The organism is Methylobacter sp. BBA5.1 (assembly GCF_000746145.1).
GTDB classification, from domain to species: Bacteria; Pseudomonadota; Gammaproteobacteria; order Methylococcales; family Methylomonadaceae; genus Methylobacter; species Methylobacter marinus.
The window spans coordinates 1-107,869 of record NZ_JQKS01000022.1; the positions used below are offsets into that span (position 1 = coordinate 1).

The window sequence follows — 107,869 nt, forward strand, 5'->3', positions numbered from 1 at the left end:
CATCTGTTCCGCAATCCGTTGGGTTAACTGGAGCTGTTGGTCAATGGTTCTTAACAACAGCACACCACCATCACTGGTGATGGCTCCGCCGCTGAATTGGGCTTGTATTTTGCGGCGTTTAAAGGCAGGAAAATCTATTTGAGCTGCGGTACAATTTGGCACGGGCAAATCCTTGTTCAAATTCAATCTAAGCAACTGAATTTTATCGAACTCTACGGGATTTGCCCGCTTTTTTTATGAAATATCCGGGATAATAGCGATTTAAGTAATCTGACTACTATCTAAATTAAGCTTGGATAATCACCTCATACCTTATCAAATTAGCTTTTTAGCCAGGACGTTCGCGTCGCACGCCTCGACTTTCCGTTTATTGACGGTTGTCAGTCAGGGCATCGTGTTGTCGGGCCATAAAGCCCATACCGTCCCATTCTTGCGGATCGCCTCCAGCATCGCCATTGAGCCGGGATATGTCTGGGATGCGCTGGCGATTCATCTGGAAGACGGCCGGGTGATTCGCTTCGGCGGCGTGTCTAAGAAAACGGCGGGTAGTCTTCAGGCCGAACTAAACCGGCAAGCCCGAAGCCACATTAAAGGTTTTTATCAGGCTCTTATTCCCGATCTGAGGCAGGCCTATCAGCAAGCGCAGGCATTATTCAGTCAGCAGCGCTACATCCGCCATGCCGCTGCCAGGCAGTGGCTGAATAACCACGGGCATTTGCGCCACGGCGTCTCGCGCCGGGATATCGCACATTATTTGTCTAGAGAGGAATATCAGTTGCTAGAGCTGATTCGGCCCTTCCTGGAAAAAGGCATCGAACATTTCGCGGCAGTCAATGACGCCTACGTTCAATTTCAGCTCAAGAAATACCGGGACTATTTCGACTGGGTTGAAAGCAACCCCTTGACCGACAGGCAACGCAAAGCCTGCGTGATAGATGAGCAGTACAACCTGGTGCTGGCGGGCGCCGGCACCGGCAAGACCAGCACCATGATAGGCCGGGCCGGCTATCTTCTGAAGTCAGGGCTCGCGACACCCGGGCAAATCCTGATGCTGGCCTATGCCAACAAGGCCGCCGGGGAAATGCAGGAACGCATTCAGTCCAGGCTGGGCATCAGCACGCTGACGGTCAAGACGTTCCATAGTCTCGGCAAACAGATTATCACCGAAGTCGAAGGCGCGGTGCCGAGCATCGATAAAATGGCCGACGACGAGACATTGAGAGCCCGGTTCGTCGACGACCGGATCAAACGCTTGTTACTCGACGACCGCTATAAATCCCGCCTGGTCACCTACTTCACGCGCTTCCTGTATCCGTATAAAAGCCGCTTCGCCTTTAAAACCGAAGGCGCCTATCATGCCTATATTCTGGAAAATGAAATCCGCACGCTGCAGGGCGAACTGGTCAAGAGCTATGAAGAATGCGAAATCGCCAATTACCTGTATCGGCAGGGCATTGTTTACGAATATGAGGCGCATTATCAGGTCAATACGGCCGGGCCCGATTTCAAGGCCTATCAGCCCGATTTTTACCTGCCCGAGCACGGGCTTTATATCGAGCATTTCGCCGTCAATGAAAACGGTGAAACGCCGCCGTTCATCGATAGTCGGAAATACCTTGAGGGCATGGCCTGGAAGCGCGCACTGCATGAAACGCATAAAACGCGGCTGATCGAGACTTTCAGCTACCAAAAGCACCAGGGCGTGCTGATCGATGCGCTCAGGGAGCAATTGCTGGCGGCCGGCGTTCAATTTCGCCCGGTGCCGGATGATCAACTGCTAAGCCGGTTGCGCGAATTCGGTGAGGTTTCCAGATTCAGCGAACTGATCGCGAAAGTCCTGGCCTTGTTCAAGGCCGCTTTCCTGTCGGTAAAAGACCTGAGCAGCCTGGCGCACCAGCATGAGGACAAGGAGCGCATGCTGGCGGCGGTTCAGCTGTTCGAGCCAGTCTATCAGGCGTACCAGCAGCACCTGCATGATGCCGGGACGATCGATTTTGACGACATGATCGGCAAGGCCATCAGTTATGTCGAATCCGGCCGGTACCGTTCGCCTTACCGGTATGTGCTGGTGGATGAGTTTCAGGACATCTCGGCGAGCCGCGCCCGGCTGGTGAAAGCGCTGCTGGCACAGCACCCCGACAACAGCCTGTTTTGCGTCGGCGACGACTGGCAGGCCATTTACCGCTTCACCGGCAGCGATGTCTCGATCACCAAAGACTTTGAACGGCACTTCGGTTTTACGGCCACGAGCGTGCTCGACAAGACTTTTCGCTTCAATAACAAAATAGGCGAGGTCGCGTCCCGGTTTGTCAGCCGCAATCCGGCCCAGATCAAAAAGCGTATCCAAAGCCACCGGCAGGTCGACCAAGCGGCTGTATCGCTGATCAGGACCGCAACTGAGTCAATCGGCCTCAACGCGGCGCTGGCCAGAATTGCGCAAAAGCAGCCTGCCGGCGCCAGCGTGCTGATTCTGGCGCGATTCCATTTCAGGCAACCCGAGCTTTCCGGCCTGAAACGCCAGTATCCGCAATTGAAGCTGCAGTTCATGACCGTTCATGCCTCCAAAGGTAGAGAAGCCGACTATGTGATTGTCCTGGGTCTGGAACACGGCAAGCAGGGTTTTCCTTCGGAAAAAGCCGTGCATGCGCTGCTGGATATGTTGTTGCCGCAAGTGGAAGACTATCGATACGCCGAGGAAAGGCGGCTGTTTTATGTCGCGCTGACGCGGGCCAGACATCATGTCTATCTGATCGCCGACGGCAACAAGGCATCAAGCTTTGTCCGCGAATTGGTCAATGACAAGTACGCGATCCTGACCGATGAGTTTCAAGGCAGCGGCTTCCAGAAACAGCTGGCCGATACGCCCTGCGAGCGCTGCAAAACCGGCTATATGGTCGCCAGGAAGAGCCGACACGGCCTGTTCTACGGCTGCAATCAATATCCGCTCTGCAGCCATACGCAAAAAGGCTGCCCGAAGTGCGGCAGCGCCTTGATCACGGAGGGAAAACTCAGGATCTGTAAAAACAGGGACTGTGAGGTTGCCGAACCGGTCTGTCCGAAATGCGGCGGCAGCATGATCCTGCGCAAGGGTAAATACGGCCAGTTTTGGGGCTGCGCCAATTACCGGTCGAATACCGGATTTTCCTGCGCTCATACCGAGCAGGTTACAAAGTCCGGGGATGGGCGTGGATTGCCGGACCGGGACTACATCACCTGATGCCGTTCCGGCCGGAAGCAGGGTGCGAGAGTGTGAAAGAATTCATTTTTTAGCCCCAATCCATAACTAACCACAGAGGACACAGAGCGCGCAGAGTTTTTAATGTATTGAATTAATTAGAGCGTTTATTTATTAGCCGTAAATATTGCCTTTAGGCATGCGTCGCCATGAAAACAAGCCATTCACTGACCGACAGGGCGCCAAAGATTTTCATAAACCCGGTAGGGTACGCAGTGCGTACCTTTTGGGATGACATTCACCGGAACCGATTGAAAAGGTACGCACTGCGTACCCTACTGTATTTTGCAGGCAGGCCTGTCAATAACAATACTCAATTTTCACAACAGCCGTTGCTTTCAAGTAACGGCTGATTGCTATAACTTGTCAGGGATAATACATTCACACTCTCGTATGCTGGGTTTCCGCAAGGCTCCAAACCGGCCTACGTGCTAACAACAAGAAGGATAAACATGGCTTTGGAACTGAATCCGTTGCGCGCGGGCGGCAAGCGCCCGGCCGGCGTCCTGAATATTGCCCATCGCGGCGCGCGCGCATTTGCGCCCGAGAATACATTGGCCGCATTCGAGAAGGCCAGGCACTTCGGTTGCCGGATGTTTGAGCTCGATGTCCATCTGTCGAAAGACGGCGAGCTGATCGTGCATCATGACGATCAGCTCACGCGCTGCACCGATGTCCGAGTGAAATTTCCGGGCCGCGGCCGCTATGCGGTTGCCGATTTTACCGGTGACGAATTGCGCCGGCTGGATGCCGGCAGCTGGTACGTTGATCAGTTGGCCTTGCCAGCCGGCCGACGGCAGGGGTTTTTACAGGGCTTGACCGATGAAGAAAGGGAACAGTTTGTCAGTGCGCGGGATATGGCACGCTATGCGTCCGGCGAGATCGGCCTGCCCACCTTGCAGCAGGCGCTGGAACTCGCCCGGCGCGAAGAGCTGATGGTCAATATCGAGCTTAAATCGTTGCCATGCATGTATCCGGGCATGGCCGAGGCGGTGGTGGAACTCGTCGAATGGCTGGGCATGGAAAGCTACGTGTTAATCTCGTCATTCGACCACGAACAGCTGGTCAGCGTGCGCCGCCGCTCGGACAGCATAGCGACAGGCGTGCTGACCGGCGACCGGCTGGCGAAACCGGCCGCCTACCTGGAATTGCTCGATGCCGATGCCTATCATCCGAATACCGATGCGGTGGGACTTAACTCGCTGGCCCGAAAGCTCGATCCGTGCGGAATTGCCGATGTGCTGGCGGCAAATCGCGCGGTCAATGTCTGGACCTGCAACGACAAGGATCAGATGCGGCAGCTGATCGCGGCCGGCGTGAGCGGCGTGATATCGGATTTTCCCAACCGGGTCCGCGCTGTGTTGTTGGAATCATAATTCGGCAATCAGGCAAAGCGGTCAGGCAGCCAGCCCCGATTCACGCACTCGCGAAAACTCCAGGGCGGCCTGGTTTCAGTCTTGTAGCTCCAGAAGAACCAGCCCAGGTATTTTTCGAACGTCGCCAGTTGCGCCGCGGCATAGCCGCGATAGGCGACCGATAACTGGAAGTCGTCCATCGCCTGCCGGTCATGGTCAAAAGGTCCTTCGGCCCAGAGCGAAAGCAGTTTCAAATCCAGCCCCAGGCTCCATTCGCCGACGTAAGTCGGCAGGCCGAAATTGCCGATAATGTCGTCGGCTTCGTTTTTCCAGTCGACGACCGCTTTCCGGATATGGCCGTAAACGTCCGTATTGATGTCGTCCTGGACAAAGCACTGATAGCGGTGAATGTCGAACACGACATTGCAAAATCCGGGCGGTTGCAGGAATCCCGTATATTCCGTGTACGGCCGGAAGCCGTCATGGAAGACCACGGCGACATCGCGAGCCTGGCAGTGCCGCCGTATCCGCTGATAACCCGCCGCCGTGTAGCGTTTTAACAGCGCCGTGTCGATGTCCCAGCGCGGCTCGTTCAGGACCTCGATGGCATGTAGGGCGGGCCGGCCTTGGTAGCGTTCGGCCAGGCGCTCCAGCACCCGCAGTGAGTAATCGATATAGTTCTGATCCGTGTGCCACTCGCAGACGTTCTGAATGCCGCCGTTGTCGAAGCCGTTCTGGCAGCCGGGCGCGGCATGCAGATCCAGCACGATCAGCAGGCCGAGCGCTTCGGCCCAGTCGAAGGCGCGGTCGAGAACGTCCAGGCCGCCCTGGACATATGGATACAGCGCCTTGCCGTAGGCGCGGTGGTAGGGATAGTCCGGCCCGGTTATCCAGTGGCCGACCGGGATCCGGACCGCATTGATGCCGATTTCGGCCAGCCAGGCAAAATCGGCATAGGTGATGAACGTATCCCAATGCCTTTTTAGCAAACGCTCGGCGCGCGGCCCCAGTTCCACGCAATAAGATGTCTCGTCAAGGGCTTTCAGGCCCTCGAAGAGGCTGGGCGTCATCCATTTTTCCAGCAGCAGCCAGCCGCCGAGGTTGACGCCGCGCAGTTTCTTGCCAGACACAGGCTACGCTCCGTTCACAATACGATCCGGCGCTGATGAAACATCTCGGCCTTGGGTTCATGGCTGATGGTCAGCAGGGCGGCGTCGGGCAGCTCCTGGCTGATCAGTTTCATCATCTCGACTTCGCCCTCGGAACCTAGCGAGTCGAACGCCATTTCCATAAAGATCCACTTGGGCCGCTGCAGCAGCAGCCGGACCACGCCCAAACGCTGCTGCTGCTCGCGCGGCAGCGCTTTCTCCCAATTATCGACCTGATCAAGCTGCTCCACCAATTCCTTCAAGCCTGCGAGTTCAAGCGTATCCTCGAGCTGGGAAGGGCTGAACTCCTCACAGGCGGACGGATAACAGATGGCCTCGCGCAAGGTGCCGGTCGGCAAATACGGGCGCGGCGGCATGAAGAACAGGTACTCGTCGTCGGGCAATTGGATTCGGCCCGTGCCCCAGGGCCACAGACCTGCTATGGCCTTGAACAGCTTGGAACCGGTGAAGGCGTTACCGGCGATAAGCACCCGTTCTCCGGCCTTGATCTCGTCATTGACGTTCGCCGCGCAGACAATGCCGTCAAGCCGGCTGATGCACAGATTTTCGAAACGCAGGACCGGCTGGTCCGTTTTTTCCAACACGATGCGATGCGGATCGGGACGCACGATCTCGTCCTCCAGATCATCCAGTGCCTGGACCAGGCTCAATACGCGGTCGGCCGAGGCGCGCCATTGCGCGACGCCGGCCATGTTGTCGACCGGCCAGGACAAGGCTGAAGCCATATGCCGGAATGCCTGCACCGACTGCATCAAGGCGCCCAGGGTAATGGTGCCCCAGATATAGCGCGGCGCCGAGACCAGAACAGGGAAGGCCATGGACAGGACCGAATAGCCGGAGGTAAAAATCAAAATATAGGTCCAGGCATGGGTTTGCCGGTTATAGGCGCCGACTATGTCCTGGAAAAGCGTCGAGAAATGCTTTTTTTCGCTGGCCTCGCCGTGAATCAAGGCAATCGCCTGGGAATTCTCGCGCGCTTTTACCAGGCCATAGCGAAAATTGGCCTCGGTGGTTTGCTTGATGTCCGTCGCCTTGATCAGCGGCTGACCTATCCACCAGCCTAAAACCGAAGCCCCGGCCGCATAAATCAGCGCTATCCAGACCAGATGGCCATAGATGGGAATTTCGATAAAGCCCAAATCAAGCTTAACGACACCCGATAGCGTCCACAGGATTTTGGTGAAACTGATCAGCAGCAGCAAATTGTAAAATAACGAATGCAACAAGCCGATGGCGTTTTCGGTGGCGATACGGACATCCTCGGCGATGCGGCCATCCGGGTTATCGTGCTCGGCGGTCTGTATGTGGGTCACCTGATAATGGCGGCCTTTGATCATCCACCGGCCGGTCACGCGCTTTGTCAGCCAGTCCCGCCAGCCGATCTGCAGGTATCGCTTGACGTTCAGATGCAAGGCGGTGGCCGTCATGCTGGCTGCAAAGATCAGCAGCAGAAGCCCGACCTGCTTGAGCAGTCCGGACATTGAACGCTGTTCCAGGGCATCGAATAGCGCGGCGCTCCATTCCGTGATGATAACGGCAATGGCGATCTGCACGATAGTCAGCACGATCAGGGCTAAAGTCGCCTTGCGGATGGCGGCCTTGTCTTCGGAATGCCAGTATGGACCGGCCAAGCGCATGAATTGGATAAAAAATCCGCTGGATCCCTGCATGGGTGATTCTCCGCGTTAGGTGAGGGTATTACATGAACATCAGGACTGCTTGACCAGACATTACACCGAGGAAAGGTGCGGAGTGCTAGTCGATCTGCTTTTCCGCGGTCGCGGCGGATGTTTCGGAGGCGGATTCAAGTTCGGCTTTTTCCTGTTGGGAAAGATAAGTCCCGCCGACAATAAAGCTCATGATCAACACATAAACCACCGAAGCGATATAGCGGGCCTTTTTGGACTGTTGGTAACTATTCATCAGTATCTTCGTTTAAGTTAAATTTCAAGGAATTCCGCATTAAATCAAGCCTCATAGAGATGGTCAAGATAATAAAACGAGGCCGGGATTTCGGCCGTTTCGTGCCCGATCGCTGTTGTTGACATTCGGCTGAACAGCGGCTTTGACAGGGCGCTGGTCCTGCTGAGGTCACCATGAACGAAAACAAGATTACGGTTTATTACGACGGTGCCTGCCCGATATGCAGACGCGACAGGCGGCATTATGAAAAGCTTGCGGGCAAGGGCGGCGAACAGGTCTGCTGGTTCGATATCACGGGGCAAGAGGAGCGGTTGCGCGAGTTGGGCATCGATCCCAGGAAAGCCTTGACGGAACTGCATGTCAGCGATGAGCAGGGGCGGGTGGTGTCGGAACTGGATGCCTATATTCTGCTGATGAGCAAAGTGCCGTTGCTGAAACCTGTCGCCTGGTTGATCGGTTTGCCTTTGATCCGGCCGCTGCTGGCCAGGATTTATCACCGGCAGGTTAACCGGCGGTTGAGGAAAAGAGGATTGCTTTGAGGGCTTGTTGAGTGCGTGCGAGCTGGGTTGGCGCTTTAGCGCAAACCCGGCATGGGCGGCCCCGAACGCCGGGTTTATCAGTCCGCCCTCCCGCTGTGAAAAGCTCCGGTTCCCGGCGCGGCAAACGGGATAAAAAGCGCCTGCGGGCGGAATCGATCAATAAATCCTGCCGAACAAATCCACATGCGTCAGATACAGCCTCAAATCAAACTCAAATTGATGATAGGCCGGTTCCATGTATTCACACAGTTTGTAAAATGCCTTGTTATGCTCTTTTTCCTTTAAATGCGCCAGTTCGTGCACGACGATCATGCGCAGGAATTCGATCGGCACCTGTTTAAAGACGGAGCCTATGCGGATTTCGTTTTTCGCTTTCAGCTTGCCGCCCTGTACCCTGGATATGAACGTATGGAGGCCCAGGGCATGATGCAGGACATTGATTTTATCGTCATAAATGACTTTGCTGAGCGGCTGGGACTTGCGCAGCCAGGTGTTTTTCATATCCACGACATAGGCGTAAAGCGCCTTGTCCGTCCGGATGTCATGGGCCGTGGGGTATTTTTTCAGCAGCAGCTCCCCCAGTTTTTTGGTATGGATCAGATGCTGTATCTGATCGGTTATTTTTTCGGGATAGCCGGCCAAATAGTGTAATTCTTGCATGGGTTTACCTTTGCTACGAGACATTGCCGATCCGCATGACGGCCCGCTTACGTTATGATATCGGCGACGGCAATGTCAACAAGTCCCATCAGGGAGTAATCTTGGATATTCAGACGACAACGAGGGTGCGATGACGGAAAAATCGGTAAAAACGAAACGATGGGAGGCGGCCTTGACGCTGCTGCTGTGGTTGTCGGTTCTGGGCTTTATGGGCGCTGTCAATGCCCAGCAGGCCGCGGCGCCTCCGCCATCTTCGCAGGACGCGGCACCCCGGCGGGCCGCCGATATTGAGGTTTTCGTGCGCGAGGGCTGCCCGCACTGCGAGAAGGCCGAGGAATTCTTGAAACTGTTGGCCTTCGAGCAACCCCGGTTGCTTATTGTCGTGCGCGACATCCACCGCGACCCGGGCGCGCTCGAACGCCTGATGGACATCGCCGAAGCGGCAGGCACAAGCTTGAGCGTGCCGACATTTCAGGTGCGCGGACAAACCATCGTCGGCTTTGCCGGCCAGGAGAGCACAGGGAGGCTGATCCGCAACATCCTGGCGTCGCCCCCGCCGAAGCGTCAATCCCCGCCGGGAACGGCCGAAACCTGCGAACCGGAAGCGCCGCAGCCCTGCGAGGCGGAGACTGGCGCAGCCGGACCGGACACTTTTGATTTGACGTTTCTGGGCCGGCGCATAACCCTGGAACAGGTGGGGCTGCCGCTGTTTACGATCGCGATGGGACTGCTGGACGGTTTCAATCCCTGCTCCATGTGGGTTCTGATCCTGATGATCTCGCTGCTGGCGCCCATGCAGGACCGGATGCGCATGTTTGCGGTCGCCGGTGCGTTCATCGCCGTCGAAGGTATCGCCTATTTTATTTTTATGGCGGCTTGGCTTAATCTGTTTCTGATCATAGGTCTCTCGCGCGTCTCGGAAATCGTCATCGCCGGAATCGCCATGCTGGCCGGCGCGATCAACCTGAAGGATTTCTGGGTTTACGGCTGGGGCGTATCGCTGTCGATCCCTGAATCCGCCAGGCCCGGCATCTACGCCAGAATCCGCGCGATCCTGCAAGCCGAGAATCTGCGCGGCGCCATGATCGGCGCCGTGGTGCTGGCCATTCTGGTGCAGATCGTCGAATTTCTCTGCACCTCGGGGTTTCCGGCGCTTTACACGCGCATTCTGACCATGCGGCAACTGGAAGGTCTGAGTTATTACGGCTATCTGTTGCTTTACAATCTCGCTTATATGCTCGATGACGCGATCGTGCTGGGCATCGGTATTATCACGCTCAGCCAGCGACGGCTGCAGGAAAAGGAAGGGCGCTGGCTGAAGCTGATCAGCGGACTGGTCATGGTGGGGCTGGGCTTGTATTTGCTGGTTTCGCCGTTTTGATGGCCTTGAGTTCCAAATGTTCAGATCAAACGGGGCGTCTGTATCGTATGGATGCATTGTAGGGGCGGACCTGCTTGTCCGCCCTGTTTCGGGTGCACAGCAGGCTATCGGAGAACCGCTGACCGAAGAGGAACCGCTGGGCAAGGGCGAACACACAGGTTCGTCCCCACGTGTCTGTTCATTTTATGGTATCAGGGCACCAAACCGTAGGAATTGCCAGCACGGTAGGCCGGGTTGTTAAACCCGGCATCTCGGAGTTGCCCATGCCGGGTTTCCGCAAAGCGCCAATCCAGCTCACGCTCTGCCTTCCGGGTAATTTCGCGCAATGAGAGGAAAACATGAAAAAAACAGAAAGCAAATTAAATTATCTGAAATTAATCCGTCATTATTTTATTCTTATTGCCATGAGCAAAAATCTTTTGTAGGTCGTCATATCATGAAAAATGAGTAATGGATTTTTCCTCGGTAAATCAGATAGTGGCGGCGTTAAAAAATGGAGTTATTAGATGCAGGCGTTGATTCAATTTTTGTTTGGTGTGGAAGAGTTTATGCCGCATGGTTTCTGCTTTCTCTGGAAACCGCAGTTGCTCTGGCTTTTTGTTATTTCCGATGTGGCCATTGCGCTGGCGTATTTTTCCATTCCACTGGCCTTGGGGTATTTTTTATACAAGCGGCAAGACATCGAATATCGATGGGTTTTTGTATTATTCAGCCTTTTTATTTTTGCCTGCGGCGCGACGCATTTATTATCGGCCTTCACTATCTGGAAACCGATCTATGGCTTGCACGCGACGATGAAGGCCATCACCGCCATGCTGTCCCTGGCGACCGCGATCATCTTGTGGCCGCTCATTCCAAAGGCTATTCTCATTCCGAGCCGAAGCCAGTTAATGAAAGCGAATCGGGAGCTGGAACAAGAAATTTTTGTTCATAAGGAAACCCGAAAAACATTGAAGCAGTTAAACGAGGATCTGGATCATCAGGTTGAACTCAGGACAAAAGAACTGCTGGAGGTCAATCAGGCTCTCAAACACAGCGAGCAGCGCTTCAAACGGGTGGTGAACATTATTCCGGCGGCGCTATTCACGATCAAACAGACCGATAATCCCAAATCGCCTTGTCAGGTTTCTTTCATCGGCGATTCAATTACCTCTATTTCAGGCTACGAACCCTCCCGATGGTATACGGATAAAACGTTATGGATGGATCACGCTTGCCCTGATAGTGACGGCACTTTATTCGCCTTCATCGACACGCTCGTCGGCAAGCGCGATATGACCGCTGAGTCGGTACACACCCTGCCGGCCTGGCATCATCAATGGCGCTTGCGGCATCCGTCCAAGGGCGAGATCTGGCTGGAGGGTTGCTCGGTTCCGGAGGTCGAGGCCGATGGCAGTATTTTGTGGTATGGCTTTATTCATGATGTTACCGAACGCAAGCGTCCCGAGGAAGCGTTGCGCGAGGCCGACCGCCGCAAGGATGAATTTCTTGCCATGCTTGCTCATGAGTTGCGCAACCCGCTCGCGCCCATCCGTAATGCTGTGCAGTTGATGAAGGAACAGGATTTTAGCGCCAATCCCATGCTGGAATGGATTTGTAATGTGATTGGCCGTCAGGCCAGTCATATGGCGCGCCTGCTGGATGACCTGCTCGATGTCGCGCGCACGATGCAGGGCAAGATTTCGCTGAAGATCGAACCTTTCAATCTGACTGAGATTGTGGATAGTGCCGTCGAAACCTGTGGCCCTTTGATCAAAGACCGTCAACAAAAGCTGGAGATTTTACGTCCGATACCCCCTCTATGGGTTAAAGGCGATCACCTGCGCCTGGCGCAGGTGCTTTCCAATCTGCTCAATAATGCTTCCAGATATACCGATGAAGGCGGCCTGATCACGCTGAGCGTGAGCCAGGAGGAAGCCATGGCCGTGATCAAGGTGCGGGATACGGGCATCGGCATCGCGCCCGAAATGCTGCCGCATATTTTCGATCTTTTTACCCAGGCCGACGGTTCGTTATCGCACTCCCGGGGCGGTTTGGGAGTCGGGCTTACCCTGGTGCGCAGACTGGTAGAGATGCACGGGGGCACGGCGAGCGCCGCGAGCGCGGGCATTGGCCAGGGCAGTGAATTCACGGTGCACCTGCCGCTGGTTTCGGATGTGCAATATAAGGCCGTCGAGCCTGCCCGGGCAGAATCCCAGCCGTTATGTGCCAAACTGCGTATTCTGGTCGTGGACGACTATCCGGACGCCCTGGAAAGTCTGTCCATGCTGCTCCAGGCGGAAGGGCATGACGTCGATACGGCCAACTGCGGCGTCAAAGCCGTCGAACGGGCGCAAGCCTTCCGTCCGCAAGTAGTCTTGCTGGATATCGGTCTTCCCGACCTGGACGGTTATGAAGTGGCGCAACGGCTGCGTGAACTGCCGGAAACACAGCAGGCTGTCCTGGTCGCCTTAACCGGTTATGGCCAGCCTGAAGACCGCGCACGCTCAAAGCGCGCGGGCTTCGATCATCATCTGCTGAAACCGGTGGACCCCGATGTTCTGGCTGATCTATTGGCATCAGCGGGCGAAACCCGGCGATAGGCGGCAGCGTTGGGGTATGCGCTTTTTTATGTCAGCAGGTTAACGAGCATGTTTTCATAGATCCGGGTCAGGACTTCCAGGTCTGCCAGGCCGACATTTTCATTGATTTTATGAATGCTCTCATTGAGCGGTCCGAGTTCGATCACCTGCGCGCCGGTCGGCGCGATAAAACGGCCGTCCGACGTGCCGCCGCCCGTGTCGTCAAGCGTTTCAAGACCGGTAACGGTTTTGATGGCGGCATGGGCGGCATCGATCAAGGCGCCTTTTTCGGTCAGGAACGGGTTGCCCGACAAGCGCCATTGCAGGTCGTATTTAAAACCGTGTCTGTCCAGTATGGCGCGGGTGCGTTGCTTGATGGTTTCCTCGTCCAGTTCCGTGCAGAAGCGCAGGTTGAACTGGATTTCCACGCTGCCGGGAATGATATTCTCAGCGCCGGTGCCGGCATTGATGTTGGAGACTTGCAGGCTGGTCGGCGGGAAGAATTTGTTGCCGCGATCCCAGACTTCCTCGGTCAGCTCTTTTAACGCCGGCGCAAAGGTATGAATGGGGTTTTCAGCCAGTTCAGGGTAGGCGACATGGCCTTGTACGCCGATCACGGTCAGTCTGGCGCATAAAGAGCCGCGTCGGCCGACCCGGATGACATCGCCGATTTGTTTGTCGCTGGACGGTTCGCCGACCAGGCACCAGTCGATTTTCTCGCGGCGTTTTTCCAGCACCTCGACCACTTTGACGACGCCGTTCGTGGCGATGCCTTCCTCGTCGCTGGTCAGCAGGATGGCAATGGCGCCCCGATGATCGGGATGCCGGGCGATAAAGCGTTCCACGGCCGTAACGAAGCAGGCGATGCCGCCTTTCATGTCGGCGGCGCCGCGGCCGTAAAGCCTGCCGTCGCGGATGGTCGGTTCAAACGGGGGCGAAAGCCAGGCTGCCAATGGTCCGGGCGGCACGACATCGGTGTGACCGAGGAACACGAACAACGGTTTGGTCTCGCCGCGCTTGAGCCAGATGTTTTGCGTGTCTTCAAAGTCCAGGCGCTCCTCCGTGAAATCGAGTTTTTGCAAGCGGGCGGCCAGGAAATCCTGGCAGCCGGCGTCCCTGGGCGTTACCGAGTCGCGTTTGATAAGGTCTTTAAGCAGTTCTAGTGTGTCGCTCATGTTGATTGTGGATTGTTAGGATTTAGCGTCGGGGATGGCTGCATAAGCATTATTAGCCACGAAGATTACGAAGAAAATCATTGCATCGATCAGTACATTAGAACTTCGTGCGCTCCGTATCCTTCGTGGTTAAATCGCTTAGCGAAGTGCGAATGAATTCGCACCTACAATTTACCGTCATAATCAAGTTGACTGACTACTGGTTTCTTTCGCCGCTTTTGTCCCCGACAGGTTTGCGGCATACCCGCCATCCCTGGCGGTATAGCCGATAATAATTTGATCACCGGTATCGAGGACCGGGCGCTTGATCAGCGTCGGTGTCTCAAGCATCAATTGCAGGGCTTTGTCCTGCGTCAGATCGGCTTGTTGCTCGGCGCTGAGCTGGCGCCAGCTGGTGCTGCCGCGGTTCAGCAGTTTGTTCCAGTCGGCATGGGCGGCAAAATGCGCGAGCTGCTCGGGTGTGAGTCCGTCGGACCTGAAATCATGGAACCGGTAGGCGATGCCGTTTTCATCCAGCCATTTGCGGGCTTTTTTGACGGTATCGCAGTTTTTGATGCCGTAGAGTGTGTACATGAGGGGCTTACAATTGGCTATTCAGTAATTCATCGATGGTGGGCAGTTCTTTGTCGGCCTTGCAGCGGGATTTGTACAGGTCAACGAATTCCATGAACGCCTGCTCAAGATCCGACAGAATGTCTTCCTCGTTGGCGCGCTCATCGGCGGGCACATCGGAAGAATCCAAATACTCTTTCTGCAGTGCTATTTCACTGTTAAGCGCAAGCGTGGCATAAATGATGGCGTTGCTGGATAGATTCTGGCTCATGGCGATGTCCTGCTTTAGGGAGTGAAATGTAGAGTCGGTAAAAAAACAGGGGCGATACAGTATCGCCCCCAGGTCTATTATTATTGTTTGGTTGGTTGTTATTATTGCTTAATCGCGTAACAACTCGTTGATGCCGGTCTTGCTGCGGGTTTTTTCGTCAACCTGCTTGATAATGACCGCGCAGTACAGGCTGTAGCTGCCGTCCGCGGAGGGCAGGTTGCCGGAAACGACAACAGAACCGGCTGGAATGCGGCCATACGTGATTTCACCGGTCATGCGGTTGAAAATTTTCGTGCTTTGGCCGATATAAACGCCCATCGAGATCACGCAGCCGTCTTCGACGATAACGCCTTCGACAATTTCCGAGCGCGCGCCGATAAAGCAGTTGTCGCCGATAATGGTCGGGTTGGCCTGTAACGGTTCCAGAACGCCGCCGATGCCGACACCGCCGGACAGATGCACGTTTTTACCGATTTGCGCGCAGGAACCGACTGTCACCCAGGTATCAACCATGGTGCCGCTGTCGACATACGCGCCGATGTTGACGTAAGACGGCATCAACACGGCGCCGGGGGCGATATAGGAACCATGGCGGGCGACGGCATTCGGTACGACGCGCACGCCTGCCTTGGCGAAATCATCGGGCGTGTAAGCGGCGAATTTGGTTTCCACTTTATCATAGTAACGCGTGTTGCCGCCTTCCATAACGCGGTTTTCGTTGATGCGGAAGGACAGCAATACCGCTTTTTTCAACCATTGGTTGACCACCCAGTCGCCATTAACTTTTTCCGCGACTCTGGCGGTGCCGGCATCGAGCATGTTGATGGTTTGTTCAACCGCATCGCGAATCTCGGCAGAGACATTGGTCGGTGTGATTTCCGCGCGTTGTTCAAAGGCGTCGTTAATGATCTTTTCTAGTTGCAACATGTTTTTACTTTACTTTCTATGGTGTTAATGAAACTTTTAATACGCTGGGCCGCTTCCACGCATTCGTTCAACGGCGCGACCAGAGCGATGCGAACATGGTTTTGCCCCGGATTGATGCCATTAAATTCACGCGACAGGAAACTGCCAGGCAGTACGGTAACATTTTCCTGGGCAAAAAGCCGTTGCGTGAACTCGGTATCGGCAATCGGCACTTTCAGCCAGATATAAAAACCGGCCGGCGGCTGGCTGACTTCGCAAACGTCGGCAAGGATGTCGATAACGGCAGCGAATTTTTCGCGATACAGGCGCCGGTTTTCCTGCACGTGGCTTTCATCCTGCCAGGCTTTAATGCTGGCTTGCTGCGACGGCAACGGCATGGCGCTGCCGTGATAGGTGCGGTACTGAAAATACTGCTGCAGGATGCCGGCATCGCCCGCGACAAAGCCCGATCTCAAGCCGGGCGCATTGGAGCGCTTGGACAGGCTGTGGAAAACCACGCAGCGCTTGAAAGCGGCATTGCCCATCGCATAAGCGCTTTCCAGCAGCCCTGGCGGCGGGTTGGCCTCGTCGTCGTAGAGTTCGCTGTAGCACTCGTCGGAAGCAATGACGAAATCGTATTTTTCCGCCAGCCGGAGCAGTTTTTCATGGCTGGCCCGATCCATGACCGAGCCGGTCGGGTTGCCGGGCGAGCAGATATAGATCAGCTGGCAGCGTTGCCATATCGCCTCCGGGACCGCATCAAAGTCGGGTAAATAGCCGGAATCTTCCAGGGTATTCAGGTAATACGGTTCGGCACCGGCCAGCAGGGCCGCGCCTTCATAAATCTGATAGAACGGATTCGGCATGATCACGACCGGACAAGCTGTTGTGTCGGAAATGCTCGCATCAATCAGACATTGGGCAAATGAGAATAACGCCTCGCGCGTGCCACTGACGGGCAGAACCTGTGTTTCAGGGTCAAGCCATTCGGAGGGAATGTTAAAACGCCGGCCCAGCCAGTCAGCGATGGCCGCCCGTAATTCAGGCAGGCCTTTAGTGGTCGGGTATTTTGACAGACCATGCAGATGCGTCAGCAGGGCTTCCTGAATCAGATGCGGCGTGGCATGCGCGGGTTCGCCGATAGACAGGGCGATATGCTCCTTGTTAGCGGGCGGAGTTATGCCTCGTTTGAGTTGCGCAAGCTTCTCAAACGGATAGGGATGCAAGTGTTTTAAATGCGGAGTCATCGATTAGTTGCAACGGGGTTGTTTGCCCATCGACCGGGCTTGCTGGAACAGGCCCATCGCGTTAGGCATGTGCTGGTTCAAGTCCTGAATACGGGTGCTGTGCGAGGGGTGGGTCGACAGAAATTCAATGGATTGGCCTTGCGAGGCCTGATCCATTTTCTGCCAGAGGCTGATGCTCTGTCGCGGGTCAAAGCCGGCTTTGGCCATCAGGTCGACACCGATAATATCGGCCTCGCTTTCATGCGTGCGACTATAGGGCATCAATACACCGTATTGCGCGCCAACGCCTAACAGGCCGATCGCGGTCTGGCCTAAAGCGGTTTGCGGCGCGGTGACGGCCTGGATGAGCGCCATGCCCTGGCTGACCGCCATCTCCTGCGATACGCGTTCGTTGCTGTGCTTGGCCAGTACATGGCCGATTTCATGACCGATCACGGCGGCCAGTTGATCCTGGTTATCGACCAATTGGATCATGCCGGTATGCACGCCGATTTTATTGCCCGGCAGGGCAAAAGCGTTGGGAGACGGATCATCAAAAACCACGACTTCCCAAGCGCCGCCTGTTTCACGCGTAAGGGCTTGAGTGATGCAATTGGCGATCTGTACATGGCGGGCATTGTTGCTGACGGGTTTTTCCTGTTTTATCGAATCAAACGCTTGCAGACCCATTTGGTTGATTTGCGCATCGGGCATGAAAACAAGCTGTTTTCTGCCGGTGGGGCTGACAGCGCAGGCCGCTAACAAGGAAGCAATGACCAGAACAGATAATTTTTTCTTCATAAACTAATGATCGGTAGTTTGAAAAGTCGACCATTCTAACTTAATTTTTATCCGAGGTTTAAAAATGTCAGTCAGGATGGGGCTGGAGTCTATTTCAGGATTTTTGCAAACATGGTTTCATAATCCGCCCTGGACATGACGCCGCTGATGCCCGTGCGTTGATGGGAGGCGTCGAAGAAATAGGTTCTGGGCAATTCGCCGTACCATTTGGGATCAATTTCAAAACGCAGCTTTTGGGCGTTCTCGTCCGCGAATACCCAGTTGTCAATTTCGGTCAATTGATTTTTCCCCAGTATCTGCTGAATTTGATCGGTGTCGTCCTCCGTATCAGCCGCTAGCATGATCATCTTCAGGTCCGGGTTCTCTTTATGCAGGCTGTTTAACAATTCCATGTCTTTCAGGCAGGAAGAGCAGGTAATCGACCAGATGACCAGCATGAAAGGATGATCGGCATTGTTGGCCAGTATCTGTTGATAGCTGCCGGACGCAAAGGGCTGCAGTTGCGGCTGTTCGGCGCGCGCGGACGGGGTGAATGCGATTGCCAGGATAAGCGGTAAGGAGGGCAAAAGTTTTTTTAGGAGCATGATCAAATCTCTATAAAGTGGTGGCCGACATCATTTGATGTCCATGACAGGAATATTTTTTTCCCATTACTGACCAATTTGGGGTGGCCCGACTTGGCGCTGGAACTAAGGATCTTTCTGTCCTTGCTCCACGTGAGTCCGCGGTCGGTTGATTCTTTAATGACAATATCCGTGGCATTGCCGTCAAATTCTACCCAGGTAAGCACGACGCGCGAGCCCAGCGCGACTACATCCGGGTGGCCGGGCAGATGTCCGGTATTGCCCAGGGACATGGGTTCCGACAGGGTTTTGCCAAGATCGTCGGTATGCGCGTAATAAATGCCCTGGCGCTTATCGCCCAAGGTGAACCAGGCTAAATGAGCCCGGCTCTGGGTGTCGATGGACAGGGCCGGGCCGTGCTCGGGGCAGGCGTCGATTTTCCAGTCGTCATGCGTGGTGCGTTGCGGTTTTGACCACTGTCCGTTCTGTGTCATGGTTATTAAGGCATGGTCGCGAGTACCGTCCGGAAACACCATGCGTACAAGGATAACCGGTTTTCCGCCGGGCGAAAATGTAATGGCCGTCCGGCAACAGGAGCATACGCCGCCGCTGATAAACCGGTTGCTGAATTCGGCGGTAGCCGGTTCGTCAGTCACCGCATAGTAAAGCGATAGGGCGCCTGCGGCTGAGTGGTGGCTATGCCGGTCATCGCGTGCATCATGCCAGAACGTATAAATGTTATTGTTGTTATCTACCAGCATTTGGTCCATGTAATGCATGGCGGAATCGGCATGATCGCTGATGAGGACCGGTTTGCTGAAGGTTTGGCCGTTATCGTCGGAGTAGCTGAAAAACGATGTCGATTGTTGCTGCTCATCCGCATAGTAGAGGACATGAATTCGGCCGGATGCGCTAACGGTGATGGCGGGAGGGTTTTCCGGCCAGGTGCTGATTTTTTGGATGTTGGAATTGATTTTGACGGGATTGCCGTAAGTTTTACCGTTGTCGGTCGAGGAATCGACGAATACGGCGTTATCGGTCGGTATCAATCGCCACAAACGGCCGTCGGGTCCGAAGCTCACTGAGACTGTCGCGTTCAAGGCCCGTTTGGCGGGATCGTCAGCGTTAACATCCTTTGCGCTTGAATGGCAACCACTAGCAAGCAACAGGCCGAAAAGAAATGTCAGGGCTATTTTGTAACAGGGTCTCAACATGCGTTTTGCGTGGCTTTTAACAGTATGGCTGAAATTGAGCGTTTTTCGCGCCAAAACAAATCAATCGGAATGAATTATAGTGGGGAATGGCGGTTGAAAGCCAGCGATTAACGTTACAGCGGCTTTAATCGGGAACCATGGCGGTGTGATGTCGGAGGCTCTCCCACGGTATAATGCGTGAAAGCCGGCGTATGTGGAATTTAAACCGGCTGGCAATATATATACAAGGAATGCCATGTATATTAACCCAGTAATAAGGTAGAATAATTGCCATTTTCCCGGCGGCATGCGCGGTCGAGCATAAAAGCCATAGTGAAGAACATGGCTGCAAGCAATGCCGGGTAATAACGATTTACATGTATGAATAAAGAGGATAGCGCGTGATTGAAGTAACTGAAGTACCAAGTCCTTTTTGCGGTATTGGAACGGATGACCTGACAATCAGGGTTGACGGCGTATCGTTGAAAGTGGTTGAAAATGGCTGCTCGGTCAATACGCCTGCTTTTGAACAGGCTATTACCGATACCAGTCCCCGGGTTGACGGCAAGGATGTCAGTCTCGATGCCGCCGTGGCTAAGGCCGCGGCATTGTTAAAAGGCACGAATCAACCGGTTATCGGCGGCTGCGCGACCGATGTCAACGGCATGCGGGCCTTGCTGGCATTGGCAGACCGGTGCGGCGCCGTGGTCGATAACATGAATTTCAATGCAACCCGGCGCAATTTGCTGGCCCTTCAGGATTCAGGCTGGATGACGACCACGCTGGCGGAAGTGAAAAACCGTTGCGATTTGTTTTTGGTTGTCGGCGCCGATCCTGAAAGCTTCGCTCCACGCTTTTTCGAGCGCTACCTCTGGAATCAGGAATCCATGTTTCTGGAGGATACCGGCAACCGCGAGGTTATTTATTTAGGCAAAGCCCCTTCCGGTAATGCCTCCACCTCGCCCAAAGGGCAGAAAGCCCAGGTCTTCGAATGCGGGATGGAAGACTTGCCGGAAGTCGTGGCGGTATTGAGAGCCCTGGTTAAAGGTCAGCCTATCCGGGCTGAATCGGTAGGCGGCATCGCTGTCGCTGATTTACAGGGCATCGCCGACAAGCTGAAAGCGGCAGGCTACAGTGTCGTGACCTGGGCGGCCAGTGCGCTGTCTTACGATCAGGCTGAGCTGACCGTGCAGACATTGTCGGAAATGATCAAGGACATCAATGACCTGAACACCCGCTGTTCCGGCTTGCCGCTGGGAGGCAAGGAGGGCGATCAAACCGCCAATCAGGTGTGCGGCTGGACCACGGGTTATCCGGCGCGTACGCGTTTTTCCAAAGGCTTTCCTGAATATGATCCTTATTTGAACGATATCGAAGTGATGACGGCCAATGGCGAAGCCGATGCGCTGGTGTGGGTGCAGGCGTTTAATGTTAATGCCGTGCCGCCGGCAACGGACTTGCCGACCATAGTCATCGGCCGTTCCGGCATGACCTTCGCCAAAGAGCCGGATGTGTTTATTCCGGTCGGCACTCCCGGTATCGATCATGCCGGCCATGCGTATCGTATGGATAACGTGGTCGCGATTCGATTGAAAAAATGTCGCGATTCCGGGCTGCCCAGTACGTCTGACGTGCTGAACGCCATTGAACAAGCTTTGTAGGTAAGAATATGTTGATAAAATTAACAGGTGGAACTGTCTATGATCCTGCCAGCGGCATCGATGGCAAGAAACAGGACATCTACATCAAGGACGGGCGTATCGTCAATCAGCCGGGCCCGGATGTCCAGATTGATAAGGAATATGACCTGAGCGGCAAGGTGGTCATGTCCGGCGCGATCGATATGCATACACATATCGGCGGCGGCAAGGGCAATATCGCCAGAACCCTGCTGCCTGAAGACCATCGCATGGATCCCGTGCATCGCACCGATGCGACGCGTTCCGGCACGGGCCATGCCATGCCCAGCACCTTTGTAACCGGCTACCGTTATGCCGAGATGGGCTATACCGCCGGCTTCGAACCTGCCGTGCTGGCGGTCAATGCGCGTCAGGCGCACATGGAAATGGCAGACATTCCTATCCTGGATAAAGGCGGCTACGTCATGCTGGGCAGTGATGACTATCTGCTGCGCATGCTGACCGCCAAGAAGGACCAGAAAGCGATCAATGACTATGTGGCCTGGACACTGCAGGCGGCCAAGGGCATCGGCATCAAGGTCGTCAATCCAGGCGGCATCAGCGCCTTCAAGTTCAATCAGCGCAAACTGGACCTGGACGAGAAAAACAGCCACTACGGCGTCAGCCCGCGGGAAATCCTGCAGGTGCTGGCCACGGCGGTCAAACAGCTGGGCATCACGCATCCGCTGCATGTGCACGGCTGCAACTTGGGCGTGCCCGGCAACATGAATACCACGCTGGACACGATCCAGGGTATCGGCGGCCTGCCCATGCACTTGACGCACATTCAGTTCCACAGCTATGGCACGGAAGGGGATTTCAAATTCTCCTCGGGCGCGGCGCAGATTGCCGAGGCGGTCAACAGAAACAAGAACATCACCATCGATGTCGGGCAGGTTCTGTTCGGGCAGACCGTTACCGCATCGGGCGACAATATGCGTCAGCATGCCAACCATAAACATGCCAGCCCGAACAAATGGGTGTGCATGGATATCGAATGCGATGCGGGCTGCGGCGTTGTGCCGTTCAAATACAAGGATCAGAACTTCGTCAATGCCCTGCAGTGGGCGATCGGTCTGGAAACCTTCCTGCTGGTCGATGACCCGTGGCGTATTTTCCTGACCACCGACCATCCTAATGGTGCGCCGTTTACCAGCTATCCGCATCTGATCCGTTTGCTGATGGATAAGAGTTTCCGTAACGACATGCTGGCGACGATCCATCCGGAAGCGCAGAAAATGACCACCTTGGCGTCGATAGACCGCGAATACAGCCTGCAGGAAATCGCGATCATGACGCGCGCCGGCGCGGCCAGACTGATCGGTCTGCAGGATCGCGGCGGTCTGAGCGCCGGCAACTGGGCCGATATTACCGTCTATACCGATAATGCCGACCGCGAAAAAATGTTCGCCAAGCCGGATTATGTCTTCAAGGACGGCGAATTGGTCGTCCGGGACGGCACGGTAGTTCATTCCAAGTGGGGCACAACCCATATCGTTAAACCGGATTGGGACCCATCGATAGAGAAAGATTTACAGAAATATTTTGACCGGTTCCTTACTATGAAAGTCGGTAACTTTAAAATCAGCGATGATGAATTCACGGACATTGGCCGCGGCAGCTTGACTGCGCATCCGCTTAAAGGGGAGGTGGCATGATTATTAATGGTGTAGCAATTGATGCGACCTTTGCCGAAGCGTTCCCGATGAAAGCGACACGCGCTATCATCACCGCGCAAAATGAAAAATGGGCCATGATTTCCGCCCAGGCCATGACCGGCTTCGCCACCTCGGTGATTGCCTGTGGCTGTGAGGCCGGTATCGAGCGGGTGCTGGACCCTTCCGAAACGCCGGACGGCCGTCCGGGCGTTTCGGTCATGATCTTCGCCATGGGCGGCAAGGGCCTGGCCAAACAGCTGGAAACGCGTGCCGGGCAGTGCGTATTGACGTCGCCTACCTCGGCGCTGTTTGCCGGCATCGAGAGCGATAAAAAGATTCCGTTGGGCAAAAACCTGCGTTATTTCGGCGACGGCTTCCAGGTATCGAAACTGATTGACGGCAAGCGCTACTGGCGCATACCGGTCATGGATGGCGAGTTTCTGGCTGAAGCCACAACCGGGCAGGTTGATGCGGTAGGCGGCGGCAACTTTCTGGTGCTGGCCAAATCGCAGCCGCAGGCGCTGGCCGCCTGTGAGGCCGCGATTGAAGCCATGCGCAAAATTCCCAATGTCATCATGCCGTTTCCGGGCGGCGTCGTGCGTTCCGGATCCAAAGTCGGATCGAAATACAAGGCGTTGGGCGCATCCACCAATGACGCCTTCTGCCCGACCTTGAAAGGCATGACCCGGACTGATCTGTCGCCCGAGGTTGAGTCGGTTATGGAAATCGTAATCGACGGTCTGACCAAGGAAGATATTGATAAAGCCATGCGCGTCGGCATACAGGCGGTCTGCGATTTAGGTGCCGAAAACGGCATCACGCGCATCAGTGCGGGTAACTACGGCGGCAAGCTCGGACCGTTCCACTTTCACTTACAGGAGATTATGGCGTGAGTGCTTTAACATTTTCACTGATACACCGGCCGGATCAGCGTGTGGATATGTCGCCGCTGGTCTGTCATTTGCTCAAGGACATGGAGCCTGCGCAAATTGCCGCCATTGAGCTGCAAAGCGGCAAACGCAAAATCCGGGTGGATGAATTGTTCAAGGTTTCCGGTTCCGACACTCAGCAGATCGTCATCGAAAACAGTTTCGGCAAGCTCGATTTTATCGGCAAGGAACTCGACGGCGGCAGCATTAAAGTCGAAGGCGATGCCGGTGCTTATCTGGGATTGGGCATGAAGTCCGGCGAGATTAGTGTAATGGGTAATGCCGGCATCTATGCGGCTTGTGAAATGAAAAAAGGTTTCGTGACTATCGCTGGCGATGCCGGCGATTTTCTCGGAGCAGCCTTGCCGGGCAACAAAATGGGCATGAAAGGCGGTACGGTCCTGGTTAAGGGTAATGTCGGCGAGCGGGCGGGAGACCATATGCGCCGCGGCAATATTCTTATCGAAGGCAATGCCGGTGATTATTGCGGGTCCAGAATGACGGCCGGGACGATTGCCGTCATGGGCAAAACCGGCAGGAATCTGGGCTACGCCATGCGCCGCGGCACCTTGCTGTTATGGAATCAACCCGTGTTACCGGCAAGTTTTAATGACTGCGGCGCGCACACGCTGGCTTTTTTGCCTATACTGTTTACATCATTTAGGAAACTCAATTCCAAATTTGCCGATGCTTCCGTGGCATTTAATCGCGTACAGCGTTATGCCGGCGATATGTCGGAAATCGGCAGAGGCGAGGTATTAATTAAAATAGGATAAAGCCGTCGGTATCCTGTTTCAGTAATAAATGCAAAAAGCCCCGATTTTCGGGGCTTTTTGTTGGTCTGAACCCTAGCTCTTAGACGGTAAGATTATATTCAAAATACCCAGGGCGCTATGCTGAAAAATCCTCTTGATGGCTGTATTGGCAATATTATTGAAGCAATGGCAAGCTTGATGATCTTTGTCGTCAGAACGAGGTTTGTTTTGTGTGTTTTACTGGCGGGGGCTTTTTCCGACGCATTCGCCGAACCTGTTCATATACAATTGCGTTGGCACCATCAATTCCAGTTTGCCGGTTATTACGTGGCGCTGGAAAAGGGTTTTTATCGTAAAGCCGGACTTGAAGTAATACTGGATGCCGGTTCGCCGGATAAAAAGCCGGTTCAGCGAGTGCTTCAAGGGCGTGCCCAATATGGCGTAGCCAATAGCGAACTGTTGCTGGAGCGGCTGCGCGGTGCGCGGCTGGTGGCATTGGCCGCTATTTATCAGCATTCTCCGTCCGTATTGCTGGCGCGAAAGGACGCCGGCATTCTTTCCCCGCATGATTTAATCGGCAAGAAGGTGATGTTGATGGACAAAGTCGTTGATGCCGATTTTTTTGCCATGATGCATAATGAAGGCATCAGCATGGCGGATCTCCATGTCATTCCGAGCAGTTTTAATATTCAGGATCTGGTTGACGGAAAAGTTGTCGCTTTTAACTCGTATCTGAGCAATGAGCCTTATTATTTGAAGCAGCATGGTGTCGATTATACGGTCCTTAATCCGCGTAACTACGGGGTGGATTTTTACAGTGATATTCTCTTTACAACCGAAAGTGAAATAAAAAAACATCCAGGCAGAGTTAAGGTATTGCGCGATGCCAGCCTGGAGGGGTGGCGTTATGCTATGGATCATCCTCAGGAAGTGATTGATTTATTAGTGAACAAATATAAGGTGAACAAATCCAGGGCGCATCTGGAATTTGAAGCCCAGGTCATACGGCCCTTGATCGTGCCGGATTTGATTGAGATGGGCCATATGAATCCCTGGCGCTGGCAGCATATGGCCAATACTTTTATGCAAGCCGGTATGGTCGAAAATGACCAGGCCTTGAATGGTTTTATGTATGATCCTGATTTTAAAGTTGACCGGGAGCAACTATGGTTATATTCGGAAATTTTTTTAGCCATAGCAGCGGTGGTGGTTTTCGTTATTATAGCCTTGTCCATTTCTTATAGAACCGCAAGGAGAGAAATTCGCTTGCGACTGGCCGCTGAAGAGGAGATCAGGAAAATCGCCTATCGTGATATGTTGACGGGTCTCGATAACCGCCACCATCTGTTTGTGCTGGCGGATCAATTTTTAAAAATGGCTCAAAGAGACTGTTACAAGGTTGCCGTTTGCTTTATTGATCTGAATCAATTCAAAGATATAAACGATACGTTAGGTCACAAGGCGGGCGATAAAGTGTTGGTGCATGTGGGGCAGACGTTACGAAATTTTATTCGTCAATCGGATGTGGCGGTCCGCTTCGGCGGTGATGAATTTATCTTATTGCTTAACCACGTCAAAAATAGGGAAGATGTCACGATGACATTGGTGAAGATACAGCAGGCTATCGGTCGTCCGGTCGACTATCAGGATAAACAGTTACATGTATCGGCAAGCATGGGCGTGGCTTTTTATCCCGATGATGGTACTGATATTGATGCGTTGATCGATCTTGCGGATTCGAAAATGTATCGCGTGAAGCTGGATTGCAAAAGACCGATGGAACTTTAGAATTAATAAACCAACTATACGACAAAAGCCCCGGTGTTGCCGCGAGGCTTTTGCCAAAACAGTGTGGCTTTAGATTTTGCCGTCCAGACCCATCTGAAAATATTTATGGGTGATTTTATCCTGATTTTCCAGTAACCAGTCTATATCGGGCGTATTGGTCATTGCCTTATGGATGGCTTGTGCCGTGGCTTTGCGATGGATGTCGAACAAAATTTGATGGTCCAGATTGTCATCGGTGGACACGCTTGGGTTTAACCAGACTGAACAGATGATGCCCAGATCATTGGCTTTTTCTTTTGGGATGTCGCCGGCGCGAACCGCGTCAAGAACACCGTTAGCAATCGCCGCCTGCACCGTGCCCATCAGAATATTGGTGTAACGGTTGTTGTTGACTGTAACTTTGCTGACCATCAAGGTAACGGGGCGAACCTGAATGTCGGTATTCAAAATGGCGAACACCTTTGAGTGGCCTTTAGCCTGGTTGCCGGTCAGTGTGGCTAAGGCAGTGCCGACAGGGCCGTCTAATTCACCGATGATGATCTCAGGTTCCGCGGCTGTGCCGGGAGGACCGCCTGCAACAAGGGCTTCACCGGTACGGAATACGATTCTTTCGCTCATGTATCTCTCCAAAAACTTAAAATACAAATTTCAGTTCGACGTAGAATAACACAATTTAGCTTTGTTTTTGAATGGAATGATGGCACCAGTATTAACAACAACCAGCCACGACAGAGATGTGGCTGGTTTAAAGTATGTCTATCCGGTACTCTCCAGGCGTGCGGGAGGGTTATCTATCGGAATTAATTTCAATACCAATAATGCCTGTAATTGGCGATGTATTTATTGCCAGGTTCCTGGCTTGAAGATCGGCGCGGCGCCTGAAATGGATTTTCAGTTGCTGGAAGACGAGTTAAGGTTTTTTCTTGAGGATGTGCTCAAGGGGGATTTTTATGAGCGTTTCCAGATACCGGGCAACAATCGTGTAATCAAGGACATTGCCATTTCCGGCAATGGAGAACCAACCAGTTTAAAAGAATTTGACAGGGCGGTGGCGCTGATCGGCAAGATTGCGACTGAGGCAGGGGTTTTGCCCTGGAGCAATTTTGTATTGATCACTAACGGCAGCCTGGTGCATCAGCTTAAAGTCCAGAATGGCTTGAAGATATTAAAAGCTTATGGCGGGGAGGTCTGGTTTAAGTTCGATAGTGCAACCGAATCAGGAAGGCGGCTGATTAATAATGCTGGGCAGAGTTATAGGGTCAGTCTGGAAAATTTAATGCTTTCGGCAAGGCTATGTCCCACAAAATTACAGACCTGCTTGCTGGATTATAAAAAACACGGCTTATCGGCAAAAGAAAGGCAGGCCTATCTGGATATGCTGAAGACAATCAAGGAGCATATAAGCCTGAAAGGCATTATGTTATATACGATAGCCCGGCCTTCCTTGCAGCCGGAGGCGGGTATGCTGGAGAAATTGCCCGCAGAAACGTTAAATGCCTTTGCCGACGAAATAAGATGCCTGGGGTTTGATGTGTCAGTCAGTGCTTGATTCCTAAGAGAGGTATTCGGCAAGGCTTCCAAGGGGCGGTTTCAAGTGGTTCAACCGCTAGTAGTCAGTCAATTTAATTATGGCGGGTAAATTGTAGGTGCGAATTTATTCGCACTATTCACACTCTATGAATACTCTGCAAATTTTACTCGTCAGATCAAGACTGACTAAGCACTAGTATGCTTCCTGTATCGCGGTTTTTTTAGTCCGGAATGGATTTAATTTTACTGGCAGGGGTTGAATTCCGTTATGCCGACACTATTAAGTAAGCTAATTGCGCTGATGGATTGAGGAATACTTAAATCTTGGCTTTTCGGTTTTTAGGTTGATTTTGTCCGGGCATCGTCATGCGTTAGTCATTAAATGTCGCAATTTTATGCCGAATGGGGGGCGAAACTGTGTATTAAGATCGATATGTGGAATATATTTTAAATTTATGGCTTGTTGTATTTGCGGAATTGAGGCTATAATGCCGCGTTCATTCAACGTGCGAATGTGGCGGAACTGGTAGACGCGCTGGATTTAGGTTCCAGTAGGTTTCCTGTGAGAGTTCGAGTCTCTCCATTCGCACCACTAAATTCAAATATTTACATATAAAGTTAATGATGCCTGTCGTTAACTTATTCAGATCTTTGAGCCGTTTCCGGTATCCTAATATAAAATTCATCTATAAATTATTTGAGGTAAAGAAATGCAAGTTTCTGTCGAAAAGACATCAGAATTAAGCAGAAAAATGACTGTTAGCGTGCCTGAAGAGGTTGTCCAGGAGAAAATGGCGGCGCGTTTAAAGTCGTTGGCGCGCGAAGTTAAAGTCGATGGCTTTCGTCCAGGCAAGGTGCCTCAGAATGTTGTTAAAAAGATGTTTGGCGATAGAGTCCGGGGGGAAGTTGCCGGGGATCTGATTCAGTCCACTTATTTTGAAGCGTTGCAGGATCAGAATTTAAAGCCTGCCGGTCATCCGCATATACATCCGTCAAACGACACGGAAGGCTTTAAATATACCGCCGAGTTTGAAGTTTATCCTGAGATATCGCTGGAAGGCGTGGATCAAATCGAGGTGAAACGCCCTGTTGCCACTGTCGAGGAAGCCGATGTTGACGACATGATCGAAAAATTGAGAGCGCAAAAGAAAACCTGGACCAAAGCAGAGCGCGCATCACAGGAAAATGATCGCATAACAATCAATTTCTCTGGCGTTGCCGATGGTGAAAACTTTACTGATGGTAAAGTGGAAAATTATCAGGTCGAAATCGGCGCGAAACAAATGATTCCCGGCTTTGAAGACAATCTGATCGGCCTTGAGGCGGGCGCTGGCAAGACCTTTGAAGTGTCTTTTCCTGAGCAATATGGCAATGAGAAGTTGGCGGGTAAAGCGGCTGAGTTTGAGATTGAGGTCATTGCGGTCGAAGAGCCTGTATTGCCTGAAATCGATGAGGCTTTCATTAAGGCGTATGGTATTGAAGAAGGTACTTTGGAAGCTTTCCGTGAAGATGTTAAAAATAACATGGAAAGGGAGCTCGAGCAGGCTTTGCGTGGCAAGCTGAAAAATGCCGTCATGGATGCTTTGTACGAAAAAATTCAGATTACCGTGCCGAATACGCTGGTCGACCAGGAAGTCGAAAATATGATGAAGCCTTATATAGAAACCGCTAAAAGGCAGAAAATGAAGCTGGATGACCTGCAGCTGCCCAGGGATGCATTTGAAGATCAAGCCAGGCGTCGTGTGGCTTTAGGGTTGATCCTGGGCGAAATCATTCAGAAAAACGATATTAAAATTGACGCGAATAAAGTACGATCCGCCATTGAGGATATGGCAAAAAGTTATGAACATCCTGAGGATGTGATTAAATGGTATTATTCAGATGAAAGTCGTTTGGATGATGTCAGGCAAATGGTGCTGGAAGATCAGACTGTCGAATGGCTGGTCGCCCAAGCAAACGTATCTGATGAGATTATGAAATTTGATGATGTGATGAGTAAACAACAAAGGTAAGGTTTGGAATGTATAAATTGAATCAAGCAATGGCTCCTGAGGCCGCGGGTGGATTAGTTCCCATAGTTATTGAGCAAACCGCTAGAGGCGAGCGCTCTTTTGATATTTATTCAAGGCTATTAAAGGAGCGGGTGATATTTTTGGTTGGTCAGGTGGAAGATTATATGGCCAATCTGGTTGTAGCCCAGTTGCTTTTTCTGGAATCGGAAAATCCGGACAAGGATATTCATTTATACATTAATTCTCCAGGCGGATCAGTGACTGCGGGTATGTCGATCTATGACACGATGCAGTTTATCAAGCCTGATGTCAGCACCATGTGTATCGGTCAGGCGGCCAGCATGGGGGCATTGCTTCTGACCGGCGGCGCGAAAGGCAAACGGTACTGCCTGCCTCATTCAAGAATGATGATTCATCAGCCGCTGGGTGGGTTTCAAGGGCAGGCATCGGATATTGATATTCATGCCAGAGAGATTTTGTCAATCAGGGAAAAACTGAACAAAATCCTGGCCAACCATACTGGCCAGCCGATAGAAAAGATCCAGGTGGACACGGATAGGGATAATTTTTTGAGCGCCAATGATGCTGTTAGCTATGGACTCATCGATAAGGTATTGTCGAGTCGAATGATTGATTCTGATAAATAACGGTTGGTATTTTTTTGTATTTCGATATATTCTTTGCTTCATCGAAAGTAAAAGAACATCAGTTACTGGATGTTTGCAGGAGTCTAATTTATGAGTAATGACAAAAACGGCAAAGACGACGATAAACTGCTTTATTGTTCTTTTTGCGGTAAAAGTCAGCATGAAGTCAGGAAGCTTATTGCGGGACCATCGGTTTATGTGTGCGATGAATGCGTGGAGCTTTGTAACGATATCATAAGAGACGAATTGCAAGACGACTCTTCTTCCTTTGGTGGCGAATTGCCTAAACCGAAAGAGATAAAGCAAGAGCTTGATGAGTATGTCATCGGGCAGGAAAGCGCGAAAAAGATTTTGGCCGTCGCGGTCTATAATCATTATAAGCGCTTGCGCAGCAAGTCAAAAAAAGATGGTGTCGAATTAGCAAAGAGCAATATTTTATTAATCGGGCCTACCGGTTCAGGAAAAACGCTGCTGGCTGAAACCTTGGCGCGTCTGTTGGACGTCCCTTTTACTATTGCGGATGCCACCACGCTGACAGAAGCAGGTTATGTCGGGGAGGACGTAGAAAATATCATTCAGAAGATCCTGCAGAAATGCGATTATGATGTAGAGAAAGCCGAAACCGGCATTGTTTATATCGATGAAATCGACAAGATCTCCAGAAAGTCCGATAACCCGTCGATAACGCGTGATGTTTCCGGTGAAGGCGTGCAACAGGCCCTGCTTAAATTAATTGAAGGCACTATCGCTTCCGTTCCGCCCCAAGGTGGCCGTAAGCACCCACAGCAGGAGTTTCTGCAAGTCAATACCGCCAATATCCTGTTTATAGTCGGCGGTGCGTTTGCCGGACTGGATCGTATCATTAAGGATCGTTCGGAAAAGGGCGGCATAGGCTTTTCGGCAGAGGTTAAGGCAAAGGATGAAACTAAAAATGTCGGTCAGCTCTTTGCTGAAGTTGAGTCCGAGGATTTGATCAAGTACGGATTGATTCCGGAATTTGTCGGTCGTCTACCGGTGATTGCCACGTTGGAAGAACTTGATGAACAGGCCTTGGTCCAAATATTGACTGAACCTAAAAATGCATTGATTAAGCAATATAAGCATTTGTTTGAGATGGAAGGCGCTGAGCTGGAATTCAGAGAGGATTCCTTGATCGCCATCGCTCGTAAATCCATGGAAAGAAAAACCGGCGCTCGCGGCTTGAGGACTATCGTTGAAAATGTGCTGCTGGATACTATGTATGAATTGCCATCATCGGAAAATATCTGCAAGGTGGTCGTTGATGAAGGCGTAATTTTGGGTGACTCCGAGCCTATTTTGGTTTACGAAACCGAAAAGAAAAAGGCTTCGTCCGAATCTTGAGGTTTATACGGGATAGAAAAAAAAGGGAGCTTTATTTTTAGCTCCCTTTTTTTTGCGCTATAGTTAGCCAAAAGACTGTGAATCAAGGGTTGATCCCTTGCTATTTTAATTATCGTCCCCATATCCTTTTTTCAAAAAATTGCTAAAGGTTCCAGTTATGGAAACGCACAAAATGACAGAGATACAACAAACAGATGTTTTGATTCCGGTATTGCCGCTCAGAGACGTCGTGGTTTATCCGCATATGGTGATCCCCTTGTTTGTCGGCAGGGAAAAATCCATTGACGCTTTGGATGCTGCTATGAAGGACAACAAGCAGATCTTATTGGTTGCCCAGAAAGAAGCTGAAATTGATGAGCCGGATTTTACCGATCTTTATCAGGTCGGAACCTTGGCCAATATTCTGCAATTGCTGAAATTGCCGGATGGCACTGTCAAGGTTTTGGTGGAGGGCAGTCAGCGCAGTAAAGTCCTGTACTATAAAGAAACAGAGAGTTTCTTTTCCGCGTCCGTGGTAAAAATTGATGATATTTTAACTATATCTGAACGAGAGCAAGAAGTATTGCAGCGAACGGTGATCAGTTCGTTCGATCAATACGTCAAATTGAATAACAAGATACCGCCGGAAGTTTTGAATTCTCTCGCCGGGATTGATGATCCCAGCCGCCTTGCCGATACCATGGCAGCGCATATGACGCTGAAGGTGAATGAAAAGCAGGCGATTCTGGAAACCGCGGATATTGCAAAACGCCTGGAAAGCCTGATGACTCAGATGGAAGGTGAAGTCGATCTGCTGGAAATGGAAAAAAGAATTCGCGGGCGCGTCAAGCAACAAATGGAGAAGAATCAAAAGGAATACTATCTGAATGAACAGATGAAGGCGATTCAGAAAGAATTGGGCGAAATGGATGATGTTGCCAATGAAATTGAAGAGCTGGAAAAGAAAATCGAAAGTGCCGGCATGTCCAAGGAAGCCAAGGTAAAGGCCACGGCGGAGCTTAATAAGCTGAAATTGATGTCTCCGATGTCCGCGGAGGCAACCGTGGTGCGCAATTATATTGACTGGATGGTCAGTGTGCCCTGGAAGAAAAAGACCAAGGTGCGACATGATTTAAAGCTTGCCGAGCACGTGCTGGAAACGGAACATTATGGCTTGGACAAGGTTAAGGAGCGCATTCTGGAGTATCTGGCGGTGCAACAACGGGTGAAACAGCTCAAAGGGCCTATACTGTGTCTGGTTGGTCCTCCGGGGGTAGGGAAGACCTCGCTGGGTGAATCCATTGCTCGAGCCACTAACCGCAAATATGTGCGCATGGCCTTGGGCGGGGTGCGGGATGAAGCGGAGATTCGGGGGCATCGGCGAACCTATATCGGTTCCATGCCGGGCAAGATTTTGCAAAATCTGGCTAAAGTGAATACCCGGAATCCGATGTTTTTACTTGATGAGATTGACAAAATGGCGGCCGATTTTCGGGGCGACCCCGCTTCCGCATTATTGGAAGTGCTGGACCCCGCGCAGAATCATACGTTTTCAGACCATTATCTGGAAGTGGATTTTGATTTGTCCGATGTCATGTTTGTCGCGACGGCCAATACGATGAATATTCCGCCGGCTTTGTTGGACCGCATGGAGGTTATACGTCTTGCCGGCTATACCGAAGATGAAAAGATTAATATCGCCACGCGGTATTTGATTCCAAAGCAGATTAAAAACAACGGCCTGAAAGAGCGGGAAATTGAAATTACCGAAGAGGCTGTCAGAGACATTATTCGTTATTACTCTCGAGAAGCCGGAGTGCGCAGTCTTGAGCGGGAAATTTCGAAAATCTGCCGTAAAGTGGTCAAGGATCTTTTACTGAAGCCGAGCAAAGCCAAAGTTGAAGTTAATCCTGAGAATCTGAATAACTATTTGGGCGTTAAACGGTTCCATTATGGTCTTGCGGAAGAAAAGGATCAGGTTGGGCAAGTGACCGGTCTGGCCTGGACGGAAGTGGGCGGCGAATTGTTGATGATAGAAACGGCGGTCATTCCCGGCAAAGGCAAGCATTCTTCCACAGGCAAACTTGGCGATGTCATGAAGGAATCGATTGAAGCGGCGATGACTGTGGTCAGAAGTCGTTCCGAAATTCTGGGTATCGATCATGAAGTGTTTCAGAAAAATGACATTCATATTCATGTCCCTGAAGGGGCAACCCCGAAGGATGGTCCTAGCGCCGGCATAGGCATGTGCACCGCGATGATTTCGGCGTTGACTAAAATACCTGTACGAGCAAGCGTAGCGATGACGGGCGAAATCACATTGCGTGGCGAGGTATTGCCTATAGGTGGATTGAAAGAAAAGTTACTGGCCGCGCACCGTGGCGGCATAACGACGGTTCTTATTCCCGCGGAAAATGAAAAAGACCTGGTTGAAATTCCTGAAAATATCAAGGAAAACCTCGATATCAAGCCTGTCCATTGGATAGATGAGGTGCTTGAAGTGGCGCTACAGTACATGCCCACCCCAAGCAATAAGAAAGAAGCCGAAAAACAGGGTAAAAGTGAGTCTGATTCGGGGAAGCTAAAAAAACGAGGTCTGGTAACCGCTCATTAAAAACATTGCGGTTTGCCTGAAAACCGGTGAAACCGCAAAAATCATGGCTTCCGGGGGCTTTAATGCTTGACACTGCCTAAGAGCTATTGATATAAATACCGGGCTTTCTTGTGTTGCCGGGAATCGCGCATAAGAACCATACACTGGTTGTGCAGAATACAATTTTAAAAAATACTTCCTAAGGGGGAATGATGAATAAATCAGAACTAATCGATGCTATTGCAGAGTCTTCTGAATTGACAAAAGCGGACGCTGGACGTGCTTTAGATGGTTTCATTAGTGCAGTTACAGCTGCTTTAAGTAAAGGTGATTCTGTTGCTTTAGTTGGTTTTGGTACATACTCTGTCAAGGAAAGAGCAGAGCGCAAAGGCCGTAATCCGCAAACAGGTGAAGAGATTACAATTAAATCTGCGAAAATTCCTTCATTTAAAGCTGGTAAATCTTTAAAAGATGCTGTAAACTAGTGCTTCTTTAGTCGGGTGCTTAGCTCAGCTGGGAGAGCATCGCCCTTACAAGGCGAGGGTCGGGGGTTCGAACCCCTCAGCACCCACCAGACTTTGGAGTGGTAGTTCAGTTGGTTAGAATACCGGCCTGTCACGCCGGTGGTCGCGGGTTCGAGCCCCGTCCACTCCGCCAAATTAAAGCCCCGTACCGGCATGGTTCGGGGTTTTTTTTTGCTTGAATTTTAGCCGTTTTCTTTAGGATAGAGCGTATGCTGACAAAAATTAGAGAAAAAGCGCAAGGTGCTTTTGCATGGGGCATTTTGATAATAATTTGCGTGCCTTTTGCTTTATGGGGTATACAAAACTATTTGGGTGCAGGAAAAGAACCTCCGGTTGCTTCCGTAGGCGATAGGGAGTTTTATCAGCAGGATGTCAATAGGGCATATGAACAATATAGCCAGAATCTTCAAGGAATGAACATTGATGAACAAATGCTGAAGGCACAGGCTTTAGAGAAGTTGATAAAGGATGAGGTTTTATTGCAGTACGTACACGCGGAAGGCCTTGTTACCACCGATAATAAGGCGCGTGAATTTATCAAATCCCTGGAATATTTCCAGGTGGACGGTAAGTTCGATGAGAAACAATATAAGGCTTTATTGAATTCACAGAGAATGACATCCGCCGAGTTTGTCAGCAGAATCAAGAATGCATTGATGATGGAGCAATTCCAGCGCAGCATTATTGATAGCAGTTTTGCGACTCAATATGACGTGGAAAGCTTTTTTAAAATCCAGAACCAGCAGCGCGATGTGGATTATGTGATTGTCCCGGCTCAACAACCGGCCGAGCAGCCTTCGGAAGAAGAGGTAGCGGCTTATTACCAGCAGCATCAAGACTTATATAAAGTGCCTGAGCAAGTTTCCGTTGAATACGTAGAGTTGTCACTCGACGACATTGCTAAAACCATCGAAGTGACGGATGAAAAGCTAAAAGCGTTCTATGAAGAGCAAAGGGATCAGTATACGACTCCGGAACGCAGAAAGATCAGTCATATTCTGTTTGCCATCAATGACAAAACCGATGAAAAAACCGCATTGGAAAAAGCGTTGCAAGCAAAAAAAGAACTGGCCGACAAGGACTTCAGCACTTTAGCGGCAGAGGTTTCGGACGATAAATTGACAGCCAAAACGGGCGGCGATTTAGGCTTGTTTACTGCCGGTACCATGGAGAAGGAATTTGAAGAGGCCGCAAGCTCGTTGCAGCTTGGTGAAGTGTCGGAACCGGTCAAATCACCGTACGGCTACCATTTGATTAAAGTGACCGAATTAGTGCCCGGTGAGGTGAAGTCTTTTGAAGCGGTTAAAGCGGAATTGACCAAGTCTTACCAAAAGGCCCAAGCGGAAAATGCTTTTTATGAATCCGGCGAGACATTAAGCGAAATGAGTTATGAAAACCCTGATAATCTGCAAACGGTAGCGGATGCATTAGGCTTAACCATAAAAAAATCGACATTGTTTACCAGGGATAATGGCGAAGGCATTGCCAGCGACCCCAAAATACGCAGTGCCGCGTTTTCCGAGGACGTGCAGCAAGGCAATAACAGCACGCCCGTGGAACTGGGCAACGACCGGTTAGTGGTATTACGTATGCTGGAACACAAGGCAGCGGCTACGCGTGATCTGAGTGAGGTCAAGCAGGACGTTATAGCGGCTTTGTTAAGGGATAAAGCCAAGCAACAGGCCACTGAAAAAGCTCAGCAGGTAAAATCCCGTTTACAAGCCGGTGAATCAATTGATGCAGTTGCCGCGGAAAATAAGCTTGAAGTCAAAAAAATGACCGGAATCACGCGAGGCAATCGCGAATTGCCCTGGCAGTTGAATCAGGCCATCTTCAAGGCTGCCCACCCCGTTGGCGGCAAACCAACCATCTTTACCACCGCATTGCCTTCCGATGATCAGGTGGTAGCCAGTCTGTCGAAGGTCAAGGAAGGCGTCATGACCGAAGATGACAAGAAGCAGCTCGAATTGGCAACCAAGAATATTGCCAGAGCCTTTGGCCAGAATGAGTTCAGTGCGCTCTTGAACAGCTTGCAGGCAGAAGCTGATATTTCGGTAAAGCCCCAGATCCAGGCTCAAAACTAGGCTTGGTCAGGGAATAAAAAAGGGAGCATAAGCTCCCTTTTTTTGCGTTGAAAAAATAAATGCTTAAGACGCTACATAGCCGGCAATGTTGTAGCCGGCGTCCACATAAGTGATTTCACCGGTAATGCCGGAAGCCAGGTCCGAGCACAGGAATGCCGCGGCGTTACCGACTTCTTCTATCGTTACGTTTTTCTTCAACGGCGAAGCATCGGCTGCCTTGCTAAGCATGGTTTTGAAATCGTTGATACCTGATGCCGCCAGTGTTCTGATCGGGCCCGCGGAAATCGCGTTTACACGTGTGCCTTCCTCGCCCAAGGCAACGGCCATGTAGCGGACGTTGGCTTCCAGGCTGGCTTTGGCTACGCCCATGACATTGTAGTTGGGCATAACGCGTGCCGCGCCTAAATAACTCAAGGTTAACAGAGAGCCGTTACGACCCGCCATCATGGCGCGACCCGCCTTGGCCAGGGCGGTAAAACTGTACGAACTGATGTCATGGGCAATTTTGAAGTTTTCTCTGGTCGTGGCATTGACGAAGTCGCCATCCAGCGCATCGCGCGGCGCGAAAGCGACTGAATGCACGATACAGTCCAAGCCATCCCAGTGTTCGCCCAGCTTGTTAAAAACGTTTTCTATCTGCTCGTCGCTGCTGACATCGCATTCAACGGTAATGTTGGAATTACATTCAGCCGCCATGGTTTCAACCCGGCTCTGAAGCTTTTCATTTTGAAAAGTAAAAGCCAATTCAGCGCCTTCACGGTGCATGGCCTGGGCAATGCCCCATGCAATTGAACGGTTGCTGGCTAAACCCACAATCAAGACACGCTTGCCTTGCATAAAACCCATTATCATCTCCGAATGTTTTTGTTGCTACAATAGAGCTTTAATTATTTCTGTTTGTTTATTTCAATCCGCACCAACCTGTAACCGGTCGATGATAACATCCCCCATGAATTGCAGACGGCGGATTTACCCCGCCGTGACGAAGGGGTATCGGAAAGGATAGCCTTGCTTACGCAAGACTGTCAAATTTAACAACACCCCTAAAAAAGGGATTTTTTTTCAGGCTGCAAGGTATTTTGATGTCCAGTCTTTTGTCCATGAAGATGTATGCTGACCAAGCTCGAACGCTAGTTCTGATAGTGCTGGCTATAATATTGGGCGCCTGCGCTGATTCGCGGCTCAACAATCCTTATCCGCAAGAAGAGGGCGATCAGGCGGTTTTATATGAATCCTTTTCAGAACGCCCGAAGCATCTGGACCCGGCCGTGGCATACAGTTCAAACGAATATGCGTTTATTGCACAGATTTACGAACCGCCGTTTCAATACCATTACCTGAAAAGGCCTTACGAGCTAACGCCGCTGACGGCAACCGGCATGCCTGAAATCGAGTACCTGAATGCCAGGGGCGATAAACTGGCTTCAACCGCAAACGACAGCGATATTGCCTACACCGATTATATCATCGAAATTCAACCCGGTATCCGCTACCAACCGCATCCGATTCTGGCGAAAAATGCGCAAGGCGACTATCTCTATCATCATTTGACTGCCGCGCAAATTGATCAGCTTGGCACCTTGCAGGATTTGTCCGAGTCCGGTTCGCGCGAGTTGGTTGCCGAGGACTATGTGTACCAGATCAAGCGTTTGGCGCACCCGAAAATTCAATCACCCATTGCCGAAATGATGAAAAACTACATCGTCGGCTTCGATGAATTTTCCAAACAGGTCGCGGATAAGCAGAAATTTGAGATCAAAGACATTCCGATGGAGGGCGTTACCGCGCTGGACCGGTATCAATACCGCATACGCATTAAAGGCAAATATCCACAGTTTAAGTTCTGGCTGGCCATGCCGTTTTTCGCGCCAATGCCATGGGAGGCCGATGTGTTTTATGAACAACCCGGCCTGGACGATAAAAACATTACGCTGGACTGGTATCCGATAGGCACAGGCCCTTATTTTCTGGCCGAGAACAATCCGAACCGACGCATGATTTTATTGAAAAACCCATTGTTTCATCTGGAAACCTACCCATCCGAAGGCGAACCCGGCGATAAGGAAAAAGGCCTGCTAGCCGCTGCCGGCAAACCGCTGCCGTTTATCGATAAAGTCGTCTATATGCTGGAGAAGGAAACGATTCCTTACTGGAACAAATTCCTGCAGGGTTACTACGATGCCTCCGGCATCGCCTCCGACAATTTCGATCAGGCCATACAGTTCACCGGCAGCGGCGCGGCCACCTTGACCGAGGCCATGAGGGAAAAAGGCATCCAGCTGGAAACGGCGGTCACGACCTCTATTTTCTATCTCGGCTTCAACATGCTTGATGCCACGGTCGGCGGAGACAGCGAGAAAGCGCGCAAGCTGCGTCAGGCTATCGCCATCGCCGTCGATTACGAGGAATATATCGCAATTTTTGCGAACGGGCGCGGCGTCGCGGCCCAGGGCCTGATACCACCCGGCATATACGGCTATGCTGAAGGCAAGGACGGCGTCAACCCCTATGTTTATGATTGGAAGGACGGCAAGGCACAAAGAAAAAGCATTGAAGTGGCGAGGCGGTTAATGGCCGAGGCCGGCTATCCGGGCGGTATCGATCCTAAAACCCAGCAGGCCTTGATCCTGTATTTCGATACGACCTCGGTCAGTATCGACGACCGACCGAGAATGAACTGGTACCGCAAACAATTCGAGAAGCTGGGCATCAAACTGGTCATTCGCGGCACCGATTACAACCGTTTCCAGCAGAAAATGCGCGCCGGCAATGCACAGATTTTTTTCTGGGGCTGGAATGCCGATTATCCCGATCCGGAAAATTTCTTTTTCCTGCTCTACGGGCCCAATGCCAAAGTCGCGCACGGGGGAGAAAACGCGGGGAATTATCAAAACCCTGAATTCGATCGTCTGTTCGAGCAAATGCGCAATATGGAAAATGGCGAGCAGCGCTATGAAATCATTCAGCAACTGCAGGAACTGGTGCGCCGCGATGCGCCGTGGGTGTTCGGCTTTCATCCCAAGAGTTTTTCGCTATATCATGGCTGGTATAAAAACCTGAAACCCAACTTAATGGCCAATAATCAGCTTAAATACACACGCATCGATACGACGGCAAGGGCCGAGAAAAGAGCCGCGTGGAACAAACCCGTGTTCTGGCCCTTGCTGCTGGCAATTGTCGTGTTTATGCTGCTGTTAATTCCGGCGGTCCTCGCTTATCGTCGGCGTGTTAGGGAAACGATTCAATGATCCAATACATCATCCGTCGAGTGTTATATGCCTTTCCATTGCTGATGGGCGTCAATATCCTGACCTTTGTGCTGTTTTTTATCGTCAACAGCCCTGACGACATGGCCCGCATGCAGTTAGGGCAAAAGCACGTGACCGAACAGGCCGTGGAAAACTGGAAACAACAGCGCGGCTATGACCTGCCGCTGTTATGGAACAGCAAGGCCGAGGGCAAGGAAAAACTAACCCAAACCATCTTTTATCAGAAGTCGGCCGGCTTGTTCCTGTTTCGCTTCGGCATATCCGACAGCGACAGAAGAAACATAGCGGCCGATATACAGCAACGCATGTGGCCAAGTCTGGCCGTCGCGCTGCCGACGCTGATCGTCGGTTTACTGGTCAATATCACGTTCGCCCTGATCATGGTGCTGTTCCGCAATAGTTACCTGGAGCATGCCGGCGTCGTGCTGTGCGTGATCCTGATGTCGGTTTCGTCATTGTTCTATATTATCGGCGGCCAGTTTTTAATTGGTAAATTGCTGAGGCTGGTGCCGATCTCCGGTTACGAAGGCGGCTTTTCGGCGCTGAAGTTCCTGATCCTGCCGGTATTGATCGGCGTCTTTTCCGCTATTGGCGCCAACGTGCGTTGGTACCGAACCCTGTTTCTGGAAGAAGTCGAAAAAGATTACGTGCGCACCGCGCGCGCCAAAGGCCTAAGTGAAACCCGAACCCTGTTCCGGCATGTGCTGAAAAATGCCATGTTGCCGATTTTGACAGGTGTTGTGGTGGTGTTGCCCACGCTGTTCATGGGCAGTCTGATCATGGAATCGTTTTTCAGTATTCCAGGCCTGGGCAGTTACACGATCGATGCGATTAACAGCCAGGATTTCGCGATTGTGCGCGCCATGGTGTTCCTGGGCTCGGTCCTGTATGTGATCGGCCTGCTGTTGACCGATATTTCCTATACCCTCGTTGACCCCAGAGTAAGGTTATCCTGATGATCATATTATGGACCGATGCGCTGATATTCCTGCTGATTGCGGTAATGCTCTTGCTTGGATTTTATCTGCGTGGCAAGGAATACATTAAACGGCCGATGCAACAGATAGCCCGCAGCAAGACCGGCATGATGTCGCTGACCGTGCTGATTTTCTTTGTCGTGGTCGGTCTGCTGGACTCGATACATTTCAAACCGCCGGAAGGCCACGGCAATGAAATCATCAGCGCGCTCGACTACTGGGCCACGCCGTTGCGCGAACACAGCGAGAAAACCTATTCGGCGCCTTTCGCCGTTTATCTGTACAGCAAGGAAATGATGACCTTGCCGGACGGCACCGAACAATGGGGCTATCCGCGCCTGCAATTCGGCGGCGCGCATCTGGCCGATCCCGAAACCGAACACCTGTCGGATATTCTGGAGAAAGCCTTTTATGGCTGGCTCCAGGGCGCAGGGCTGGTCGTGTTCTTCATGGTTCTGCTGGTCAGCCTGTTGAGAGAGCCGCATAAGCGCTTCATCGTGAGTCCAACGGCCAAGGCGGTCTGGGCGGTGGTATTCCTGGTCGTCTCGGTCAATTACATGCTGGTCTATTTGTCGGCTTATTATCACGTGTTCGGCACCGACAAAGTCGGCGAGGACGTGTTTTATCAGGCTATAAAAAGCATACGCACGGGACTCGTGATCGGCACGCTGACGACCCTGGTCATGCTGCCCATGGCCCTCGTGTTCGGCATTATGGCCGGCTTTTTCCGCGGCTGGGTCGATGATGTCATCCAATATGTTTACACGACGCTGAATTCCATCCCCAGCGTATTGTTGATAGCCGCCTCCATCCTCATGGTGCAGGTGTACATGGCCGCGCACGAGGAAAAATTTACCAGCGTGATCGTGCGGGCCGACATGCGCTTGTTGTTTCTTTGCCTGATCCTGGGCGTGACCAGCTGGACCGGCTTGTGCCGGCTGCTGCGGGCCGAAACGCTCAAACTGCGTGAAATGGAATACGTGCAGGCGGCTCAGGCGATGGGGGTTCGGCGCCGCGTGATTTTGCTGCGCCATATCCTGCCCAACGTCATGCACATCGTGTTGATATCGGTGGTGCTGGATTTCAGCTCGCTGGTGCTGGCCGAGGCGGTATTGTCCTATATCAATATCGGCGTCGACCCCACGACCTACAGCTGGGGCAACATGATCAACGGCGCACGGCTGGAAATGGCGCGCGAGCCCGTGGTCTGGTGGTCCCTGACCGCCTCATTCATTTTTATGTTCGCGCTGGTGCTGGCCGCGAACCTGTTTGCCGATACGGTGCGCGATGCGTTTGATCCACGGCGAGGTGCCTATGAATAATCCCATCCTGTCCGTAGCGCACCTCAGCGTCAGCTTCAATCACGGCAACAAGGTCGTCGACGACATCAGCTTTGACGTCTATCCGGGCGAAACCTTTGCCTTGGTCGGCGAATCGGGTTCCGGCAAATCGATCACGGCCTTGTCCGTATTAAGGCTGTTGCCGCCCAATGCCCGCATTCAGGCCCGAGCGATCAGCCTGCAGGGCGATAATCTGCTGCGCCGGTCCGAATACGAGCTGTGCCGGATCCGCGGCCGGCGCATCGGCCTGATATTCCAGGACCCGATGTCATCGCTGAACCCGGTCATGACCATCGGCGACCAGATCGAGGAAGTCATCAAGCTGCATTTTGACCCGCCGCAACAGGCGCTCAAACAACGCGTGCTGGAATTGTTGCGGCAGGTGGAGATTCCGTTGCCGGAGCAGCGTATCAACGATTATCCGCATCAACTGTCCGGCGGCCAGCGCCAGCGTGTCATGATCGCGATCGCGCTGGCCGGCGAGCCCGATTTGCTGATTGCCGATGAGCCGACCACGTCGCTGGACGTGACCATTCAGGCGCAAATATTGGCCTTGCTGAAAACCCTGCAGCAGCAGACCGGTATGGCTCTGTGGCTGATCAGTCATGATCTGGCCCTGGTGTCCAATTTGGCCGATCGCGTGGCGGTCATGCAGCAGGGTAAAATCGTCGAAACCGGGCATTGCGATGAATTTTTCCGTCATCCCCAGCATCCGTACACGCAAAAACTGCTCGATGCCTTGCCGTCCATGCAGAGCTGCTTGACGCACAGGCGGCAGGAAACGCCGCCGCTGTTGCAGGTTGAAGATTTTAAAGTCTATTACCCGATCAGAAAGGGCATTTTCAAACGCGTCGTCGATCATGTGCGGGCAGTCGACGGCGTCAGCTTCATCATCCAGCAGGGCAAGACCCTGGCCCTGGTCGGCGAATCCGGTTGCGGCAAGACCACGCTGGGCAAAGGCCTGTTGAACCTGATACCGGGCACTGCGGGACGGGTAACGATAAACGGCGTGGCGCTCGATACCATACAGGGCGAGGCGCTACGGCAAAAACGCGCGGACATGCAGATCGTGTTTCAGGACCCTTTTTCCTCGATGAACCCGAGGATGCTGGTCGGTGATATCGTCGCCGAAGGCATCCAGGCGCTGCATCCAGGCGTCAGCGCGGTTAACAGGCAGGAGAGAGTCAGACAGTTGCTCCAGCAGGTCGGTCTGCCCGAAGATGCCGCGCAACGCTACCCGCATGAATTTTCGGGCGGCCAGCGCCAGCGCATCTGCATCGCCAGGGCATTGGCTGTCGATCCGAAACTGATCGTTTGTGATGAACCGACCAGTGCCCTGGATGTATCGGTACAGGCGCAGATTATCGAACTGCTGAAATCGCTGCAGCAGGAAAAAGGCGTCAGTTACCTGTTCATTACGCACGACCTGGCCGTGGTGGCCGAAATAGCCGATGAAGTCGCGGTCATGCATAAAGGCAGGATCGTCGAGTACGGCAGCGTGGCACAGGTGCTGTCCGAGCCCCGGCAGGCTTACACGAAAAAACTGCTAGGGGCGGTGCCGGTGCTGAGGACGGAAAACAAGCGAGACTGTGAAAGTATTCGTTTTTTGAAATTTTAACCACAATATATTGTGCATTTGATATTTGTATATAACAGCATATAGACATTGAAGAGAAAAATGCTGAATACTTTCACAGTCTGAAGCCCTTTGCAGACCAGGGCAAGGAAGCTGTTTTGTAGCGTCGCCGTTGATATCGAAGCTTCCTGTCGCGGCTGCCTCATGATGCGACCGGGGAGCTTCATCAATTTGGTATATGCCAGTTTAATCAGGCCGTTTTATTGACAAACGCCAAACTTGTGCCAAATTTATCTATTTAGTTGAGTCGGTATTATCGCTGGTTACATAACAAATTCTACCGCTAAGGCTATCTGGTATTTAACGTTTATGACTGGCTTCGCTCATTGATAATCCCCGTCCATTTATTGTGAACAGACGGGTGAAAAATCTTAAAACCAGCCCAAATCGCCTGCCTGCTGAATACCGGATCGATTGATAAAGTAGTCCTAATTATTTCCTACCTGAAACCACTCTCAATGCTATTTAAAAAAATTCGCGGAATCTTTTCTAACGACCTGTCCATTGACCTTGGAACCGCCAATACCTTAATTCATATCCCGGGACAAGGCATCGTTCTCAACGAGCCTTCGATTGTCGCCTTCAAGGAAGACAAGATTCGCGGCACTAAGTCGATAGCAGCCATTGGTGCCGATGCCAAACGCATTGTTGGCCGGACGCCCGGCAACATGACTATCGTTCGCCCCCTGAAAAACGGCGTGATCTCCGACTTTGCGGTCACCCAGCGCATGCTGCGTTTTTTTATCGAAAAAGTGCATAAAAATAAAGTTTTGCGCTCGAGTCCGCGTATTTCGATCTGCGTACCGTCCGGCTCGACCCAGGTCGAGCGCCGGGCGATCCGCAAATCCGCCGCCATGGCCGGCGCGCGGGAAGTGTTTTTGATTGAGGAGGCGATGTCCGCCGCGATCGGCGCGGGGCTTCCTGTCCACGAAACGTGCGGCTCGATGGTGCTCGACATTGGTGCCGGCACATCCGAAGTCGCGGTGGTTTCGATTAACGGCATTGTCTATTCGTCATCGATACGGGTGGGTGGCGACCGTTTCGATGAGGCGATCATCAACTATGTTCGCCGTAACTATGGCGCGCTAATCGGCGAACCGACCGCCGAAAAAATCAAGATGGAAATCGGCACGGCATATCCCGATAGCAAGGCCAGGGAAATTGAAGTCACAGGTCACAATCTGGCCAAGGGCGTGCCGCACAGTTTCGTGCTGAACAGTAATGAAATTCTCGAAGCGTTACAGGAACCGCTATCCGCCATTGTCTACATCGTGAAAACCGCGCTTGAGCAAACGCCGCCCGAACTGGGCGCGGATGTCACAAACCATGGCATCTATCTGACCGGAGGGGGCGCGCTGCTGAAAGCTATTGACCGATTGATTGCCGAAGAAACCGGTTTGCCTGTTTTTATCGCCGATAATCCGCTGACCTGCGCTGCCCGCGGCGGCGCCAGGGTGCTGGAAATGATGGACAGGAAAGGCACTTCCGCTTTTTCTTTGTGCACGACAGCGATACCGGCTTTGATCAGATAGCCCCGCCATTCGACTTCATGATCGCTTGACTGACTCGCGTGAACAAGCACGCACAGAGCTGATATGCGAAGGCCGCGCCCGCTCTTTCAGCGGGCGCTGGTGATTTAACAGCCAGCCGCGGCAGGAAAAGTTGGCGCCGAAGCGGTATCAACTCATTGAGTGATTCGGACAAGCCCCTGCATTAGGCATGATTTAACAGATTCGTTGATCGCTTAAGACCCAGACCTACGATATGACTGTCCGTTTCGGGCTTCTTTAGCTTTGCTTGAAAAAACGTAAAGGACGATTGCAGCGATTAAGCTATTGCTGGCCATGCCGCTGAGCGAATGGACCAAGGATTTAAAATTAACTTAAGTTAGCGAATGCTAGCCTTTGATAAAACAGATAAAAATGGACCAGAGGACATTATGATTATGGCTAAGTTTAAACTTGATGATGGTACTGAATATTTGGCGGAGGATTATATCGACGGGTATTTAATTAATCCGTTTTTGCTGCGCGGGTCAACCCCGGTATCACCTTTCATCCTTCGTTCTGAGTATGTATTTTCAGTGCATTGCCTGATCAATGGGTATTTGAGATGCTGGGGGGTGTTTGACAATCTCGTGGATGCGCTTAAATGTGCCAATAAAGGTGCTTCATGGCGCAATGGCACTTATGATCAGCGCTCATCAGTGAAAATGCGGCAAATATTCCCCCGGCATTAGCGGCAAAACTGGTCCAAACGCTAGCCAGCAATCGATTTATCGTACAAAAACTACCCCTCCCGAGTTTCCGGCTCCCTGTAGCCGGCATAACATGCCTCGAATTATCAACGGATTTATATTCACAGAGTTTTACCCATGGTGGTGCACCTCATGCCTCTAAGGCAATTCTATCTGTTGTTTCAATATAGCAACCAGCCGTTACTTGAACGCAACAGCTGTTGTGAAAACTAAGTATTGTTATCGACAGGCCCGCCTGAAAAACACAGTAGGGTACGCAGTGCGTACCAGACTGTGAAAGAATTAGTGAAAAGCGTCATAAAAAGCCTTATTCACCACGAAGATCACGAAGGACACGAAGAAAAAATAAAATTAATCAATAACTTAAAACTTCGTGTGCTTCGTGTCCTTCGTGGTTAAATCTTTTAAATTGAATACTTTCACAGTCTCGTACCTTTTCAATCGGTTCCGGTGAATGTCATCTCAAAAGGTACGCACTACCCTAAAGGGCATAAATGCGTACCACCGGATTTATGAATACCTCTGGCACCCTGTCGGTCAGTGAATGGCTTGTTCTCATGGCGACGCATGCCTGAAGGCCATGTTTCCGGCTGATAACTAAACGCTCTAATTTCAGGAAGCCATTTTTAGCCAAATCCTAAGTCAAAGCGCCGAATTCAGGCAGCAACGGATAACCGCGCAATCGTCGCTAACAGCGCCTGCTGCCATGAACTATTTTTGGCAAATAAAGTGGAACGATTGCCATGGGGGTAGAGTCTTTTTGACAAGGTAGCGTTGAGATTCTTGTTCCTAAGGAGGCGTTATGGCCGCAAAACCATTCAGTTCGAAGGCAGTTTTTCTACGTAAACGACGAATAACCGCTCCTCAGCCCTGGAGGATGCCGCTATGAGCTTTTGGGACAAAGGCCGGATGCCGGAAAGCGAAGCGACGGATCGGGAACAGGCCGGCGGCTGGAGCACGAGCAGGCTGCTGACCAAGCGGACGTTGATCGTGGTGGCGGTGGTCGCGGCGATCGTGGCGCTGCTGCTGATGGTTTGGCAAGTGGCGCAGATTTTACTGCTGATTTTCGCGAGCATACTGCTGGCGCTGTTTTTGCGCTCCTTCGCGGTAACCATCAGTGAACATACCGCCCTGACCGTTAATGCCTCCCTGATATTGGTCGTCTTTATTTTAGTGACCAGTTTCGTGTTGATCGGGGCAATGTACGGCCCCGATATCGCTGATGGTTTCTATCAGTTATCCCTGCAATTACCCGGCACGCTCGACAAGATGGAGCATAATCTCAAGCATTATGACTGGGGGCCGGCGTTTCTGGATACCCTGGCCCGGGCCGGGCGTGCCTTGACCGATCCCCGGCAGTTGGCGGGAATCGCCGGGATTTTTTCGACCGCGTTCGGGGGCATCGGCAGTACCCTGATCGTGCTGGTGCTCAGTCTTTATCTGGCCGCCGATCCAAAATCCTATATCGACAGTGCCGCGCGCCTGGTTGCCCAAGAGCGCAGAGCGCGGGTCTACGAGGCCTTCGAACGGCTCGGGCACGCGCTGCGCTGGTGGTTGCTGAGCCGAATTGTCTCGGTAGTGGCAATTGGCATACTGACTTTTGTCGGGCTGTTGATACTAGGGATGCCGTTCGCTTTTATTCTAAGCCTGGTTGCCGCCGTTCTTAATTTCATTCCCCATATCGGGCCGATCATCGCGACTGTGCCCGCGGTCATGGTGGGCTTGACCGAGGGCGGATCAATGGTGCTGTATGTGTTTATTCTCTATGCGGTGATCCAGGTGCTGGAAAGCTATCTGATCACGCCTTACATCCAGAAGCAGATGATATCCATCGCACCGGCCTGGTTGCTGGCAGCCCAGCTTGTGATGGGAGCCAGTTTCGGCATCCTGGGATTTTTGCTCGCGCCACCGCTGGCGGTCGTGGTCATGGTGCTGGTGCAGATGCTGTATGTACGGGATGTGCTGGGCGAACGGATGGAATTGCCCTGAGTGCGCTTTGAGCTGATCCGGTTTACCGGCCCGTTCCGCACCGCCTTGTTGGGGTATTTGTTGCATAGGGATAAGTCATTCAGCCGGTAAGCGGCGAAATCCATGTCTTATTGTTAAGGAGGAGCCATGTCTGTAAAACGATTCGATTCGGAGGCACGCTTGCCCGGTCTTCAGCGGATAGTCGGGAAGAACAGGCAGCGGATGCTCACCAGCAGGTCCGAAGGCAAGGGGCGCATGACGCGCGGCATCCGGCTCGCCAGGGAGACGCGGTCATGAGCACGGCGAATCAAGGCGGAACACCTGAAAGCCAGGCAATAGACAGGGAAACGGCCGGGACGCGCAGCGCGGGCGGGTTGCTGACCAAGCGGACGCTGATCGTGGTGGCCGCCGGCGCCGCGCTCATTGTGCTGCTACTGATGGTGTGGCAAGTGGTTCAGGTTGTGCTGCTGGTTTTCGCCAGCCTGTTGCTGGCGCTTTTTCTACGCACCCTGGCAAACTTCATCTGCCGCCATACGCCTCTGTCCGTGGCCTGGTCCCTGACCCTGGTGGTGCTGACATTGCTGGCGATTTTCGTGCTGATCCTGCTGTTGTACGGTCCCGATATCGCCGACGGCTTCTATCAATTGTTCCGGCAATTGCCGTCGGCGCCGGAGCGGGTACGCAACGCCCTGGCACAGTACGAGTGGGGGCCGGCGTTGATGGATACCCTGTCTCGGGCCACGAGCACCCTGACCGATCCCAAGCAACTGTCGCAAATCGCCGGGATTTTTTCGACCGCGTTCGGTGCCTTGGGCAGCCTTGCGGTCGTGATCGTGCTGGGCCTTTATTTCGCCGCTGATCCAAAAGTCTACATCAACGGAACGATGCGCCTGTTTCCCCAGGAGCGCAGGGCGCATGTCGGCGAAGCCCTGGAGCGGGTCGGGCATGCGCTTCGCTGGTGGTTGCTCGGCCGCATCATCGCCATGCTCGTTGTCGGGGTCCTGACCGGTATCGGACTGGCGGTACTGGGCGTGCCGTTCGCATTCATCCTGGGACTGGTTGCCGCTATCCTGGATTTCGTGCCTAACATCGGACCGCTCATCGCCGTCGTGCCGGCGGCGATGGTCGGGCTGTCCCAGGGTGGCGCGACGGCGCTGTACGTACTGATCCTCTATTTCGTGGTGCAGAGTCTAGAAAGCTATCTGATTTCGCCGTTCATCCAGCAGCGGGTGGTTTCCATGCCGCCGGCCCTGTTGCTGATCGCCCAGCTCATGCTGGGGCTGGGTTTCGGCATCCTGGGACTACTGCTGGCTTCGCCGCTGGCGGTCGTGGTCATGGTGCTGGTACAGATGCTGTATATGCGGGACGTGCTGGGCGAACAGGTGGATTTGCCCTGACGAGGTCTTTGTACCTTGGGCGGACCGAAAGGTCATAAATACAGTCAGCCGCCAGCTTTTCAGCAAGGCGCGCCGCAGCGCGCTTCATCATTGGCTTTCGCCTTCATGCCCGCATTTTCGCGGCAATCTGTCTAAGTATTTACCCGACTGCCCCGGTTTATCCCCGTATGATATGTTTATAAATTATGGAGAAATCATGATGTGCGTAGTCCACGGATCGGTCGAGATACTTAAAAAACAACTCAGCTGCCTGGGCCAGTATTCAGCGGATACGCCATGATAATATTTGGACGATAAGGAGCACAATGGAACCACGTCCACTTAGCAAGTAACCGTGAATTTTTTCCTTAATTGTTAAGGAGGCATTATGTCTGTCAATCTATTCGATTCGAAGGGTGTTTCCCTGGACAAGCAACGGATGACTTGGAAGGATATGGTTCAACCTCCCATCAGCAAACTTGATGATGAGGCCTTTACACGGGTGAGGATCATCCTCACCAATGGACTTGAAGTGGAAGCGCTGCGCTTCCAGCACCTGTGCGCACGCATGAACAAAGACCTGCAGGTGCCGCTGGCGAAAGTCCGGCGCGTCGAGCAGCATCAGCAAACGACCATTAACTGGCTTATCTCGTCCGATCATTCGCCGCTGGAAACCACCATCGCTTATGAACAGGTCGCTGTCGAGGTTACGGCCGCGGTGGCGCAAACCGAGCCCGATCCTTACCTGGCCCAGGTTTACCGGTTCGGGCTGCTGGAGGACTTCGACCATCTCTATCGCTATTCGGCGCTGCTCGACCGCCTGGAAGGCAAGGATGCGAACAACATCCTGCAGTCCCACACCGATATCATTCCGGGCCGGCCCACCATAGACGAACACCGGGCGCCCGAGAACGACCTGCGCGAGCATTACGACCGCGCCACGGCGGATACGATCAGCAAGCTGCACGCCACGACCATCATGGCCGCCGAGTATCAGACCCACGACTACTACGCCAATATCGGACCGACTTATGCGGACCCTGTCGCGCGCCAGTTGTATGCCGAGATCGCCTCGATCGAGGAGCAGCATGTCACGCAATATGAATCCATCATCGACCCTAGCGAAACCTGGCTGGAAAAATGGCTGATCCATGAGGCGACCGAAGTCTATAACTACTACAGCTGCGTGGAACAGGAGACGAACCCCCGCATCAAGGCGATCTGGGAACGCTTCCTGGATTATGAACTCGGGCACTTCGCCTACGTGTCGGAACTGTTCAAGCAATACGAGCGCCGGGACCCGGCCGAGATCATTTCGCAAACGCTGCCCGATCCGATGCCGTTCGAAAGCAACCGCGACTTCGTGCGCCAGACGCTCAACCAGGAAGTGGACATGCGCACCAGCGGCACCCAGTTCGTCGACAAAGCCCAGGAAGACCAGGCATCGCTGGATTATCGCCAGGATGTCAATTCCGCCGGTTCGCCTTCTGAGACGGTTGCGGAAGGCTATCAGTGGATGCCGGGCACCGAACTGAATCGCAAAGTCGCTTAATCACCGAATTATCCAGGAGTTGAACAATGAATCAACCAGTTGAAATGAGCATGAGAAACCGAACCGGCATCGACCGCTCGCCGGCCGACAGCCAGAAAATGATCGATGCGGCCAATGCCTATATGCCGAGTTCCAAGGGCAATGGCTCGGCGCTGATGGATATGGAGTCCGGTTATATTCAGGAAGCCGAGCCAGTGGGCACGGTGGCTATTCCCGGCACGCTGAAAGGCGCGGCCCAGGCCACCATACAGATGCTGGCGGGTAGAAATGCCGAGGTCCTGGTCGACAAGCTGGGCGAGCGCCTGGCCTTCGAGCGGACGGGCACGCGACTGTACGATTATTTCATCAACAAGTGTGAGACCATGCATTGCGAGGCGCCGATTTCCATCGATACGCTCAAGCGTTTCCGGCATGAGGAAGCCCAGCACTTCAGGCTGGTTGCCAACGCTTTGGAGACCCTGGGGGCCGATTCCACCTCGCAGACGCCGGGAGCCGATGTCAGCGCAGTAGCGTCCAGCGGCGTGCTTCAGGTACTGAGTGATCCGCGCACATCGGTGGACCAATCCCTGGAAGTCATGCTTAATGCCGAGCTGGTGGACAATGCCGGCTGGGATCTGCTGGTCAAGCTGGCCGATGAAATGGGGCTGGAAGACATGGCGAAGGATTTTCAAGTGGCGTTGAACGAGGAGGACGAGCATCTGATGGAAATAAGGCAGTGGTACGAGCAATGCACTCTGAAACAGGCGGGGGCGATATAAAAGCAGGTCGCCCCGGGCTTGCAATGACCTGCTGAAGCGTAGTTTTTGTAACACAAATCCATGAAGACCACGAGGAACACGCTGGTCTTCATGACTATAATGCCGTGGCGGTTAAGCCCAGCGCCAACGGGTGTCCTCGGGAACAGGCTATATGGCAGAGTTCGTAAAACGGATGGGCGAATGGTGCGCGATGGTCATCGAAGCGGTCGGCGTCGGGCTTATTGTGGTGCTGGCGATCTATGCGCTGACCCTAGAGCAATTATCTATTACGTAGAAACATAGCCTGAATTCCTGAAGAGATTGAGGCACTCTTCAGCCTGAAACTCATCCAGTAGCTTACCGATGAGTTGCCAGAGCTTATCGTAAGTGCGCTCTGCGGCTTTGCGCAGCAACGCTTTCAGCTTGGAGAATACTTGCTCGATCGGATTCAGGTCAGGACTGTAAGGCGGCAGGTATTTGATCGTCGCGCCGTGTGCTTCAACAATGGCCTGGACTTGTGCCACCTTATGTGCCGACAGGTTGTCACAGATCACAATATCACCGGGCTTCAAGGTCGCCCCCAGTTGCGACCGTAGATACTCTTTGAAGGCTTCCCCCGTCATGGCCTGATCTAGGCACCAAGGAGCCGTAAGCCCGTCGGCCCGCAAGCCGGCAATAAAGGTCATGGTCTGCCAATGACCCGCGGGTGCGGCATCCCGACACCGGGCACCGCCTAAGGCCCGCCCATAGCGACGGATCATGTTCGTGGTTACGCCCGTTTCATCCAGAAACACCAACTTCGACAGATCGCAGGTTTGCTGCCAGGCTTGCCATTGCTCACGAGCCCCGGCGACATCCTCGCGCTGCTGTTCAATGGCGACTACCGTTTTTTTTATAACGATAGCCCAGTTTGTGCCGGATAAACTTATCGATCGCCGAAATCGAAATACTCAGGGTTTGTTCTTGTTCCAGCCAGCTCTGCAGTTCCTTCAGGGTTATCGACGGGCTGCTCGCCAGCTGTTCCGTGATAGCCGCTTCATACGGTTCCAGCCGCGAGCGTCTGTAGCCGCCAAAGGGCTTGCCTTGAACGGCTCCGGTTTCACGCCACAAGGCGTGCATTCTGCAGGCAAAGGCCGGGCTGACCTCGTATTGTAAGGCCACGGCTCGCACGGTATTGCCTGCGGCAACCGCTTCGGCCACCCGGATGCGTAAATCTTCTGAATAAGGCTTGGGCATGATGAAAACGGCTCATCTTGTTTAACACGAGATTAGTTTATATCATGTTTTAATCTATGCAATAACTGCTCTAGCGGTATTCCAGCTTCTTTCCAAGCGACGTGATACGGATAGCATTTATCGCGATCTACGCCAGCGTCTGGGGCGCGGCATCCTGTTGGGCCTGGAGCTTTTTGTCGCGGCCGATGTCATTTACTCCGTGGTCGTGGACGTCACATTTGAAACGGTGGGCGTCTTATCCATCATCATGCTTATACGCACATTTCTCAGTTTTTCCCTGGAAGTGGAGTTGAACGGCCGCTGGCCTTGGCAGAACAAGGACTGACACGCCAATGAAACGCCGCGCTGTTTCTGATAAAGCTATTGTTTATGCTTATGATGCTCGATGCCATGATGCATGCCCGGCATGGCATCAGGTCCGTGATCGCTAAGTTGTGCATCGAACCATTGGTGGACGGCGGTGATTAGCGACGGGTCCTGGGTGGAGTAAGTGATTTCAGCGCCATCGGGCAATTCCTTGTACCGAACAAGAATCTGGCCCGGTTTAGCGGCACGTAATGTTGCCAGCCCCGGCATGTCTTGACCATGAATAGCTTCAGGCTTGGAGAAGTCGCCATGGGCGAATTCCTTGGCAATCTGCTTCAGATGCTGCCGAATCAGCTCGATTTGCCTGCTGTCGCGCGGGTCTTTGACGATGACTTGTTGCACGCCGCCGGTTTCGGTCTTGGTGAAAATATGCTGTGTTTGCCCGAGGTCAAAAGACATGACCTGCTTGCCGCGTTCGGTAATTTCCTGCAGTCGTTCCGGGCTCGCTGTTTGCGCGCAAACTGTCTGGCTGAGTATCAAGCCGAGTAATGCCGGGGCAAGAACAGTGATGCTGTTGCTATGATGCATAAGGGTCTCCATAAAACCGTGCGGGTTAGAACAATGATTAACACTTAAAATCAAGGATTTGAATGATCTTTATAGCATGATAACGGATGAACACATTATTTCCTCAGGACTTATGCAGTTTGTCCGTTCAACCGTCGAAACTAGCGGTTCTAAAACCTGTTCCTTCATCATTTATAACCGTTCAGGATTAACCATTCACGGGGCGACAAGCTCACCACAAACGCATTGACATTACTCGCCTGAGCTTATCGAGGGGCTCAGCGCAAGCGGCCGCCATCACGCCCGTTTTCCCGCTATGTGTGATATCGCACTGAAGCGGCATCGCCATCGTCTTATGCTCTTCAGCCATATGACAAAAATTATTCCATTGTTACGCCCTAAGAGTGAGTGGCGGCGTAGCAGTTTATTTTCCAGGAGAGAGCGATGACCAAAGTGCTTGTACTGTATTACTCATCCTATGGACATATCGAGCGCATGGCCGAGGCCGTGGCCGAAGGCGCGCGCGAGACCGGCGCCGAAACGGCCATCAAACGCGTGCCCGAACTGGTGCCTGAAGAGGTCGCGCGCAAATCCGGTTATAAAATGGATCAGCCCGCGCCGATCGCAACGGTCGAGGAACTGCCCGAGTACGACGCCATCATTTTCGGCACCGGTACGCGCTACGGCAACATGTCGGCACAGATGAAGAGCTTCATCGACAGGACCGGATCGCTCTGGATGAACGGCTCGCTGGTCGGCAAGGTCGGCTCGGTGTTCACTTCAACGGCCACGCAGCACGGCGGCCAGGAATCGACCATCCTGACTTTCCATCCGGTGCTTTTGCACCTGGGCTTCATCATCGTCGGCCTGCCTTATGCCTTTCAGGGACAGATGGGTACCGATGAAGTGATGGGCAATTCCCCTTACGGCGCCTCGACCATCGCTGGCGGAGACGGCAGCCGCTGGCCCTCGGAAGTGGAACTGGAAGGCGCCCGCTACCAGGGCCGCCATGTGGCGCGGATCGCGGCCAGGCAATGCGCGGGCGGGGGTTAAAGCGCGGCAGATCCCGTTCCCGCGCTCCAATTTCCCCCTCCTGCCTAAACCCGCTTGCCAAGATGCTCGGCCAGGCCCCGCATGGCGGCGGATGGATCATCCGGCGACAGGTGCACATTGATGAGGCTGGGCGATGATCGCTGTGCCAAAGCCTGATTCAGGCAATCCTCGAATTCATCCTCGGTGCTGGCCGCGTAGCCTGTCAATGGCCCGAACAGCTCGCCCAGGCGTTCGAATTGCCAGGCGGGAATATCGTTGAACGGGCCGTCGAGAATATAGCGTTCGGTACTGTAGCCCTTGTTGTTGAACACGATCACGATCGGATTGAGTCCCAAATGCGCTATCGTCGACAGTTCGGTGCCGGTCATCTGGAAGGCGCCGTCGCCGACCAGCACCAGCGTGCGGCGTGTGGGGCGGGCGATCTGCGCGCCCAGCGCGGCGGGAACGGCGAAGCCCATGGAGGTGTAATAGGCCGAGGCCAGGAATTCACTGTTTTCATGCACTCTCAGGTCGATCGCGGAAAACAGGCAATCGCCGACATCACTGACGACGACCATGTCGGGCGTCAGGAAGCGGTTCAGCCGGGCAATAAGCCGGATGATTTTCATCGGCTGGCCCTTGACGGGAAAATCGAATGCCGCGGGTTTCGCCGCGACTGCGGGGCCTGTCTGGGGGCGGGGCGTCATCCGCTCGTTCAGCATGCTGACGAAATCGCGCAGCAGTACCTGCGGATAACGGTGATGATGAATAATGACCTCGTCCTGGCTGGCGCGTATGATCCGGTTGGCATCGAGCCTGGCGGTAAAAATGCCCAGATCGACGTCATTCAATGTGACTCCCAGCATCAACAGGAAATCGGCCTGTTCCACGCGGTCGCGGGCCAGGGGCGAGCCCATCGCGCCTTCATAAATGCCCAGATAGCAGGGATGGCGTTCGCCCAGCACCGACTTGCCGGTCAGCGTCGCCGCGACCGGCAGATGCGTTTTGTCGACCAGGCTCAACAGTTGGTCCTGCAGGCCGCGCCGGTGCAGTTCGACACCGGCGACCAGCACCGGCGAGGCGGCCTCGTCCAGCAATTGCAAGGCTTCCTCCACGGCTTCGTTAAGCGATGCGGCATCGCTGGCGGGGGCGGGCAGCGATTCCGAGGGGATTGGATAACCCTCGGTGTCCACGCGATCGCGCGGCAGTTCGATGTAAACGGGCTTGCAATGTTCGCGGGCCGCGGCCAGCACGCGGTCGATCTGGCGGAAGGCCGTATAGGGATCGTCCAGGACCGCGACGGCGCAGGTGATGCGTTCGAATATTTCACGCTGAAGCCGGAACGGGCCGAAGCGGTGGTGCAGCAGCGGATGCTCGCGCCGTTCCTTAATGCCCGGTGCGCCGCTGATGACGACTATCGGCGATGATTCGGCATGAGCGCCGGCGACCGCGTTGACGACATTCAGGGCGCCGACGCCGTAGGTGACCGCCATTGCCCCAAGCCCGCGACAGCGGGCATAAGCATCGGTTGCGAAAGCGGCGGTATCCTCACGGGTGGTGCCGATATGCTGGACCGGGCTTTCCGACAGTTGCTGGTAAAAGCGCAGGATATAATCGCCCGGTACGCCGAAGATATGCTGCACCCCCGACTCGTACAGGCGGGTCAAGAGGTAGTGGCCGATGGATGGATTCGATGACATGAGAGCGTACCTCCTTGGATTAACGGGGTCCGCCTATGGCGAATGCGGACGATTTTTATTTCATACCGTGATTTTGTGGCATTGTGACTGAACTAGCGGCGATACCGCGGCTGAAATCTGGGATCGCCTCCCCATCCCGGCGGCCGGCCTTGATAGGATCGATAAGGAGGACGCCGGGGATAATCGTAATATCGATCATAATAAGGCCGCTCATAGTAATAGGGCGGCCGCTTGTGTCTGGGCACAAAGCGATACTCGTCATATCTGTGAGGCGGTCTTTGATAGCCGTAATACCGACTGGAGCCTGAATAGCCATAGTAGGGTCTGTAGCCGTAGGAAGGCGGGTAGCGGCGATAGTAGGGCCTGAATCCGGGCCTGCCGCCGAGTTCAAGGAGCGGCCCACCGCGATGAGCGCCTACAGCGGCATCGGCGGTTACGGCAGGGGAAGTAAAAAAGCCGGTCAGCATCACTAAGAGCGCTGCCATCCGGGCGGGTAATGTTTTCATAATAACCTCTGTTGCACAGGACGAGATTATCGCGGGCAATTTTTCTAAAGGGTTTTAATACCAGGGATAATAGTAATAGCCGAACCTGTTGTATCGATAGGGATAATAGGGATAATAGCCCATATACGGGCCGTAATAGACATCCCTGTATTGTTCTTCCGGCCAGAGATAAATATTGCCGATTTCGACGTTCGGCAACGCCAGCATTTTCTTGCCGACCGCGCGCTCAATGGTGCCGGCGATGGTGCCCGTTACGGTCACTTCGGCGCCTTGCTTATAGATAGCGGGGTCCAGGAAATTCGAGGTTTGAATAACGAATCGCCCTTCGGTTTCCCGGTATACTCGCGGACGGCCTGAATTGTTCAACGGATAATACAGAATTTGCATTCGCGTAACGTTCGCTTCGTTTTCGACGTCGATAATCGTGCCGCCCCAGCGCACGGGCGTGCCGCGATGAGCCTCAATATTACTGCGTACCTGATCGAGGTGGACATCGACTGCGGGTGCGTTTTTCAGCACGGGCGGCATACTTGAACAGGCGCTTAGCAAGAAGCTTAATAAGAGTAACAACTGTTTCATAATATCCCCCATGCGTATGCTGGAATCAGTTATAAGAAACACAGACCTGAACGAATAAAACCATTTTAAAAACTAGGACTTATTTTAGGCATTAAAATTCCTTAAGCGGGAACCCCCGTGGCGGGACAGGCGCTGTCTCGATGGATCGATGCACAGTTGGACCCATGCTCACGGCTTGACCAATCGGTTGCCGTGGTTATATAAAAACCGTGTATAAAGTCTAGTCCAATGCCTGGCGGCAAGCCGAAAAATATCGGGTTCAGCCCTGTGCCGCCAGCGCGTCGGTCATTTGAATCGGGTGCTCGTACCTGGCTGCGTGCCAGACCGGGCGGGCGCTATTCGCAAGCCGCTGAACCGGGGAGCCTGAACTGACTCTCAGGTTTTTTCTTGTCCTGTGGGTCACAGGCAATGATTTATGAAAAGCGTTATGACTGGAGAATCCTATGAAAAATAATCGTTTATCGGCCGTCTGTTGTGCAGCGCATTTCACCGTTAAGCCGCTGAATTTAAGTTGAACCTGGGTCCATGCGCTTGATTCCTGCAATGCCGAAAGCGGCGGCTTCGCTCATGCTGGTGGTGTATTTGACGGTGTCCGCGGCTGTTGCCGAAGTGACTGTTACGGGTGTTCAGGGGCAGGCCCGGGATAATGTTTTGGTCATGCTGTCGCTGGAAAAGGAACCCTGCGATGCGCCGGAGTGGAAAATACGCAACCTGTTTGCGAAAGCCGATCAGGAAATTGATCGGGCCTTGCGGGCCTTGGGGTATTACCACGCCGCCGTGGAAAAGTCGCTGACCTTTGACGGCGACTGCTGGCAAGCTGACCTTAACATCCGGCCCGGCACGCGGGCCGTGGTCAACGCCATCGATATCACCATTACCGGCGATGCGCTTGACGATCCCGAATTTCAGAAGTTGCGCGATAACTTGCCGATAAAAACCGGCAGCCCCGTCCATCACGGCGATTACGAAAGCCTGAAGCGGCGTTTTGAAGCGTTGGCGCAGGAGCGCGGCTATTTAAACGCAACATTCGCCGAAAGCCGGCTGCTGATCGACAAGGACCGTAACAGCGTCAGAATCGAACTGGTATTCGATGCCGGCAAGCGCATGTATTTCGGCGATGTCACGGTTAGGCAGGACATCCTGAATCCCGAGTTCGTGGAGAAATACATTGCGATAAAAAAAGGCGACTTTTATACCACCGAGCAGCTGGTCAAAACGCATAACGCGCTGTCGCAAAGCGACTATTTCGATATCGTGGAAATCATCCCGGACACCGATAATATCGAGCAGCAGCACGTGCCGGTATCGATTACGCTACACCCCAGGAGCCGACATCTTTACAGCTTCGGATTGGGGTTCGATACCGATATAGGGCCGCTGGCCAACGCGACTTACAAGAACCGCCGCCTGAACCGGCGCGGCCATTTCCTGACCGCCAATCTCGACATCTCGCCGGTCCTGTCCATGGCCGATGTCGCATACAATATCCCGCTGGACGACCCGACCTACGATGTGTTCAGTTTCGGCGGCGGCCTGAGATACGAAGATACCGACACCTTCAAATCCAGGAAAGCGGCACTGTCCGCGCGCTACAAGAAAGCGTTGGACAACGGCTGGAAGCAGACGCTGTTCCTCGATTTCAGCTATGAGGAATTCGAAACCGAGACCACTTCCGGGGAGGCGCTGTTATTAATCCCCGGCGCCAATTGGCTGCGTTCCGTGGCCGACAGTGTCGTGCGGCCGACCCGAGGCTATCGAGCCGAATTCGAAGTGATCGGCAGTTACGAGAATCCGCTTTCCGACGTCAGTTTTCTGCAAGGCACATTTTCCGGCCTGTGGATGCAGCCTTTTTCCTGGGGCGGCAAATTCATCGGCCGTACCGATCTGGGCGCCACACTGATCGATGATCTGGAGCAACTGCCCACTTCGTACCGTTTTTACGCGGGCGGCATCAACAGCATTCGCGGCTATGATTACAAGGAACTGGCCCCGAGGGATCGGTTCGGCCATGTTGAAGGCGGCCAGTTCCTGACGGTGGTCAGCGCCGAATACGAGCATCCCGTACTTGATGACTGGGGCGTGGCGGCCTTCGTCGATACCGGCAATGCCTTCAATACCGACAGCATCAGCTTCAAAACCGGCATCGGCCTGGGCATCCGCTGGTACTCGCCGATCGGTCCGGTGCGCCTCGACTTCGCCGTGCCGTTGAGCGAGTCCGATTCCTCGTTTCAGGTCCACTTTTCCGCAGGCACACGGCTATGAGGAAATGGCTGCTGGCGCTCGGACTGCTGATCGTGCTGATAATCCCCGTCGGCCTGTTCGGTCTGGTCGGCAGCGAAGCCGGCAGCCGCTGGCTGTTGCGGCAGGTTTTCGCCTATCTGCCGGCGCAGGTGACGGTTGCCGCCATGGAAGGCCGATTGATAGACCGCATGGCGCTCAGGGATCTGCATTATCAAAGCGATACGGAAACCGTGGCCGTTGAAAAGCTGGTGTTCGCCTGGCGGCCGCGGGAACTTCTGTCGGGCACCGTCAAAATCGTTGACCTGACGCTGCACGGCGTCACCGCGAATATCAAGCCATCCGAGGAAAAGCCCAAGGACGAGGCGCCGTTCGATTTCCAGGCCGGCCTGCAATTGCCGGTGGAGATTGCGATTGAAAATCTGTTGCTGACCGATGCGCGGCTGCAACTGGACGACCAGGTGCATGAACTGGCAAGACTGCGGCTGGCAGCCGCGACCGAACAGGGGCGGCTTACTGTCAGCCGACTGGAAGTCGATGCCAGGCCGGTCGTTGCGAGCGCGCAAGGCCAGGTGACATTGGGCGAGGGCTTTCCGTTCAGCTTGCAGGCCGACTGGCAGGTCAACACCGAAACCGAAGGCGTATGGCAAGGCGCGACCGCCGTCCATGGCGACATCGAGCAGATCGTTTTCGATAACCGCTTATCCGCACCATTCATCGCCAATCTGGCCGGCAGCCTGGAAAACGTGCTCGATCAGCCGCGCATCGACGCGCGCGGCGACTGGCGCGATCTCAAATGGCCGCTGACCGCCGCCGAGCCGGAATTGAAAAGCGAGCAGGGCACGCTGACATTGAGCGGTCTGCTCGATGATTACCGGCTGACCGTCGATGGCCGGCTGACGCAGCAGTACCTGCCCGAGGGCCGCTTGTCATTCAACGGCACGGGCAGCCTTGAGGCCATGGCCATAGAAAAACTGGAGCTGAAATCCAGGACCGGCTTGTTTCAAGTGACCGGCGATGTCGCCTGGAAGGACGCGCCGGCGTTCGACTTGATGGCCGAGGGCCGGCATTTCAATCTGGCCATTATCGTGCCCGACGTGCCCGGCGACCTGACCTTCAGCACACACTTGAAGGGCAAACTGGCCGAACAGGCGCTGGAACTGGAGGCCGATATCGGCAAGCTGAGCGGCGAACTGCGCAACTATCCGGTCAGCGCCGACGGCAAATTATTCCTGGCCGGCGAACGGCTCAGGGTCGATGCCCTGCATATCGCCTCGGGCGCCAACAGACTGGCCGTGAACGGCACGCTGGAGCCGGAGCAGGGGGCGCTGGAGGTCACGATTAATGCGCCACGGCTCGATACCCTGTGGCCGGGCCTGGGCGGGAGCCTGAACGGCAAGGGGCGCTTGCAGGGCGCATGGCGGCATCCATCGGTAGCCTTCCAGGCGCAAGGCCGGGATTTGCGCTTTGCCGAACACGGCGCCGAACAGCTGGTTGCCGATATTGATTATCGCCCCGAGGCTACGTCGAAACTGCGGCTATCACTGAACCGCATCCGCACAGGCACCGTCGAAATTGCCCGGCTGCTGGTCGAAGGCGGCGGCACGCAGGCGGCGCATGGCGTCAGCGCCGATCTGCGCTCGTCCGAAGGCGACCTGTCGGCGGTTTTGGCGGGCGGCATCAAAAACGGCCGCTGGCAGGGCGGCCTGTCGGAGTTGGACCTGAACACGCCGGATCAGGGGCGCTGGCGGCTGCGGGAAACCATGGCGATCGACATAGCGCCGCGCGAGGCGGGCGTCGATGTGGCTTTGCAACAAGGCTGTCTGGTCCGGCAGGCGTCTGCCGTTTGCGTGCAGGGGGACTATCAGGCCAGCGGCGACTTCCAGTTTGATCTGAACGTGACGGCACTGCCGCTGTCGCTGCTGCAGGCTTATCTGGGAGAGCAGGTGACGCTAAACGGCATTATCAATGCCGATGCCGGCATCGCGCGGCTGAAACAGGGCTTGGCCGGCAGTTACCGTCTTGAGATGCCGGCCGGAGCGAGCGTGTCGATGCAGGCGCAGGAAGCCACCACGACCATTCCGCTGGGCGCCTCGTCCGTGACCGGCACGTTGGACGGCGATAAGGTTTCGGCCGATCTGAACCTGGCCCTGGCCGGCCAGGATTTTGTGCGCGGGCAGGTGCAGGTCGATACCGGCGAAAGCCAGGCCATCGCCGGCCGCATTCAGGCCTCGATAGCTGAGTTTGCGCTATTCAATGCCTTTGTCCCGAATGTGTCCGGTATCGAAGGCCATCTCCAGGCGGACCTGACGCTGCAGGGCGTCGTGCAGCAGCCGGCCGCGGCCGGCACGGTCCGACTTTCCGGCGGCGCGGTCAATATTGAGGAACTGGGACTGTCGCTTCGCGATATCAAACTGCAGGTCGCCGCAACCAGGGACAATCCCGAGCGCTTGCAGATACAGGGCACTGCAAAGTCGGGTACAGGATTTGTCTATCTGGAGGGCTTTGTGCTGCTACAGCCCGAATCGGGCTGGCCGCTTGAATTGACGCTGACAGGCGAGGCGTTTGAGGTCGCGAAGCTGCCGGAAGCGCAGATTGCCGTTTCACCGGCGTTAAAGATCACTTATGCGAACGGGCAGGGCAAGATAACCGGCAAATTGGCGGTGCCGACAGCGATCATGCAGCTCAAGGAACTGCCGGAACAGGCTGTCAAGGTCAGCGAGGATGAAATCATTGTCGGCGAGGCGCCTGTTGAGGAAACAGCGCCCGCCGTGCCGGGCTTCGATGTCGATATAGACGTTGAGTTGGGCAAGAACGTGAGCTTTTCAGGGATGGGCTTGGAAACCGATCTCGAAGGTAACTTGAAGATTATCCAGCGAGCGGGAAAAATGACCATGCACGGCGCCATCGACATGAAAGAGGCCCGTTACAAGCAGTACGGGCAAGACCTGTCCGTGCGTAAGGGGCGTTTCGTTTTCAACGGCCCGGTCGATAATCCCTGGCTGGACGTGGAAGCCTCGCGCCTGTCGCGCGATGAAAAAGTCACGGCGGTGCTCAGTGTCACGGGGCCGCTGAAAACGCCGCAGACCCGCATCTATTCGGAACCTGCCTTGCCGGAAGCGGAGGCGCTGGCTTATCTGATTGCCGGCCGGCCGCTCAATCGGGTCAGCGAGTCGGAAGGCAATATGATCGCCAGCGCGGCCTTGTCTTATGGCGCCGGCAAGGTATCCTGGATTGCCGACAAGTTCGGTATTGATGAATTTGAGGTTAAGGAGGGGGAAACGCTGCAGGACACGCTGCTCGCCGTCGGTCAATACCTGACGCCGGATTTTTATGTCGGCACCAAGGTCGGCCTGTTCAACAAGCAAGCGGTACTGGTCTTGAAGCAGATGCTGACAGAGTCCCTGAGTGTTGAAAGCGAGGCCGGCGAGTCGCAGCGAATCAAGTTGAACTATGAGATTGAGGTCGATTGAGGGTGAAAGGCTGCCCTGCAAATGCGCCGTAGGGTCGAATTTATTCGACCAGAGACAACTCAATAAAAAATTGCCCATGCGCAACGTCAGATAATAATTAAGACTCAATCAAAACCTCTTCTATAATTTCCTTGGGATTGGCTGACTACCTGAATCGGATTTTTATTATGAACAAACCGGTAACGCGAGACCGTCCGGCATCGAAAAAAAATACGGCGTCGACTCAAGCCAAACCGCGCCCGCGCTCACGTCCGCGGACGGCACGGTCGGCGGTAAAAAAGCCGGCATCCAGGCCGACAGTCGATCAGTTCAAAAACAGGCTGTTGCTAATTTCGCTTGAAGTGGCGGCCCTCGTTATTACGGCGGTGTCGACGGTGATCGTGTTACTCGGCTATTCGGCCGGCAAATTTTCAGGCACACAGTTTTTCAGCAGTCTGCTGCCTTTTGCCATTGGCGTGGCCGCTTTGATCCTGGCCGCGGCGGTCTTGCTGATAGGCTGGTGGAAACTGCGGAGTCGGCTGCAGTCGGTCTCGGCCGTGCTGGCGCCGATGCTGGCAACCGGGCTGGCGCTCATGATCGGCTGGTTTGCGCTTCAGGGTGAATTCGCTCTGGCATACGGACATTTTAAGGCGTTGGTCGGAGGCCGGCAGGAAGCAGCCCGTATAACGCTGGCGCATCAGGTTTATGCCGCCTATCGGCGTTACGGCACCGCGCAGCTGCTGCATCTGGTGAAACGCGCGCAAGCTTATAATCCCGCTATCGAGGAAGCAGCCAAAGCGTTCGATCTGGACCCGAATCTGCTGCAGGGGGTCGCCGCGGCAGAGTCTTCATTCAAGCCACGGGACAGCCTGGATGGCGGGCACGGCCTGTTCCAGATCACGCGCGTGCCCAAACCGGTCCTGGAGCAGGTGGGCAGGCGCCTGGGCACGGAAAAACTGTCTTTGTTCAATCACCGGCACAACGCCTTCATTGCCGCCGCTACGTTGAAACACTATCTGGCCGAAATGAACGGCGATCTGTTTCTGGGGCTGCTGGCCTACAATATCGGGCCCGCGAACGGCGGTTTGCGCTTTATCATGCACAAATACGGCGTGACGGATTTCGTTACCATACAGCCTTATCTGCAAAAACTGCCGCGCGACTATCCGGTGCGCGTCCTTTCGTATGCCCTGGCTTTCAGGCTCTGGCGGCACGAAGGCCAAATACCGGCTTATGAAGAAGGCAAGAATGCCATTCGGATACAACGTATCGGCATACCGGGATTGCAAGCGGAGCTTTGAGTGGGAATAAAGCAGGCTATAGCGATCAGCTGTTACCTGAAAGCAACGGCTGCTGTGAAAACTGAGTTTTATTATTCACAGGCCCGCCTGAAAAACACAGTAGTGTACGCAGTGCGTACCTTTTCAATCGGTTCCGGTGAATGTCATCCCAAAAGGTACGCACTACCCTAAAGGGCATAAATGCGTACCCTACCGGGATTATGGAAACCTCTGGCGCCTTGTCGGCCAGTGAATAGCTTGTTTTCATGGCGACGTATGCCTGAAGGCGGTGATACGGTGCAACATCTTATCAATGCTGCACCGCACAGATATGAACTTAAGCCTGATCCGCCACTGTTACGCACAGATTGGTCGGTTTTTTATTGGCTTCCATTATCGGTTTCAGTGTAAATGAGACGACCGATTCCACGCCCGCATCGCCCAGATCCGCGACCGGCACTTTTTCGACGGAAATTTTACTGCCTTTGACTTTCCATTTGTAATTGGCGTCGAAAGCGGTGTTTTTACCGGAATTTTCCAGGTCGACTTCAAAATTGGCGCCCGCACAGGCTTCGGTGGGGTCTTTCAAGTCCAGGACGTGAGCATGAAAACCGGAAGTGGCAGCTTCATGGGAACTGTCGTCTATAGGCAAGTGCGTAGTCAGCACCAGCACATTATTACCGCCGTCGGTCAATACCGCGTAGCCGAAGGCGCCGGATTTTCCGTCAACAGGGATGTCCTGGTTGGTTTTGATTTCCACTTCCAGCATTTTTTTGTCGGCTTTGCCTTCCACTTCCACTTCCACATCCTTGATCGATAAATAGCCGGCGGTTTGAGCCAGAACTACGCCGCTGGCCAATGTCAGGCCCATGGCTGATGCAAGTAACGATGTTTTGTTAAAAAATTTCATAACTGATCTCCATTGAAAGAAGTATTGAATCGATATTATTTATACATTGTATCGATGAAGTAAGGCAAGTGTATATTTAACATGGCATCACTTTATTCGTTCACTTTAAGGGCTTTCTAGTTCCATCAGCTCTGAACTCTAACGATTTCATTGAGTCCTTGATCCTGATTCATGCATAAAATCAGATATTTGATTTCCTTGGATTAAAGAGGGTTTCTTCTTTGTCTCTCCGTGCGCGCAGCTGTTTTGGATCAGAGAGGGTATTTCTATGCAACATGTCTTGAAGTGGGTGGGAATAACTTTACTGGTACTGATCGTTGCTATCGCTCTGCTGCTGGCTTTCTTCGACTGGAACCGGTTGCGCGCTCCGATATCGTCCCAAATCAGCAGCCAGCTGGACCGGCGTTTTGAGATTCAGGGTGATCTGGATGTGAAGTTGGGCTGGACGCCGCGTATCACAGTCAACAAAATCGAACTGGCCAATGCGGAGTGGGGCAGCGAGCCGGAAATGCTGAGCCTGGATCGCCTGGTATTCAGCATCAGACTGCCGGATTTATTGAAAGGCAAGATCGTGCTGCCGGAAATCCACTTGTCCAGGCCCCGGGTGCTGCTGGAAAAGAACGCTGACGGCAAAGGCAACTGGGCGTTTAAAACCGACGAGGAAACGGAAACCGAGCGCACCGAATTTCCCAAAATTGGCCGCCTGACGCTCGATGAAAGCAAACTGGTCTACCGCGATCCGACCTTAGATACGGAACTGGATATTAGTGCGTCGGCAGTCGGGGCGGCGAAAGAACAGGCCGTCGAATTGCAAGGCCAGGGCCGTTTCGAGGGCGAGCCCTTCACGCTTAAGGCGCAAGGTGGCTCGCTGCTGGAACTGTGGGAAAAGCGCAAGCCCTATCCCGTCGATCTGGAAATGACCGCCGGTGAGACCAAGGTCGTGGTCGAGGGTACGTTTGCCGATCCGGTACAATTGCGCGAACCCAAACTGTCGATCGAGTTACAGGGCGACAGTCTTGATATGCTGACGCCTTTTATCGGCGTGCCGATGGCCAAGACCCCGTCCTATAAATTCAACGGCCATGTGACGCGCTCCGGCGAGAGTTGGCACATACACGATCTGGATGGAAAAATGGGCGGCAGCGATATCGCCGGCGAAGTTACCTATAGCACGCCGGAAGAGCGGCCATTTCTGCAAGCCAATATCAAGTCCAGACGACTCGACTTCAAGGATCTGGTGGGCTTTATCGGCGTCGATCCGACGCCGGAGGAGAAAGAGAGGCCACGCATCTTCCCCGATGAACCCTATAGTCCAGAGGCGATGCGCTCCGCCGACGCGGACGTGAACTTCTATAGCGACAACATCATCACGCCCAATCTGCCGATTGACGAATTCAGGACCCATCTGCACGTGGATCACGGCAAGCTGACGCTGGACCCCTTGAATTTTCGCATCGATATTGGCCAGATTGCATCCGTCATCACCATGGATGCCGGCAAGGATCTTATCGTCACGAAGGCGGATATCAAAATCCGCGAGGTGCCGCTCAAACGCCTGTTGGCCGATACACAGTTTGAGCAGGAAAGCGATGGCATGTTCTTCGGCCAGATCGGCCTCGACACGACCGGCAACTCGGTAGCCGAAATGCTCGGCCGCGGAAACGGCGATGTCACGTTGCTGATGGAGCAAGGCCATATCAGCAGTCTGCTAGTGGAACTGGCGGGCCTGGATGTGGCCGAATCGCTGGGCCTTCTGCTGACCGAGGAAAAAAGCACCCGGGTGCGTTGCATAATCGGCAACTTCAAGGTCAATGACGGCATCATGAAGACCGCGCCGTTCATGATCGATACTGCCGATACCAATATCAATATTACCGGGCAGATTGATTTGGGCAAGGAGACCGTTGATCTGCGGCTTGATGCCAATCCCAAGGATGTCAGTCTGTTAGCCGCGCGCGTGCCGGTCAATGTCACAGGAACATTCAAGTCGCCGACAGTCATGCCGGATCGGTCTAGTCTGGCTGCCAAGGCAGGGATTTCGGCCGCCTTGGGCGTGTTGCTGACACCGGTCGCGACCATTATTCCATGGGTTGACTGGGGATTGGGTGAAGATAGCGCCTGCCATGCCTTGATTGATGAAGCGCAAGCGGACGATGCGGCGGCGCAGCGGAAACCGTCGCCCGGTCGATCCGGCAATAAAGCGCCGGCAAAGCGGAATGCCGATTAGTTTGGTCTTCAGTTCCTGTCCAGACTTTTACCGCTTATTCATCCAATAGGAACTGGATTGGGCGCCCGAGGTTGTTCATTGAACCGGCATTGCCTATATAATCGCTATCGTTATCCGTCTATTCATGAGTCCAGTTTGAGCGTTGAACCCAGCGTTCCGGCGATTCTGACCGCGTAAGATATTAAAGAGGTGCAAATCCATGACAGAAGCACTAGCGATTACCCGTCTACTGCAAAATTGTAAAGAGCTGAGTGCCTTTTGCAGCCAGAACGGCGGGATCATCAATGAATCGATTCACTATGAAATCATCGAGCGCCAGCCCGAGAGCCTGTTGATCTATGTGACTTTTCTTGAAAGCATCATGGAAGGCTCCGGCTGCCAGGGCGATCAGAAACCCTGTTATGGGCGTTTGCGGTTACGATTGAATGAGCAGGGGGAAATCATCGGCATCGAGCCGGCCTGATCTTTACTTACCGCTCCGTGGACAGGATTTGGCCGCCTTAATCTTTCCACCAAAACAATCAGGTAGAATAACTCTGAACCATAATAGTGCATCACCATAGGTTAAAATTCTATGAATTCGGAAACGTTAACAATTCGTGTGGAATGTTATGCCGGTTACCGGGGAGAGGAAACGCCAAGACGTTTTTTCATGGGCGATAAAGCTATTGAAATCGAAGAAGTGATCGACCGCTGGTTAGCACCCGAATACCGTTATTTCAAAGTGCGCGGCAGCGAAAACGATATCTATATACTGCGGCATGATGAATTAGCGCAGCGATGGGAGCTGACGATGTTCCAAAGCGGGAAGTTGGATGGCAATTCATTATCCTCGACTTGAATAGGTCACATTCATCTGATTGCCGGCTATTGAGCACATTGATGCACATGGATTGTTTTTTCATCAAGGCGGCCCCTTTGACCGGTACTCAGGTGAGAGACGGGCTGGTTCTGGGAGATGATGCCAGGGCCATTAATCATGCTCGTTGCATTCATCGCTTTTTGTCGGCGGTATTTTTTCTGGTGGCCACGATACTCCGTGGGAACCGATACCGGGCTTTGAGAGCGGCATATCATATGGCCCGGTATGTGTTCCCAACGAGGAATTTTACTCGTCAGAACAAGGCTGACTAAGTACTAGCTTTGTTTAAACGTCGAATTGCAGGCTTGCGAGCCTGGCGTAAAGCCCGCTCCGTTGGCGCAAATCATCCGGCGCGCCAATTTCGACGATGCGTCCTTGGTCCATTACAATGATGCGGCTGACTTTTTTCACTGTAGCCAGCCGGTGAGCAATGATCAGGGTAGTGCGACCTTGCATGGCGACATTTAATCCCTCTTGCACGAGAATTTCGGATTCGGCATCCAGTGCGCTGGTGGCTTCATCGAGCAGCAGAAGTGGCGCATTTTTCAAAATGGCACGGGCGATGGCGATGCGCTGGCGCTGGCCTCCGGACAAGCGGGTGCCGCGTTCGCCAAGGAATGTCTGATAACCTTCCGGCAGGCGCTGGATGAATTCTTCTACCTGCGCCGATCGGGCGGCTGCCATGACCTCATCATCGCTGGCCGAGGGTCGGCCGTAACGAATATTTTCCAGCGCATTGGCCGAGAAGATCACCGGATCTTGCGACACGATGGCAATCCTGTTCCGCAAGTCGTGCAAAGAAAGCTGACGGATATCCTGTTCGTTGAACCGGACGACGCCGTCCGTTACCTCGTAAAAACGCAATAACAGTTGGAACAGGGTCGTCTTGCCCGCACCGGAAGGGCCGACCAGCGCGACACTTTCGCCGGCGGCGATGTCGAGCGAGATGTCATCAAGCGCCTTCGTCTGCGGACGCGACGGGTAACGGAAGGTGACATGCTCGAACTGTATTTCCGCTTTTTCGGGGGACGGCAGCGGTTGGGGCGGGTTGGCGTCGATAATGGCTGGCCTGGCATGGAGCAGTTCCAGCAAGCGCTCGGCCGCGCCCGCCGCCCGCATGACATCGCCCCATACTTCCGCCAGGGTGCCTGCTCCGCCCGCTACCAGGGCCGCATAAAGGATAAAGGAAGTCAGCTGCCCGCCCGTCATGATGCCTGTCTGTACCTGGTGCGCACCGACCCACAGCACGAAAACAATGACACCCATCACCGCCATGATAATTAGCGCGGTCAGCGCTGCCCGCACGCGGCTCCGCCGGATGGCGGTCATGAAGCTGACTTCCGCACGGTCGGCGAAGCGCCGGGCTTCCTGTTGTTCCTGGGTATAGGCCTGAACCGTCGGCACCGCATTGAGGATCTCACCGGCCAGCGCCGAGGCATCGGCGATTTTGTCCTGCGCTTCACGAGAGAGTTTTTTCACGCGACGGCCGATAGCAAGGATGGGCAGCATCAGCAGGGCCATAAGACCCAGATTCAGGGAGAACAGGTATAAATGGGTTACCGCCAGCATGATCATGCCGCCGGCCAGTTGAAACAAACTGCGCAAGCCCATGGAAATGGAACTGCCGATGACGGTCTGGATCAGGGCGGTGTCGCCGGTTAGCCGCGACAGCACTTCGCCGGTCTGCAGCGTTTCGAAAAATTGTGGATTCTGCGCCAGCACACGCGCATACACGGCACTGCGTAAATCCGCCGTCACCCGCTCACCCAGCCAGGTCACGGTGTAATAACGCGCCGCGACGGCCAATGCCCACACGCTCGCCAGCCCGAACAGGACCGCGAAGCGTCCGTTCAGGCTCAGCGAGCCCAGCAGCCCCGTGCTGGCACTCTGCCGTTGGCCAAAACCGAAGTCAATCAGGTCTCGGAACGCCAATGGAACCGCCAGGATGGTGGCCGAGCCAAGACACAGCAGGACAAAGGCCAGAGCCATTCTCCCCCGATAAGGGCGGAGAAAAGGCCACAGATTCCTAAGAGACGACAAGTGCCGGGAGGTATCAGGTTGCGTTGATTTCGAGATAAATCGTCCTGCTCGTGTTGGATGGGATATGATCGATTCTCTCATAACTTAGAATGCATCGAAATGGAAAATATTCGGGAGAATTGACAACCGCTATTGACTGTTTTGTCCATGCAAGCCAAAGTAGTCAGTCAATTTAATTATGACAGGTAAATTGTAGGTGCGAATTTATTCGCACTTTTTTGCAACCATAAAACACTTTGGCTTTATCCTGGCGAACGATAGTGGCGCCAATCTGATACGCCTGGGGTAATATAGACGACATTGCTTGTCCGGTAACGGCAATTAACCTTTCCCTGATTAACTCACGAGGTCAATTCATGAAATTATTCAATGTTTTGCCACTATTGATGTTAACGATGGTGACCAGTCAAACCTGGGCTTACGGCAGCAGTAGCAGCCAAAAAGCCTGCCAGAAACCGGGATTTAGTGATTTTGACCCGGCCGACAAAGCGGAAGTAGCGCCTGGAGCGCCGTTTTCTTTTCTGGCTTCCGGTGTTCTGGATCCCTCCAGCATTAGCGTCACGGTCAAGGGGCAGCCGGTCGAGGTCGCGGTAAAGGAACTGTCCTCCAAACGCTATGCGGTAACCGGCAATCTGCCTGAAGCGTTGAAAGGCGATTATGCCCGCATCGCTATTAGCGCCCAAGGTAAATGTAAAGGCAGCGATGGTTGGCTGGTCAAAATAACCGAGTAGATCCATTGAGTGATATGAAATACGCACCGATTTGCCATGCCTTTTTCAATACGGATAATCATAGTTGAATCGGTCTTACCGGGGCGGAAATTTTTGCGAATGCCTGAATTTGACGGCAATCCGGGGTGGAGTGGAGTGCGACTTGGTTGCGATTTCCGGCTTAATAAAGACTGATGCTGTGCCAGGCTGGTAAGCGGATTGCGAAGTTTAAACAGGGTTAAAATAAAAAACTCCCAGAGCCGTGAAGCGCTGGGAGTTTTTAAGTCGCTTGTTTAAGCTGTTCAGACAAGGCGGTTACTCGCATGTTAAGCGACCGTCATTGCCACGTTTACGGTTCGTGTTGACGTTACTGGCAATGGCCGCAGCCGCGAACAAGGTGGATGAAATAATGAATTCGCCAGAGATAAAGCCCAGCAGGCCAGTTAAAAACACTGCTCCGGTTAAGATGTCTTTGTAGAAGTCGCTCATGGTTAGATCCTCATTGCGGTGGAAAAGAATTTAGACTACGACTCAACTATAGGAGAGAGTAATAATGTTGACAATAGTACTATTTATAGATTCATTGTTTCATGATTGGCAACACTAAAAGTATTTACTCGCTGTAAAAACTGAGTAGAATAGTCAGGATTAGGTATCGCTCAGACATCCCGCATCAGACTGCAAAAAGCCCGTTATTTTGGCCTTTTTTCCTTTCCTACCCCATTCCCTTCGCTTGTATTGTAATTTGAATATCGTTTCATTTTCGGATGCCCAACTTTTGTCAATGCCTGCGTCTGTTATAAGCATGCCTTTCGTGAAACGCCCGGTGTGGGCAATGCTGGGCTGGGGCAGGGCGCCTGATTAACGTTAGAGTAATCAGCCGTTACTTGAAACCAACTGCTGTTGTTAAATAAAGTAGGGTACGCAGTGCGTACCTTTTCAAGCTTCCGATGCATGCAATCCCAAAAGGTACGCACTGCGTACCCTACCGAGTTTATGAAAATCCCTGTCGACCCGTGAATGGCTTGCTTTCATGGCGACGAAGCCTGGAGGCGATGTTTCTGGCTAATAAATAAATGCTCTAGTCCTTCGCTGGTTTCTGGCAGAGAGTTTTATCGGAAGGCTTGGGATGGCTCTTGCAAGGATTCGCTATGCTTCGGTAAGCGTAACTAGAGGTAAGAAAGTGGGGATGTATTTTTTAAGCCAATCGGACGAGTCACGGATCAGGCCTTTTCCGCGACAATTGCATATCGCCCCTTATCACGGCCCTCGGTCGGCAGATTCATGAATTCGCCAATAAGCGGGTGACAGCCAAGGTTTTCAATGATGTGCAGCGTTTTCTCCGGACTGTTGGAGTCGTAGAAAAATTCCTGGCCGAACATGAAGTCGGTAAACGCTGGATGCTCGGAACCGCCGACCGTAAGCATCACCCTTCCGCCAGATGGAAGCCTTTCTACAACCTTGCGCAGAATAGGCTCATGATACGAACGCTCGATGTGAAATAGCGAATCCCATATAATGGCAGCATCAAAGCCGTCATTGAACCCATATGCTTCCATGGATGAAAGCACCCACCGCTGTTCCGGGAATCTCTCCGCCGCTTTTTTGATCTGTTCGCTGGACTGGTCAATGCCGATTACCCGGTAGCCCCTGGAAATTACATCTTCAGCCATTGGGCGGCCCGTGCCGCAACCGAGATCTATCACCGAGGCGCCGCCTGGAAGAGCGGACAACAACACATCCAGGTATTCGCGTTCACGTCCATAGAACTTCCTACGCGCACTGTCCCATCGGTCTGAGATCTTGTTATATGCTTCACGGTTCATAGAATGACCTAGCGCCCTAAATCAGCCGAAGCGTGCCATGAATAATTCAGCCGACATCAAGAAAACAACGCTACTGCCCAATGTCGGCTGAAGTGCCATGGTATGCGCTTTACACATTGATTCTATAGTCGAGCTTGACTTCATCCCCGTGCATTCCTCTAAAGCCCCAATTGTGCGCGGGGCTTTCCTGAATGCACACTTCAATGTCCTGATGTGCAATCCCGACCTCATCCCTGATTTTATCGAAAAGCAGGCGGATCAGCTTTTTCTTCGCTTCAATGCTGCGGCCTTCGATAATTGTGATTTCGATGATGGTATAGGCATCGGTGCGCTCCGACGGGTAAAGCATATCTTCCTTCTCCATCATGAAAAAGCGATGCGCTCGCTTGTCGGCAGGGAACCGCAAGGCTTCCATGACGCATTGATGGATGGTTTCTGATAAACGCTCTCGTATTGGAGCGAGCTTTTCCCGAATGCCGTAAATTTTCACTTGAGCCATTACCTATTCCTTGTCTATTGCATAGCGCCAGCTAAGCGGCGAATTTTTTATGTTTGCCTGATTTGTTTGCCAAGCCTAGCCATGAGAATAAAATTAACCCGGTTAGAAGAAGCGAAAATGAAGAAGGCAAAGGGACAGGCGAGGGGGTTGAATGCGGAGATAAAGCCGATGTAGAAAATTTTCCGGATATATGGGAAGTCATGCGGCCCCATTCAGTTGTCATCAAGTCATATTTAAAAACACCTTTATCTGTAACAAATGAAGTAAGCAACAAAGTATTGACTGTAAATGATAGCGTTGAACCATCGAGCGACCAGGGCACTTCGGCAATAACAGCGCCCCAGCCGCCAGATCCTACATCACCGCTTGATGGCGCCGCTTTTCTGATTCTCAAAGTATCGGACGACAGATGCATTTCTCCGCCCCTGATAATAGCATCATAATTATTCGGATAACTCAGGGATTGGTCGCTGTAAATATAGTATTGAAATGCATTCGCCTGCCTGCCAAATTCGTCAACCGTGAAAAAATCCGGCGTTTTATTAAATTCCAGTGTGAATGTGCTTGTTCCCGAGTCAATGTCCACAAAAATATTATCATTAACGGCAAAGAAACTGGCCCAGGTTAAAGAAGGCAACATTAAAGATAAAAATACGATTAGTTTTTTCATTTAAATTTCCTTATAGCATTGGCTGAAAAGATATTATTCGCGTCTCAATATTCCATGATCTTTTTACACTTAAATTGAGAAGAATATCTTTCAAGACAATTTTTTCTAATTTGGATAACTCCAAAATTTGTCAGTTATTCAGCAATCGGTTGGTAATGAAAGACGGCTCGGCGGCAATTTTGAATGACAGGTGTCAATCGACTGGAGCCGGTAGTATTCAAATTATTTGCTTAGTCATCCTGCATCGAGATACCCTGAGCATACCAAGAACTGATTCCCTTGATTATCGCCACACTTGGCAATTCTCAAGACCATAGGCCTGCCGCATTGCGGGCATGAGTTCTCATCGATCGGGGCAGCTTGTTTTCGATATCGTTTTAACATGGCTTACATGATCCCTGTGTGATCCGATCAATGGCTTCAACCGGCCGAACTCGATCTTAGCACAGATAGCCAGAACGTCACTAGTGCTAAAAATCAGTTGCTTTTGATGGGCGGATATAACGGCTCGCATAAACCAGATTGTCCGGCATGGGCGTTGTGAAATTGCTGTCGTCGACGAGCATGTCACCGGGAAAACAATGGCACGATCGATTTGCGTATTGCCGCCTTCGGTCGGAAACGTACATTGCTTCACAGATCCGGCTCGGATGACCATGAGCCCGGCAACCGCTTCATCTGTCGCTCATGAAGAGCGCTGTTTTGCTGGATGAGCTCCGGTCAGATTTTGATCAATTTAACTAAACTGCTTTATTTACAAATAGATATAATGCATTGTTACAATTTAGTGACAAGGTTATCCACAGGTTTTCTGGATAATTGGAGTTAAGGCTACTGTTTTATTGGCGATAACAGCCCTGCATCTTCTCTTTTATTCGCGAAACGCGCTGCTTGGTTTTTGCTGACATCGCTCCGTCTTGCTTCAAGAGCGCCTATTTGCCGGCACGGCCCGACAGTTCCATCTTATCGAGCCATCGCTGTCTTTTTTCATTATTGACCGCTTCCACCATGCCAATCAGGGTTTCTTGGGTAGTTTTGATGCCGCAGAAGCCCAGGATATTTCTTTCCAGGCTTTTCAAACTATGGGCCATAAAATACCACCGATAAGCAAACGCGGGCATACCCATTGTAATGACAATGTGCGCGGTTTTGCCTGTGAGCAATTGTTTCCAAGGTCTGTCGCCGGCGTTTTTTGTGGCGGCAAAGCCCGGTCTGAATACCTGTTCAAAAAAGGCTTTCAAATAGGCCGGCATGGTTCCGAGCCATAACGGGTAAATGATGACAAGATGATTTGCTGATTGGATGATCTGCTGCGACTGTTTAATCGCCTCGGGCGCCTGGCCATGGTCAAAATCAGCCTGGGTGCGCAGTATAGGGAACTCGATTTTAGCGATGTTAATTACCTTGACCTCATATCCTGAAGATTCCGCACCTTTGCTATACGCGTCTGCCAAAGCATGGCAAAAGCGATTACCTGCCGGATCCGGATGTCCCTGGATAATAGCAATTTGTTTAGTCGCCATAGCTTCCTCCGCAATTAAATGTAGGCTATTGGATGAGTTTTGGGTGTCTTGTTGAGGCTGATGGTGGCCCGCGAAAATCGTACCGGTTAAATCGCCGAATTGGCGCTGACAGGGTTTGCAGCCATAGCGCTGTCGTTCAGGCTGGGCATCATCCTTGCCCTGCTTGATCATGGCTTCTGAACGGCACTGGGGCAAGACACTTTATTCGGCCAGCGCAAGGCGCGAATCGTTTCAAAACATTTGGCATTGTCGAATAGCTGATGTAGGGTAATCATTCGTCCTATGTCGGGATTATGAACCTCAAATTCAAGGTTTCAATAACATTTGGGATCTCTCCGGAATCCAATAAGAGCCACGATAAAAATATGGATTACAAAGAGTTAATAAAGGAAGGGCAAATTAGACAACAAAAAGAAAAAGAACAGTTGAAACAATGCCAGCCTCCGCGACTATCCATTGATGAACTCGGGTGGAAGTCGCTTTTAACACAATGGAATGACGAATACATGCGGGCGTTTATCAAGACCAGACTGGAGTTTGGCTGGTATCCCCGTTATGTCGCTCATACAAAACGAGAAAGGCAAGCCTTATTACAAGAATATGGTCTAGACGATTCTTATCTTGAAATTTTTGAGGGCGGACTAAGTGCTTCGGAAAATACTTCAGATGCAAAGATTAAGGATCGTCTTGAGAAAATCAAAACATTTTCAGCGGCCGCTCTTCAGGCGGCCGAGACAAGCCGTTCGAAATACACGCAAGAACTGATCGAGCAAGGCCAAAACGAAGCCAAGGCGGGCAAATTTTCATTTATCGCGGAAGCCGGCGAAAAGTTTACCCGCTTGGATTATGGCTTCGATATTGATGATGCCATTATCGTCAACGGGGGGCTGTTTCAAAAACCAGCCACAAAAGCAGCCATTGAGCAAGCTGAAGCACGGTTGCAGCAAAAACCCCCGCTATCTGTTTTTGGGCCAGGAGATATCTATATCAATGAGGCCAGAAGTTTGCTCGAAGGCAAGCAATTTTCCATGCCCAAGTCGTATCGGGAGTTTCTGGCAATCAGCAACGGCTGGTTGATGACGATCGCCCCGTTGACCTCTACAGGGTATTATGAACAGGATCTCGGCCAGATCATTTTACCCGTCGATCACTTGACTTATTTCGCCACCGATTATGATTCGGAAGATCTTTTCTCGGAAGCTTTGGACGATATTGAATACAAGCGAATTCCAACTAGTATTCTTATTTCAGCGAGGACTAATCATCCAAGTGCGGTCGTCACTCTTTTAGATTTTGCCAAAGTTAGGGATGATGGAGAACTTGAAGTTTATGTTCTGGCCAGAACGCCAATTCCCGTATTAGTAGAAGTATACCCAAACTTTAAAAGGTACATGGAAACGCAGTATGTTTACAGCATCGCCGATGTAAGATGCGAATACTCTTCATTGCAGGAAATGCGAAAAACAGGCGAATGGAAGCCGTTGAACCAACGATAATATTTCAAACATTGGGGCTGCCATTCCGAACGGTTATTCATCAACGACAAGCATCCCGGTGAAGCAATTTCACCGGTTAAAGACCGGTAAAAAGCCTGCGCCCAAGGTCGGTTATCTATCGCAGTAGAAAAGATTCAGCCTGATTATGTGCCGGTTATTGCGAATGCAGTAGAAGTTGACCCCGCGAATTGCTTAACACCTGAAAAAATACATTGGAAAATAAAGATGCTTAAAGATGGTTTAAAAGACAGCATTGTCTTTCGGACTTCCAGAAACATTGAAAGTTTTTGGGACTTTAGCAAAGATTTGATTGTGGATCCTGAAATTGAGGTCGATGAAATAAAAAAACGATCGAAAAACGATATCCGGAATTGCGATGGTCGGATGAAGGAAACGGAACCTATTTCGGGTTCGTGCCATGTGAAAAATTAATTGAAATTGAACATCGGTTTGCTGTCGAGGTGTGGCTTTATGAAAAGCCATGTTGTATCCGTATTGATGGAGGATACGCCATAGATGTGAAAGCGATCGCAGAAGATTTGAATATGGCGGCTTTTAATGTGCTAGGCGGTGATAGGATTTATCCATAAAAAGACATGATGTTCGGAAGATGAGAACTAATGCAAAAATTGCCTGATTAAAGGAGAGGGCACAAGTTAAGGCTTGAACTCGATATCCAAAATTCACTGATGAAACAGGTGAAAAGAGAGCGGAAAACATCAAACTGAAGGCTTGGCACCTGTATCTGACCGGCTTCTTTGTTAAACTGGTCCGATTTGATGGCCGTGAGTTATCCGAGACATGGAAAGACTGATAAAGCGGACTTTGAAAACTGAAAAATACTGGATGCGGTTTAAGAATTTTTGACTATGTTGCTCGATTTCTCGCTTGATCAAACGCTGATCATCGCCCTATTGTTCGTTTGGGCCGGTTTTGTCCGGACCGGACTCGGTTTTGGCGGCGCCGCATTAGGCTTGCCGCTGATGTTGTTCGTACACAATGATCCCCGTTTGTGGTTACCCATTATCGGGACACATTTGCTGTTCTTTTCCGGTTTGACATTGCGCACCCGCATGCATAATGTCGACTGGCAGTATTTACGGCGGTCTTCGATTTACATTATTCCCCCGGCTATCATCGGCGTATTCGGACTGGTGAGTCTGCCGATCTTGTGGTTGAACGTATTCATTTATTCAATCACCTTGTTTTATGGTTTGACCTGGTTATTCAATCGCGCCATTGAAAGCAGCCGAAACTGGGCAGACAAACTGCTACTGGTGTTAGGCGGCTATGTCGCCGGCACTTCCCTGACCGGCGCTCCCTTGATGGTAGCCGTCTATATGCGTAACGTCAGCAAGGATCAATTGCGCGATACCTTGTTTGTCTTATGGTTTATCCTGGTCAGCATCAAAATGACGACATTTATCGTCCTGTCGGTTGACCTGCATTTTCCAGCGGCGCTGACGCTGATACCGATCGCCGCTGTTGGGCATATGCTGGGCTTGAAAGCGCATAACGCCATAATGCGCAACGATCTATTGTTTAAACGCTGGGTTGGCGGCGGTCTGGTACTGGTTAGCGCTTTGGGGTTATGGCACTTGTAGCGCTATAAGTTTAATTTTATTTATGGTTTGCCTGTGCTTGGCTTATTATGGTCCGTTATTATTGTTGGCTAGTTTTAATCATAGCTTTCTGTCGTTCCGCTTACGCTGCAGCATCTGGGCGTTTTCCAAAAGCGTCATCGTTTCTGTCCAATAGCGCGCGCATAATTCAAGAAAACGAGTTCTTTCGGCATTATTTGGAAAGGCGGCCATATCATCAACCTCGGCCAGATGAGGGATAGTGTCTTGGTAGCTGGAAAGTGTTTCCTTGTAGGCTTGCCGATCCGTACTCGGTACCACAATAGGCGGAAACCCCGACTTCAACACTGGCAGGTTAGACAGCAATCGGGCCGGCCGGCCGTTGCCGTCAGAAAACGGGTGAATAGTCACAAAATCAAGATGCAGATCCGCATAGGCCTGCGAGGCCGCATCCCGAGAAAGTTCTTGTTTGAAAAAAGCATTAAAGTTATCCAGCCACTGCGCCATCAATTTTGGGGCGTATTGTGGTGAGGGATATTCACGCACTGATTGCTTTCCATTCTGATCGATATAAGAGGTGTAATTAGGCGCTTTCTTCCAGCCGCCTACCGGCTTGTAGATGTCCCTGACGCGCTCGGTCAGTATCGCCTTGTGTAGGGCGAATAACTCCGTTTCCGTAAACCTGTCGAGGTCCAGCAATTGATAGACCAGATCGATGGCTTTGGCATGTCCAACGACTTCTTCATGGTCTTTAAGGGGTTTTCCGGAGACTGTTAAGCCTTCCTCGAGTACGAAAGCAGTATCTTCTAGCGATAGGGTATTGCCTTCGATCGCCGTGGAAGCGTGTGTCCACAAATTCCGAATCTGGTTTAATAAGATGACTTTGATCTCATCATCAAGCCCGTCATAAAAACGCTTCACATTACTTCTCCATGAAACATCCGATATTGATGTAGACCTGTTGTCCGCAATAGCTTTTATCCTGCTGGACCACTCGGATTTTATTATGCCTGACACTTGGCCAGTTTGCACCGCCGCTTACTGATTGTTAACCATCAATATCCACGGTATCCATCAGGGTGATTATGTTTATGAGTTAGTCGCTATGGCCGAATATCTGTCTTATGTCAAATGTGAAAACTGTAGCGGTCTAGGGCAACATTACCTCGGAGGCTATGTGGGCACATTCTATGAAAAGCGCTGGGATCAGAAGCGGCTACAGATTGGCACTCAGGCAGAGCCGTCCCATGGTTACCGAACAATCGGGTCGGCGCAAGCTGACAGCGATTGTTGATGTTTCTGTTTAGGCTGATAGAAAGCATCATTAAGCATGATCAAATGCTTGTGGTGGAATTTCAGGTATCGGATCGGTGGAGGGTCAACTGGTCATTGATTATCGCAGTTGCAATACAGCAAGGTGTGATCAAGCACACATGCTGATCGACTATGTCCAACGAGCGATGAGCAAACAGGATTTGTAAAAACGATGATGCGCTAGCCGCATTGGCATAGCTACTGAATCGGAAGAGGGAGATATTTGAAAGAGGTTTTTGTGATGTGGGGCAATTAGCATTCTCTAGAGAGCTACAGCTTTCCCTCGAAATCCTAACCCATACCTAACCCCGGTACAAACAAAAAAGGCTTGCATTTCTGCAAGCCTTTGATTGTATTGGAGCTGGCGATGGGAATCGAACCCGCGACCGGCTGATTACAAATCAGCTGCTCTACCGACTGAGCTACACCAGCGAATGAGGAGTATTATACATAATTATTTTTTCTTGCCTAGTACTTTTTTTAAATTTTTTTTCTTACGCTGTGTTTTATTTTTGTTGCCGGCCGGCCTTTGGCTTTTTTCGCTGCGTTTACTGTCCAGTCCGGTGTATTTGGTTTTAAAACGTTGGATTTTCTGTTCAGCGGGCTCGACGGTGCCCTTGGGCTGGAATGACGGCACCAGGTGATGTTTGCCGTTGCCGATCAGATCGCTGCGGCCCATGGCTTTCAGCGCATCGCGCAGCAGCGGCCAGTTTTTCGGGTCGTGATAGCGCAGGAAGGCTTTGTGCAGGCGGCGTTGCTTGACGCTTTTGGGGATCGGAATGTCGGCGACGGTACGGCTGACTTTGTGCAGGGTGTCCTTGCCGGAGTGATACATGGCCGTGGCGATGGACATCGGCGAAGGCAGGAAGGCCTGCACCTGATCGGCTCTGAAACCATTGCGCTTCAGCCATAAGGCCAGGTTCAGCATATCGTGGTCGGTGGTGCCGGGATGCGCGGCGATGAAGTAGGGGATCAGGTACTGCTCCTTGCCGGCTTCCTTGGAAAATTTGTCGAATAGGGTCTTGAAGCGGTCGTAGGTCCCCATGCCCGGCTTCATCATTTTCGACAGCGGGCCTTTCTCGGTATGTTCCGGGGCGATTTTCAAATAGCCGCCGACATGGTGCGTGACCAGTTCCTTGACATATTCCGGCGATTCCACGGCCAGATCGTAGCGCAGGCCGGAGGCGATGAAGATTTTCTTGATGCCGGGCAGGGCGCGCGCACGCCGGTACAGCTTGATCAGCGGCGTGTGGTCCGTATTCAGGTTGGGGCAGATGCCCGGATAGACGCAGGACGGCTTGCGGCAGGCCGCTTCAATTTTCTCGTCCTTGCAGGCCAGTCGGTACATGTTGGCGGTCGGTCCGCCCAGGTCGGAGATATGGCCGGTAAAATTGGGCGAAATATCGCGTATCGCCTCGATTTCGCGGATGATCGAATCCTCCGAACGGCTCTGGATGATGCGGCCTTCATGCTCGGTGATGGAGCAGAAGGAGCAGCCGCCGAAACAGCCGCGCATGATGTTGACCGAATGCTGGATCATCTCGAAGGCGGGCACGTTGGCGTTGCCGTAGGCCTTGTGCGGCAGGCGCGAATAGGGCAGGTCGAAGACGCCGTCCATTTCCTTCGTGGTCAGCGGAATCGGCGGCGGATTGACCCAGAGCAGCCGCGAGCCGTGCATCTGCACCAAAGGCCGGGCATTGCCGGGGTTGGTCTCGCCGTGCATGACGCGCGAGGCGTGGGCGTACAGGATCGGATCGTCCTTGACGTCCTCGTAGTCGGGCAAGCGGATCACGGTCTGCGCGCGCCGGCCTCTGATCAGGTGCTTGTCGAACTGGATGACCTTCTCGCCGTCTGATCCGGCCGAATTCTTGATCTCGCAGGCGGGCTGTTCCTGATAGGGATTCTGCGGCGGCGCCACGGGGCCGGGCATGTCGATATGCGTGGAATCCTTGACGATCCAGCCTTCGGGAATCTGCTTGACGAAATGTACGGTGCCGCGGATGCCCTTCAGGTCGGAAATGGTTTCGCCGCTGGCCAGCCGGTGCGCGATCTCGACGATCTGCCTTTCGGCGTTACCGTACACGAGCAGGTCGGCTTTGGAGTCGAGCAGCACCGATTTGCGGACCTTGTCGGACCAGTAGTCGTAATGCGCGATGCGGCGCAGGCTCGCCTCGATGCCGCCGATGATAACCGGGACATCCTTGTAGGCTTCGCGGCAGCGGTGCGAGTAGACGTTGACGGCGCGGTCGGGCCGTTTGCCGGCGGTGCCGTCCGGCGTATAGGCGTCGTTCGAGCGGATCTTCTTGTCCGAGGTATAACGGTTGACCATCGAATCCATGTTGCCGCCGGTCACGCCGAAGAACAGGTTCGGGCGCCCGAGTTTTCGGAAGTCGCCGGCACTGGTCCAGTCGGGCTGCGAGATGATGCCGACCCGAAAGCCCTGCGCTTCCAGCAGACGGCCGATCAGCGCCATGCCGAAGCTGGGATGGTCGATATAAGCGTCGCCGGTCACGAGGATGATATCGCACGAATCCCAGCCCAGATCATCCATTTCCTCCCGGCTCATCGGCAATGCCGGCGCTACGCCGAATCGCTGCGCCCAGTATTTGCGATAGCTGAAAAGGTTGGGTACGGAGGGTAAAGCGGAAGACATCATGGTTTTATCAGGTTGTTAAGCGTGCTGGTGTTATGGGTATTGAGATCTCTCAGGAAGACCGGAAATTCAATTTGATAGTGCTCTTCAAGAGCCGATGCTCTCGTTCTTAAAGCCCGCATGGAATAAAGGGTTGAATCGTCATTAAAAGCAAAAGCGATTATATTGCCTTTGCAGCGAACCGGCAGAAATAAAATTCTCCATTGAAAGGCACGGCCCAGCCATCGGGCGACTTTAGTAAACAGGGCTTTGTCGGTGCCCCAAAGATTCATGACCAATATGCCGTCTTTTTTTAACAGCGGCTTGCAGGCCTGAAAAAACGTTTCGTTGCAGATGGATTCGGCCATGCCTTCATGATCGAAGGCATCGACAAACAGCAGGCTGTATTGTTCCCGTTCGGTTTCGGTCCGCTGAAGAATATAGCGTCCGCCGTCGTCGACTATGATTTTCAGGCGCGGATCCAGCGGCAGGCCGAAATGGCTGCGCGCGATTCTGACCACGCTTTTTCGGTATTCCACCACCCTGAGTCGACAGTCGGGAAAATGATGCAACAAATGCTTGGTAAGTGAACCTCCGCCTAAACCGACAATCAGAGCTTCGTCAGCCAACGTTTGCTTGAACAACAGCCAACAGGTCATGGCGCGCACATAAGCCAATTGCAACTTGTCGGGAGCGGCGACACGCATGCTGCTTTGTCTGGGATAGGAACCGAAATGCAAGGATCTGACGCCGTTGAGCTCGACCACCTCTATAATGCCGTCATCATCGTGGCTTTGGTGGATCAGTCGGCCATCATATTTGTACATAAAAGATTGCTAGTGTTTAATGGGCTGATCATTATACAGGTGAATAATGTCCAGCGGGTCGGAGGCGCGGGCATTTGAAGAGCATTTGGCTTCTATTTTGAATAAACAGTCATTCCATCATACTATGTTATTTATCATGGAAGTATTGAAAAAATGACATCCGCCCCGATTTCGATGTTCATTACATATTTTTTAACCAGTTCGCGTAAAATTAAACGTTTAATATTGAGGACTATCATGAAAAAGCTTTTTTTCCTGACTATGTTGCTGTCGGCAGTAACGGCTTTCGCTGATGATGCGAAAAACGAATGGCATAACACCGTACTGACTGAAGCGACGATGAAAAAAATTCAGGAAGCCAAATACAACTATAAAAAATGCGCCGTGGAAGAAATGAAAAAACCGGCGTACCAGCAACTGGAAAGCCGTAGGGCAACGGAAAGTCTCATCAAACAATGCGAGCCGGTCCTGGCGAAAATGCGCGAAGTGTACACGGAAGAAAAAGTGCCCGGCGTAGTCGCCGACCGCCACCTGAAACAGACGCGCATCCAAACCACTCGTGCCGTGCTTCAGGAGTTGATGTTTGCCGAAGCCGCCCGCAAAGCGGGTCAACAATAATAACCCAATGAGCTCCTAATTGAATGAATACTAACTACGCAATTGATTTGACGCGGGTACCGACCACGCTCGACTTGTGGCATGTGTATCTGGCAGGCGCCGTGGCGCTGTTGTCGCTGATTCTGATCATTTTGCTGCTGGCCATGGTGATCAGTCTGGCCCGCGGCCGCAAAAAAGCGGTAGCGCCGATTGTCGCACCGGTCGCGCCCGCACCCGCGCCAAAACCGGAAGTTAAGATCGTCGAAAAAATCGTCGAGGTCGAAAAACTCGTCCCCGCGCCGGCACCGGAACCTGTGGTATTGAAAGAAGCGACGCCCGACGCGGCCTTGCAATTACTGGGTTTACTGCAAAAAGAAGCGCGCTTTATCGATTTCATCAAGGAAGATATTTCCGCCTATGGCGATGCCGATATCGGTATCGCCGCGCGTGTCGTGCACGAAGGCTGCAACAAGGCCATCAACGAGCATTTCAGCCTGGCGCCGGTACGCGGCGAACAGGAAGGCACGAAAGTGACCTTGCAGAAAGGTTTTGATGCCGCCAGCGTACGCTTGACAGGCAATATTGTCGGCGCGGCGCCGTTTACCGGCACATTGGTCCACAAAGGCTGGAAGGTGACGGACATTCGCCTGCCTAAATTGACGCAGGGCCATAATGCCCAGATCGTTGCACCAGCGGAGGTTGAATTATGAAAAAGCTGTTTGGCCATATAAAGTCGGATGTATTGAAAAAAAAGGAGGAGGCTGCCGCCGCTGAGCCGGAAAACGCCGCTACTGATTTAGAACCTACAGAGAGCGAAATGCCGGAATCTGAAAATCCTGAAAACGAGAATCAACCAGCGGGCGAAGAGCAACAAACAAGCACTGAAACGGAAGCCAGACTTGAGAGCACTGAAACCGCCGTTCATGATGGGCCGCGGTTCTCGGTCGGCATCGATTTGGGCACCACTCACTGTGTGCTGTCCTATGCCGATCTCAGCAAAATAGAGGATGAATTTTCCCAGCAGGTCATGCCCATACCGCAATTGACCTCGCCCGGTGAAGTCGAAGATAAGGAGCAGTTGCCGTCATTTATGTATCAGGCGCATGAGTCCGAGCTTGCCGAAGGCTCTACCTCGCTGCCCTGGAATCCCAAGCCGGACTATCTGGTCGGCGAGATCGCGCGCAACCTGGGCAGCAAAACGCCGATCCGCCTGATCGCCAGCGCCAAGAGCTGGTTGTGCCATGCCGGCGTCGACTGCAAATCGGCCATTCTGCCGGCCGAAGCGCCGGACGAAATCGAGCGCGTCTCTCCTTTCCAGGCGACCACCGCTTACCTGCGGCATCTGCGCGATGCCTGGGAAAACCAGCACCCTGGCGCGTCTCTGGATAAGCAGGACCTGGTGATTACCGTGCCGGCCTCGTTTGATCCGGCGGCACGGGAACTGACCGTCGAAGCGGCGCGCTCCGTTGGGCTGGAGCAGGCGATTCTGCTGGAAGAGCCGCAGGCGGCCCTGTACAGCTGGATCGAGAAAAGCCATGGCGATTGGCGCAATTATGCCAAATGCGGCGACATCATCCTGGTCGTCGATATCGGCGGCGGCACCACTGACCTGTCATTGATCGCCGTCACCGAACAGGACGGCAATCTGGAATTGACGCGTGTCGCGGTCGGCGATCATATCCTGCTGGGCGGCGACAACATGGACCTGGCGCTGGCCTATACGGTCAAAGCCAAGCTGGAACAGGACGGTAGGCGTCTGGAACCGTGGCAGATACAGGCGTTGACGCACAGCTGCCGCGATGCCAAGGAAAAAATCTTCAACAATCCCGAGATCGATACGATTCCGCTGGTCGTCGCCAGCCGCGGCTCGTCATTGATCGGCGGCACACTGCGCAGCGAGTTGACGCGCGATGAAGTCAATCGCGTCCTGGTCGAGGGCTTTCTGCCCAGGGTGGCGGCCAGCGACCGGCCGATCAGCCGTACGCGCGGCGGCCTGAGAACCACGGGCCTGCCTTATGCGCAGGATGCGGGCATTACCCGGCATCTGGCGGCGTTTCTGGCCAAACAGCAAGGCGCGACCGAGGATTTAAAAGACATCAATCTGCCCGAAAATGCCTCGTTTCTGCATCCGACGGCTGTATTGTTTAACGGCGGCGTGCTGAAAGCCCAGGTGCTGGCCGACCGGCTGATGGAAGTCCTGAATTCCTGGCTGGCGGCCGAACAGGCGCCCGAAGCCAGACTGTTGCAGGGTGCCGACCTCGACCTGGCCGTCGCGCGCGGCGCCGCTTATTACGGCTATGTGCGCAAAGGCAAAGGCGTGCGCATTAAAGGCGGCACGGCTGCGTCCTACTACGTCGGCGTGGAAAGCGCCATGCCGGCCGTACCCGGCATGCCTCCTGAAATCGAGGCACTGTGCATCGCGCCGTTCGGCATGGAAGAGGGCACCCAAGAGGAGTTGCCCGACGACGAATTCGGCCTGGTGATCGGCGAGCCGGTGCGTTTCCGTTTCTTCGCCTCCAACACCCGCCGTGACGATGTCGTGGGCACGAGCCTCGATTACTGGGCCGAGGGCGAGCTTGAAGAACTGGACGAAATTGAAGTCACGTTGCCGGAGGAAGGTCGCCGGCCCGGTGAAGTCATCCCCGTTCATCTGCTCGCGGCCGTGACGGAAGTCGGCACGCTGGAACTGCAGGCCGTCTCGCAAAAAGACGACGGCCGCTGGAAGATCGAGTTTGATGTCCGGGCGGGCGAAGAAGCAAAAGCAGAAGCAGAAGCATAGGACTGACAGGGCGGCCGCTTGGCCGCCCGACGCCAAGGCATAAATTCTCCAGGTACAGGCATATATTCCTGATAAATAGCCACCTCAATGATTCATGCAAACAAATGCATTCAAGCGCCTGAATCGATTGAACTCTTAAAATCACAAAATTACCGTGCAAAATCAATCCGCCAGTTATTCAGTCGGTATCGACCTGGGCACAACGCATACCGTTGTCGCCTATGCGAGAGCCGATAAACCCAACCCCGAAATCGAGATTTTTCAGGTTGAGCAATTGGTCGCCCCCGGTCAGGTAGCGGCGCGGCCTTTGCTGCCTTCCGTGCGTTATCATCCGGCCGCCGGCGAGCTGTCCGAGGCTGATGTCGTTTTTTCGCCGGCCGGCGAAACCGCCGTGATCGGCGAGGCCGCGCGCCTGTTGGGCGCCAAGACCAAAGGCCGGTTCGTGACCAGCGCCAAGAGCTGGCTGTCGCACCCGTCGGTCGACCATGGCGCGGAAATCCTGCCCTGGGGCAGCGGCGACGATGTCGACAAGGTGTCGCCGATCGATGCCAGCGCCAGTTATCTGGCGCATATCCGTACGGTCTGGAGTCACCGGTTTCCCGACGCGCCCTTGGAAAAGCAGGATATCGTCATTACCGTGCCGGCTTCTTTTGATGAAGCGGCTCGCTCGCTGACCCTGGAAGCGGCCCGAATCGCTGGCTTTTCCAATGTCCGTCTGCTGGAAGAGCCGCAGGCGGTCTGCTACGACTGGCTGAGGCGACATACCGGCTCCATCGGTCAGGCGCTGGCCGATGTCCATCTGCTGCTGGTCTGCGACGTGGGTGGCGGTACGACCGACCTGACGCTGATCAAGGTCGAGCAGGGCGAGCAGGAGCCTAAACTGACCCGCATCGGTGTCGGCGAGCATCTGATGCTGGGCGGCGACAATATCGACCTGGCCCTGGCGCACCTGGCCGAAAGCCGGCTGGTCAGTGACGGCAAACGCCTGTCGCCGGCCGATCTGTCGCAGTTGATCGAGCAATGCCGTCTGGCCAAGGAACGGCTGCTGGCCGAGGATGCCCCGGAGCAGGTCAACGTCACCTTGCTGGGGGGCGGCTCCAGGCTGATCGGCAGCACGCGTTCCGTTTCCCTGAGCCGGGACGAAGTCAGGGCGATTGCGCTGGACGGATTTTTTCCGCTGTCGGGGCTGGATGAACTGCCGGACCGGAAGCGCAGCGGCGTGGTGGAATTCGGTCTGCCTTATGCCGCCGAGCCGGCGGTTAGCAAGCATATCGCCGCGTTCCTGAAACTGCACCGCGAGGCCTGCCGTGAGGCATTGCAAGGCGAGGGAGTCGTGCCCGATGCCTTGCTGCTCAACGGCGGCGTGTTCCGCAGCCGGCCGATCACGCAGCGCACCATCGAACTGATCAATTCATGGGCCGACAAGCCGCCGGTGTTGCTGGAAAACAAGCATCCCGAACTGTCGGTGGCCTTGGGTGCGGTCAGTTACGCCATCGCGCGCCGTGAAAAGAAACTGAAAATCGGCGGCGGCGCGGCGCGCAGTTATTTTCTGCTGGTCGATACCGGTAAGGCCGTGCAGCAGGGCGTCTGCATCCTGCCGCGCGGCAGCGAGGAAGGCGACGAGGTGATCCTGAAAGACCGGCAATTTGCCCTGCGTCTGGGGCAGCCCGTGCGCTTCCATCTGGCTTCGATGACCGGCGATACGCCGTTCAAGCCCGGCGATCTGACCGACATTACCGACCAATTTCACTCGCTGCCGCCTTTGGCCGTGGCCTTTGAGCATGGCGAAGAGCAGGGCAACCGCGAAGTCATCGTGCAGCTGGCCGTGACCCAGACCGAAATCGGCACGCTGAAAATCCAGTGCGTGTCCGTGGCCGACAGCACGCAGCGCTGGGATGTGGAATTCCAGATCAGAAAGAAAGGCCTGGCCGGACTGCAAACCGATGCGGCCTTGCCGGCTCAGTTCAATGCCGCCGTCGAAAAGATACAGACGGTCTTTGGATCAAAGTCCAAGCAGGTCGATCCCAAAGCGGTCAAGAATCTGCGCGCCGACCTGGAAAAACTGCTGGGCAGTTCGCGCAATGAATGGGAAACGCCGCTGCTGCGCGCCATGTTCGCGGCGCTGTTGGAGGGCCTGAAATATCGCCGCCGTTCCGAAAACCATGAACGGGTCTGGCTCAGCCTGACCGGTTTCTGCCTGCGTCCGGGATTCGGCTATCCGCTCGACGACTGGCGCGTGGAACAGCTCTGGAAAACCTACCCGCAGGGCATCCAGTTCGTCAACGAAACCCAGAACTGGAGCGAATGGTGGACGTTATGGCGCCGGATTGCCGGCGGGCTCAGCGGCGAGGCGCAGGAGCAGATCTTCAGCGATATCGCCAAGTACATTGATCCGGCCGCCGCCCGGCAGCCCGGAGTCGCCAAGCAACTGAAGACCCGCAGTTATGACGACATCGTGCGTCTGTCGGCGGTGCTGGAACGATTGCCCGTCGACAAGAAAACACAGCTGGGCGAATGGCTGCTGAAACGCCTGCAAAAAGCCAGCGAATCCAGTCAGACCTGGTGGGCCGTCGGGCGCATCGGTGCGCGCATGCCGTTCCACGGCAGCAGTCATAACGTGATCCCCGCCGATACGGTCTGCCAATGGCTCAAGCAGTTGATGGCCGAGGATTGGAGGAAAATCCCCCAGGCCGGTTTTGCCGCGACCCTGATCGCGCGTATGAGCGGTGACCGTGCCCGCGATATCGACGAAGCCCTGCGCAGGCAAATCGTTGAAAAACTGAAAGTGAGTAAAGCGCCTTCTTCCTGGGTGGACATTGTGGAACAAATCCGGGAACTTGATGAAAAAGAGGAAAAACAAATTTTTGGCGAGGCTCTTCCGCCGGGGTTAAAATTAATCAGTAATAATTAGAATTAAGATAAAAATGAAAGCGATTGGTTTTGTAATGGTGCTGGGGTTTACCCTGCTTTATTTTGTAAATGCGGCCTTTAAGGTTGATATCTGGGAGACTGAACTTCTGATTCACAGCGGCATCCGTTTTTTTGCCGGCTTCATCGCCATCGGTGTCTGGGTGTTTTCTCAACATAGAATCAAGTTCCTCCACCTGTTCTATTTTGTCCTGGCTCTGGTGTTGGCCGATGACATCTGGGATTACTTCAGAAACATCAACAGCTTTAAACCGGAGGTCATGCTGCATAGCAGTTATATGCTGTTGTGGGGTTCCGTGACGGGCTATGTATCGGCAAGATACATCAAAAACAAAATAAATAATCCGTATGGCGACTAGTGCTTAGTCAGTCTTGATCTGACGAGTAAAATTTGCAGAGTATTCATAGAGTGTGAATAGTGCGAATAAATTCGCACCTACAATTTACCCGCCATAATTAAATTGACTGACTACTAGGCGGTCGCCTTCACTTTATCCATTGAGCAGCAGCTTTTTTTGCCGCTGATGCCTTCAACGCTTTAATGGCTTGCCTGGACTGCGTTTTTAGCGGCCGCTTCTCAATCTTTTTTAAGCAGTGCTTTTGCCCGTAGTGAATCAAGATGCATGCAAGAAGTCATTTAATTACCCGTGAAGGCCGTACAAAATTGGAACAAGAGCTCGATTACCTCTGGAGCGTCGAACGCAAAGCCGTCACGCAAGCCGTCACGGAAGCCGCTGCCCATGGCGATCGTTCGGAAAATGCCGAGTACAAGGAGGGAAAGCGTCGGTTAAGGGAAATAGACAGGCGGATTCGTTTTCTGACCAAGCGCTTGCAGGTGTTAAAGGTTGTGGATTACTCGCCACAACAGGAAGGCAAGGTTTTCTTTGGCGCCTGGGTGGAGCTTGAAAATGAGGCAGGGCAGATCGCTCATTACCGGATTGTCGGTTCCGATGAGTTCGATCCGCATAAAAATGCGATCAGCATCAACTCGCCGATGGCAAAAGCGCTGATCGGCAAATCCGTCGACGACGAGATTTTTGTGCACACGCCCGAGGGCGTCAAGGAATGGATTATCAACGAGATCCGGTATGAGCCTTTTAATTGAGAGGGTTGGCTAAGGTGACCTCGTCAAAGCCTTACGCGGCGAACTGACCGCTGACTTGGCGCGCGCAAAACCCCGGCCAGATCAGCGGCGAAAACCGCCGAGGCGCTACTGGCGAAAATCAAAGCCGAATGTGAACAAATAGCGGGTTGGAACACGCCGAAGGAAGGTGAGAAAATCGAGTGCCGCGGGATGATGAAATGGCGCTTACCTTACGGTATTCCGGGGTCCTGGTTTGTCGCACAGACTTAAGCCCGGCCGCTTTTTTTTCAGACAAATGCGAGATAAATCTATATGATAGTCGCCTTTTAATCACGAAAAAGGTTTCATCATGCAAATAGCAGACAATATGGCTGTTTCCATTCACTACACTCTGACTAATGACGCCGGCGAAGTGCTGGACAGTTCGGTTGGGGATGAGCCGTTGGTTTACCTGCAAGGCATGGGGAATATTATTTCCGGCCTGGAAAAAGCCCTGGAGGGCAAAACGGTAGGCGACAAATTTAATGTCCACATTGAGGCGGCCGACGCTTATGGCGAGCATCAGGACGGTATGGTTCAGGTGATTCCTCGGGCCATGTTCGAAGGTATAGATACCGTCGAAGTCGGCATGCAGTTTCATGCCGATGTCAGTTCAGGTCCGGGCGTGGTCACGGTAGTCGATGTCGATGGCGATGATATTACCATCGACGGCAATCACCCGCTGGCCGGCGAAGCGCTGAATTTCGATGTCGAAGTAGTGGCGGTCAGAGACGCGACTCAGGACGAACTGGCTCATGGTCATGTTCACGGCGCCGGCTGCAATCATTAAGTGTTAGCCACACACCGGTTCCGGCTTTGGCGGAACCGGTCCCTCCAAGCTAAAGCCAGTCTTTTTTCTTGAAATAGCCGAGTAAAAAAACCGATATCGCGATAAACAGCATCCACAAGGCCGGATAGGCCCACTTCCATTTCAGTTCCGGCATATACTCGAAGTTCATGCCGTAGACGCCGGCGATAAAGGTCAGCGGAATGAAGATGGTGGCGAACACGGTCAGGACTTTCATGGTCTCGTTCATTTTGTTGCTGACGCTGGACAGATAAATGTCCAGCATGCCGGCGATCAAATCGCGGTAGGATTCCATCGCTTCAATCACACGGATGGCATGATCGTAGACATCGCCGAAATAGCGTTTGGTGCGCTCATGCAGCAAATGCGAGTCGCTGCGCTGTATGGCGACCAGCAATTCCCGCAGCGGCGAGACGCTTCTGCGTAAAAAGATCAGTTCGCGCTTGATGGTCTGGATGGTCTTCAGCGTTTTTGCCGTGGGCGTGGACAGTAATTCATCCTCGACGTTTTCAATCAGTTCATCGAGCGCGTCCTGCAAGGCGAAATATTCATCGACGACGGTATCCATGATCACATACGCCAGATAATCCGTGCCGAAGTTGCGCAGGCGCCCTTTCTCGTTGCCGAGTTGGGCCAGAATGGGATCAAATATAGCGTCGGGTTTTTCCTTGAACGAAAAGACGAATTTGTCGAGTACCAGTAAACTGACCTGTTCATAGTCCACGTCAAATATGTCATCGCTGAGAGACAGCGCCTTAAGGACAATGTACAGGTAGTCGTTAAAGTCCTCGAATTTGGGCCGTTGATGGGTATTGAGAATGTCCTCAAGCACCAGGGCGTGAATGCCAAAATGCTTGCCGATGGCATCAATGATCGAAATGTCCGACAAGCCTTCGATATTGACCCAGGTTACTGTATCGGTCTGCTTATACGGCAACACGTCTTCAATCGATTTAATGATGCGTTTTTCCAGCATGGACGGATTGTAATCAATCACGGTGATGCGGTTTTCAATGCCGTGCACCTCGCCGACGTGCACGAGCGAGCCGGAGGGCAGACCTGATTTTTCCGAAGCGTAACTTAATGATTCAGCCATGATAAAAAATAATTAGGGTCAGTGGGAAAGACAATTACTCCGCCAGCACCGGAAACAGGCCTTTCAGTCCGCTGGCGATGAATTCGACGGCAAGCGCCGACAGGATCAGTCCCATCAGCCGGGTGAAAATATTGATGCCGGTCTGGCTGATGTGCCGGATCAGCCAGGGGGTCGTTCTCAGTACGATCCATAAAATCGCCATGACGGCAATGATATCGAGGCTCATGATCAGGTAATGATTGATGTCGGTGCCCCGGTGCGAGTACATGATAACCGTACTGATAGCGCCAGGCCCCGCCAGCAGCGGCATCGATAACGGCACCACGGCGATGGACTGCCTGGCTTCGCCTTCCTCGGCTTCTTTTTTCGTATGTACGGTTTTGCTGATTTTGGCTTGCAGCATGGAGAGCGCCATCAGCATCAGCAGAATGCCGCCGCTGACCAGGAACGAATTGATACTGATGCCGAAAAAAACCAGCAGGTTTTCCCCCAGAAACAGCGCCAGCAGCAGAATCGTCGTGACCGTTATCACGACGGTATTCTCGATGTTTTTGAGTTCGGACGCTTTCGTATGAGCGGTCAGCGCGGCAATAATGGGAATGATGCCTATCGGATCGACCACGGCGAACAAGGCGATAAATATTTTTATATAATCCGTATATTCAAGCATAATATTTTCCGGCAAGCGAAGTGGATCACAGGATTCGGCTGGCTACAGGCATAACTCTAAACCGATAACAGACTTGCAGGCAAAGATAATTCATGACAGACGTATCCATACAGTTACCGATGCTAGGCTGGCGCGAGTGGGTCGCGCTGCCCGAACTGAATATCGGACAGATCAAGGCTAAAATCGACACCGGCGCGCGTTCGTCGGCTCTGCATGCTTGCGCAATCGATCCTTATCGAAAAAGCGGCCAGCGCTGGATCATGTTTGCCATTCATCCCAGCCAGATCAGTACCGATGTGCTGGTCGAGTGCCATGCGCCGGTCAAGGATCGCCGCCTGGTGTCGGATTCGGGCGGGCACAAGCAGCGGCGCTACGTGATAGAGACCGAGATCGTCCTGGGCCGTACGATGGTCAGAGCCGAAATGACGCTGACCAATCGCGACAGCATGCGTTTTCGCATGCTGCTCGGGCGCACCGCGATGAATACGCGCTTTATCATCGATCCCTGCGCCTCGTACCTGCAGGGAAAACCCGAGCTTTATCGGGATGCGCGCCTGTCGGAGCAGGAAATAATAACCCTGTGATATTTTAAGGAAAGCCTTTGCAAGGCATGGACTGCAGTGACCGGCTTCAGGAAGAAGCCGGCAGGCCTTGAAAAATAGTCACTTACTCATGCAGTTCTTTATTGAGCGAGATGTACAGTTTGGGCGTGATGATTTCGTCCTCATGCAATTGTTTCAGAATATCGCCTTGTAAAGTATGCAATACCCTGTCAGCCGACTGCCGGTTCAACTGCTCCAGCAAGGCCTGGTTGGATTCGATTTGCTCGTTCATATGTACTTCGGTTTGCGCTTGTAAAGCCCGATAAACCGAGAGCACATTTTCTATCGCCTGCTTATCATCGAAAATTTCGCTCAGGTGCGACTGTTCCAGCGTGGACAGTTCGCGGATCGCTTTCGATATCAGTTTATATTGCGTGCGGTAATACAGATAAACTTCTTCCGGAGCCGGCGCTTTGGGCGACAGGAAAAGCGCCCGGCGGATGGTGTTGATAAAGCGAGTGTATATCCAGTCGCTGAAATGCTCGTTCGTCGCCTTCAACTGCTGTCTGCCGCGTTCAACCCGCTCAATTTGAATTTCCAGAATATCGAGAATTTTCTTATAGCCGGCTTCATTGATTTCCTCGCGCCGGAAAATCTCTTTCAGCATGGCTTTTTCCAGGCCTAGCGCATACAGGCGCAGCATGTTTTCGATTAAACGGTCGGAATCATCGAAATTTTGCCTGGACAGTTTGCGCTGTTGCTGATGCAGCGCGCGATAGTAAGAGGATAAAGCCTGATGCTGGTGCTCACTGATTTGTTTGTTGCTGTATAAATCATCGAGTTTATCGAGCAGGTCCTTGTAAATCAGCGCCTTGCTTTTGAGGTAGCTCAATTCCTCTTGCGGGGAGAAGGCATCGATATTCAACCGGCGAATGATTTTGCCGATCGTCGTGGCTTTGATCAGCAGGGTGAAATAAATACAGCCGATAGTGATGGCGGTAATGAACTCTTTAATGGAAAAGGAATAAGTCCAGCCGGGCAGGCTCAGATTGTCCGGAATCAGCAGCACCATGACGATCGCCAAGGCGCCGCGCAGACTGCCCCAGGATAATAACTGCTGCCAGCTTTGCGGAATTCTTTCTTCCAGCTTGAGGGCGTGAATAATCGATATCGATGTATAAACGGACGCGATACGCGCCACGGCAACCACGATGATAATGGTTATGATCGGCAGGATGGCAATTTTTAAATCGATGGAAAGGTTGGCGAACATCAAGCCCATCAGGATAAAGACCAGTGAGTTGGCCACGAAGGCAAAATAGCTCCAGAATTTTTCCATGTATTCCTCGACGCCGTGGGACATCTTGTAACGCCCGTAATTGCCCATGACCATCGAGGCGATCAATGTGGAGATGATCGAAGACAGACGGATTTGCTGACCGAACACAACCACATGCTCTGAAATCAGCTCGGTCAGCAGGAAGGTGAAATGCGCAACCAGTAAGGTCAGCGTGATTTCCAGATGTTCATTGCCTTTCACCAATTGGATCAGTTTCGAGAACATGAAGCCCATCAGCAGACCGAAAATGACGCCGCCGACCAGCATGGTCGTGAACGAGAAAAGCCCCGACAGCAGGGTCGGAAAACCGGTGTAGCCATGAATGAACAAGTCCAGAAACACCAGGAACAGAGCGAAGGAAGTGGCATCGTTAAACAAGCTTTCGCCTTCGAAGATCAGGGTCAGGCGATGCGGCGCGCCGTACTCCTTAAACAGCGACAGCACCGCTACCGGGTCGGTTGAGGAAATGATGGTGCCGAACAGCAGCGTGACCAGCAGCGGAACTTCCAGGCCCAGCAATCCGAAAGCCCATTGTCCGACAAAACCGATGAATACCGCCGATATCAGCAAGCCCAGGACGGCCAGTATGCCCATCGAGTACTTGTTTTCCTTGACGTTGCGGAAATTCATGTTGTAAGCCGATTCAAAAATCAGAATAGGCAAAAACACAAAGAACAGCGATTCGGGCGTTAACTGGAAGCGGGTGATAAAAGACAGTGATTCGATGCGGGATACAGGGACTAACAGTGAGCCGACCACTACCAGCAAGACGGTATAGGGTATACGGATTTTAATCGCCAACACATTTACGCCTAATGCGATCAACATTAAAGTAAAAACGGATAAAAAGACGTCAAGATTCATTACTGTTTTGGAAGGTGTTAAATGGATGGATGGGTGGAGAAAAAGCTGTATTGACTCGCCATTATATCGGAAATTACTAATATCAGCGCCAATAAATCAGCCACGGTTGCTTGAAAGAAGCAGGATACAGGCTATTCCCCGGCCAATTTTCGGACCCGGAAAAAGCCCGCGCCGCTCTCGCCCAAAACGTCCGCCAGCCAGGGCAGGACGCGCTCCATGTCCGGCGTTAAGGTCCAAGGCGGATTGATCACAATCATGCCGCTGGCGGTCATGCCGTGCTCGCTGGTATCGGCCTGAATGCCCAGTTCGAATAACTGGATATTCTTTATGCCGCTGTTTTGCAGGGCCTGTTCCAGTGCGTCATTGCGCCGGCGTTCGACGACCGGATACCAGAGCGCGAAAATGCCGGTGGCAAAGCGCTTGTGCATTTTTACCAAGGTATCCACGACTTCCTGGTAATCGCTTTTCATTTCATAGGACGGGTCGATCAGGACCAGGCCGCGGCGCTCGGCCGGCGGCAACAGGCCGATGGCGTTTTTCAAGCCGTCGTCATGGAAGACTTTGATGCGCCTGTCCCTGTTGACGGCTTCCGTCAGCAAGGCGATTTCCGTCGAATGCAGCTCATATAAGAACAGCCGGTCGGCGTCGCGCAGTAACTGTTGCGCGATCAGGGGCGAGCCGGGATAACGCCTGAGCGGCTCCTGGCCGTTGAATTGCCTGATCAGTTCGACATAGGCGGCTACGCCGTCCGGCAGGTCATGCCGTTGCCATAGCTTGCCGATACCATTGTCGAATTCCCTGTTTTTCAGGGCGTAGTCGCTGTCCAGCGCATAAGCGCCGGGGCCGGCATGGGTATCGACGCAGCAGAACGGTTTGTCTTTTTTCTTCAGGTATTCAAGAATCCGGATCAGAATCAGGTGTTTCAGCACATCGGCGAAATTGCCGGCATGGAAGGCGTGGCGGTAACTGAGCATAAAAAGGGTTTTTGTAAGAAGGATAAGGGCGGTTGCCGGGTTGCTCAGACTACTTTTTCAAAAATAGTCATGGCGATTTCGAACGCAATCAGCCAGATGATAATCCATTCCAGTGCCGAGGAGTGCCGGTGCTTTTGTTCATCGGCCAGCATTTCGAACAATTCATGGATAGTTTCGAGTTTTTTGGACAGAACCTCGATGCGTTGTGTTATTTCCAGGTATTTGGCGGCGACGCTGTAAAAAGGTTCGTATTCCGGGTATTCCCAGAAAAAATCGGGAATATCGAGCAGGTCGTAATTCAGAATGATATCGCTTTTGGTCAGGAACAGCTGGCCGCGGATTTGGGCTATTTCCTGGCGGTTCAGGTTGATGCGCCCATCCTGGGCCAGTGACTTCGGAATGTAATTGGTATTGGTGATCGTCCTGAGGGCGTGGGTCTCGAAATAGGCCAGCTTGATCGATTGCGCCATGCCCTGGGACAGTGCGAACAACAGGATGGGGTCGGAAGATTCGACTTCTATATGGTCTTCAACAATACGGGTCGTCGAGCAATTGAGCGCGTAGGTGAAATTGTCTTCCTCGACGATCTCAAGCGGGTTATCCGCATGCTCCAGCAGTAAATGATGGAGCCGGGACTGTTGCTCCGGGCCGATGTTCCAGTGCACGGCGGCTCCATACGCGAAAATAACCGACAAGGTCTGATGATCCTCAATCAGCAGGGCGCCTTTAATGATCCTGACCTGTTTTGATTCCGAAATGACTTTTGACAGTTCGGCAATATCAAAACGTTGCGCCAGGCAATAGGCAACGCATTTTTTGATGGACGGATTCTCAGGCATGCGGCATTCTTAAAAGCTCATTCGGGGGCGGTGTGCGGCTGGTTTCCAGCCTGGCACGACTTGCCCTTGAACAGGGTTGATTTATTCGGTTATTTTGACTAACCATCCGTTTTCGCCATCGCAGCGCGGCGATTTGGCATTGACCTTGACGTTAATTCTGGCGGTGACATTTTTCAGTTCGGCCGGCAATTTGCCTTTTACCAGATAGAAGCTGTCTTTATCTTCGGCCGTGATTGCCACCGGGATCGTTTTTACCGTGACCACAACCTGATCGGGGCTTTGAACCCCGGTGGCCCTGAAGGAAAATTCCGATTCGGGCGCAACCGTCGCCAAATGGGCCGGTTGGAAGTTGCTGACCCGGGCTTTTACACAGGATCCGCCGCTATTGCCACCGCCAACGCTATGGCCGGCATGACCGCTGGCACCGGCCATCGCATCGGTTATAGAAAAAAAAGAAAGACTCAATAAAATGACGAGCAGTTTTGATGTTCTCATGGTTTCCTCTCTAATTATTATATTCAGCATTCGAAGCGATGCTGTGTTTTATAGCCCGGATCGTATGTTGTCGCGTTCCGGGCGGCCGCGGATGAGAGTGTGAAAGGGTTCGATACTAAATTTTTCACAATCCCGGAAGCATGACGACCAGCACGCCCGCCTTGCGGATAATGCGCCGATTATAGAACATTCGCGTAGTCCTGCTCCAGTTGCCGGAAGTTCATCGAGGACATGAAACGGCTAAAACTCAGCCAGGCCGACAAGCCCATCAGGTCGGTGAACTGGGGCGGCAGGAAACGCGGTGCGATGACCGTGCCTTCCTCAACCAGGTCGGCCAGCACTTTCATGTCCTCGATCATGGTTTTGCCGCAAAACAGCAGCGGGATGCGATCAGGCTTGCCGGTGCTGACCGCCAGTCGCATAAAGTTATAAGTCAGCACGAAACCTTTGATATAAGTCAGGTCCTTGGTGAAAGGCATGCCGTCCGCGCTGCTGCCCCTGAACACCCGGCTGCTGAGCGTGTAGCTTTCTTCCGGGTCCAGGCCCTTGTCCCTGAAGAAATGGAAGATATCCATGAAGTCCGCGCCGTCTTCGGCCAGCGTGATCGCGCGTACCCGGTTGATCAGGCGCATCAGCCGGTTAGGCGTGGAACTGAGGGTCAGAATCTCCATCAAGACCGCCAGCCCTTCCTGCGTGACCGCGGATGAAGGCGGCCCCTTGCCCAGAAACGTGCAGTAAGGCTGGGCCAGGCCGTTCAAGGTCGTGCCCAGATGCACCCAGATTTCGTGCACTTCGAGCACGCGCAGGTCGCGCATATTGAACAGGGCGTCCGCGCGCAGTTTGACGTAGTCGGTGCCGGCGGCGGCATCGGCGACGATGCCGTCACTGATCATCGCGCGCAGGCCGTCGCCGGGAAACAGGTTTTCAATCCTGTCGTTGAGAATGGCTACCGCTTCCTTGGCCGTAATGGTTTTGGGTTCTTCAACCAGGAAGTCCAGCTTCAGCAGTTGCGTCAGCGTTTCTTCCATCATGCTGCCGAGGCCGGCGATAGTCGGGTCGCCGACATGAAACACATCGTGGGAGGAGCCGTACAGTTCCTGGGAAATATCGGAAAAGATCGGCGTGCCCCGGGACTCCAGCATGCGCACGACGGATTGATACTCGCGGCAAATCTTGCGCATGATCACGCTGAGCGGATTGAGCTGGCCCAGTGTGCGCGCCAGATCGCGTTCGATCTGGTAGAACTCGCGTTTTTTCTCTATCGGATCAAAGCCTAACGGCCGCTGCGAATAATAATCAGGCGACACGGCCGGCGGCTTCCTGCATTTGGCCTCGAAAAAAGCCTGCTTGACGTTGTCGTCCCATTTGATCGCATCCAGAATGCGTATCGGCTGTTGGGCCTTGACGATACGGTCCGAAAGCATTTTGACTTCAGTCAGGTAAGTGGAGGGTTTGGTTGTCTTTTTGCTCATTAAGTGTCTGCCAGCGCTGCAACGGGTCGGGAAATCTTTCAGGCCGGGCCATACCAGTAGCGCAGCCAGACCCAGTATATCAACAGATTGATAAAGCCCAATGGAATTCCAACGCGGGCAAACTCGAAAAAACCCAGCGTCGCTCCGTGTTTTTCGGCATGCTGGATAATGATGACGTTGCTGGCGGCGCCCAGGATCAGGAAGTTGCCGGCTATCGTGCTGCCGGCCGCCAGGGCCATCAGCGAGGCGCTATCGCCATGGGTCAGCATGGGCAGATACAGTGCGACCAGCGGCACATTGGAAATCAATTGGCTGAGTGAGGTGCTGAGCAGCATGATCGCCGGCACTGATGTCAGGTCTATGGCTAACGCATCGACCTGCCGCTGCATGATGCCGGTCTGCCAGACGCTGGCGGTCAGTACAAAGAGAGCGGCAAAAAAGACCAGGGTCGCCCAATCCAGGCTTTTTAGCAGCGACAGCCGGGCGGGGCTCAATAGTATCGGCGGCAAGGCGGCGATCAGTGCGATATGGCTCAAGTTGATCTGGATCGGGCTGCGCAGGCTGACCAGGATGATTTTGACGATGATAAGGCCGATCAATAAGCACAGCGACAACCGGGCGAGCCGCGCCAGTTTCGGGTCCAGCAGTTCGACGGGGTTATGGACCAGCGGCAGGGCGGTGCGGAACTGCGCTCGATAAACCCATCGCAGTATCAGGTACGTGACGGCCAGATTGAGCAGCGTCGGCACGGCCAGGGCTTCGAAAAACGTCTGGAAGGGTGCCGCCAAGCCGGCGTGAGTGGCGATGAGCAGATTCTGCGGATTGCCGATAGGGCTCATGACGCTGCCGAGCGTGATGGCATAAGCCAGTGTCAACAAGAACAGTTTACTGTTGAGGCCATGCTCCCGCGCCAGTCGCAACACCAGCGGCGTGCCTATGATGGCAAGTGTGTCGTTCATTAACAGGGCCGAGCTGAAAGCGGCGCCGAACAGGATGCCCATGAGCAATTGCTGCGCTGATTTGAACCGGTTGAACAAACGATAGGCCAGGTAATACAGATAGCCGCTGAGAACCAGTGTTTGACCTACAGCGAACATGCCCAGCAAAAACAGCATGACATCAAAGTCTATCGCCGTTAAGGCATCGCGCCAGCTAATCTCGCCGGCGGCCAGCACAACCACGGCGCCGCCGGCCACCGCTTGCCAGATTTTAATGGTAAAGCGGCCGATTTTGCGCAGGGCGATCAGGATAAACACCGCGATAAGCACGATTAAGGATAGATTCATGGGTTTTGGTGGCCTGCCAGTTTGTAATGATGAGTTTACGAAGCATTTTACCGCTTAACGTGATGCCGCCTGTAAATGCTTGCGCAGCGTCAGTACGAATACCTATTTAAGATTCATTTAAGGCGGGTGTAGGAGAATGCCCTCGATAGCGTTACATAAAGAAAAACCATGAACACTATATCGAAAGACCTAGAAATTGATGTGGGCGGGTTTGTAGCATCAAGGCGCAGGTTTCTGAAGACGATGGCATGTGGTTCTTTGTTAACACTCGGCGGGACCGGAATCGCAAACGCGGCACTCAGACCTTTCCCTACGCACAAGACGCTTTCCCTGCTACACGTTCATACCGGCGATAAGCTGAAGCTGACCTATTTCGAGCAAGGCGATTATCTTCAGGACGCCCTGCACGAAATCAGTTACCTGATGCGCGACTATCATACCGATGACGTTCACCCCATAGACCCGGAACTGCTGGATCAGTTATATGATCTGACAATGGTACTCGGACTCAGGAAACCTTTCCATATCCATTCGGGCTACCGTTCTCCGCGCACCAATGCCAGATTGCGTAAAATGTATCGAGGCGTCGCCAAGCACAGTCTGCATATGAAAGGCAAGGCCATCGACATTCATCTGGACGGATTTGATACGCGTAAGATCAGGAAAGCCGCGCTTGCCATGCGTCGCGGCGGGGTCGGGTACTATCCGCGAGCTAACTTTGTGCACCTGGACACAGGCGATTTTAGGTACTGGTAGATCAAATTCTCATGACGATACGCTTTAGCCTCGAAGCAGTTCCGCTTTTTGATTCATGAGTGCCGCTACCGGCAGCAAAATTCCACCGGCCTGAAATCCGAAAAACGCAATCGCCCCGGCACTTCAGGGATTGATCCATTTATTGTTTCATCCGTTTTCGTGCTACCAGTACCCGCTCGCGGAACCAGACTACCCCAAGTCACTGTGCTCATTGTGAAGGTCCGATACCAAGCGTCCCGTTTTTCTCAAGTAATTGACTAAAACAGACAAGGCCACTGCCAACAAAAATACCACAGCCAGGACAGCGAAGACCGAGTGACTATTTTCGAACCCATAGAGGGCATAGGTCTTCCATGCGACCAGTGCGACGCCGATGAGCAGTGCCTCGACTATCGTTCCGGTTTCCTTATCGAGAGCCTTGCGCCAGTTATAATGGTCGAATTCCCGTAAAGTTCGACTCAGGCCGCGCAGATTGGGCCAGAAGCGATTGACGGTTTTCGTATAAGTCTCAAACTCCTGACCAAACTTTTTCCTGAGAAAATCCTCTTCCGCCGAGATGACAGCAAGATAGACAAACCCGAAGGACAAGAAGATCAACGAGGAAAGCAAGGGCGAACCGTAGAGTAGGCTCAACCCCATCGTTATCAGAAAATTCCCTACATACATCGGATTCCGTGTGTGTGAATATAATCCTTTCACGACCAGCTTGGTGGCATATACTTGCCGATTTTTTCCGCCACGATGAATGTAGGCAAAGCCGATGGTCGCCAGGCGCAATACCTCACCAGCCAAGGCAATCATAATCCCAAGAATCACCATTAACTGGTCGAGTGAGTGGCTTCCTAGGAACAAGAACGGTTTAATCATGATGATCAGTGCGATCGCGATTCCCGGCAACAACATCTTGCGCGCGTGATATAAGACGTTACCCGTGGAGACCAAGAAACGGCTGAGTGGGGTGATACTAGCTGACTGCATGATAATAAACTCCCTTAAAAAATTGAGTGAGATATTGTACCCCTCACTTGGCGTCTGCGGAAATCTCCAGTAAAATCAAGGTTTCCGGTTGGTGGCGGGGGATTGAAATTTCTGACTAAGGCTCCGCATTTTAGCCAACTCGTTTGAGGTCCACAATGGTCCCTAAAAGACTGTTAGTGCCGGATTTATTGCATCTTGCTTTTTAGTATCGTCACATTCAAAACCGCCGCATGAGTTACGAGAACAACAGAAAGATTTTGCCGGCAAACGGGATTATTTCGTATTGTCGCAGTGACCGTGCAATGAGCGATGCTGGAAAAACGGGTAAATTTTACACACTTTATTAACACGCTTGGAGAGTGTGCCATGCCTATGATTTGAATGCGAAAGCGTGGACGCAGTTTATTTTTCGCAAGTGAGTGGAAATCATATGCCACAGTGCTTCGAGTAATCGTCTGGGCCCTGCAATTACTGTCTCCTCCAGAGCTTACTGTAAAGCGGAATTATAACCCTATGCTAAGGTTTAAAATTTTTTTGGGATCGGTAATAGACCTGTCCAGTCAACAAACAAGCTTTTCCGAAGCGATTAATTTTTTGGATTTCCATGTGCAAAGATCAAGTTTTTAAGGAACAAACTCAAAAGGCTGCAGATTTTAAATTCGGTACCGCGGTTGCCAATGTATTTGATGATATGGTGAACCGTTCGGTGCCTTTTTACGGAGAAATTCAGCGCATGATGGCGGAACTGGCTGCCGACTATGCCACTGCAGGTACAGATGTCTATGACTTAGGCTGCGCTACTGGGACTACTCTAATCGGTATGAACACCTCGATAGCCGAGGATATTCGTTTTATTGGAATTGATGATTCCCCTGAAATGTTGAGCAAATGCCAAAACAAACTGGAAGAAGCCGGTTTTAAACGCTCTTTTGAATTACGTATTGCGGACTTAAATAAAAATGTCGAAATTTCCAACGCATCAGTCGCGATCTTATGTCTGACACTCCAATTTGTCCGTCCCATTAATAGGGAAAAATTGTTGAAATCCATTTTTGATGGTTTAAACGGCGGCGGTGTATTGATTCTGGTGGAAAAAATATTAGCTGAAGACAGCATCTTTAATCGGGACTTCATCAAGTATTATTATAACTACAAGCGACGCAACCATTATAGCGAGATGGAAATTTCACAGAAACGTGAAGCTTTGGAAAATATTCTTATCCCTTATAAACTCAGTGAAAATATCACCTTGTTGCACGACACGGGTTTCGCACATTGCGAAGTGTTTTTTAAGTGGCATAACTTTGTCGGACTCATTGCGGTGAAACAATAAATGGATCAGTCCCTGGGGAGCCGGGGCGATTGCGTTTTTGCGGATTTCAGGCCGGTGAGATTTTGCCGCCGGTAGTGGCACTCATGAATCAAAAAGCGGAAGAAGCGTTACCCGAGTCGTCTGATCGATGGAGTGTGGCGTTAACTGAAACTCCTCGGCGGGTGCTCGATGCCATCCTCTATAACCTGAAAGCCGGTTGCCAGTGGGCAAGACCAGCGTGCTCGCTGGTTGGAGTGTCAACTGCCGGGGAGCCGCTCTCCTGTATCCCGCCGAATATTCACGGGGCACAAAAGAGCTGGGGTGCTCAGCGCATTAAACAGAATGAAAGCGCCCGTACGTAATCAGCCAATAATTACCGGATTGCGCTTACCTGACTAATTGGACCGGCGCCGGACTTTTGCTGATGAAAAGCGACTGATCGGACAGGTCGGCCGGTTTTTCCAGGGCGCTCTGCAAAACCGGGTCATGATCGTAAATATCCTGGTAAAACACCAAATTATCATGCTGATCGAGAAACGACGTCGTGTAAAAGAACAGAACCGGGATCGGCTTTTTCAGGAGCACGCGTTGCGTTTTCGGCGTCTGCATGGCTTCCTGTATGGTTTCCGGGCTCCATCCCGCCTGGTCTTTAAGGACGAACTCCGCCAGCCGCCGAGGATGTTCAACCCGCACGCAGCCGTGGCTGAAATCCCGGCGCGACCTGCCAAACAAGGCATTGGCCGGCGTGTCATGCAGATAGACGTCGCTCTGATTGGGGAAAATGAATTTTACCTTGCCCAGGGCGTTTTTGTTGCCGGGGCGCTGCCGGGCTTTTAATGTGCCTTTTCTCAACCGGGAAATTGATTGGTCGGTCAATGGCACGGCCTTGATTTCATTGCCGAAACTGGGGACCAGTTCGATATTCTCCTTGGCGAGATAATTTCGGTCTTTGATTATTTTAGGCAGTACTTCGGTTTTCAGAATGCTGTAGGGAATATTCCAATACGGCATGAAATCAATAAACCGCATTTCCGCCATCAACACCGGTGTCTGGTTTTCCAAAGCCTTGCCGACCACCACTTTCATATTCAGCGCCTCGGCATCGATTTCCCCTTGGGCGTTGAACGCCCATAACTGGAAGGCGGGAATATTAACGATAATCGACGGTCCGGCCGGGAGTTCAGGCAGCCAGCGCAGCCTTTCCATGGCTAGTTCGATTTGCGTGACACGCTGTTTTAGCGGCACGTTGAGTGCCGCGGCGGTATTTTTGCCGATCACGCCGTCGGCATCCAGGCCGTGCCGATACTGGAATTTTTTAACGGCCTCAACGATTTCGCCCGTATAAATCGGCGCGGCTTCGTCGTTGCCGCCTTCGTCGGCTTTATCTTCAGGCAGGTCGCCGACCGCGATCAGGAACCGGCGCAGCTCCGCCATTTTCGGCAGCTTATCGCCGGACCGTATGGCTTTAGTGTAGGCCAGTTCATAAGGCCGGGCTTCGGCGGCCAGTCGGCGATAAGCGGCTAAAGCCTGCTTTAGCTTTTGATACTGCTTTAATTTCGGCTCGACCAACAGGGGCAGTTTGGCGATCGTATCTTGCGCCAGACTGTCTTTAATCAGCGCCGGCAAATCGGTCAGTTTTTTTGCCCTTAGCTTCAGGTTGAAATTGATGCCTTGCGGATTAACCCGGCCGTAATGCAGGTCGTGCAGGAAACGCAGCAGGGACAGGCTCAGCGCCGTATCATACAAGGCGAGCGAGTGATGGTTTTCAGGATCGGGCTGCAAGGCCGCCGGCAGTTTCCGCTGTAGCGCCTCGGCGTCATAATTCGCCGGATTCAAGCCGTGTACCGAAGCTTCTTCCAGCAACGTCAGGGCTGTGGCGATATTTTTTTCCGAATGATCATGGCCCAGCCATAACAGCTGATGGCCGCTGAACCTATAGAGATTCTCGAGGTCCTCCGCGCGATTGAGGAAGCTGGACAGTTTCAGGTATGGATGCTGTTTTGCCGCGATAATGGCGATGATTTCCTGCTCCACGCCGGATGGCTGGCCGTCCGTCTCCTCCGCGTGCCCCCACGGCGAGGATACCATCAGGGAGAACAGCATCAACAACCGGCCGGCATAGCGCCTGCTCCGCCGTTTTAGGTCTGTTTGCGATAATTTCGAGATGCCGGAAACATAATGAATCCCATAACTATAACCATTTGCCAATATAATCAGCCGCATGCAATGTAACACCTACTTATAATCCAGTTCTAAAACCCGACGACGCCGACGTACCGCTATCACGCCGCGCATTCTATCATAGAGCCGAAGCTTGACAGTTATTTACATGAGCTCATTGAAATTTAAGATTACTTTGGTAGTTTATAAAACGGATGTACTGTTCGGATTATGTCGGGCTGTTTTTTCAGGCGCTCCACTATTATTGGTTTAATAACTGATGTTACGCAGTAAGTTGAATTCAGATCGGTTTAGCAAAGTGTCGCTAGCGCGACGATTGTTTGAATCGGGTTTATCGCACCCGAAGGCGAGTTACTTTCTTTTGCGCGGCCAAAAGAAAGTAACCAAAGAAAAGGCCGCCCGTTGCCGCTTTTCCCTTGCGCTCCTCGCTTTCGACGAGGGTTGCCAAAAGGGACTTCCTGTCCCTTTGGCAACGCGCTGCATCCATGCAGCGCCCCTTTGGGCTGCTCACTCGGCACATCCCTGTACCTCGCCCTTTGGGTGCGATGCATGCAAATCGGCTATCCTGCCGATTTGTCTCGCCGAAAGCTGCGGTGCTCGGCGCGGCAAACGGGATAAAATCGTCCGTGCGTAACATCAGTTAATAACGACCCGGA

General features: G+C 52.9%; 94 protein-coding genes and 4 tRNA genes. 56 read left to right on the top strand and 42 right to left on the bottom strand.

Features of this window, described 5'->3' with window-relative positions; all coding sequences use genetic code 11:
• On the bottom strand, positions 1–180 hold a 180-nt coding region (locus EK22_RS14060), incomplete at its 3' end, for a transposase (protein ID WP_369798221.1).
• Between the two features lie 190 nt (positions 181–370).
• Here EK22_RS14060 and EK22_RS14065 point away from each other — a divergent pair.
• Positions 371–3,217 carry a UvrD-helicase domain-containing protein gene (locus EK22_RS14065; RefSeq protein WP_036252041.1) on the top strand — a complete coding sequence of 949 codons (2,847 nt, stop codon included), beginning with the start codon at positions 371–373 and terminating at the stop codon, positions 3,215–3,217.
• A 470-nt stretch (positions 3,218–3,687) separates the two neighbouring features.
• On the top strand, positions 3,688–4,611 hold the full coding sequence (locus tag EK22_RS14070) for a glycerophosphodiester phosphodiesterase (RefSeq protein ID WP_036252044.1): 924 nt from the start codon (positions 3,688–3,690) through the stop codon (positions 4,609–4,611).
• A gap of 8 nt (positions 4,612–4,619) precedes the next feature.
• Here the strand turns inward: EK22_RS14070 and EK22_RS14075 are convergent, their stop codons facing one another.
• The 3 genes from EK22_RS14075 to EK22_RS24945 all read right to left on the bottom strand — a co-directional run bounded on the left by EK22_RS14075 (position 4,620) and on the right by EK22_RS24945 (position 7,682).
• On the bottom strand, positions 4,620–5,720 hold the full coding sequence (locus EK22_RS14075; RefSeq protein ID WP_036252046.1) for a glycoside hydrolase family 5 protein: 1,101 nt from the start codon (positions 5,718–5,720) through the stop codon (positions 4,620–4,622).
• Between the two features lie 14 nt (positions 5,721–5,734).
• Complete coding sequence (locus tag EK22_RS14080) at positions 5,735–7,429, bottom strand: ABC transporter ATP-binding protein/permease (protein WP_036252049.1); 1,695 nt, start codon at positions 7,427–7,429, stop codon at positions 5,735–5,737.
• Positions 7,430–7,514: 85 nt separating this feature from the next.
• Positions 7,515–7,682 (bottom strand): hypothetical protein, encoded by a 168-nt coding sequence (locus EK22_RS24945; RefSeq protein ID WP_173424785.1) that lies wholly within the window; start codon positions 7,680–7,682, stop codon positions 7,515–7,517.
• A gap of 173 nt (positions 7,683–7,855) precedes the next feature.
• On the opposite strand from EK22_RS24945, the gene EK22_RS14085 reads away from it, so the two are divergent.
• On the top strand, positions 7,856–8,221 hold the full coding sequence (locus EK22_RS14085) for a thiol-disulfide oxidoreductase DCC family protein (RefSeq protein WP_020160225.1): 366 nt from the start codon (positions 7,856–7,858) through the stop codon (positions 8,219–8,221).
• A gap of 156 nt (positions 8,222–8,377) precedes the next feature.
• Here the strand turns inward: EK22_RS14085 and EK22_RS14090 are convergent, their stop codons facing one another.
• A complete protein-coding gene (locus EK22_RS14090; protein ID WP_020160226.1) occupies positions 8,378–8,881 on the bottom strand; it encodes a YgjP-like metallopeptidase domain-containing protein in 504 nt (167 codons plus the stop codon).
• Between the two features lie 130 nt (positions 8,882–9,011).
• Between EK22_RS14090 and EK22_RS14095 the strand changes: the two genes are divergently transcribed.
• Together EK22_RS14095 and EK22_RS23235 are read left to right on the top strand one after the other, a co-directional pair.
• Complete coding sequence (locus tag EK22_RS14095) at positions 9,012–10,262, top strand: glutaredoxin family protein (protein WP_036252051.1); 1,251 nt, start codon at positions 9,012–9,014, stop codon at positions 10,260–10,262.
• 506 nt (positions 10,263–10,768) lie between these two features.
• Positions 10,769–12,844 carry a hybrid sensor histidine kinase/response regulator gene (locus tag EK22_RS23235; protein ID WP_020160228.1) on the top strand — a complete coding sequence of 692 codons (2,076 nt, stop codon included), beginning with the start codon at positions 10,769–10,771 and terminating at the stop codon, positions 12,842–12,844.
• Positions 12,845–12,870: 26 nt separating this feature from the next.
• Here the strand turns inward: EK22_RS23235 and dapE are convergent, their stop codons facing one another.
• From dapE to EK22_RS14140, 8 genes are all read right to left on the bottom strand, one after another.
• Positions 12,871–13,998 carry a succinyl-diaminopimelate desuccinylase gene (dapE, locus tag EK22_RS14105; protein ID WP_020160229.1) on the bottom strand — a complete coding sequence of 376 codons (1,128 nt, stop codon included), beginning with the start codon at positions 13,996–13,998 and terminating at the stop codon, positions 12,871–12,873.
• A 183-nt stretch (positions 13,999–14,181) separates the two neighbouring features.
• Entirely contained in the window at positions 14,182–14,571 is a 390-nt protein-coding gene (locus tag EK22_RS14110) for an ArsC family reductase (protein ID WP_020160230.1), read from the bottom strand.
• A gap of 7 nt (positions 14,572–14,578) precedes the next feature.
• Positions 14,579–14,821, bottom strand: coding sequence for a hypothetical protein (locus EK22_RS14115; protein WP_020160231.1), 243 nt, complete (start codon positions 14,819–14,821; stop codon positions 14,579–14,581).
• A 108-nt stretch (positions 14,822–14,929) separates the two neighbouring features.
• Positions 14,930–15,745, bottom strand: coding sequence for a 2,3,4,5-tetrahydropyridine-2,6-dicarboxylate N-succinyltransferase (dapD, locus tag EK22_RS14120; RefSeq protein WP_198014698.1), 816 nt, complete (start codon positions 15,743–15,745; stop codon positions 14,930–14,932).
• Entirely contained in the window at positions 15,736–16,974 is a 1,239-nt protein-coding gene (dapC, locus tag EK22_RS14125) for a succinyldiaminopimelate transaminase (protein ID WP_020160233.1), read from the bottom strand. The genes dapD and dapC overlap by 10 nt, the downstream gene beginning before the upstream one ends.
• Before the next feature lie 3 nt (positions 16,975–16,977).
• Positions 16,978–17,754 carry a M48 family metallopeptidase gene (locus EK22_RS14130; protein WP_020160234.1) on the bottom strand — a complete coding sequence of 259 codons (777 nt, stop codon included), beginning with the start codon at positions 17,752–17,754 and terminating at the stop codon, positions 16,978–16,980.
• An 89-nt stretch (positions 17,755–17,843) separates the two neighbouring features.
• Entirely contained in the window at positions 17,844–18,338 is a 495-nt protein-coding gene (locus EK22_RS14135; RefSeq protein ID WP_036252053.1) for a TlpA family protein disulfide reductase, read from the bottom strand.
• Positions 18,339–18,340: 2 nt separating this feature from the next.
• Positions 18,341–19,399: a sialidase family protein gene (locus EK22_RS14140; RefSeq protein WP_152565114.1), complete on the bottom strand. Its 1,059-nt coding sequence runs from the start codon at positions 19,397–19,399 to the stop codon at positions 18,341–18,343.
• Between the two features lie 63 nt (positions 19,400–19,462).
• On the opposite strand from EK22_RS14140, the gene EK22_RS24295 reads away from it, so the two are divergent.
• The 6 genes from EK22_RS24295 (at position 19,463) to EK22_RS14165 (ending at position 26,319) form a co-directional block, all read left to right on the top strand.
• A complete protein-coding gene (locus EK22_RS24295) occupies positions 19,463–19,642 on the top strand; it encodes a hypothetical protein (RefSeq protein WP_152565115.1) in 180 nt (59 codons plus the stop codon).
• Between the two features lie 269 nt (positions 19,643–19,911).
• Positions 19,912–21,171 carry a formylmethanofuran dehydrogenase subunit B gene (locus EK22_RS14145; protein WP_036252055.1) on the top strand — a complete coding sequence of 420 codons (1,260 nt, stop codon included), beginning with the start codon at positions 19,912–19,914 and terminating at the stop codon, positions 21,169–21,171.
• An 8-nt stretch (positions 21,172–21,179) separates the two neighbouring features.
• Positions 21,180–22,847, top strand: coding sequence for a formylmethanofuran dehydrogenase subunit A (locus EK22_RS14150; protein ID WP_020160238.1), 1,668 nt, complete (start codon positions 21,180–21,182; stop codon positions 22,845–22,847).
• Complete coding sequence (fhcD, locus tag EK22_RS14155) at positions 22,844–23,740, top strand: formylmethanofuran--tetrahydromethanopterin N-formyltransferase (protein WP_020160239.1); 897 nt, start codon at positions 22,844–22,846, stop codon at positions 23,738–23,740. The genes EK22_RS14150 and fhcD overlap by 4 nt, the downstream gene beginning before the upstream one ends.
• Positions 23,737–24,552, top strand: a complete 816-nt coding sequence (locus EK22_RS14160; RefSeq protein WP_020160240.1) for a formylmethanofuran dehydrogenase subunit C — start codon at positions 23,737–23,739, stop codon at positions 24,550–24,552. Before fhcD ends, EK22_RS14160 begins: the two co-directional genes overlap by 4 nt.
• A gap of 117 nt (positions 24,553–24,669) precedes the next feature.
• On the top strand, positions 24,670–26,319 hold the full coding sequence (locus tag EK22_RS14165; protein WP_051961911.1) for a GGDEF domain-containing protein: 1,650 nt from the start codon (positions 24,670–24,672) through the stop codon (positions 26,317–26,319).
• A 69-nt stretch (positions 26,320–26,388) separates the two neighbouring features.
• Here the strand turns inward: EK22_RS14165 and fae are convergent, their stop codons facing one another.
• Positions 26,389–26,937: a formaldehyde-activating enzyme gene (fae, locus tag EK22_RS14170; RefSeq protein WP_020160242.1), complete on the bottom strand. Its 549-nt coding sequence runs from the start codon at positions 26,935–26,937 to the stop codon at positions 26,389–26,391.
• Positions 26,938–27,016: 79 nt separating this feature from the next.
• Between fae and EK22_RS14175 the strand changes: the two genes are divergently transcribed.
• The 10 genes from EK22_RS14175 (at position 27,017) to EK22_RS14220 (ending at position 37,050) form a co-directional block, all read left to right on the top strand.
• Positions 27,017–27,868, top strand: a complete 852-nt coding sequence (locus tag EK22_RS14175; protein WP_036252153.1) for a radical SAM protein — start codon at positions 27,017–27,019, stop codon at positions 27,866–27,868.
• Between the two features lie 489 nt (positions 27,869–28,357).
• Positions 28,358–28,441: transfer RNA gene (locus tag EK22_RS14180), tRNA-Leu, on the top strand.
• Between the two features lie 118 nt (positions 28,442–28,559).
• Positions 28,560–29,861, top strand: coding sequence for a trigger factor (gene tig, locus EK22_RS14185; protein ID WP_020160245.1), 1,302 nt, complete (start codon positions 28,560–28,562; stop codon positions 29,859–29,861).
• A gap of 8 nt (positions 29,862–29,869) precedes the next feature.
• A complete protein-coding gene (gene clpP / locus EK22_RS14190; RefSeq protein WP_020160246.1) occupies positions 29,870–30,508 on the top strand; it encodes an ATP-dependent Clp endopeptidase proteolytic subunit ClpP in 639 nt (212 codons plus the stop codon).
• Positions 30,509–30,598: 90 nt separating this feature from the next.
• Complete coding sequence (clpX, locus tag EK22_RS14195) at positions 30,599–31,870, top strand: ATP-dependent Clp protease ATP-binding subunit ClpX (protein WP_020160247.1); 1,272 nt, start codon at positions 30,599–30,601, stop codon at positions 31,868–31,870.
• A 172-nt stretch (positions 31,871–32,042) separates the two neighbouring features.
• A complete protein-coding gene (lon, locus tag EK22_RS14200) occupies positions 32,043–34,463 on the top strand; it encodes an endopeptidase La (protein ID WP_304413695.1) in 2,421 nt (806 codons plus the stop codon).
• A 191-nt stretch (positions 34,464–34,654) separates the two neighbouring features.
• On the top strand, positions 34,655–34,927 hold the full coding sequence (locus tag EK22_RS14205; protein WP_020160249.1) for an HU family DNA-binding protein: 273 nt from the start codon (positions 34,655–34,657) through the stop codon (positions 34,925–34,927).
• A gap of 13 nt (positions 34,928–34,940) precedes the next feature.
• Positions 34,941–35,016: transfer RNA gene (locus tag EK22_RS14210), tRNA-Val, on the top strand.
• A gap of 6 nt (positions 35,017–35,022) precedes the next feature.
• Positions 35,023–35,099, top strand: a tRNA-Asp gene (locus EK22_RS14215).
• Positions 35,100–35,175: 76 nt separating this feature from the next.
• On the top strand, positions 35,176–37,050 hold the full coding sequence (locus EK22_RS14220; RefSeq protein WP_036252061.1) for a SurA N-terminal domain-containing protein: 1,875 nt from the start codon (positions 35,176–35,178) through the stop codon (positions 37,048–37,050).
• Between the two features lie 63 nt (positions 37,051–37,113).
• On the opposite strand, the gene EK22_RS14225 is transcribed toward EK22_RS14220, so the two are convergent.
• The gene (locus EK22_RS14225) at positions 37,114–37,896 is read right to left on the bottom strand and encodes an enoyl-ACP reductase FabI (RefSeq protein WP_020160251.1); all 783 of its coding nucleotides are present in this window, start codon (positions 37,894–37,896) and stop codon (positions 37,114–37,116) included.
• 254 nt (positions 37,897–38,150) lie between these two features.
• Here EK22_RS14225 and EK22_RS14230 point away from each other — a divergent pair, with 254 nt between their 5' ends.
• The 12 genes from EK22_RS14230 to EK22_RS25465 all read left to right on the top strand — a co-directional run bounded on the left by EK22_RS14230 (position 38,151) and on the right by EK22_RS25465 (position 52,457).
• The gene (locus EK22_RS14230) at positions 38,151–40,298 is read left to right on the top strand and encodes an ABC transporter substrate-binding protein (RefSeq protein ID WP_036252064.1); all 2,148 of its coding nucleotides are present in this window, start codon (positions 38,151–38,153) and stop codon (positions 40,296–40,298) included.
• Positions 40,295–41,275 (top strand): ABC transporter permease, encoded by a 981-nt coding sequence (locus tag EK22_RS14235; protein WP_020160253.1) that lies wholly within the window; start codon positions 40,295–40,297, stop codon positions 41,273–41,275. Before EK22_RS14230 ends, EK22_RS14235 begins: the two co-directional genes overlap by 4 nt.
• Complete coding sequence (locus EK22_RS14240) at positions 41,275–42,618, top strand: ABC transporter permease (RefSeq protein WP_200882604.1); 1,344 nt, start codon at positions 41,275–41,277, stop codon at positions 42,616–42,618. The genes EK22_RS14235 and EK22_RS14240 overlap by 1 nt, the downstream gene beginning before the upstream one ends.
• Positions 42,611–44,254 (top strand): ABC transporter ATP-binding protein, encoded by a 1,644-nt coding sequence (locus EK22_RS14245; RefSeq protein ID WP_036252069.1) that lies wholly within the window; start codon positions 42,611–42,613, stop codon positions 44,252–44,254. The genes EK22_RS14240 and EK22_RS14245 overlap by 8 nt, the downstream gene beginning before the upstream one ends.
• Before the next feature lie 476 nt (positions 44,255–44,730).
• Complete coding sequence (locus tag EK22_RS14255; RefSeq protein WP_036252073.1) at positions 44,731–45,804, top strand: rod shape-determining protein; 1,074 nt, start codon at positions 44,731–44,733, stop codon at positions 45,802–45,804.
• A gap of 362 nt (positions 45,805–46,166) precedes the next feature.
• A complete protein-coding gene (locus EK22_RS14260) occupies positions 46,167–46,511 on the top strand; it encodes a hypothetical protein (RefSeq protein ID WP_036252075.1) in 345 nt (114 codons plus the stop codon).
• A gap of 903 nt (positions 46,512–47,414) precedes the next feature.
• Positions 47,415–48,518, top strand: coding sequence for an AI-2E family transporter (locus EK22_RS14265; RefSeq protein ID WP_051961912.1), 1,104 nt, complete (start codon positions 47,415–47,417; stop codon positions 48,516–48,518).
• A 126-nt stretch (positions 48,519–48,644) separates the two neighbouring features.
• A complete protein-coding gene (locus tag EK22_RS24720; RefSeq protein ID WP_020160259.1) occupies positions 48,645–48,794 on the top strand; it encodes a hypothetical protein in 150 nt (49 codons plus the stop codon).
• Positions 48,791–49,894, top strand: a complete 1,104-nt coding sequence (locus EK22_RS14270; RefSeq protein WP_051961913.1) for an AI-2E family transporter — start codon at positions 48,791–48,793, stop codon at positions 49,892–49,894. The genes EK22_RS24720 and EK22_RS14270 overlap by 4 nt, the downstream gene beginning before the upstream one ends.
• Before the next feature lie 367 nt (positions 49,895–50,261).
• Entirely contained in the window at positions 50,262–51,425 is a 1,164-nt protein-coding gene (locus tag EK22_RS14275; protein WP_036252078.1) for a hypothetical protein, read from the top strand.
• 26 nt (positions 51,426–51,451) lie between these two features.
• Positions 51,452–52,183: a hypothetical protein gene (locus EK22_RS14280; RefSeq protein WP_027147403.1), complete on the top strand. Its 732-nt coding sequence runs from the start codon at positions 51,452–51,454 to the stop codon at positions 52,181–52,183.
• Between the two features lie 151 nt (positions 52,184–52,334).
• Positions 52,335–52,457 carry a hypothetical protein gene (locus tag EK22_RS25465; protein WP_255360590.1) on the top strand — a complete coding sequence of 41 codons (123 nt, stop codon included), beginning with the start codon at positions 52,335–52,337 and terminating at the stop codon, positions 52,455–52,457.
• Here EK22_RS25465 and EK22_RS14285 read toward each other — a convergent pair.
• Positions 52,450–53,091, bottom strand: a complete 642-nt coding sequence (locus EK22_RS14285) for an IS630 family transposase (RefSeq protein ID WP_036252081.1) — start codon at positions 53,089–53,091, stop codon at positions 52,450–52,452. The genes EK22_RS25465 and EK22_RS14285 overlap by 8 nt on opposite strands.
• Positions 53,033–53,398, bottom strand: coding sequence for a helix-turn-helix domain-containing protein (locus tag EK22_RS14290; RefSeq protein WP_036252084.1), 366 nt, complete (start codon positions 53,396–53,398; stop codon positions 53,033–53,035). The genes EK22_RS14285 and EK22_RS14290 overlap by 59 nt, the downstream gene beginning before the upstream one ends.
• Before the next feature lie 61 nt (positions 53,399–53,459).
• On the opposite strand from EK22_RS14290, the gene EK22_RS14295 reads away from it, so the two are divergent.
• A complete protein-coding gene (locus EK22_RS14295; RefSeq protein ID WP_255360591.1) occupies positions 53,460–53,723 on the top strand; it encodes a DUF1622 domain-containing protein in 264 nt (87 codons plus the stop codon).
• 35 nt (positions 53,724–53,758) lie between these two features.
• Here EK22_RS14295 and EK22_RS14300 read toward each other — a convergent pair whose 3' ends face one another.
• A complete protein-coding gene (locus EK22_RS14300; protein WP_036252086.1) occupies positions 53,759–54,292 on the bottom strand; it encodes a hypothetical protein in 534 nt (177 codons plus the stop codon).
• A 423-nt stretch (positions 54,293–54,715) separates the two neighbouring features.
• Here EK22_RS14300 and wrbA point away from each other — a divergent pair, with 423 nt between their 5' ends.
• Positions 54,716–55,324 carry an NAD(P)H:quinone oxidoreductase gene (gene wrbA / locus EK22_RS14305; RefSeq protein WP_020160265.1) on the top strand — a complete coding sequence of 203 codons (609 nt, stop codon included), beginning with the start codon at positions 54,716–54,718 and terminating at the stop codon, positions 55,322–55,324.
• 44 nt (positions 55,325–55,368) lie between these two features.
• On the opposite strand, the gene EK22_RS14310 is transcribed toward wrbA, so the two are convergent.
• The 3 genes from EK22_RS14310 to EK22_RS14320 form a co-directional block, all read right to left on the bottom strand.
• Positions 55,369–57,003, bottom strand: a complete 1,635-nt coding sequence (locus EK22_RS14310) for an alpha-keto acid decarboxylase family protein (RefSeq protein ID WP_036252090.1) — start codon at positions 57,001–57,003, stop codon at positions 55,369–55,371.
• Positions 57,004–57,095: 92 nt separating this feature from the next.
• On the bottom strand, positions 57,096–57,509 hold the full coding sequence (locus EK22_RS24950) for a hypothetical protein (protein WP_020160267.1): 414 nt from the start codon (positions 57,507–57,509) through the stop codon (positions 57,096–57,098).
• A gap of 54 nt (positions 57,510–57,563) precedes the next feature.
• The gene (locus EK22_RS14320; RefSeq protein ID WP_036252162.1) at positions 57,564–58,088 is read right to left on the bottom strand and encodes a Slp family lipoprotein; all 525 of its coding nucleotides are present in this window, start codon (positions 58,086–58,088) and stop codon (positions 57,564–57,566) included.
• Between the two features lie 543 nt (positions 58,089–58,631).
• On the opposite strand from EK22_RS14320, the gene EK22_RS14325 reads away from it, so the two are divergent.
• The 3 genes from EK22_RS14325 (at position 58,632) to EK22_RS14335 (ending at position 65,079) form a co-directional block, all read left to right on the top strand.
• A complete protein-coding gene (locus EK22_RS14325) occupies positions 58,632–60,350 on the top strand; it encodes an autotransporter assembly complex protein TamA (protein ID WP_235209403.1) in 1,719 nt (572 codons plus the stop codon).
• Positions 60,347–63,799 carry a translocation/assembly module TamB domain-containing protein gene (locus EK22_RS14330; protein WP_036252096.1) on the top strand — a complete coding sequence of 1,151 codons (3,453 nt, stop codon included), beginning with the start codon at positions 60,347–60,349 and terminating at the stop codon, positions 63,797–63,799. The genes EK22_RS14325 and EK22_RS14330 overlap by 4 nt, the downstream gene beginning before the upstream one ends.
• Before the next feature lie 167 nt (positions 63,800–63,966).
• The gene (locus tag EK22_RS14335) at positions 63,967–65,079 is read left to right on the top strand and encodes a transglycosylase SLT domain-containing protein (protein WP_036252164.1); all 1,113 of its coding nucleotides are present in this window, start codon (positions 63,967–63,969) and stop codon (positions 65,077–65,079) included.
• Between the two features lie 316 nt (positions 65,080–65,395).
• Here the strand turns inward: EK22_RS14335 and EK22_RS14340 are convergent, their stop codons facing one another.
• Positions 65,396–65,968 (bottom strand): hypothetical protein, encoded by a 573-nt coding sequence (locus EK22_RS14340; protein WP_020160272.1) that lies wholly within the window; start codon positions 65,966–65,968, stop codon positions 65,396–65,398.
• 268 nt (positions 65,969–66,236) lie between these two features.
• Between EK22_RS14340 and EK22_RS14345 the strand changes: the two genes are divergently transcribed.
• From EK22_RS14345 to EK22_RS14355, 3 genes are all read left to right on the top strand, one after another.
• Positions 66,237–68,195 carry an AsmA family protein gene (locus tag EK22_RS14345; RefSeq protein ID WP_036252099.1) on the top strand — a complete coding sequence of 653 codons (1,959 nt, stop codon included), beginning with the start codon at positions 66,237–66,239 and terminating at the stop codon, positions 68,193–68,195.
• A 199-nt stretch (positions 68,196–68,394) separates the two neighbouring features.
• The gene (locus tag EK22_RS14350) at positions 68,395–68,658 is read left to right on the top strand and encodes a hypothetical protein (RefSeq protein ID WP_036252102.1); all 264 of its coding nucleotides are present in this window, start codon (positions 68,395–68,397) and stop codon (positions 68,656–68,658) included.
• Between the two features lie 111 nt (positions 68,659–68,769).
• Complete coding sequence (locus tag EK22_RS14355; protein ID WP_020160275.1) at positions 68,770–69,036, top strand: hypothetical protein; 267 nt, start codon at positions 68,770–68,772, stop codon at positions 69,034–69,036.
• Positions 69,037–69,342: 306 nt separating this feature from the next.
• Here EK22_RS14355 and EK22_RS14365 read toward each other — a convergent pair whose 3' ends face one another.
• Positions 69,343–71,046: an ABC transporter transmembrane domain-containing protein gene (locus EK22_RS14365; RefSeq protein ID WP_200882605.1), complete on the bottom strand. Its 1,704-nt coding sequence runs from the start codon at positions 71,044–71,046 to the stop codon at positions 69,343–69,345.
• Between the two features lie 407 nt (positions 71,047–71,453).
• On the opposite strand from EK22_RS14365, the gene EK22_RS14370 reads away from it, so the two are divergent.
• Positions 71,454–71,828: a hypothetical protein gene (locus EK22_RS14370; protein ID WP_020160278.1), complete on the top strand. Its 375-nt coding sequence runs from the start codon at positions 71,454–71,456 to the stop codon at positions 71,826–71,828.
• Between the two features lie 294 nt (positions 71,829–72,122).
• Here EK22_RS14370 and EK22_RS24955 read toward each other — a convergent pair whose 3' ends face one another.
• From EK22_RS24955 to EK22_RS14390, 5 genes are all read right to left on the bottom strand, one after another.
• Entirely contained in the window at positions 72,123–72,296 is a 174-nt protein-coding gene (locus EK22_RS24955; RefSeq protein ID WP_020160279.1) for a hypothetical protein, read from the bottom strand.
• Positions 72,297–73,030: 734 nt separating this feature from the next.
• Positions 73,031–73,633: a class I SAM-dependent DNA methyltransferase gene (locus EK22_RS14375; protein ID WP_027147543.1), complete on the bottom strand. Its 603-nt coding sequence runs from the start codon at positions 73,631–73,633 to the stop codon at positions 73,031–73,033.
• Positions 73,634–73,742: 109 nt separating this feature from the next.
• A complete protein-coding gene (locus tag EK22_RS14380) occupies positions 73,743–74,132 on the bottom strand; it encodes a tautomerase family protein (RefSeq protein ID WP_020161329.1) in 390 nt (129 codons plus the stop codon).
• 31 nt (positions 74,133–74,163) lie between these two features.
• Positions 74,164–74,802, bottom strand: coding sequence for a hypothetical protein (locus EK22_RS14385; RefSeq protein WP_020161328.1), 639 nt, complete (start codon positions 74,800–74,802; stop codon positions 74,164–74,166).
• Between the two features lie 932 nt (positions 74,803–75,734).
• Positions 75,735–76,325 carry an NAD(P)H-dependent oxidoreductase gene (locus EK22_RS14390; RefSeq protein ID WP_036252169.1) on the bottom strand — a complete coding sequence of 197 codons (591 nt, stop codon included), beginning with the start codon at positions 76,323–76,325 and terminating at the stop codon, positions 75,735–75,737.
• Positions 76,326–76,690: 365 nt separating this feature from the next.
• Between EK22_RS14390 and EK22_RS14395 the strand changes: the two genes are divergently transcribed.
• The 3 genes from EK22_RS14395 to EK22_RS14405 all read left to right on the top strand — a co-directional run bounded on the left by EK22_RS14395 (position 76,691) and on the right by EK22_RS14405 (position 79,425).
• On the top strand, positions 76,691–77,821 hold the full coding sequence (locus EK22_RS14395; protein WP_027147407.1) for a hypothetical protein: 1,131 nt from the start codon (positions 76,691–76,693) through the stop codon (positions 77,819–77,821).
• A 225-nt stretch (positions 77,822–78,046) separates the two neighbouring features.
• Entirely contained in the window at positions 78,047–78,253 is a 207-nt protein-coding gene (locus EK22_RS14400) for a hypothetical protein (protein WP_020160283.1), read from the top strand.
• Positions 78,254–78,690: 437 nt separating this feature from the next.
• Positions 78,691–79,425, top strand: coding sequence for a TSUP family transporter (locus EK22_RS14405; RefSeq protein WP_020160284.1), 735 nt, complete (start codon positions 78,691–78,693; stop codon positions 79,423–79,425).
• A 78-nt stretch (positions 79,426–79,503) separates the two neighbouring features.
• Here EK22_RS14405 and EK22_RS14410 read toward each other — a convergent pair whose 3' ends face one another.
• From EK22_RS14410 to EK22_RS14430, 4 genes are all read right to left on the bottom strand, one after another.
• Positions 79,504–80,322 (bottom strand): Fic family protein, encoded by an 819-nt coding sequence (locus EK22_RS14410; protein ID WP_020160285.1) that lies wholly within the window; start codon positions 80,320–80,322, stop codon positions 79,504–79,506.
• 749 nt (positions 80,323–81,071) lie between these two features.
• Positions 81,072–81,147: transfer RNA gene (locus EK22_RS14420), tRNA-Thr, on the bottom strand.
• A gap of 22 nt (positions 81,148–81,169) precedes the next feature.
• Positions 81,170–83,368, bottom strand: a complete 2,199-nt coding sequence (locus tag EK22_RS14425) for a YgiQ family radical SAM protein (protein ID WP_020160288.1) — start codon at positions 83,366–83,368, stop codon at positions 81,170–81,172.
• A complete protein-coding gene (locus EK22_RS14430; RefSeq protein ID WP_020160289.1) occupies positions 83,368–84,174 on the bottom strand; it encodes a spermine/spermidine synthase domain-containing protein in 807 nt (268 codons plus the stop codon). The genes EK22_RS14425 and EK22_RS14430 overlap by 1 nt, the downstream gene beginning before the upstream one ends.
• 237 nt (positions 84,175–84,411) lie before the next feature.
• On the opposite strand from EK22_RS14430, the gene EK22_RS14435 reads away from it, so the two are divergent.
• From EK22_RS14435 to EK22_RS14465, 7 genes are all read left to right on the top strand, one after another.
• Complete coding sequence (locus tag EK22_RS14435) at positions 84,412–84,792, top strand: hypothetical protein (RefSeq protein WP_020160291.1); 381 nt, start codon at positions 84,412–84,414, stop codon at positions 84,790–84,792.
• Positions 84,793–84,815: 23 nt separating this feature from the next.
• The gene (locus tag EK22_RS14440) at positions 84,816–85,481 is read left to right on the top strand and encodes a DUF2760 domain-containing protein (protein WP_020160292.1); all 666 of its coding nucleotides are present in this window, start codon (positions 84,816–84,818) and stop codon (positions 85,479–85,481) included.
• Entirely contained in the window at positions 85,478–87,550 is a 2,073-nt protein-coding gene (locus tag EK22_RS14445) for an Hsp70 family protein (protein WP_020160293.1), read from the top strand. Before EK22_RS14440 ends, EK22_RS14445 begins: the two co-directional genes overlap by 4 nt.
• Positions 87,551–87,704: 154 nt before the next feature.
• Positions 87,705–90,461 (top strand): Hsp70 family protein, encoded by a 2,757-nt coding sequence (locus EK22_RS14450; RefSeq protein ID WP_036252110.1) that lies wholly within the window; start codon positions 87,705–87,707, stop codon positions 90,459–90,461.
• 13 nt (positions 90,462–90,474) lie between these two features.
• Positions 90,475–90,837 (top strand): hypothetical protein, encoded by a 363-nt coding sequence (locus EK22_RS14455; protein ID WP_036252112.1) that lies wholly within the window; start codon positions 90,475–90,477, stop codon positions 90,835–90,837.
• Between the two features lie 260 nt (positions 90,838–91,097).
• On the top strand, positions 91,098–91,583 hold the full coding sequence (greB, locus tag EK22_RS14460; RefSeq protein WP_036252115.1) for a transcription elongation factor GreB: 486 nt from the start codon (positions 91,098–91,100) through the stop codon (positions 91,581–91,583).
• Between the two features lie 328 nt (positions 91,584–91,911).
• Positions 91,912–92,391 carry an FKBP-type peptidyl-prolyl cis-trans isomerase gene (locus EK22_RS14465; protein WP_020160297.1) on the top strand — a complete coding sequence of 160 codons (480 nt, stop codon included), beginning with the start codon at positions 91,912–91,914 and terminating at the stop codon, positions 92,389–92,391.
• Between the two features lie 49 nt (positions 92,392–92,440).
• On the opposite strand, the gene corA is transcribed toward EK22_RS14465, so the two are convergent.
• Positions 92,441–93,505: a magnesium/cobalt transporter CorA gene (gene corA, locus EK22_RS14470; RefSeq protein WP_036252118.1), complete on the bottom strand. Its 1,065-nt coding sequence runs from the start codon at positions 93,503–93,505 to the stop codon at positions 92,441–92,443.
• A gap of 34 nt (positions 93,506–93,539) precedes the next feature.
• The gene (locus EK22_RS14475) at positions 93,540–94,175 is read right to left on the bottom strand and encodes a YchE family NAAT transporter (RefSeq protein WP_020160299.1); all 636 of its coding nucleotides are present in this window, start codon (positions 94,173–94,175) and stop codon (positions 93,540–93,542) included.
• A gap of 92 nt (positions 94,176–94,267) precedes the next feature.
• On the opposite strand from EK22_RS14475, the gene EK22_RS14480 reads away from it, so the two are divergent.
• Complete coding sequence (locus tag EK22_RS14480; RefSeq protein WP_020160300.1) at positions 94,268–94,759, top strand: ATP-dependent zinc protease family protein; 492 nt, start codon at positions 94,268–94,270, stop codon at positions 94,757–94,759.
• Positions 94,760–94,841: 82 nt separating this feature from the next.
• Here the strand turns inward: EK22_RS14480 and EK22_RS14485 are convergent, their stop codons facing one another.
• The 6 genes from EK22_RS14485 to EK22_RS14510 all read right to left on the bottom strand — a co-directional run bounded on the left by EK22_RS14485 (position 94,842) and on the right by EK22_RS14510 (position 101,986).
• Positions 94,842–96,920, bottom strand: a complete 2,079-nt coding sequence (locus EK22_RS14485) for a cation:proton antiporter (protein WP_036252120.1) — start codon at positions 96,918–96,920, stop codon at positions 94,842–94,844.
• Positions 96,921–97,051: 131 nt separating this feature from the next.
• Positions 97,052–97,894 carry a 23S rRNA (adenine(2030)-N(6))-methyltransferase RlmJ gene (locus EK22_RS14490; RefSeq protein ID WP_036252124.1) on the bottom strand — a complete coding sequence of 281 codons (843 nt, stop codon included), beginning with the start codon at positions 97,892–97,894 and terminating at the stop codon, positions 97,052–97,054.
• A gap of 44 nt (positions 97,895–97,938) precedes the next feature.
• Positions 97,939–98,733 carry an RMD1 family protein gene (locus EK22_RS14495; protein WP_036252126.1) on the bottom strand — a complete coding sequence of 265 codons (795 nt, stop codon included), beginning with the start codon at positions 98,731–98,733 and terminating at the stop codon, positions 97,939–97,941.
• Between the two features lie 81 nt (positions 98,734–98,814).
• The gene (locus tag EK22_RS14500) at positions 98,815–99,228 is read right to left on the bottom strand and encodes a hypothetical protein (RefSeq protein WP_020160304.1); all 414 of its coding nucleotides are present in this window, start codon (positions 99,226–99,228) and stop codon (positions 98,815–98,817) included.
• 179 nt (positions 99,229–99,407) lie between these two features.
• Positions 99,408–100,700 (bottom strand): flavohemoglobin expression-modulating QEGLA motif protein, encoded by a 1,293-nt coding sequence (locus EK22_RS14505; RefSeq protein ID WP_020160305.1) that lies wholly within the window; start codon positions 100,698–100,700, stop codon positions 99,408–99,410.
• A 38-nt stretch (positions 100,701–100,738) separates the two neighbouring features.
• Positions 100,739–101,986 (bottom strand): ArsB/NhaD family transporter, encoded by a 1,248-nt coding sequence (locus tag EK22_RS14510; protein WP_036252129.1) that lies wholly within the window; start codon positions 101,984–101,986, stop codon positions 100,739–100,741.
• Between the two features lie 168 nt (positions 101,987–102,154).
• Between EK22_RS14510 and EK22_RS14515 the strand changes: the two genes are divergently transcribed.
• Positions 102,155–102,742 (top strand): peptidoglycan L,D-endopeptidase MepK, encoded by a 588-nt coding sequence (locus EK22_RS14515; RefSeq protein WP_051114364.1) that lies wholly within the window; start codon positions 102,155–102,157, stop codon positions 102,740–102,742.
• Positions 102,743–102,931: 189 nt separating this feature from the next.
• Here EK22_RS14515 and EK22_RS14520 read toward each other — a convergent pair whose 3' ends face one another.
• The gene (locus tag EK22_RS14520) at positions 102,932–103,720 is read right to left on the bottom strand and encodes a methyltransferase family protein (RefSeq protein ID WP_036252132.1); all 789 of its coding nucleotides are present in this window, start codon (positions 103,718–103,720) and stop codon (positions 102,932–102,934) included.
• Between the two features lie 604 nt (positions 103,721–104,324).
• Between EK22_RS14520 and cmoA the strand changes: the two genes are divergently transcribed.
• On the top strand, positions 104,325–105,053 hold the full coding sequence (cmoA, locus tag EK22_RS14525) for a carboxy-S-adenosyl-L-methionine synthase CmoA (protein WP_051961916.1): 729 nt from the start codon (positions 104,325–104,327) through the stop codon (positions 105,051–105,053).
• 83 nt (positions 105,054–105,136) lie between these two features.
• A complete protein-coding gene (locus EK22_RS14530; RefSeq protein ID WP_036252136.1) occupies positions 105,137–105,394 on the top strand; it encodes a hypothetical protein in 258 nt (85 codons plus the stop codon).
• A gap of 25 nt (positions 105,395–105,419) precedes the next feature.
• Here EK22_RS14530 and EK22_RS14535 read toward each other — a convergent pair whose 3' ends face one another.
• Positions 105,420–107,255, bottom strand: coding sequence for a L,D-transpeptidase family protein (locus EK22_RS14535; protein ID WP_036252139.1), 1,836 nt, complete (start codon positions 107,253–107,255; stop codon positions 105,420–105,422).
• Between the last annotated feature and the right edge of the window lie 614 nt (positions 107,256–107,869).

What these genes read in the sequence shown, in the direction of transcription:
- EK22_RS14070 (WP_036252044.1), top strand. Translation starts at nt 3,688, where the DNA reads ATGGCTTTGGAACTGAATCCGTTGCGCGCGGGCGGCAAGCGCCCGGCC.
- EK22_RS14080 (WP_036252049.1), bottom strand. Translation starts at nt 7,429, where the DNA reads ATGCAGGGATCCAGCGGATTTTTTATCCAATTCATGCGCTTGGCCGGT.
- EK22_RS24945 (WP_173424785.1), bottom strand. Translation starts at nt 7,682, where the DNA reads ATGAATAGTTACCAACAGTCCAAAAAGGCCCGCTATATCGCTTCGGTG.
- EK22_RS14085 (WP_020160225.1), top strand. Translation starts at nt 7,856, where the DNA reads ATGAACGAAAACAAGATTACGGTTTATTACGACGGTGCCTGCCCGATA.
- EK22_RS14090 (WP_020160226.1), bottom strand. Translation starts at nt 8,881, where the DNA reads ATGCAAGAATTACACTATTTGGCCGGCTATCCCGAAAAAATAACCGAT.
- EK22_RS14095 (WP_036252051.1), top strand. Translation starts at nt 9,012, where the DNA reads ATGACGGAAAAATCGGTAAAAACGAAACGATGGGAGGCGGCCTTGACG.
- EK22_RS23235 (WP_020160228.1), top strand. Translation starts at nt 10,769, where the DNA reads ATGCAGGCGTTGATTCAATTTTTGTTTGGTGTGGAAGAGTTTATGCCG.
- dapE (WP_020160229.1), bottom strand. Translation starts at nt 13,998, where the DNA reads ATGAGCGACACACTAGAACTGCTTAAAGACCTTATCAAACGCGACTCG.
- EK22_RS14110 (WP_020160230.1), bottom strand. Translation starts at nt 14,571, where the DNA reads ATGTACACACTCTACGGCATCAAAAACTGCGATACCGTCAAAAAAGCC.
- EK22_RS14115 (WP_020160231.1), bottom strand. Translation starts at nt 14,821, where the DNA reads ATGAGCCAGAATCTATCCAGCAACGCCATCATTTATGCCACGCTTGCG.
- dapC (WP_020160233.1), bottom strand. Translation starts at nt 16,974, where the DNA reads ATGACTCCGCATTTAAAACACTTGCATCCCTATCCGTTTGAGAAGCTT.
- EK22_RS14130 (WP_020160234.1), bottom strand. Translation starts at nt 17,754, where the DNA reads ATGAAGAAAAAATTATCTGTTCTGGTCATTGCTTCCTTGTTAGCGGCC.
- EK22_RS14135 (WP_036252053.1), bottom strand. Translation starts at nt 18,338, where the DNA reads ATGCTCCTAAAAAAACTTTTGCCCTCCTTACCGCTTATCCTGGCAATC.
- EK22_RS24295 (WP_152565115.1), top strand. Translation starts at nt 19,463, where the DNA reads ATGGCAACCACTAGCAAGCAACAGGCCGAAAAGAAATGTCAGGGCTAT.
- EK22_RS14150 (WP_020160238.1), top strand. Translation starts at nt 21,180, where the DNA reads ATGTTGATAAAATTAACAGGTGGAACTGTCTATGATCCTGCCAGCGGC.
- fhcD (WP_020160239.1), top strand. Translation starts at nt 22,844, where the DNA reads ATGATTATTAATGGTGTAGCAATTGATGCGACCTTTGCCGAAGCGTTC.
- EK22_RS14165 (WP_051961911.1), top strand. Translation starts at nt 24,670, where the DNA reads ATGCTGAAAAATCCTCTTGATGGCTGTATTGGCAATATTATTGAAGCA.
- fae (WP_020160242.1), bottom strand. Translation starts at nt 26,937, where the DNA reads ATGAGCGAAAGAATCGTATTCCGTACCGGTGAAGCCCTTGTTGCAGGC.
- EK22_RS14175 (WP_036252153.1), top strand. Translation starts at nt 27,017, where the DNA reads ATGGCACCAGTATTAACAACAACCAGCCACGACAGAGATGTGGCTGGT.
- tig (WP_020160245.1), top strand. Translation starts at nt 28,560, where the DNA reads ATGCAAGTTTCTGTCGAAAAGACATCAGAATTAAGCAGAAAAATGACT.
- clpP (WP_020160246.1), top strand. Translation starts at nt 29,870, where the DNA reads ATGTATAAATTGAATCAAGCAATGGCTCCTGAGGCCGCGGGTGGATTA.
- clpX (WP_020160247.1), top strand. Translation starts at nt 30,599, where the DNA reads ATGAGTAATGACAAAAACGGCAAAGACGACGATAAACTGCTTTATTGT.
- lon (WP_304413695.1), top strand. Translation starts at nt 32,043, where the DNA reads ATGACAGAGATACAACAAACAGATGTTTTGATTCCGGTATTGCCGCTC.
- EK22_RS14205 (WP_020160249.1), top strand. Translation starts at nt 34,655, where the DNA reads ATGAATAAATCAGAACTAATCGATGCTATTGCAGAGTCTTCTGAATTG.
- EK22_RS14220 (WP_036252061.1), top strand. Translation starts at nt 35,176, where the DNA reads ATGCTGACAAAAATTAGAGAAAAAGCGCAAGGTGCTTTTGCATGGGGC.
- EK22_RS14225 (WP_020160251.1), bottom strand. Translation starts at nt 37,896, where the DNA reads ATGGGTTTTATGCAAGGCAAGCGTGTCTTGATTGTGGGTTTAGCCAGC.
- EK22_RS14230 (WP_036252064.1), top strand. Translation starts at nt 38,151, where the DNA reads ATGAAGATGTATGCTGACCAAGCTCGAACGCTAGTTCTGATAGTGCTG.
- EK22_RS14235 (WP_020160253.1), top strand. Translation starts at nt 40,295, where the DNA reads ATGATCCAATACATCATCCGTCGAGTGTTATATGCCTTTCCATTGCTG.
- EK22_RS14240 (WP_200882604.1), top strand. Translation starts at nt 41,275, where the DNA reads ATGATCATATTATGGACCGATGCGCTGATATTCCTGCTGATTGCGGTA.
- EK22_RS14245 (WP_036252069.1), top strand. Translation starts at nt 42,611, where the DNA reads ATGAATAATCCCATCCTGTCCGTAGCGCACCTCAGCGTCAGCTTCAAT.
- EK22_RS14255 (WP_036252073.1), top strand. Translation starts at nt 44,731, where the DNA reads ATGCTATTTAAAAAAATTCGCGGAATCTTTTCTAACGACCTGTCCATT.
- EK22_RS14260 (WP_036252075.1), top strand. Translation starts at nt 46,167, where the DNA reads ATGCTAGCCTTTGATAAAACAGATAAAAATGGACCAGAGGACATTATG.
- EK22_RS14265 (WP_051961912.1), top strand. Translation starts at nt 47,415, where the DNA reads ATGAGCTTTTGGGACAAAGGCCGGATGCCGGAAAGCGAAGCGACGGAT.
- EK22_RS24720 (WP_020160259.1), top strand. Translation starts at nt 48,645, where the DNA reads ATGTCTGTAAAACGATTCGATTCGGAGGCACGCTTGCCCGGTCTTCAG.
- EK22_RS14270 (WP_051961913.1), top strand. Translation starts at nt 48,791, where the DNA reads ATGAGCACGGCGAATCAAGGCGGAACACCTGAAAGCCAGGCAATAGAC.
- EK22_RS14275 (WP_036252078.1), top strand. Translation starts at nt 50,262, where the DNA reads ATGTCTGTCAATCTATTCGATTCGAAGGGTGTTTCCCTGGACAAGCAA.
- EK22_RS14280 (WP_027147403.1), top strand. Translation starts at nt 51,452, where the DNA reads ATGAATCAACCAGTTGAAATGAGCATGAGAAACCGAACCGGCATCGAC.
- EK22_RS25465 (WP_255360590.1), top strand. Translation starts at nt 52,335, where the DNA reads ATGGCAGAGTTCGTAAAACGGATGGGCGAATGGTGCGCGATGGTCATC.
- EK22_RS14290 (WP_036252084.1), bottom strand. Translation starts at nt 53,398, where the DNA reads ATGCCCAAGCCTTATTCAGAAGATTTACGCATCCGGGTGGCCGAAGCG.
- EK22_RS14300 (WP_036252086.1), bottom strand. Translation starts at nt 54,292, where the DNA reads ATGCATCATAGCAACAGCATCACTGTTCTTGCCCCGGCATTACTCGGC.
- wrbA (WP_020160265.1), top strand. Translation starts at nt 54,716, where the DNA reads ATGACCAAAGTGCTTGTACTGTATTACTCATCCTATGGACATATCGAG.
- EK22_RS14310 (WP_036252090.1), bottom strand. Translation starts at nt 57,003, where the DNA reads ATGTCATCGAATCCATCCATCGGCCACTACCTCTTGACCCGCCTGTAC.
- EK22_RS24950 (WP_020160267.1), bottom strand. Translation starts at nt 57,509, where the DNA reads ATGAAAACATTACCCGCCCGGATGGCAGCGCTCTTAGTGATGCTGACC.
- EK22_RS14320 (WP_036252162.1), bottom strand. Translation starts at nt 58,088, where the DNA reads ATGAAACAGTTGTTACTCTTATTAAGCTTCTTGCTAAGCGCCTGTTCA.
- EK22_RS14325 (WP_235209403.1), top strand. Translation starts at nt 58,632, where the DNA reads ATGCCGAAAGCGGCGGCTTCGCTCATGCTGGTGGTGTATTTGACGGTG.
- EK22_RS14330 (WP_036252096.1), top strand. Translation starts at nt 60,347, where the DNA reads ATGAGGAAATGGCTGCTGGCGCTCGGACTGCTGATCGTGCTGATAATC.
- EK22_RS14335 (WP_036252164.1), top strand. Translation starts at nt 63,967, where the DNA reads ATGAACAAACCGGTAACGCGAGACCGTCCGGCATCGAAAAAAAATACG.
- EK22_RS14340 (WP_020160272.1), bottom strand. Translation starts at nt 65,968, where the DNA reads ATGAAATTTTTTAACAAAACATCGTTACTTGCATCAGCCATGGGCCTG.
- EK22_RS14345 (WP_036252099.1), top strand. Translation starts at nt 66,237, where the DNA reads ATGCAACATGTCTTGAAGTGGGTGGGAATAACTTTACTGGTACTGATC.
- EK22_RS14350 (WP_036252102.1), top strand. Translation starts at nt 68,395, where the DNA reads ATGACAGAAGCACTAGCGATTACCCGTCTACTGCAAAATTGTAAAGAG.
- EK22_RS14355 (WP_020160275.1), top strand. Translation starts at nt 68,770, where the DNA reads ATGAATTCGGAAACGTTAACAATTCGTGTGGAATGTTATGCCGGTTAC.
- EK22_RS14365 (WP_200882605.1), bottom strand. Translation starts at nt 71,046, where the DNA reads ATGGCTCTGGCCTTTGTCCTGCTGTGTCTTGGCTCGGCCACCATCCTG.
- EK22_RS14370 (WP_020160278.1), top strand. Translation starts at nt 71,454, where the DNA reads ATGAAATTATTCAATGTTTTGCCACTATTGATGTTAACGATGGTGACC.
- EK22_RS24955 (WP_020160279.1), bottom strand. Translation starts at nt 72,296, where the DNA reads ATGAGCGACTTCTACAAAGACATCTTAACCGGAGCAGTGTTTTTAACT.
- EK22_RS14375 (WP_027147543.1), bottom strand. Translation starts at nt 73,633, where the DNA reads ATGAACCGTGAAGCATATAACAAGATCTCAGACCGATGGGACAGTGCG.
- EK22_RS14380 (WP_020161329.1), bottom strand. Translation starts at nt 74,132, where the DNA reads ATGGCTCAAGTGAAAATTTACGGCATTCGGGAAAAGCTCGCTCCAATA.
- EK22_RS14385 (WP_020161328.1), bottom strand. Translation starts at nt 74,802, where the DNA reads ATGAAAAAACTAATCGTATTTTTATCTTTAATGTTGCCTTCTTTAACC.
- EK22_RS14390 (WP_036252169.1), bottom strand. Translation starts at nt 76,325, where the DNA reads ATGGCGACTAAACAAATTGCTATTATCCAGGGACATCCGGATCCGGCA.
- EK22_RS14395 (WP_027147407.1), top strand. Translation starts at nt 76,691, where the DNA reads ATGGATTACAAAGAGTTAATAAAGGAAGGGCAAATTAGACAACAAAAA.
- EK22_RS14400 (WP_020160283.1), top strand. Translation starts at nt 78,047, where the DNA reads ATGCTTAAAGATGGTTTAAAAGACAGCATTGTCTTTCGGACTTCCAGA.
- EK22_RS14405 (WP_020160284.1), top strand. Translation starts at nt 78,691, where the DNA reads ATGTTGCTCGATTTCTCGCTTGATCAAACGCTGATCATCGCCCTATTG.
- EK22_RS14425 (WP_020160288.1), bottom strand. Translation starts at nt 83,368, where the DNA reads ATGTCTTCCGCTTTACCCTCCGTACCCAACCTTTTCAGCTATCGCAAA.
- EK22_RS14430 (WP_020160289.1), bottom strand. Translation starts at nt 84,174, where the DNA reads ATGTACAAATATGATGGCCGACTGATCCACCAAAGCCACGATGATGAC.
- EK22_RS14435 (WP_020160291.1), top strand. Translation starts at nt 84,412, where the DNA reads ATGAAAAAGCTTTTTTTCCTGACTATGTTGCTGTCGGCAGTAACGGCT.
- EK22_RS14440 (WP_020160292.1), top strand. Translation starts at nt 84,816, where the DNA reads ATGAATACTAACTACGCAATTGATTTGACGCGGGTACCGACCACGCTC.
- EK22_RS14445 (WP_020160293.1), top strand. Translation starts at nt 85,478, where the DNA reads ATGAAAAAGCTGTTTGGCCATATAAAGTCGGATGTATTGAAAAAAAAG.
- EK22_RS14455 (WP_036252112.1), top strand. Translation starts at nt 90,475, where the DNA reads ATGAAAGCGATTGGTTTTGTAATGGTGCTGGGGTTTACCCTGCTTTAT.
- greB (WP_036252115.1), top strand. Translation starts at nt 91,098, where the DNA reads ATGCATGCAAGAAGTCATTTAATTACCCGTGAAGGCCGTACAAAATTG.
- EK22_RS14465 (WP_020160297.1), top strand. Translation starts at nt 91,912, where the DNA reads ATGCAAATAGCAGACAATATGGCTGTTTCCATTCACTACACTCTGACT.
- corA (WP_036252118.1), bottom strand. Translation starts at nt 93,505, where the DNA reads ATGGCTGAATCATTAAGTTACGCTTCGGAAAAATCAGGTCTGCCCTCC.
- EK22_RS14475 (WP_020160299.1), bottom strand. Translation starts at nt 94,175, where the DNA reads ATGCTTGAATATACGGATTATATAAAAATATTTATCGCCTTGTTCGCC.
- EK22_RS14480 (WP_020160300.1), top strand. Translation starts at nt 94,268, where the DNA reads ATGACAGACGTATCCATACAGTTACCGATGCTAGGCTGGCGCGAGTGG.
- EK22_RS14485 (WP_036252120.1), bottom strand. Translation starts at nt 96,920, where the DNA reads ATGAATCTTGACGTCTTTTTATCCGTTTTTACTTTAATGTTGATCGCA.
- EK22_RS14490 (WP_036252124.1), bottom strand. Translation starts at nt 97,894, where the DNA reads ATGCTCAGTTACCGCCACGCCTTCCATGCCGGCAATTTCGCCGATGTG.
- EK22_RS14495 (WP_036252126.1), bottom strand. Translation starts at nt 98,733, where the DNA reads ATGCCTGAGAATCCGTCCATCAAAAAATGCGTTGCCTATTGCCTGGCG.
- EK22_RS14500 (WP_020160304.1), bottom strand. Translation starts at nt 99,228, where the DNA reads ATGAGAACATCAAAACTGCTCGTCATTTTATTGAGTCTTTCTTTTTTT.
- EK22_RS14505 (WP_020160305.1), bottom strand. Translation starts at nt 100,700, where the DNA reads ATGAGCAAAAAGACAACCAAACCCTCCACTTACCTGACTGAAGTCAAA.
- EK22_RS14510 (WP_036252129.1), bottom strand. Translation starts at nt 101,986, where the DNA reads ATGAATCTATCCTTAATCGTGCTTATCGCGGTGTTTATCCTGATCGCC.
- EK22_RS14515 (WP_051114364.1), top strand. Translation starts at nt 102,155, where the DNA reads ATGAACACTATATCGAAAGACCTAGAAATTGATGTGGGCGGGTTTGTA.
- EK22_RS14520 (WP_036252132.1), bottom strand. Translation starts at nt 103,720, where the DNA reads ATGCAGTCAGCTAGTATCACCCCACTCAGCCGTTTCTTGGTCTCCACG.
- cmoA (WP_051961916.1), top strand. Translation starts at nt 104,325, where the DNA reads ATGTGCAAAGATCAAGTTTTTAAGGAACAAACTCAAAAGGCTGCAGAT.
- EK22_RS14530 (WP_036252136.1), top strand. Translation starts at nt 105,137, where the DNA reads ATGAATCAAAAAGCGGAAGAAGCGTTACCCGAGTCGTCTGATCGATGG.
- EK22_RS14535 (WP_036252139.1), bottom strand. Translation starts at nt 107,255, where the DNA reads ATGCGGCTGATTATATTGGCAAATGGTTATAGTTATGGGATTCATTAT.